The organism is Xenorhabdus sp. SGI240, from assembly GCF_040081915.1.
Lineage (GTDB): Bacteria > Pseudomonadota > Gammaproteobacteria > Enterobacterales > Enterobacteriaceae > Xenorhabdus > Xenorhabdus bakwenae.
Window position 1 is genome coordinate 57,672 of record NZ_JBEBMB010000004.1, and the last position, 104,612, is coordinate 162,283.

Genomic DNA, 104,612 nt, shown 5'->3' on the forward strand with positions numbered 1-104,612 from the left:
TTATTGGTCAGATCATCAAGAGAATTTGCACCTATTATCGCCAGCATCTCTGTTTGCTGTTCAGCAGAAGAACCAATGTGGCGACGAATGAATTCACCTTGATATTCAAGTTGGATTAATGTCTGAGTCATTGATGATAATTTCCTGAAACTCGCTATGCCTTTTATCTTTCAAGTGACAGTTTTGTTGTCTATCACGTGAAGTCGATTGGCTATAAAAAACGACCAAAAAAAGCCCCATTCACAATGTGATATGGGGCGATTCAAAATAATTACTCGTCTTCTTCCAAGAGTGACCGATAACTTTCGGCATCAAGCAAATTAGCGAGTTCACTCTCATCAGCTATTTTAACGCGGAACAGCCAACCTTCGTTATAGGGTTCACTGTTCACCAATTCGGGAGAACTTTCCAGGTCAGGGTTAACCGCGATAATCTTACCGCTGACTGGTGCATAAATATCAGAAGCCGCTTTGACTGACTCTACAACAGCACAATCATCACCACTATTTACCTCTGTGCCTATTTCAGGCAAATCAACAAATACCATATCTCCCAATAACTTCTGGGCATGTTCGGTAATACCTACGGTATATTCACCATTGCCTTCCGAGCGAACCCATTCATGTGATTCAGTATATTTCAATTCTGCTGGTACATGACTCATCGTTGCCTTCTCCTTGTTTTTATCACTCTACAAGTGGTTTTCCCATCCGCACAAAGCCCGGTTTAACAACCTGTACGGGCATTTCACGATTACGGATCTGGACAACCGCCTGTTCACCAATACCTTGCGGTACACGTGCAAGGGCTATACTAAATCCTAAGGTTGGGGAAAATGTTCCACTGGTAATCACGCCAGAACGCATTTCACCGGAATCATCAGTGAAGTTGACAGTTAAGCCACCACGCAATACTCCCTTTTCACGCATGACCAGTCCAACCAACTGATCAGTAACGGTTTCGCGTTGTCTTTCCAATGCTTCACGACCTATGAAGTGGCGGTCTTCCGGTTTCCAGGCAATTGTCCATCCCATGTTGGCGGCCAGAGGTGAAACAGTTTCATCCATTTCTTGACCATAGAGGTTCATGCCCGCTTCAAGACGCAATGTGTCACGCGCCCCTAATCCAGTGGGGTTTACCCCTACTGCCAATAACTGTTGCCAAAAATCTGTCGCTTGTTCTTTAGGCAGTGCAATTTCATAACCGGCTTCACCGGTATAACCCGTCGTTGCAATAAACAGATTTCCAGACTGGACGCCAAAGAAAGGTTTCATACCCGTTACCGCTTGTTTTTGTGCATCACTTAGCAAGGATTGCACTTTGGCTTGCGCGTTTGGTCCCTGGGCTGCAATCAAGGCCAAATCATCACGCACGGTAATTTCAACGTCATATTTCTCAACATGTTGGTAAATCCATGCCAAATCTTTCTCGCGGGTCGCCGAATTCACAACCATACGATAAGCATTATCAGTGAAAAAATAGACAATCAGGTCATCAATGACGCCGCCAGAAGCATTCAACATTGCGGTATATAGTGCCTTGCCCTGCTCGGTGAGTTTGGCAATGTCATTGGCCAGAAGATAACGGAGAAAATCACGACAATCCGGACCGTGTAGATCCACAATGGTCATGTGGGAAACATCGAACATACCGGCATCAGTACGCACTGTATGATGCTCGTCGATTTGTGAACCATAGTGCAGGGGCATCATCCAGCCATGAAAATCTACCATGCGTGCTCCGCATGCCAGATGTTGATCATATAGTGGGGTGTGTTTTGACATTATTTCCCTCTTTACGTTCTTGACATGAAAACATTCGTGACCTGAAAAAACATACGGCGCATTAACCGGCAGGTGTTGGATCATGAAGCAAAGAAGCGGTTAATCACGCAAACGATACCTTGGGATCAGAAGTTATCACTGAAACAGGAAATGAACCATAAAATAAATTAGCTGCATTGCTGTAGCCATCTGAAAAGGCACTTATTGCTATACAGAATTTTTGTCTGATTTATTGCACAAAAATACTCAAAATTTTTATCAAATGGCAAAAAACAATCTTTTTAGATTGAAAAAAGGCTAAAGCGTGAAGTAAAGCAATTCAACACACCTTAGCCTGATATGAGAAAAACTAATTCTAATTCATGGGCTGAATTAGATTTTTTCAACCGAAGCGGTTTGAGCGATCAGCCAATCAGGCAGGTCATTGAGTCCCATTGCATGACGAAGCCATTGCGGCTTCATTCCCGGTAAGTGATCAGCCAATGTTAATCCAATTCCACGCAATAATTTTTTAGCCGGGTTATTGCCATCAAATAGCTGACGAAAACCCTGCATACCTGCAAGCATGACCGCAGCACTGTGTTTACGGCGACGTTCATAACGCCCCAAATAGAGATACTGACCGATGTCTTTGCCTTGCTGGTTTAAGCGGCTCAATTCACCTATCAGTTCTGCCACATCCATCAATCCAAGATTAACGCCCTGACCAGCCAGTGGATGGATAGTGTGTGCCGCATCGCCCAAGAGCGCCAACCGATGAGCGGCAAAATTGCGGGCATAACGCCCCGTCAATGGGATAGTTTGTCGATCACTGATCAGTCTGCATTGACCAAGACGCATATCAAATGTCGCGCTTAATTGCCGATTAAACAGCGCCGATTCCATAAATTTGCGCTGTTGTGCAGATTCAGCCGGTAGTGACCATACAATCGAACATAAGTCAGGCTCGGGCAGTGGCAGGAAAGCCAATATTCCATCACCGTGGAAAACCTGACGAGCAACACCTTCATGAGGCTCCTCAGTCCGAATTGTCGCGACCAATGCATGGTGTTCATAATCCCAGAAAGTCAGTGGAATATCGGCATGTTGACGCAACCAGGAATGGGCACCGTCTGCACCAACGACCAACCGTGAAGTCAGCATGCTTCCATCGGATAACGTGATGAAAGCTTCGTTTTCTCCCCGGGCAACATGCTTAAGAGAGGATGGGGTGAAAATCATCACATCGGGCAGATTTTCCGCACGTTGCCAGAGTGCTTGCCGGATCACACAGTTTTCGACGATATGGCCCAGATGGGTCAGGCCATTTTCCGCCGCATTAAATTGAATACGCCCGAAGCTATCCCGCTCCCAAACTGCCATTCCCTGATAAGGGCTGGCCCGCATTGCAACAATATCTTGCCAGACACCAAGGTGAGTGAGTAATCGTTCACTGGCTGCATTGATGGCCGAAACACGTAACGCATATTCATCATTGACACTAAATGGCGTTGTCGGTGGGTGCTCTTCTACAATCGCAATACGCAAACCACTACCTTGCAAACCACAAGCCAACGCAAGGCCAACCATTCCACCCCCTGCGATCACCACATCAAATGATTGCATTTTTTCTTTCCTCTTAATCTGCCAATGGTGACTGTGCAACCCAACCTAATGTCTGACGGGCAAATAGATCCTGCATCGGGGATAATCTTTCCATTGTCATCAAGCCAAGATTACGTCCCATTTTTAATGGTAAATAGTCATTGGCGAATAATCTGACCAACCCATCCGTAAGTCCAATCGTGGTGTCACGATCGGCCTGACGCTGTTGCTGATACTGTGCCAGTACTTTATAGGAGCCGATATCCTGTCCAGAAGTGGCCGCTACTGAAATGACTTGTGCCAAAGCCATCACATCACGCATTCCCAAGTTAAAACCCTGCCCAGCGATCGGATGCAAGGTTTGGGAAGCATTACCGACCAACGCCAGACGGTGGCTAATTTGCCGGCTGGCGGTCGATAAAGCCAATGGATAACTATGCCGTTGACCGGTTTCCCGCATTTTCCCCAAACGCCAGCCAAATGCTTTTTGCAGCTGTTGGCAGAATTCATGCTGGCTCCAGTTATTGACTTCTGATTGTTGTTCCAGTGGGTGGCACCATACCAGTGAACTACGCCCTTCCGACATCGGTAACAACGCCAATGGCCCATGTTTGGTAAAACGCTCGAATGCCCTTCCTTGAGGATGTTCGGAAGTCAAAACATTGGCAATAATGGCAGTCTGCTCATAAGATCGCTGTTGAAAGGGTATATTACACGCTTGGGCTATCGCAGAATGGCTACCATCCGCAGCGACCAGCAGTTCTCCTGTCAGTTTGTCACCATTATTCAGCGAAACCACGACAGAACTGCCTAAACGTTCTACGGAACTCACTTTAGCCGGGCAGTAAAGTTTAATATTTGAAGATTGTTTTAATAACTCAAAAAGATGAATTCCGGCATCATGCAATTCAATCACATTGCCTAATGCCGGAATGTCATAGTCACTGGCGCAAATATTGACGAAACCGCTATTGCCGCGGTCGCTGACATGAACGTGAGTGATTGGGGTAACACAATGTTGTAATGCAGGCCAAATGCCGATCTGATGCAAGCGCTGACATGTACCATAGGCCAAGGCAATGGACCTTGCATCAAAACCCGGATGTTTTCTGGCAGGTTCTGCTGCTTCAATCAAGGAGACTTGCAATTGCCCCCGACTCAACGAAGCAATAGCCAGAGCCAATGTCGCTCCTGTCATTCCTCCGCCCACAATAATCACGTTCATTATCACTTCCTGATCACGTTAACCTTAACTGTGCTTTGCCTGTACCATCAGCGCTTCTATCTCATCGGGATCTTTCACGACAGACTCAGTCAGGTTTTCATTTCCTGTTTCTGTTATCACAATGTCATCTTCAATACGAATACCGATACCCCGGTATTCCGGCGGGACATCCGCATCGGGTGCAATGTAAAGCCCAGGTTCTACAGTCAGCACCATGCCAGGTTCCAGAATACGATCGCGGTCAACACCGTAATCGCCGACATCATGTACATCCAGCCCCAACCAGTGACTTAAACCATGCATGAAAAATTGACGGTAAGCATTGGTTTCGATCAATTGTTCGACTTCACCATGCATAATTCCCAATTTTACCAACCCTTTCACCATGATGCGTACGACTTGTCCGGTAACTTCACTTATGCTGGTCCCCGGCTTATATAGCTCAAGGGAAAAATTAATAGCTTCCAGCACAATATCGTAGATTTCACGTTGAGGGAGCGTAAACTTGCCATTTACCGGAAATGTCCGCGTAATGTCACCTGCATATCCCTGATATTCACATCCCGCATCGATCAACACCAAATCACCCTCTTTCATACGGCGTTCATTTTCAGTGTAATGCAGGATACAGGCATTATCTCCCGCGCCAACAATGGTGTTATAAGCAGAGTAACGTGCGCCCTGATGGGTAAATTCATGGTGGATTTCAGCTTCAAGCTGATATTCAAACATACCAGGGCGGCAAGCCTGCATCGCCCTGATATGCGCCTGTGCGCTGATTTCCCCGGCTTTGCGCAGGGTTTCTAATTCAGCGTCTGATTTAAACAGACGCATTTCATGCAGCCACGGGCGCCAGTCTGCGATGACCGTTGGCGCTTTGAAGTTACGGCGGCTGTTTTTGCGCAATTTATCTAAAGCACTAAAAAAGAGGTTATCCGCGTATTCAAATTCGCCCTGAGCGTGATAAACCACTTCCAAACCATTCAACAATAAATAGAGTTGTTCATCGAGATCGCCAAATGGCAAGGCACGATCCACCCCCAATTTTTCCAGTGCAGCGTCTTGTCCAAGACGACGACCAAACCAAATTTCCGCCGTCAAATCGCGAACACGATTAAATAACACACTGTGATTGTGGGTTTCATCGCTTTTGATCAGTATCAGAACCGCTTCCGGTTCACTGAAACCGGTCAGATACAGAAAATCACTGTTCTGACGGTAGGGATATTCACTATCTGAATTACGTGTCGCAAGCGGGGCCGAAAAAATGATAGCCGCACTGGCCGGGGCCATTTTTGACAATAATGCCTGACGACGGGATAAATATTCTTGTTTAGTCATACCCTCTCCTGCAATTCCATATTATTAGTTGGTATACCCCTTATCTTCCAAGTCTTGAAATTTATAGGGTGAATACCGCCAATCAGTGCAATGTTGGTTTTTCATTTTTTGCACTGCCTACGGTTTTAGGTGTCGCAAACGCGATATAACAGAGTTGAACCGCAACACGGACATATTCCAGTACTTCTTCAAGGGCTTGAGATAGCTCTTCCTGATCTTCGTTTTCGTCATAGCCCAACATGCCGATGTTACGTAAATCGGTGATAATCTCCTGAATTTCTGGATTTTCTGTCAATTTAGGATTGGCTACGCCCAATCCGAGCAGAAAGTGGTTGACCCATCCCGACAACGCTTCTGCGCATTCAAAAACTCCCGCCTCTTCATCAGGAAGCAACAGATGGAACGAGAAACTACTGTCATCCAGCAATTCAAACGTCGTTTCGTACAATTCCTTCAGCGGCAGAGCCAAAACCTGAGAAAATGCCAGTCCATCATTCGCAAGATCATGCACCAGTGTCTGCCAACTACTCTCGTGATTTCCACTGCATAGTAACCCACTGATTAAGCCATGTATTTCTGCGGCGGTCAGGGCAACGGACTGTTGATGCAAAATTTCATCAAATGATTGATAATTAGGTAATGAGTTTTGTATAGACATGTATATTGATCATCGTTGGCGATATAAGTTCATGCTATGCTACCATCAAGGGGAGTCGCTATACCAGACAGCACACACCGATATATCCCCAATCGATTTCGAGATGCCGCGTTGATAGCAAGGGCACGAATCCCCAAAACATAGATACTTTATATCTATAATTCATTGACTGGGATAAGTGAACATTGCCCAAAAACAGCTGCTTGAAGATGAAGGGAAGAAAAAGGGGCTTTTGGTATTGTACGGTAATGATTGGTGTCGGCCTTGTTTTATACCATAATTTACTTTATACCCAATAGATTTCAGATTACAGCTCTGGCAACAAAGCCGCAATTTGAGAAATAAGGGATATATATCAACATCAAGGTATCGGCACAATAATAAATCAGGAAGGTGTCATGTCTGCACAACCAGTAGATATTCAGATTTTTGGGCGGTCATTACGTGTCAATTGTCCAACAGAGCAGGTTGAAGCGTTGCAAGCTGCTGCTGAGGAACTTGACCAGCGTTTGCATAACCTTAAAGAACGCACCAGAGTCACTAACACTGAGCAACTGGTTTTTATTGTGGCACTGAATGTCTGTCACGAGTTGGCACAGGAGAAGATGAAAACCCGTGATTATGCTTACAATATGGAACAAAAAATAAAAATGCTCCAGCAATCCATTGAAAAGGCACTGTTAGAGCAAGGTAAAGTTACCTGATACTCCAGTCGTCAACTTAATCTTGTTGATAAATCAGGCAGTAGTCACTATAGATTAATATAAGCAGTTGCTTTCTTCGTTTAGTTCCATACAATAGGCTTCATAGCATTGCTTAAAGCCTATTTAGTTGGTTTAAGCAGCAAAAAATTTTCTCTGAGGTGTTCGTGAGCAGGGAAGTCCCCTGAGCCGATATTTCATCTCTATAGAATGTGGTGTTACGTTTCTTGTGAGCATGCTTGGCCAGACCAAGAAGCCTAATAGCAACGACGCTACGTTCACCTTGAACCAAGGGTTCAAGGGTTACCACCTGTAACGGCATCTTGGAGAACCTCTCATTCTTTATCTGTTTTGTATCCTTTTCTGTGTTAATTAACAGGCAGGTATCATGCAATCAGATCCTTCTTTTTCTCTGCGCAATTCCATTAGAAAAAAAATTCGGCAGCTACGGCAAAATCTATCCCCTGAACAACAATCGCAATTTGCTCAACAAGCCGTTAAACAGGCTATAGCGCACCCTAAAATCCAGCAAGCTGATAAAATTGCCCTCTATCTCTCCTTTGATGGAGAATTAGATACGCGTCTGCTAATTCAACAATTTTGGCAGCAAAACAAACAGGTCTATTTGCCAATATTGCATCCTTTCAGCCGCAATCACCTGCTGTTTCTCCGTTATTGCGCCGATATGACTCTTATTCGTAATCGCTTTAATATCGAAGAGCCTCAGTTGGATGTTCGGCAGGTTTTACCCATCGCTGAACTTGATGTCATGTTTATTCCTTTGGTCGCTTTCGATTGTACAGGGCAACGCTTAGGGATGGGGGGAGGATTCTACGATAGGACTCTCGCAAAATGGCAACAACAGAATTTTTATCCGATTGGATTAGCCCACAATTTTCAGTTAGTTGAGAAACTACCCAGTGCGAGTTGGGATATTCCTCTGCCAGAGATCATGACCCCAGAAAAAGTATGGCGATGGATATGAACGACGATTCTACTCAGTGATTAACAGGGGCTATTGTGTCTTCAATAGCCCCTGATTTTCTAATCAATCACGATCCTTGTTAACGAGCAATCATATCTCAGTAAAGCAAGCGAGAACGGATCGTGCCCGGCAAGTCCTTCAGTTTCTGCAAGACCAATTCAGCCTGAGCTGGATTCTCCGTCGTGATATCAATTACTACATAACCAATGCCGCTGTCAGTCCGCAGATATTGAGCATCAATATTGATTTCTTGCTCAGTGAACACTTGGTTAATACTGGTCAAGATACCCGGGCGGTTTTCATGGATATGCAGTAATCGGTTCGTATCCTTGGCATGAACAGGGAGCGAGACTTCGGGAAAATTGACTGCTGATAATGTCGAACCATTATCAGAATATTTGACCAGTTTACCAGAAACTTCATAACCGATATTTTGCTGGGCCTCTTGTGTCGATCCCCCAATATGTGGCGTCAGCAGTACGTTATCAAACTGGCTCAATGGTGAGATAAAGGGATCATTGTTTGTTGCGGGTTCATGAGGAAAAACGTCAATCGCGGCACCAGAAAGATGCCCGATTTCCAACGCATTGCTGAGGGCTTCAATATCAATTACCGTACCCCGTGATGCGTTGATCAGAATTGAACCTGGTTTCATCAATTCCATTTCTGCTGCGCCAATCATATTTTTGGTTGAAGCAGTTTCGGGAACATGCAGGCTCACAACATCACTCATATTCAATAATTCAGACAAATGATGAACTTGCTGTGCATTACCTAATGGCAATTTATTTTCAATATCATAGAAATAGACATTCAGGCCAATATTTTCCGCCAAAATGCCAAGCTGTGTACCAATATGCCCGTAACCGATAATGCCTAATTTTTTTCCGCGCGCTTCGTAGCAACCTTTTGCTTGCTTATCCCATACTCCATTGTGGGCTTTGGCATTCGCCTCAGGAATACGGCGTAACAGCAGCAACAGTTCACCCAATACCATTTCAGCGACCGAACGCGTATTGGAAAAAGGAGCATTAAATACCGGAATACCGCGCTTTGCCGCCGCTTTCAGGTCAACCTGATTAGTGCCAATACAAAAACACCCAACTGCAACCAGTTTTTCCGCTGCGGCGAAAATTTCTTCGGTCAATTGGGTGCGGGAACGAATACCGACAAATCGGGCATCACGGATCGCTTCTTTCAACGCTTCCGGTTCTAATGCCCCTTTGTGATATTCAATATTGCTGTACCCTGCCGCTTTCAGGCTGTCTACTGCGCTTTGGTGAACGCCTTCCAGCAGCAGAAATTTAATTTTGTCCTTTTCTAAAGATACCTTAACCATTTGCCCGCCCTAGTTGTACTTACTTTCATAATGCATATCGACGCCACCAAAATAACAAAAAAAACAGTAACGGCAATACAATCGATTGCTTATATCACAGAATAAGCAACAGTAAATAAGTTGTTATGCAAAGTAAAATAATTCGTTACGGGATAAAGGCAGGGTTTTGCGGCTTTTTTAGACATAAAAGTGATATATATCACTAAATTTTCTGTTTTGAATAAAAATAAAAATATTTTGAGAGCAGATTATTCTGCCCTCAATAAATGCTTATTCAGTGAGCGTCTTAACGCCATCCGCAGTCCCTACCAGTACTACGTTTGCTCCTCGGTTAGCAAAAAGGCCCACTGTCACCACGCCAGCGATCCCATTGATCTTATTTTCTAACGCAATGGGATCAACAATCGAGAGGTTGTGAACATCCAGAATATGATTACCATTGTCAGTGACTATGTTTTCACGATAAACCGGTGTTCCGCCCAATTTCACCAGCTCACGAGCCACATAAGCCCGTGCCATTGGGATGACTTCAACTGGCAAAGGGAATTTGCCTAACACATCGACTTGCTTAGACGAGTCAATAATACAGATAAATTTCTTCGCAACCGCCGCGATGATTTTTTCTCTGGTCAACGCTGCGCCGCCGCCTTTGATCATCTGCATTTGACCATTAATTTCATCAGCACCATCAACGTAAATATCCAAAGCGTCAACCTCATTGCAGTCAAACACAGGAATACCGAGACTTTTCAATTTCTCAGTCGATGCGTCTGAACTTGACACAGTACCTTCAATTTTATCTTTGATAGTGCCTAACGCATCAATAAAATGCGCGGCGGTAGAACCTGTACCCACGCCGACAATTGTACCCGGTTTAACGTATTCCAATGCCGCCCAACCTACTGCTTTTTTCAGTTCGTCCTGAGTCATATTGATCACAGCCTATAATCAGTTACAAGGAAAAATCTGACGGCTAGTATAAACAATATTGGCTCACCTCATGAAAAAATATGGCATAGTGCTGGTTAGGCCACATAATGGTTTTTATTGAGCTGTAACACAAAAAGTGCAAACACGGAGAATCTTATTTTCAATGAAACGTCCTGATTACCGATCATTGCAAGCATTAGACGCAGTGATCAAAGAACGTGGTTTCGAGCGGGCAGCGCAAAAACTTTGTATTACTCAATCAGCGGTATCCCAGAGAATCAAGCAATTAGAAAATATGTTTGGTCAGCCACTATTGGTACGCACTGTTCCTCCCCACCCGACAGAGCAAGGGCAAAAGTTGCTTGCGCTATTACATCAGGTGGAAATGCTGGAAGCACAATGGCTGGGTGATGAAAATAGTAATGAGATCCCGTTATTGCTTTCCCTTGCTGTTAATGCAGACAGCCTGGCAACGTGGCTTTTACCGGCCCTCCATCCGGTTTTGTCTGATCTACCTATTCGGTTAAATATTCAAGTAGAAGATGAAACCCGTACTCAGGAGCGTTTACGGCGTGGTGAAGTCGTCGGTGCAATTAGTATTCAGTCTCAACCTCTGCCAAGCTGCTTAGTTGATAAATTAGGCGCTCTGGATTACCTGTTTGTCGCCTCTCCGGCGTTTGCAGACCGTTTTTTCCCGAATGGCGTCACGCGTTCAGCATTACTGAAAGCACCTGCGGTTGCATTTGACCATTTAGATGATATGCATCAAGCATTTTTACAACAGAATTTCGATTTATCGCCGGGAAGTGTGCCCTGCCATATCGTGAATTCTTCTGAAGCATTCGTTCAACTGGCAAAACAAAGTTCGACTTGTTGCATGATCCCACACTTGCAAATCGACAAAGAGCTAAAAGCCGGTGAGTTAGTCGATCTCACACCAGGGCTGTGCCAACGCCGTATGCTTTATTGGCATCGTTTTGCCCCTGAAAGCGGAACGATGAGAAAAGTCACTGACGCCCTGCTAAAACGAGGACGCCAGATGTTACGTCAGGAAGATGATGCTCATTAACGCTGTAATTCAAAAACGGCATCAACATGATCAGAAAACTCTATGCTCTGTGGTTCGTAAGTTTCGCTGGCAGAGCCAGAAGCGGGCACTGCCAACAAATCATCCTGGTATTTAAGACGACTCATTGGTATAGGCACAGCTTCAGGCGCACGATAATTAATGCTATACACAGGGCCTAACTTACTGTTGAACCCTTTTGCCAATGTCGTTGCCTGTTGAATGGCATTCTCGATGGCTTTTTGTCTGGCTTCATCGCGATAACGTTGCGGATTATTGACACCAAACTGAACCGAGTTAATTTCATTCAGCCCTGCTTTCAGGGCACCATCCAATAAGGCATTCAGTTGCTCTAGCTTGTTAACTTTCACTTCAACTGAACGCGACGCCCGATAACCTGTAATACTCGATTTTCCACTCTTTTGTTCATATTGATATTCTGGCTGGGTGCGCAAATTAGCAGCATCAATATCTTTTTTTTCGATGCCACTGTTTTTCAGAAAATCAAAATATTTCGCCACTCGTTCATCGACTTTTTTCTTTGCTTCTGCCGCACCCTTTTGCGTTTCACTCACATGGATTACCAGGGTAGCCATATCTGGTGCCGCTTTAACTATCGCATTACCAGAAGTGGAAATATGTGGAATAGAGAGTGAGTCAGCAGCGGAAGCTGTCATGCAAGACAGGCTTCCTAAAGCCATCATTGCGGCCAATACCAGTGATCTACGTTTCACAAGACCTCCTAAAGTTACATGAATAAGGCGCTTTCAAAAACATTAGCACATTCTCTAGAGAGAAGTAATCTATAGAGAAATATTGTGATTGATAAAAAATCTATATCCTTGCTGAATTAAGCCCCAGGCGATATACCACATCACACAACCAATGAAAATATTGATGATCCGTTGCGCTCTGGGTTGATTAAGCACAGGCGAAAACCATGCAGACAAGAATGACAAGGCAAAAAACCAACTGATCGACGCCATCACTGCCCCAATGGTAAACCACGACCGAAGTTCGGCTGACAATTGTCCGCCTATACTGCCCAATACGACAAAGGTATCCAAATAAACATGGGGATTCAGCCATGTCACAGCGAATAGCGTGACGATAACTCGCCAACGGCTTTGGATAATTTTTTCAGCACGGGAAAATTCGACTTCTGCCGATAACGCAGTTCGAAAAGCGCCCCAGCCATACCATAGTAAAAATACAGCGCCTCCCCATGTCACCGCTTGCAATAAAAGTATAGATTGCCCCAGCAGGGCACTACCACCAAATATTCCCACCATAATAAGCAGAGCATCACTGGTGGAGCATAATGTTGCACTCATTAAATGGAACTGTTTCCTGCTCCCTTGCTGCATGACAAATACATTTTGGGGTCCAAGCGGAAGGATCATCGCAGCACTAAGAAAAAAGCCCTGAATAAATGTTGAAAACATGCAAAGATTCCTAATAATTATTCAATTAGTTACGATATCAGTGCATATTAAACAAGATAATGCATTAGTAAAAATGAATGATTCTAATACATCATTAGGAAAGGTGATGTGAGAAATTCTCACACCACGATATCTTGATTATTCGTCCGTCTTCTTCTGTAAAACACCATTTTGCTGATGCAGATAAACATCCATTTGCGGGAATGGAATGCCGATATTGTGCCTATCCAAAGCACGCTTAAAGTTTTCCATCAAATCCCAATAGACGTTCCAGGCGTCACCATTGGTGGTCCACACACGCACAATAAAGTTCAATGATGAAGGTGCCATTTCATGCAGGCGAATAGTGACACCTTTTTCATGTTGAATGCGTTTATCTTCCTGAATCACATCACCCAACACTCTTTTCACTTCATCAATATCCGCATCATACGCAACACCTACCATAATTTGGGTACGGCGATCAGGTTCACGGCTGATATTGATAATATTGTCCGCGATAATCTTACCGTTAGGGATCACAATGATACGGCCATCTGCCGTGCGCAATGTTGTCGAGAAAATCTGTACTTGCATGACAGTTCCTTCCACGGCACCAATGCTGACATATTCGCCAGTACGCAGTGGGCGGAAAAGCACCAATAAAACACCGGCAGCAAAATTAGACAGTGAGCCTTGCAATGCCAGACCTACCGCTAAACCTGCGGCACCGATGACTGCAATCACAGAAGCAGTCTGAATACCCAATTTCCCAAGAACAGCAATAATCGTAAACGCGATGATGGCGTAACGAATAATCGCGGCCAGAAAATCAGAAATGGTGGCATCAATGCCACGTAGGGACATAACACGCTTAATGGCTTTATTAACCAACTTGGCAACAAATAAGCCAACGATAAGGATCAAAAAGGCAGATACGATGTTTACCACATACTGAATCAGTAGATCCTGATTGTTGGTAAACCAGTTTGCCGCTTTATCAATCTCATTTGACAGATTGATCTTTTCCATACAAAGCCCACCGTGATTGTTGGAGCCTATTTCCGTTCAATGCCGTTATTCACAACGAACACGACTCGCAGAGATAGGCTCCCGTTCAAAAATAGCTTTTTGTTCAAAAACTTTGCGTTCAAAGAATAGAAAGCCACTATCACAACACAAGAATGTGTGGAATATAAATTATGGCAGAAAGCCTTCATGGCTTGAACACGGCCACTTATGTTTTATTTTTGTGCAAAATAAATTCTCTGTAGTCTCCCAACATCTTGATAAAATCATCTGTCCCACAAAAAGCCAGACTCTCGTTATCGTAGTAACTCATTCCTTCTTCTATAACCTCTGTATCAAATTGAAGTTGATTGGCCCTGATCATGATCTCATCTTCACTCATTAATAGCGTATATTCATGACCCGCCAACTGCCACTGGCGTTCACTCCCTTTAATCTCTTGCAAGGCCACAATGATTTTATCCAATACACACAAATCGCCTTTCACTTCTTCATTCAACCAATGACCAATGGCTTCATGATCCATTGAAAAGGATGTTGTTACTTGGCCGGCAATATCCTGCATAAATTCATATTCCATCACATACCCCCTCACCTACTATTTTTACAGATGCCAAATAATTCCATTTGGATTTTAAACAGTTCTGCCATTTCCACCTCTGAAGCCGCCCACAAACTGAGACAAAAACTACTACGAAATTGTTATAAAACGATAGGCCGAAAAACAAAAAAAGGGGAAGCATTTGCTTCCCCATACATTGCAATATACTTTTTTATACTGCGGTTTGGAAGATCACGTCTTCCGCTTTCTCTGTGTATTGATTCAATTGATCAAAATTGAGGTAGCGATAAGTATCGGCAGCGCTTTCATCGACTTTATCCATGAACTGCAAATACTCTTCCGGCGTTGGCAAGCGCCCCAACAGTGAAGCGACAGCCGCCAACTCCGCCGAAGCAAGGTAAACATTGGCACCGGAACCCAGGCGGTTAGGGAAGTTACGGGTGGAAGTGGATACCACTGTTGCACCATCCGCCACACGTGCCTGATTCCCCATACACAATGAACACCCCGGGATCTCAATGCGTGCTCCGCTCTTGCCGAAAACACTGTAATAACCTTCTTCCGTTAATTGAGCAGCGTCCATCTTAGTCGGAGGAGCAACCCATAAGCGAGTCGGTAACTGGCCTTTATGCTGATCCAGTAATTTACCCGCCGCACGGAAATGACCAATATTCGTCATGCAAGAGCCAATGAAAACTTCGTCAATTTTGCTGTTAGCCACATCAGATAACAGACGTGCATCATCGGGATCATTAGGTGCACATAAAATAGGCTCTTTAATGTCTGCCAGATCGATCTCAATAACGGCTGCGTATTCAGCATCTGCATCCGCTGCCAACAATTGAGGATCATTCAGCCAGTTTTCCATACCGATAATACGGCGTTCCAATGTCCTGCGATCACCGTAACCTTCCGCAATCATCCATTTCAGCAAAACAATGTTCGATTGCAAGTATTCAATGATTGGCTCTTTATCCAGCTTGATGGTACATCCTGCCGCAGAACGTTCGGCAGACGCATCAGCCAACTCGAATGCCTGTTCGACTTTGAGTTCAGGCAAACCTTCAATCTCAAGAATACGACCAGAGAAGATGTTTTTCTTGCCTTTCTTCTCAACGGTCAGCAAACCTTGCTGAATCGCATAATAAGGAATGGCATGAACCAGATCACGCAAAGTGATTCCAGGCTGCATTTTTCCTTTAAAGCGAACCAGTACAGATTCTGGCATATCCAACGGCATGACGCCCGTTGCCGCAGCAAATGCCACCAGACCTGAACCCGCCGGGAAAGAAATACCAATTGGGAAACGGGTATGGGAATCTCCGCCTGTACCCACCGTATCCGGCAATAACATGCGGTTCAACCATGAGTGGATAATGCCATCTCCCGGACGCAACGATACGCCACCACGGTTCATAATGAAATCAGGCAAAGTATGGTGTGTCGTCACATCAACCGGTTTTGGATAGGCAGCCGTATGGCAGAATGATTGCATGACCAGATCCGCAGAGAAGCCCAGACAGGCCAAATCTTTCAATTCATCCCGCGTCATTGGTCCCGTGGTATCCTGGGAACCCACAGAAGTCATCTTAGGCTCACAATATTCCCCCGGACGGATACCACGTTTACCGCAGGCCCGGCCAACCATTTTCTGTGCCAGTGAGAAGCCACGATCGCTTTTCGCAACCGCTTTTGCCTGACGGAATACATCACTGTGTGGTAAACCCAATGATTCACGTGCTTTGCCAGTCAAACCGCGACCGATAATCAATGGAATACGGCCACCGGCACGGACTTCATCGATCAATACATCGGTTTTCAAGGCAAAAGTAGCCAGTAATTCATTGGATTCGTGATGGCGGATTTCACCTTTATAGGGATAGATATCAATCACATCTCCCATATTCAGTTTGGAAACATCCACTTCGATGGGCAACGCACCTGCATCTTCCATGGTGTTGAAGAAAATGGGGGCAATTTTTCCGCCCAAGACCACGCCGGCACCACGTTTATTTGGGACAAACGGAATATCTTCCCCCATAAACCACAATACGGAGTTCGTTGCTGATTTACGGGAAGAGCCTGTACCCACCACATCCCCAACGTAGGCCAATGGATAGCCTTTCTTGCTCAGGGCTTCGATTTGCTTAACCGGGCCTACAACACCGGCTTGATCAGGCTCAATACCTTCACGGGCATTCTTGAGCATTGCCAAAGCATGTAAGGGGATATCAGGGCGTGACCACGCATCAGGAGCAGGAGAAAGATCATCGGTGTTGGTTTCCCCCGTGACCTTAAAGACGGTAACGGTGATTTTTTCCGCTAATTCAGGACGCCCAAGGAACCATTTTGCATCTGCCCACGATTGCATAATCTGTTTGGCATGGACATTACCCGCTTTTACTTTTTCTTCCACATCGTAGAAGCTGTCGAACATCAGCAAAGTATGAGAAAGTGCTTTCGCCGCAATCGGAGCCAACTTTTCATCATCTAGGGCATCAATTAAAGCGTGGATATTATACCCACCCTGCATGGTTCCCAATAATTCAATGGCTTTTTCCTGTGTCACCAAAGGAGAATCAGTTTCTCCCTTAACAACGGCAGCGAGGAAACCTGCTTTAACATAAGCAGCTTCATCTACACCAGGAGGGACACGATGGGTCAGTAAATCTACCAGGAAATCTTCTTCACCTTTAGGTGGGTTCTTCAGTAATTCGACCAGCGCTGCTGCTTGAGCTGCGTCTAACGGCCTAGGGACGATGCCTTGAGCTGCACGCTCGGCTACGTGCTTGCGGTATTCTTCTAGCACGACTTTCTCCTCGCTCTCATTGTCATTTTATATACCCGGCTGTCAGCACCCGCTAACGATCATTGAAAATGATCATCTAAAAACAATCACTAAGGGTGCAAGGTCAGAGGATTTTGCTCGCATAACATCAGAATTATGCCCAGATTCGGGCGTTTAGCATACCAAAATTTGAATAGCATGTTAATTCATTCACATAAAATCAACATTAAACCATAATAAAATTCTGGATAAATGAGTCTGGAGAGAGTATTAAAGTTTTAAATGCTATATGTTGTTATTTTGGCCTGAAAATTCCTTAACTTCTACTGCAACTATCTGTAAATAAAAACGGCTTTCCTGTTTGAAAGCCGTTTAAAATTTCTTTTTAACCTACTGCAAAATCTAAAGAATTATTTCTTTTTCTTTGCCTTAGGATTTGGCAAGTCAGTGATGCTGCCTTCGTAAATTTCCGCAGCCATGCCAATTGATTCGTACAGGGTTGGGTGAGCGTGGATAGTCAGAGCGATATCTTCTGCATCACAACCCATTTCGATAGCCAGACCGATTTCACCCAGCAGTTCACCGCCGTTAGTACCCACAATGGCACCACCGATAATACGGTTACTTTCTTTATCAAAAATCAGTTTAGTCATGCCATCTGAACAGTCAGAGGCAATTGCACGACCGGAGGCTGCCCATGGGAAAGTCGCAGTTTCGTAGCTGATGCCTTTTTCTTTCGCTTCTTTCTCGGTCAGGCCAACCCATGCCACTTCTGGCTCAGTGTAAGCGATGGAGGGAATAACTTTTGGATCGAAGTAATGTTTCTTACCAGAAATAACTTCAGCAGCAACGTGACCTTCGTGAACACCTTTGTGTGCCAGCATTGGCTGACCAACGATATCACCGATAGCAAAGATGTGCGGCACGTTAGTGCGCATTTGTTTATCCACACGGATAAAGCCACGTTCATCAACTTCGACGCCCGCTTTGCCAGCATCAATCAGTTTACCGTTCGGTACACGACCGATAGCAACCAGAACCGCATCATAACGCTGTGGCTCTGCCGGTGCTTTCTTACCTTCCATTGTTACGTAGATGCCATCTTCTTTCGCTTCTACTGCGGTCACTTTCGTTTCCAGCATCAAGTTGAACTTCTTGCTGATGCGTTTAGTGAACACTTTAACAACGTCTTTATCCGCCGCAGGAATAACCTGGTCGAACATTTCTACCACATCGATCTGAGAACCCAGAGCGTGGTAAACAGTCCCCATTTCCAGACCGATAATACCACCGCCCATCACTAACAGGCGTCCTGGAACGGTTTTCAGCTCCAGTGCATCGGTAGAATCCCATACACGAGGATCATTATGTGGAATGAATGGTAGCTGAATTGGGCGTGAACCCGCTGCGATAATGGCATTCTCAAAATTGATCGTTGTTGCGCCGTTCTCGCCTTCTACCACCAGAGTGTTAGCACCGGTGAATTTACCAACACCGTTAACAACGTTAACTTTACGGCCCTTAGCCATGCCGCCCAGACCCCCTGTCAACTGAGAAATAACTTTTTCTTTCCAGAGACGGATCTTATCAATATCAGTTTGCGGTTCACCAAACACGATACCATGCTGTGCCAGTGCTTTTGCTTCTTCAATCACTTTAGCAACATGCAACAGAGCCTTAGATGGAATACAACCCACATTCAGGCAAACACCACCCAAAGTAGCGTAACGTTCAACCAGAACCGTATCCAAACCTAAGTCCGCACAACGGAAAGCAGCAGAATACCCTGCCGGGCCTGCTCCAAGCACCACTACCTGGGCTTTAATTTCAGTACTCATCATGACCTCTTAATTGTTTGTCCGGCGGGTCAGACGAAAAAAAACCATATTCCACCGGGACGTACACACCGCGAGCAGTTTACAGAATTGTAAATAACCTGAAAAGCGCGTTAACGTGACAGAAATCCCAACCTGCCAGATGCAAGACGAAAAACTCTGTCACGATAGTCATTATCAGGCCGGTATATTTACCGGCCTTTGCATTACATCACCAAACGGCGGATATCGCTCATCAATTGATTAATATAAGTGATGAAACGTGCACCATCTGCCCCATCGATCACACGGTGGTCGAAAGACAGAGACATAGGCAGAATCAGGCGCGGAACAAATTCCTTGCCATTCCAGACGGGTTTCATGGAAGAACGAGACAGCCCCATGATGGCCACTTCTGGCGCATTCACAATTGGTGCAAAGCCGGTAGTACCGATACCACCCAGGCTGGAGATAGTGAAGCAACCACCCTGCATGTCGGAAGCAGTCAGCTTACCAGCACGTGCTTTCTTGGAAACTTCAGCCAGTTCTCTGGACAGTTCCATGAGGCCTTTCTTGTTGACATCCTTGAATACAGGAACCACCAAACCGTTAGGTGTATCAACCGCGATACCGATGTTGACATATTTTTTCAGGATCAGCTTCTGGCCATCTTCAGAAATGGAGCTGTTAAAGCGAGGCATTGCTTCCAATGCTTTCGCAGCGGCTTTCATGACAAACACCAGCGGAGTGATTTTCACGCCAAGCTGTTTCTTTTCAGCTTCTTTGTTCTGCTGTTTACGGAACTCTTCAACTTCAGTGATATCCGCTTCATCAAACAGATTAACGTGAGGGATCATGACCCAGTTACGGCTGAGGTTAGCACCAGAAATTTTCTGGATACGGCTCATTTCAACTTCTTCGATTTCACCAAATTTGCTGAAATCAACTTTTGGCCACGGCAGCATGCCTGGCAGACCGCCACCCGCAGCAGCAGGCGCTGCTTCTGCACGTTTGATCGCCTCTTTCACATAAGTCTGAACGTCTTCGCGCAGGATGCGACCCTTACGGCCAGTTCCTTTTACTTTAGCCAGATTTACGCCAAATTCACGCGCCAGACGACGAATGACTGGAGTCGCGTGAACGTAAGCGTCATTTTCGGCAAACTCATTTTTGCCTTCTGCCGGCTTGCTTGCTGCTGGCGCTGGTGCTGCTTTCGCAGGTTCAGCCGCAGGAGCCGGAGCGACTGCTGGCGCTGGCACTGAAGCCGCACCCGCAACCTCGAATACCATGATCAGAGAGCCAGTTTTCACTTTATCGCCAGCCGCGATTTTGATCTCTTTCACCGTACCCGCAAATGGTGCAGGCACTTCCATTGAGGCCTTGTCACCTTCAACTGTGATCAGTGACTGCTCTTCAGCAATGGTATCACCCACTTTTACCATGATTTCGGTCACTTCAACTTCGTCACCACCGATATCGGGTACGTTAACTTCTTTTACCGCAGAAGCCGCAGGCGCTGCTACTGGAGCCGCTGCCTGTGCTACCGCTGGAGCAGCACCTGAACCTGCTACTTCAAAGAGCATGATCAGAGAACCCGTTTTCACTTTATCGCCAGCCGCGATTTTGATCTCTTTCACTGTACCCGCGAATGGAGCAGGCACTTCCATTGAAGCCTTGTCACCTTCAACCGTGATCAGTGACTGCTCTTCAGTCACAGTATCACCCACTTTTACCATGATTTCGGTCACTTCAACTTCGTCACCACCGATATCTGGCACATTCACTTCTTTGCTTTCTACTGCTACCGCTGCTGGAGCTACCGCCGCTTGCGGTGCAGGTGCAGCTTCTGCCGTACCGTTTGCGGATTCAAAAATCATGATCAGCTTGTCGGTTGCAACTTTGTCGCCAACGGCAACTTTGATTTCTTTAACTACACCCGCCTGTGGAGAAGGAACTTCCATAGAAGCTTTGTCACCTTCAACCGTAATCAGTGACTGTTCTGCTTCTACTGTGTCACCTACTTTCACCAAAATCTCGGTAACTTCAACTTCATCTGCACCAATATCAGGCACGTTAATTTCGATAGACATGAATCTTTACCTCTTATGCCAGACGTGGGTTAACTTTTTCTGGGTTGATGTTGTATTTCTTGATAGCTTCTTCAACGGCTTTCACATCAACTTCGCCACGTTTAGCCAGTTCACCCAGAGCCGCAACAACCACATAAGAAGCATCAACTTCAAAGTGATGACGCAGATTTTCACGACTGTCAGAACGACCAAAACCGTCAGTGCCCAATACACGGTAATCGCTTACAGGAACGAAGCTACGGACTTGCTCTGCAAACAGTTTCATGTAGTCAGTAGAAGCAACAGCCGGAGCTTCGTTCATGATCTGAGCAATATAAGGAACACGAGCTTCTTCTGATGGGTGCAGCATGTTCCAACGCTCACAATCCTGACCATCACGAGCCAGTTCGGTGAAGGAAGTCACGCTGTATACATCGGAACCAATGCCGTATTCAGCAGACAGGATCTTCGCGGCTTCACGAACGTGACGCAGGATAGAGCCAGAACCCAGCAACTGCACTTTACCTTTTTCACCTTCCAGGCTTTCCAGCTTGTAGATACCTTTACGGATGCCTTCTTCAGCACCTTCCGGCATGGCTGGCATGTGGTAGTTTTCGTTCAGCGTGGTGATGTAGTAGTAGATATTCTCTTGTTGCTCACCATACATACGCTCCAGACCATCTTGCATGATAACAGCAACTTCATAAGCGAATGCGGGATCATAAGAGATACAGTTAGGAATAGTCAGGGACTGAATATGGCTGTGGCCATCTTCATGCTGCAAACCTTCACCGTTCAGAGTCGTACGACCAGAAGTACCACCAACCAGGAAGCCACGCGCTTGCTGGTCACCCGCTGCCCAGCACAGGTCACCAATACGCTGGAATCCGAACATGGAGTAGTAGATGTAGAACGGGATCATTGGCAGGTTATTGGTGCTGTAAGAAGTTGCAGCAGCCAGCCAAGATGAAGCAGCACCCAGCTCGTTGATACCTTCTTGCAGGATCTGGCCTTTTGCATCTTCTTTATAGTATGCAACTTGCTCACGGTCTTGCGGAGTATATTGCTGACCATTAGGGCTGTAGATACCGATTTGACGGAACAGACCTTCCATACCGAAGGTACGTGCTTCGTCAGCAATAATTGGAACCAGACGATCTTTGATCGACTTGTTCTTCAGCATGACATTCAGTGCACGAACGAAAGCGATAGTGGTAGAAATTTCTTTGGATTGTTCTTCCAGCAGCGAGCTGAATTCTTCCAGCGCTGGGATTTCCAGTTTCTCGTCAAAGTTAACGCGACGGCTTGGTACATAACCACCCAGTGCGTTACGACGCTCATGCAGGTACTTAGATTCTTCAGAATCTTTATCGAAATTGACGTATGGCAAGTTTTCGAGCTGCTCATCAGATACCGGCACATTGAAACGATCACGGAACTGACGAACGCCTTCCATGTTCATTTTCTTAACCTGGTGAGCAATGTTCTTACCTTCAGCGGTATCACCCATACCGTAACCTTTAATGGTCTGAGCCAAGATTACAGTTGGTTTGCCCGTGGTATCCTGTGCTTTTTTCAGTGCAGCGTAAACTTTCTTCGGATCGTGACCGCCACGGTTCAAAGCCCAAATTTCGTCATCAGTCATATCTTTGACTAATGCAGCTGTTTCCGGGTAACGACCGAAGAAGTGTTCACGAACATAAGCACCATCTTTAGACTTGAATGTCTGATAGTCGCCGTCCAGCGTTTCGTTCATCAATTGAACCAGTTTACCACTGGTGTCTTTACGCAGCAGTTCGTCCCAACGCTCACCCCACAGGACTTTCAGTACCTGCCAGCCAGCACCTTCGAAGATCCCTTCCAGTTCGTTAACAATTTTGCCGTTACCGGTTACTGGGCCATCCAGACGCTGCAAGTTACAGTTGATGACGAATACCAGGTTATCCAGTTTTTCACGAGTTGCGATAGTGATCGCACCTTTAGATTCTGGTTCATCCATCTCACCGTCGCCCAGGAAAGCGTAAACGGTTTGTTTAGAAGTATCTTTCAGGCCACGGTTTTCCAGATATTTCAGGAATTTAGCCTGATAAATAGCGGAAATTGGTCCCAGACCCATTGAAACAGTTGGGAACTGCCAGAAGTCAGGCATCAGTTTTGGATGCGGGTAAGAAGACAGGCCATTACCACCGATTTCCTGACGGAAGTTGTTCATCTGCTCTTCTGTCAGACGGCCTTCAAGGAACGCACGTGCGTAAACGCCAGGGGAAATGTGGCCCTGGAAGTATACCAGGTCACCGCCATCATTTTCGTTACGAGCGCGGAAGAAGTGGTTAAAACATACGTCATAAACGGTAGCGGAAGACTGGAATGAAGCCATGTGACCACCCAGCTCCAGATCTTTTTTAGATGCACGCAGAACGGTCATCACCGCATTCCAGCGAATAGCAGAGCGGATGCGGCGCTCTAAATCCAGGTTGCCAGGGTAAGCAGGCTCATTCTCAGCAGGAATAGTGTTGATGTAATCACGGCTTGCAGCACCTGCAGCAACGCTAACACCACCTTTACGAGCTTCATTCAAAACCTGATCAATCAAGAACTGAGCACGCTCAACACCTTCTTCACGGATGACCGATTCGATCGCCTGTAACCAATCGCGAGTTTCGATCGGATCCACGTCATTTTTCAAAATATCTGACATGGTGTATTCCTTATCTGTTATCTATTTTCTAATGGTTATTGGAGCCTATCTTCTGGTCATACCTTTTGACGAAACTGCCTGTTATGACCGGAAGATAGGCCCTGCTGTATATTGCTGCTAAAACTCTTGAAAAGAGTTGACAAACTGTACAAACGCAGCAGTCAAATCTGTACAGTTAAGTTAGAACCCACCCCATTCGGGAATTTGATTTGTCTATGACGTTCCAAGGGACAGGCTCTTATTCCTGATGTTGCTGGAGCCGCCTCAATGAACGCTCACGGCGAGTACGTTCACGAGTCAGATCCAATAAAACTTCTTCAATAAAGGCCAGATGACGATGGGAAGCCTCACGGGCTTTTTCCGGTTCTCTCGCCATAATAGAGCGAAAAATTTCAGCCCTGTGGTTACTAACAGCTGCCAACATTTCTTTACGGGTATAGATAACTTCAAAATTGCGCCTGATATTTTGTTCTAACATTGGGATCATACAGCGCAATAAATGCAGCAATACCACATTATGGGCAGCTTCTGTGACAACAAGTTGGTATTGCAAGACAGCATCAGATTCCGCATTCACATCACCACTTTGTTGTGCTTCTTGAATGGCAAGATGGCTTTGCTCAATGCGTTGGAAATCCTCATCAGTTCCTCTAAGGGCGGCATAATAAGCAGCAATCCCCTCTAACGCATGGCGGGCTTCAAGGAGATCGAACTGGGATTCTTGATTCTCTGCAATAAGTTGGGCAAGTGGGTCGCTGAAACTTTGCCACAGATTGTTCTGCACAAAAGTTCCGCCCCCTTGACGACGGAAAAGAAAGCCTTTGGCTTCCAATTTTTGAATGGCTTCGCGTAATGAAGGACGTGATACTTCAAACTGCTTTGCCAGCTCACGCTCAGGCAGCAGTTTTTCTCCCGGGCGTAGCGAGCCTTCGAGAATGAGCTGTTCAAGACGCTGCTCAATCACATCTGATAACTTTGGTTGGCGAATCTTGCTATAGGCCATATCTGCTGTAAGCCATTCAATAAGTAAATGTTGCTTTGGACTATGCCCTACTCAGCTAAGTCTTACTGACTAAATCTTAGCCATTAAATCCTAGTTAACAGGTCAAAGTCAATTGGTAATACCAATTTAGAATACAGGGTCTTAAAGTAACAAAGTATTCACTAGCTGTCTATAAAGACCTTGGGCTAAATCATAAAAACCTGCAAATTTTAACAAAATATTTTAAATTTTATTAGAAAATTATAACCAGAGAGGATTTTTAGATAGGAGATATCAGGGAGATTTAACGTTTTTTAAACGCATAGATGAGCAAAATGAAACGTTACAGCAAGATAAAAACTCGGAATTATGCAAAAAAACATGAATTAAAATTCAGGCAAAAATCATTACAGACAATTCATAAGTCAATCAAAATAGCCAGACTCAAACAACGGTTCCCGATGCCACTGGTAAGTTCAAGCCGCTATCCCTAAAATTTCCCCAGCAGAAAAATAAAGGGCTTCCTGGCCCTCTATCTCTCTTGTGTGTCAAACTAATGCGCCATAAATCGTCAACAGCGCGACAATAATCACAATAGTAAAGGTCGCTTTTTTCGCTAATGTTACGGCAGCAACAGGTGTTTCTATAGGGTCAAGACGGGGTTCTTTACTTAATGCGAATTGTGCTAATTGACTAACTACCTTGTATTGTGATGACCGAAAATCAGTGAGTGATGCAATCCAGGCGGGTAAGGCTCTCTCTCCATGTCCTAACAAAGCATAGGTAATACCTGCCAACCGTGCAGGAAGCCAATCCAGCCAATGCAGTATCCCGTCAACGCCAGATTGTGCTCTCTGCACTGCCGTTGCGTGCTGGGCCAACCAACGTTGATAAGCTCTCAGGCAACCATACCCCATCAAAACCGCCGGACCGAATTGACCCAAGACAGCCAACCAAAAAATAGGGGCAAGATAATAACGGAAATTTATCCAAATCAATGAATTCTGTATCTCACGCAACCGCTCTTCTTTTGTGGTGTCAGGTAATATTCCCCGAATCATCGTCAGACGAGCAAGATACTTTTTCTGCTGCCCAAAATCATCCTGGCGTACAGCCTGAAGATATCCGCGGTAATCATGCCGCAGCCTGCCTGCACCAATACATAACAGACTGATTATGATACCCAGCACAATCGCGAGCATACCAAAAGCAACAGAGCTAGAAATATCAATAAGCTTCCATGTCAATAAAGCGACCAGAAAGGTCATGCCCAGGCTACCCCATAGTGAATGTGATTTGAGTCTGGCAAAAGCCGGGGCTAGATAGCGTTCCAGTTGCCAGTGATCCCTCATCTTAAAAACACGTTCCCATGCCAGTATTAACAATAGAATAAAGAGAGTCATCCAACTCGCTCCTGCAATAATTGACGGTAATGTTCCCAATAAAAATAAGGTCCAGGATCGGTTTTCCTTCCCGGTGCGATATCGCTGTGTCCTGTAATATTGTCACGAATATCAGGATATTGGCTAATAAGCAGCTCAGTAACTTCCGCTAATTTAGTGTACTGAATTTCAGTAAATTCCTCATAATCTGTGCCTTCCAGTTCAATGCCTATCGAAAAATCATTACATTTCTCACGGTCACAGTAGCAGGAAACACCAGCATGCCAAGCTCTTTTATTGAAAGGAACATATTGTACAACCTCACCATCGCGCCGGATTAAGCAGTGAGCAGAAACACGTAAGTGCTTAATTTCATCAAAAAAAGGATCGGCTTTAGGATCTAATGTTCCCATAAATAATTGATCAATATAAGGGCCACCAAACTTGCCAGGAGGTAAACTGATGTTATGAATAACCAATAATGCGGGTGTTTCTTCTTCTGGGCGCAGATCACAATGCGGGGAAATCACCTTTCTCGCACCATCAATCCACCCTTCATGCAGTTTCATTCTTTTACCTCCCCCTTAATATTTAATATCACCTTGCCAAAATCACCCTTCCAGTATGGCCAATATCAATCAACTTCATTAAGCGTAATGCTATGGCATAAGGTGTAACAAGTTAGCATGTTAGCACCTTCAATCGGCCAATATATCGGATGGTTTCTTATTTACGGGCAGACTCGAAAAATTTGTGCAAAAAAATGTAACATAAAGTTATTTTTTCGAGCCTGCTTCATAATTTTTATTAACCATATTTTATTTTTCTCTTTTTTCTCCATGATTATTGGCACCGATACCCAATAGATTGCAACTTAAAAGATGAAGGGTATACCTGCTATTGAACATGGCAATCAGTCCAGATATGTATACAAGGAGAAAAAATGAAACAACAAGGATTTACCTTAATTGAAGTGATGGTTGTTATGGCTATCGTGTCTATTCTCGGCGCAATTGCCATTCCCAGTTATCAGGGATATATCCAAAAAGCCGCATTAACCGATATGCTACAAGCTATTGTGCCTTATAAATCAGGTGTGGAACTGTGTCGCTTCGAGGCTGCAAATTATAAAAATTGTCACTCTGGTCACCCTTCCATTCCATCAGGCCACAATAGCCGCTATATCAGCACCATCTCAGTAAAAGAGGGGGAGATAACAATAGTGGGCCAGCAAAACCTTAATGGACTCCATGCCACGTTAAAACCTATTCAGGATACGAAGACGGGGTTCACTCAATGGGAAGCGATTTGTGAATCTGAAAATGAATCGTTAAAACTAAAATGTCAGGAAACCTTGAAATTTTAAACAGTTATTTTCATTCCTGACAGGCTTTAAATTAAAGAGAAAACCATTATACCAATCCAACTTCAAGATGCGTGTTATATTTTCCCGCGCAGCGGGGAAATATAAGGCCTCGCGTCGTCTTGCGGATTGCAACTTGAAGTTTATCGAGTATAAGTCACACCAATATTAAAGGAATAAATATAATGATAAATAAGGATCACCTTTTAATGGAAAAAGAAATAAAAGAGCTGTGTCAACGATATCAGGCCATTATTATAAAAAAAGATTTCCATACAATCACAATTGCCTGTAATAAACCACCTAATGAGGATTTCATTGCCGCACTGAGATTTATTTCAGGTTTAATCGTTAATGTAGATATTTGGCCACAAGCAAAAATAGAATCGATGTTGACACAAGAAAATTCATTAATGTCAGCAAAAAATTACTGTTCAGAAAGTGATGAAGAGGAACCGTACCGTATAAATCACCTTGATAGCCACCATACTCATTATCATGATGCAATACAAACCAACAATCTCCATGATGAAGAAATAGACACACCCGTTATTCAATTAATTAATCAGACAATATTAACTTCAATACAAAAAAGAGCTTCAGATATTCATTTTGAACCATCTCAACGTGGTTACCAAATACGTATTCGAGTTGATGGTACATTACATACCATGCAGGCACCTCCTTCTCAAATGAATACGGGTATTCCTGCTCGCTTAAAAATCATGGCAAAACTCAATATCGCTGAAAAACGCCAGCCTCAGGATGGGCAATTTGACTGGAGTGATAACAAAAACAGTTATGCGATTCGTATATCAACACTCCCCACACTACATGGAGAAAAAATAGTCCTGCGTATTTTAAATACCATACATCAACTATCTCTGGAACAGTTAGGGTTGCCTGAACCACAATTACAACTTTTACAACAGAAACTCCATTTACCACAAGGGATGATTTTAGTCACTGGACCGACTGGCAGCGGAAAGACAGTCACATTGTATAGCTGCCTGCAATATTTAAACCAAGCGAAAAAGAATATCTGTAGTGTCGAAGATCCTGTCGAAATTCCTTTAAATGGCATCAACCAAACACCAGTTAATAACAAAATTAGTCTGGATTTCGCCAAAGTTCTCAGGGCATTATTGCGCCAAGATCCCGATATTATTATGGTTGGCGAGATCCGTGACAATGAAACCGCTGAAATATCAATGAAAGCAGCTCAAACAGGCCACTTGGTTTTATCAACCCTGCATACCAATTCCACTATTGATACGTTATCTCGCCTGCATAATCTGGGAATTTCTGGCTATACCACAGCCTCATGTGTGAAACTAATTATTGCTCAGCGACTGGTTCGTAAGCTTTGCCCCCATTGCCGACAACAAGACAATATATCCACAGAGATCCCTAATATTACTGGTTCAGCATCTATAAAAAAATGGAATGCGGTCGGTTGTGATCACTGCTTTTCTGGCTATTACGGCAGAACTGCCATCTATGAATTTCTCGAAATCAAACCTGAACTCCAGCAAGCCCTGTCTGAGTGTTCTAACGCCAGCTTCCCACATCTACTTGCCTCACAACAAGATGCAACGCTTTTTTCCGCAGGGCTGACATTAGCGGAAAAAGGAATCACCACTCTTGAAGAGATTTATCAGATTACAGGCCATGAGACAGTATGAAAATAGAATATATTTACCAATGGCAGGCAATTAACAAGAATGGAAAAGCCATAACAGGGGAGAGTATTGGGCACAATAAAAAAAGTGTATTCCAATACCTCAGCCATCTCGATCTTCAACCCTATACCATTAAATGTAAAAAAATTATTTATTACAGCAAAAAGGAAATTGCCTATCGCCTGCATTTTATTCATCAGTTAAGTTCGTTACTGACTTCAGGCATCCCTTTACTCAAGGGACTGACTATTTTACTGCAAGAGTGTAAATATGCTCTCTGGCGATGTGTATTGATGGATATAATTCAGAAAATTCGTCAGGGAGAGGCATTCTCCACCACACTCGAACACTATCCTAAGCTATTTTCTCCCTTGTTCTGTCAGCTTATCGCAGTAGGAGAACAAACCGGCCAGCTTGAAAACTGCTGCCAGTTAATCATTAATCGGTTGGAACAGCAAAATAGGCTGGGGAAGAAAATTCAAAAGGCTTATCACTATCCCTTGATAGTCGCTTTTGTGAGCTTTTTGGTTATTATTCTGATGTTGATCTTTGTTCTGCCAGAATTCCGGCAAGTCTATTCTTCGCTAAATGCCACCCTGCCCTTGTTAACACAGTGGGTTCTATCAGGATCTGATTTATTGATCCATCATGGCGTATTACTATTGTTAATAATATTTATATTATTAACCAGTTATCTATGGCTACGTCACCGTTTTCCCACTTTTAAAGCAAAAGAAAAAATGCTCTTCCTGAGATTCCCTATTTTTAAGCAACTCACTATTTATCAACAGACTAATCAAATATTTCATATCCTGTTTATGACACAGAAAGCGGGATTAACACTAATTGCGGGGCTTGAATGTGCCCTCAGTGCAACTCAGCATCCTGTTTTTATCGCTGGCGTGAAAAACCTGCACAGGCAAATTCAACAAGGCATACCAATGAGTGACGCATTAAAACAAACAGCATATTTCCCTGCGCTATGCCAACAATTTGTCATGATAGGTGAAGAATCAGGAGAATTAGAATTATTTTTATTCAATCTTGCAGAATGGTATCAAGAAAAATCAATCAACCTTGCTGATAGATTGGTTCAATCATTAGAACCTTTGTTGATGTTAATAATGGCCTTGATTGTCGGTTTATTATTGCTGGCTATGTACCTGCCTATTTTTCAATTAGGTGCAATATTAACTTAACAAGGTAATTACATATTTCGTTATCTTTTCCCAAGACTGCCAAAGCAGGAATTGTATGTGTTTGTTTATAGCCCATCAGCGTCCCTTGAGTTACAATTCGATTATGCTATCAGAGATATTTAAAGGGATAGAATGACTTATATTGTTGCACTTACGGGTGGAATTGGTAGCGGTAAAACGACTATCTCTAATGCATTTTCATCCCTTGGTGTCCCGCTTGTTGATGCAGATATTATCGCCAGAGAAGTTGTCGCTCCTGGCACCCCCGCACTACAAGCAATCACAGCTCACTTTGGGACCAATATATTATCGCCCGATGGTAGCCTTAATCGCGCAATGTTGCGCCAAAAAATTTTCGCTGCCCCAGAAGAGAAACAGTGGCTCAATGCTCTTTTACATCCACTGATCCAAATAGACACACAGCGGCAATTAACCCAGGTGACTGCCCCCTATGTCATCTGGGTTGTTCCTTTGCTCATTGAAAACAATTTAATGCATTTGGCAGATCGTGTTTTAGTTGTTGATGTCCCAGTTGAAGTACAGATTACCCGAACCATGGCTCGTGATGGAGTAAGCCGTGAGCAAGTAGAAAATATTCTGGCTGCACAGGCCAGCCGTCAGGACAGACTGGAAAAGGCAGATGATGTCATCGTTAACCACAGCAGTGAACAGGATATTACCTCTCGTGTGGTCGAGCTACATCAACAGTATTTAAAACAAGCAAAATCAGTCAGACAGGAAAACCGTAATGAGTGATGCACCATCCACTATTATTTTTGAACATCCACTCAATGAAAAAATGCGTTCATGGTTGAGAATTGAGTCTTCACTGCAACAGTTGGAAAAACAACGTCATCTGAATTCTCAGGCGAGTAGCCTTTCGTTTTTCCGTACAATTGCTGAATTAATTGAGATCATGGAACGCGGTGAAGTCCGCTCTGAGCTATTGAAAGAGTTGGATCGCCAGCAAGCGAAATTAAAACAATGGCTCGGCGCTCCGAATGCCGATACGGTGATGATACATAGTTTGACAGAGCAACTTAAAGAACGCAGTACTGCCTTGAACCAAGCCCCACGGCTTAACCAATTTATCAAAGAAGATCGGATTATCAGCATGGTACGCCAACGTCTTAGCATTCCCGGAGGATGTTGTAGCTTTGACCTGCCAACATTGCACCTGTGGCTACATTTACCACAATCTGTAAGGGATAAATCCGTCACAGCCTGGCTGGACAGCCTTAATCCGTTACAACAAGCCTTAGAAAACATTCTGGAACTCATACGCCACTCCGCCGCTTTCACCCCTAAAGTCAGCCATAACGGATTTTATCAGGGGAATGCTGATGAAGCCGATTTGTTGAGATTAAAATTGGACGTGGTGCCAGATACATTGGTTTACCCACAAGTCTCCGGCTACAAAACACGTTTCGCTATCCGTTTTTTACCAATGGATAGTGAACATGGTGTTGTACCTGCCCATTTGTCATTTGAATTGGCCTGCTGTTAACATAGGCCCAATAAATTTCAAGCTGCGATGTGAAAATGGAGGGTATGACCTTCAAATCAAGCGGGAGAAAGTATTATGTCTGAAGTATTGACTGTCGAATGTCCAACGTGTGACAACACAGTAGTATGGGGAGAAATTAGTCCACATCGCCCATTTTGCAGTAAACGTTGCCAATTAATCGACTTGGGTGAATGGGCCAGTGAAGAAAAACGAATAGCAAGCCAAAGTGACAGTTCAGAAAATGATAACTGGAGCGAAGAGCCTTAATATCACGTAACATATGTTATAGCGGTGCCTGTTTTATTTGGCGCCGCTTATATACACGATAAACTTCAAGTTGCAATCCGCAAGACGACGCGAGGCCTTATATTTCCCCGCTGTGCGGGGAAATATAACACGCATCTTGAAGTTGGATTGGTATATTGAATGATTTGACTACCCTAATTTATTAAAAATCCTTTAGCAGGAACTATTTTGGGTTAGAAAGCCTACAATACTACGGTTTGCTGGAGGAAATTCATCAGCAATTAATTCTGATTGTAAAACCCAGCGGGAAGGTTGCCCTTCTTTACCAAACGGCTCGTTTTCCCATTCATCCACCAGGAAAAAATCAAGGGTAATACTTCTATCAGGAAAATCATGTTTGATGGTATCAATTAATTCACAGTGCGTTACTGTGATCCCAACTTCTTCCTTTAATTCTCTGATCAATGCTTGTGCGGATGTTTCTCCCTGTTCGCGTTTTCCTCCGGGAAACTCCCAAAAACCGCCCATATGTGAATCAGCCCTACGCTGAGTGATAAAAATTTCATCATTGCTATTTTTAATAATACCTGCTGCAATATGCAGATGTTTTTTTTCCATAATCGCTTTTCTTACCGTCTATTATTCAACTTAAGTAACTATCCCTTGCAGATTACATTAGAATGAGTTGAAGCTGCAAATCTGTATTTCATGCAATAAAATGTCATCGCGTTTAATTACCAATTACCTCTCTGGAAAAAACAAATCATGTGAAAACAAGCTGTAAACAGTGTCAAAAATTAACTTACAAATAGGTTAAAACGACTATTTTAAGCATTAAGGAAGCATGGTTTATGCTAAATGATGTTCAATCATTGATCGAAGCACGGCAAATCGCCTATCAATTTTCTGGTGAAACAACGTCGCTATTTTCTGGTATCGATATATTTTTAAATGCAGGACAACATGCATTAGTTGGGCGCAATGGTATTGGTAAATCCTGGCTGGCATCAATACTGGCACAGCAGATCCTTCCCACAGACGGTAGTGTAAAACATTTTTGTAGGGTGGGTTATTTGTCACAAGGTTTAACACCTTTTTCCGGTAATGTCGCAGATATGCTGGGGTTAACCAAAATCATGAGCGCCAATGAACGTGTCCTTGCTGGCGTTGGTGATGAAGCAGATTTTGATGCTATGGAAGGAAACTGGGATTGGCAATTTCAAACTGAGTCTTTACTAGCAGAAGGTGAACTCAATCCAGGCGTATTAAATCAACCGGTTAATTCCTTGAGCGGTGGAGAACAAACACGGATCAGGTTGTTGGCGCTGAAACGTCAAAGCGCAGGTTTTATGATTCTGGATGAACCAAACAATCACCTTGACCGACAAGGTCGCCTTTGGCTGGCTCAGTGGTTAAGTGCTTTTGATGGCGGAGTTCTGCTGGTTACCCATGATACCCAACTATTACAGCATGTATCGGTTGTTTACGAACTCAGCGGATTAGGGTTATCCCGCAGTATCGGTGGATGGAAAACCTGGCTGGAAAGTAAAGAACAACTACGGCTGGGCATTCAACGTGAAGTGGATCAAACCCAAAAAAGCCTAAAACAAGCCTTACGTGATAAGCAAAAAGATCATGAAAAGAGTAGCAAAAGGCAAAGTCAGGGGAAGCAACGGCGGAAAAATGCCAATCAGGCTAAAATCCTGCTTGATCACGCATTAGGACGCTCAGAAGCAACACTATCACGGATAGCAAAACAGAATGAAGAGCGATTGCAACACAGCTCTTCATTAGCTACAGAAGCCAGAGCAAAACTCGAAATTATCGATCCGCTGTCAATCGCTGTTGCGACTCCGCAAGCAGCAACTTCTCCGTTACTCTATCTTCAGGATGTCATTCTGCCCTTCGGCTTCGGTACACCCATCAGTTTAACCATCAATAATGGTGATCGCTTGGCTATCACTGGTAAAAATGGTAGCGGAAAATCCACCTTATTAAAGGTAATGACGGGTTCACGGGTTCCGAAACAGGGTATCTGTCGTATCACTCCGTCACACAGTCTGATGGATCAGCATTTTTCGTTCCTTGATAAAAACCAATCTGCACTACATAACTTTCAATTACAGTCACCAGGCTGGACAGAAGATCGTTACCGTACCCGGTTGGCGCAATTGCGTATTCGCGGTGAGGAAGCCTTGAAACCTGTCGGTTATCTCAGTGGAGGAGAACAACTTAAAGTCGCGCTGGCTTGCCTGTTTTGTGGGCCATATGCACCTGCCCTACTGTTATTAGATGAACCAGATAACCATCTGGATATTGAATCACGTGAGCTGCTGCAAAAAGCGCTACATGATTATACTGGAGCGGTAGTACTCATTTCCCACGACGATAAATTCATTGAAAATGTAGGCAATATGCAGGAATTAATATTATGACAAAACCCTCAAATCTATTTCTTAAGCAAGTTCCATTGAAGAATGTTTTTGCAGAATAAGATCTAAGGGTTTTCGATAAATTAACCCGTGCCAGTGGTAACTGAATTCACCACTGGCCGACTTTTTTGCTTATAAACTCACTCTACTTATAAGCGACCGTGGCAATGCTTATATTTTTTGCCAGAACCACATGGGCAAGGATCATTGCGTCCAACTTTACGCTCTCCCGTTGCCATTTGAGCTTCGGCTTTTGACATCAACGCACCCTGTTCAACTTCATGGCTCAAATGTTGTTGTTTTGCCAAACGTTCAGCTTCTTCACGACGCTGCTGTTCAAGCGCCTCAACTTCTTCCGGCATTCTAACCTGGACCTTGCTCAAGGTACTGATCACTTCATATTTCAATGATTCCAGCATATTGGCAAACATGGCAAAAGATTCGCGTTTATACTCCTGTTTTGGATCTTTCTGGGCGTAACCACGCAAGTGAATGCCTTGGCGGAGGTAATCCATCGCCGCCAAATGCTCTTTCCACAAAGTGTCCAGAGTTTGCAACATGATGCCTTTTTCAAAGTTACGCATCATTTCTGCACTGACAATTTCTTCTTTTTGCTTATAAATTTCGATCGTTTTTTCAAGAATACGTTCACGCAATGTTTCTTCGTGCAATTCAGGCTCTTTGTCCAACCACTCTTTGATTGGCAGATTCAAATCGAAATCGTTGATTAAACGTTCTTGCAATCCTTCAATATCCCACATTTCTTCCAGTGATTGCGGTGGAATATGAGCATCAATGGTTACCTTGAAGACATCTTCGCGGATGCTGGTGATGGTTTCGCTGACATCACTCACATCAAGCAAGTCGTTACGTTGAGCATAAATAGCCCGCCGCTGATCGTTCGCAACATCATCATATTCCAGCAACTGTTTACGAATATCAAAGTTACGGCTCTCAACTTTACGTTGAGCATTCGCAATCGCTTTCGTCACCCATGGGTGTTCAATGGCTTCCCCTGGCTGCATACCCAGTTTACGCATCATACCGGTCACACGATCGGAAGCAAAAATGCGCATTAAGGAATCTTCCATTGATAGGTAGAAACGTGAAGAACCCGCATCACCCTGACGGCCCGCACGACCACGTAACTGATTATCTATACGCCGTGATTCATGACGCTCCGTACCAATAATGTGTAGGCCACCCGCAGCCAATACTGCATCATGGCGTTCTTGCCATTCTGCCTTGATTTTCTCGATTTGTGCTTCAGTTGGCTCTTCCAATTTAGCGACTTCCGCCTGCCAACTGCCCCCCAACATGATGTCTGTACCACGTCCTGCCATGTTGGTTGCAATCGTCACTGTACCAGACTGGCCGGCCTGCGCGATGATGTCAGCTTCCAATGCATGAAATTTTGCGTTCAGAACGTTATGTGCAATACCCGCTTGCGTTAATGCGTTAGCCACAAGTTCTGATTTCTCAATCGAGATTGTCCCCACCAAAACAGGCTGACCACTGCTTGTCCGTGCTTTGATGTCTTCAATGATTGCCTCAATTTTTTCCGCTTCTGTCATATAGACCAGATCCGGTAAATCCTGACGGATCATTGGGCGATTGGTTGGAATAACAATGGTATCTAATTTATAAATGGAGCTGAATTCAAAAGCTTCCGTATCCGCTGTTCCTGTCATCCCCGCCAGTTTTTCGTATATACGGAAATAGTTCTGGAATGTGATTGAAGCCAGCGTCTGGTTTTCATTCTGGATCTCGACACCTTCTTTCGCTTCCACAGCTTGGTGCAAGCCATCAGACCAACGACGTCCTTGCATGGTACGCCCGGTATGTTCATCAACGATGATAACTTCACCCTCTTTGACGATATAATCAACATCGCGGGTAAACAGGGCGTGAGCGCGCAGAGCCGCTGTTACATGGTGCATCAGCATAATATTGGTCGGTGAATACAAGGATTCGCCTTCATCCATCAATTTGGCATCCGCCAATAACTCTTCAATCAATACCAGGCCACGCTCTGTCAGGTTGACTTGACGTGTTTTTTCATCAACAGAGAAATGCCCTTCACCCTGGAAGGTTTCTGAATCCTCTTTTTCCTGACGAACCAGTTTCGGGATCAGCTTGTCTACTTTGATATAAAGCTCAGAACTGTCTTCCGCCGGTCCTGAAATAATCAGGGGTGTACGGGCTTCGTCGATCAGAATCGAGTCAACTTCATCCACCAATGCATAGTGCAATTTGCGTTGGACTCGCTCTTCTGGGCTAAATGCCATATTGTCGCGCAAATAGTCAAAGCCAAACTCATTGTTAGTACCGTATGTGATATCCGCAGCATAAGCTTCACGTTTTGCCGGTGATGGCATACCCGGTAAGTTAATACCGACACTTAAGCCAAGGAATTCAAACAGCGGACGGTTATTTTCAGCATCGCGCTGTGCCAGGTAATCGTTCACGGTAACAATGTGAACACCTTTGCCACTTAGGGCATTAAGATAAGCCGGTAATGTTGCGGTCAGTGTTTTACCTTCACCTGTACGCATTTCCGCTATGCAGCGTTCATTCAAGACCATCCCGCCCAATAACTGCGCATCAAAGTGGCGCATACCAAATACACGTTTACTGGCTTCACGCACAGTAGCAAACGCTTCGGGCAGAATTTTATCCAGTGATTCTTTCTCGTTAAAACGGGCACGAAATTGCTCTGTTTTCGCTTTCAACTCTTCATCAGAGAGTTTTTCAAAGTCCGGTTCCATACGGTTGATCTCATCAACCACTTTACGCAAACGGCGCAAGGTACGGTCATTGCGGCTACCAAAAATTTTTGTCAGTAATTTAGTCAGCATAATTAGTACATCTCAGATAGGGCTATTGTTGTAGCCAATCAATCATTTCTTAAAAATTGGCTTATTAAACTTAACGTTAAATAAGCCAGCAGTATTAAAGCAGAAATAGATGATTGGGCGTTGGCCCTGCCCTAATTCCCTGAACTTTTGCGATCCAGAGAGCTGGAGTATGGGTATCAGGAAGCACAGCATCAACCATCGCAACATCTGAGATAATTTCTTCAAATGGCATTGGTGCTTGTGTCAGCATGGCATGCAACGTATCCAGCATAAGTCGTTGCATGGAGGGAGAAGAAATCCGGGTACTTTCTTTTGCGCCTTCGTACTTGATTGGCTCTGCCACCGAAAAAGCAAAAGAAAGTTGACGGATCACATTACGAACGGCATGTTGCTGCCAATAATTTAAATAATTAGTGGGTTGGCGCTGGACACTTTTTAATTGGAGTAAATGTAATTTAAATAAGTGCTCAAAAGAGGAAAATACCGGGTGACGGCTTCCCTGGGCAGAAGAAGTATTTGTATGATGCAGGCTTTCTGCCACGCCAGCGAAAACAGTAGGAACACCAATTCCTGTAGCAACCATGCCCAGTAAAAGGTGAGACCAAAAATAACGCCTACCAAATTGTCGCCAAAGATTTAAAATACTCATTAATCCTTCATTAATAAATACTGGAACTGCCCTATTATGCGAGATAGCCGCCCACAATCACTGGATAAGCTGTTTGAAGACGCGGCAACTGTCGGAAAAAGCCCACTTCAAATGATCCAACAACATGCCATCGCATTACTGAAACTCAACCGTGCCGTTCTCAGTTTGCTTCCTGCACAATTGCACCCGTGGTGCAGGGTCGCTAATTATCGCAAACAAATTCTGGTACTGGAAGCCGGAAATGCCAGCTGGATGACCCGGCTGCGCTATGAAATTCCTGTCTTGCTCTCTACATTGAGAAGCGAAATTCTACCATCTTTATCCTCAATCGACATCAGGATTAACCCATCATTAATGGTTAAGTGTGATAATAATGAACAAAGATTCTCAAAATTATCAACCAAAGCATCCAGTAATGATAATCAGGAATTACCAAAGCGCCAGCTCACTCGTGAAAGCGCAAAAACATTAATGATGTTGGCTGAAAATAGCCCTGAAAAATTGAAAAAGAGGCTAGAGCGGTTGGCTGCGCTGGCCGGAGAGAGTACCAGTACAGCCAAAAAGAAGCGTTAACGCTGAATAAAAAACATCAGAGAAAGAAGCGTGATAGATAACATAACCCATTGGGGCATCATAGGAATGTTCTCAACATTCTTTATCAATACACATGTCAGCCATTATGCCAACACCAGTGATGGTGCGCGGAAAGCCAATGGCATTTCAGCTTCATCTTCAAATGTGACAAATTCCCAGGCGCTTTCCTGTGCTAAAACAGTTTGCAGTAACTTGTTGTTTAGTGCATGGCCTGATTTAAACGCAGTAAAGGCACCAATGATATTATACCCACACATGAATAGATCACCGATGGCGTCCAACATTTTATGGCGGACGAATTCATCTTTAAAACGCAAACCATCTTCATTGAGTACACGGTAGTCATCAACGACAATCGCACAATCAAAGCTGCCACCGAGACACAAGCCTTTAGATTGCAAATACTCAATATCACGCATAAACCCGAACGTACGCGCACGACTAATCTGGCGAACAAATGAATCCGCAGAGAACTCCAGCCCATAGCGCTGGGTACCCGCATCAATCGCCGGATGATTAAAGTCGATGGTAAAATCCAGGCTGAAACCATGATAAGGCGCCAATTCAGCCCATTTATCACCGTCTTCCACACGGACGCTTTCTTTCATTCGCACGAATTTCTTCGCGACATTCAGCTCTTCAATACCCGCATCCAATAACAGGAAAACAAACGGGCTAGCGCTGCCATCCATAATCGGGATCTCTGGTGCATCGACTTCAATAACAATATTATCGATCCCTAAACCTGCCAACGCTGCATTCAAATGTTCAACTGTTGAAATACGCACATTATGCTCATTCACCAGACAAGTACAGAGCATAGTATCACGCACAGATTTGGCATCTGCCGGAAAATCAACCGGAGGATTCAAGTCAGTACGACGATAGATGACCCCGGTATTAGCCGGCGCTGGACGCATTGTCAGCGTGACTTTTTTACCGGTGTGCAAACCGACGCCGGTCGCTTGAACAATACGTTTTAGTGTCCTTTGTTTGATCATCGTTTATATCTCGCAATGTTACTTATCCCGCCAATCACTATAATGTATGACTGGCAGGATAGTTTAACACAAAAAGCGGAGAAGCCAATTTTTTAGCAATTAATCAGCCTGCTTACGCAAAAATGCAGGAATGTCCAGATAATCAGGCTCTTTGCCCGTATGTGCATTTTGGTCATTGACGACTTTTGCTACCGTTTTGTTCTCATCAGACAATGAAGAGATTCCGCCAGATATCTGCTGGTAACGGCGCTCCATCGGATTTGTCTGAGGAGCTTTGTTATTGGTCACCAGGGTGATTTCTGGGCGTTTGTCCATGCCAATGCCTGTTGCCACAACGGTTACACGCAGCTCATCATTCATATCTGGATCCAGTGATGTCCCGATAACCACCGTTGCATTATCAGAAGCAAATGCACGGATTGTGTTACCAACTGTTTCAAACTCATCCAAACGCAGGTCAAAGCCCGCTGTGATGTTAACCAAAACGCCACGGGCACCAGAAAGATCAATATCTTCCAACAATGGGCTGGAGATAGCCATCTCTGCAGCTTCTTCCGCACGATCTTCACCTTGTGCAATACCTGAACCCATCATGGCATAACCCATTTCCGACATCACGGTACGAACGTCAGCGAAGTCAACGTTCATCAGACCTGGGCGGGTGATCAGTTCAGCAATCCCCTGAACCGCGCCTTTCAGAACATCATTGGCTGCACCGAATGCATCCAACAGAGAAATACCTCGTCCCAGGACTTTCAATAATTTGTCATTTGGAATTGTGATCAGTGAGTCCACATGCTTGGACAGTTCAGTGATCCCTTGTTCCGCGAAGGCCATCCGTTTTTTGCCTTCGAAATTAAATGGCTTAGTGACAACAGCAACGGTCAAAATGCCAAGCTCTTTGGCAATTTCGGCTACAACAGGTGCAGCACCCGTTCCCGTGCCACCTCCCATACCAGCGGCAATAAACACCATGTCTGCACCTTCCAGTGCTGTACGCAGTGATTCGCGGTCTTCTTCCGCAGCAGTACGACCAACTTCCGGGTTCGCACCAGCGCCTAATCCTTTTGTAATGCCGTTGCCAATCTGGATAGTCTGACCAACAGCCGTCTTACGCAGTGCCTGAGCGTCCGTGTTAACAGCAAAGAAGTCAACACCTTCAATGCGCTCACGCACCATGTGCTCCACAGCATTACCGCCGCCGCCGCCGACGCCGATGACTTTAATCACCGCGTCGTTGGTTAATTCCAGTGGTTCAAACATAATTTCTCTCCGTTTTGTGCCTTTATAACGAGACCTGCGACTTTGTCATGGTCTCTGTATAAAAAATCAAAATTCTTTTTTCAGCCAGTGGCTGACTTTCTTAAACCAGCCACTCACTGACGTTCTTTTATCGGCATCGGAATCTCCGCCAAGGTGGGATTCTTTGCCATAATGCAGAAGTCCAACCGCTGTTGAGTAGCAAGGCTCCTGCACATAATCTGTCAATCCAGTGATGTTCAGAGGGCGGCCAATGCGAACCTGGGTATGAAATACCCGTTGAGCACATTCGGCCAGACCATCAATTTGGGCTCCTCCCCCGGTCAGGACAATCCCTGCCGCCAGGTGGTGTTTCACTCCCTGCTGCCGCAATTGCTCCTGCAATCGCAATATTTCATCATTAACTAAATTCAGCAGTTCGGTATAACGAGGTTCGATAACTTCAGCCAGTGTTTGACGTTGCAAGCTACGAGGAGGGCGTCCTCCCACACTTGGAACTTCTACACTCTCATCCTTACTTACTATCGAACCCAATGCGCAGCCGTGACGAACCTTGATGGTTTCAGCATCACTTGGAGGAGTACCAAACGCATAAGCGATATCACTGGTCACCACATTGCCTGCATAAGGAATCACCTTGGTATGACGCAATGCACCGCCAGTATATACAGCGATATCCATCGTCCCGCCGCCGATATCAACGACACAGACGCCCAATTCACGTTCATCTTCTGTTAACACAGCATAACTTGCTGCCAATCCTGCAAAAATAAGTTGATCAACTTTCAATCCACAACGTTCAACAGCTTTTACAATGTTTTTCGCCATGTCGTTATGGCAGGTAATCAAGTGGACTTTTGCCTGCATACGCACACCAGAGAGTCCAACCGGATTTTTGATCCCTTCCTGATAGTCAATCGCGTATTCCTGTGGGATCACATGCAAAATACGGTGTTCATCACGAACACGAACTGACTTAGCTGTATGAACAACACTGTCCACATCATCCTGTGTAACTTCTTCTTCTGAAACCGGCACCATACCAATTTCGTTCTGGCAACTAATATGTTTGCCGGAAAGCGCCAGATAGATTGAAGATATCTGGCAATCCGCCATGAGTTCAGCCTGATCAATGGCACGCTGTACGCACTTGACAACCGACTCAAGATCGTTGACACCGCCTTTGTCCATGCCGCGGGATGGGCAACTTCCTACTCCGATAATATTAACCATACCATCGGGCAGAATTTCACCAACCAGGGCAGATACCTTTGCTGTACCGATTTCAAGGCCAACTACTAATTTTCTGTCCGTTGATTTGATCATCGTTATTCTGCCTGTCTCTGTATTATTACCAGTCACTGTTTGTTTTCTTGCCTGCTCATTGAAACCGGCGTATCAGTTAATAAAGGCGCCCAACCTACCGCAGCACCACTGTCATAACGTAGGTCAACATAGGCCACACGTTTTTCAGTGTTTCTCAACAACACAGGATAAAGTTCAACAAAACGTTTCATTCGTTCTATTTTCTCTCGATTTCCTAGCTCTAAACGGATATCGTTATCTAATATCAGTTGCCAGGAATTACGCGCTGTCATGATCACTGCTTTCAGTTTCATCTGGTGTTTTTCAAGAAAAGTCGCCATTGTGTGGTATTCATTCAATGCGTCTTTTTCTTTGCCTTCTGGCCCATACAACATCGGATACTGGTCATTTGCATTGCGCTCTATAGGTAAGCTAAATACCCGGCCTTCGGCATCCAACAGTCGGGTATCATTCCAGCGCGCATAAGGTACGTATTCTACCAGATGTATTTTAAGTTCATCAGGCCATTGTTTGCGAACAGTGACCTGCCGGATCCATGGCAATTGTTCAATCTTTTCCTGAATGACGTTGACATCCTGAGTCATAAATGTCCCGGGAGAACCCAGGGATAAAATAGTCTGTCTTACGTCATCATTCGTGGTGTAATGGCGCTCACCAGTCAGTACCAGCTTTGAGAGTGGTAATCTGCTAGGATCTTTCATCCAGTCCAGTGTCATCCAGCCCCCCCATATGATGGTGCCGACGACCATCAAGAAAAAGATAATCCCTGCCAGGTAGTAACCATTACTAGGACGAAATTTCTGTATTTCACCCTCCCGCTCCCGGCTATTCCGGGCTGCCTGCGACATATTAATCAGCCAACTCCAAAATTCTCACTACGAGTTGAGAAAAACTTAATCCAGCCTGACGCGCAGCAGTTGGCACAAGGCTATGGCTGGTCATGCCAGGGGAAGTATTCGCTTCCAACAGGTAGAAATTACCATTCCCATCGTCCATGATATCGACTCGCCCCCAGCCATGACATCCCAGCGCTTTATACGCCTTTGAGGCGATATCTAATAATTCTTGTTCTTTTTCTGCACTCAAGCCGCTTGGACAAAAATATTGTGTTTGGTTGGAAATATATTTCGCATCGTAATCATAAAATATATTTGGAGCCTGAATACGGATGGAAGGAAGAGCTTCATCTCCTAAAAATCCGACGGTATATTCAGGGCCAAAAAGCCACTTTTCAACCAACACATCAGTATCGTATTTAAATGCCAGCGCCAATGCGCTACGCAATTCGGCATATTCACTCACCTTAGTCATCCCTACGCTGGAGCCTTCCAGATTCGGTTTAATCATTAATGGCAGACCTAATTCTTGAACATACTCTTTGAGTTGAAAATCATTAAGTTGTTCAAATTTTAGAGAATTAATGACGACATAAGGTGCAATAGGCAGTTTTGCGCCCAGCCAGAGTTGTTTTGTGCGCAATTTATCCATTGACAAGGCTGATGCCATCACTCCGCTGCCGGTATAAGAAATTTGCAAAAACTCCAACAAACCTTGCAACGTACCATCTTCACCACCGCGACCATGCAGTGCGATAAAGACTTTATTGAATCCTTCCTCTTTGAGTTTAGTCACATCAAAGTCTTTTGTATCAATTGAATAAGCATTAATGCCTGCTTCCTTCAGCCCTGCCACAACCGCATGTCCTGATTGCAATGAAACTTCGCGTTCAGCGGAAGTTCCGCCCAACAGAACAGCAACTTTATCAGCCATGATGTCCTCCCTCATAAAAAGATGGCTGCAATTTTGTTTCAGCCAAATTGCGCGCTATTTTACCGATATTGCCAGCACCCTGTACCAAAACTAAGTCATTGTTTTCTATCACCTGTGACAGAATGGTTGAAACTTGTTCAGGTTCTGATACAAAAATCGGGTCCAACTTGCCACGACTGCGGATAGTACGGCATAAAGAACGGCTATCCGCGCCTGGGATCGGCGTTTCACCAGCGGCATACACATCCAACATTAATAGAACATCTACCTGACTCAGAACATTGGCAAAATCATCATATAAATCACGCGTTCTGGTATAACGGTGTGGCTGGAATACCATGACAATACGCTTATCCTCCCAACCCGCTCGTGCCGCTTTAATCGTGGCATCAACTTCTGTTGGATGATGGCCGTAATCATCAACCAGCATCACGCTCCCTTCTTTGCCATTGATATGTTTAAGAGGAAAATTCCCCAGAAAATCAAAACGGCGTCCGGTTCCCTGAAACTCAGCCAGTGACGCCAAAATAGCGGTATCATCAATGCCTTCTTCTGTTGCCACGGCAACTGCGGCAGTTGCATTCAGCGCATTGTGACGGCCGGGGGCATTTAAAATCACATGCAAATCCGGCAAGTCAGTTCGGCTGATGGTGAAAAATCCCTGAGCCCCTTTTTGCTCATAATGAGTAATACGAACGTCTGCTTCCTCACTGAAACCGTAGGTCGTGATATAACGCCCAATTCGGGGAACCAGTTCTTTCACGACAGGATCGTCAATACACATAACCGCACGCCCATAAAATGGCAGGTTATGCAGGAAATTAACGAACGTTTGCTTTAGGTTTTCAAAATCCCCCTGGTAGGTATCCATGTGGTCAGCTTCAATATTAGTGACAACCGCCATCATGGGTTGCAAATGCAAGAATGAAGCATCACTTTCATCTGCTTCTGCAATCAGATAGCGGCTGCTACCTAATCGAGCATGTGTACCCGCCGCTTTGACTAACCCACCATTCACAAAGGTAGGATCAAGCCCCGCCTGCGCATAAATGCCAGCAATCATCGCCGTCGTCGTGGTTTTTCCATGCGTTCCCGCAATCGCAATACCGTGGCGATAACGCATAAGCTCTGCCAGCATTTCCGCACGGCGGATCACGGGGATCCTCGCTTCACGCGCCGCCACAATTTCGGGGTTTTCTGCCGAAATGGCCGTGGATGCCACGACGACACTGGCGTCCCGCACATTTTCTGGACGGTGATTAAAATAAATAGTTGCACCCAGTGCGATCAATTGCTGTGTGACAGGATTGGGGGCCAGATCAGAACCACTTATCTGATAACCTTCATTAGCCAACACCTCGGCGATACCACCCATGCCAGCACCGCCAATGCCAACAAAGTGGATATGCCTGACTTTTCTCATTTCAGGCACTGAAGCTCTTAATTTCGCCAACTGTTGTGTATTCACGTTTTACTCTTCACTCGTTATGTTTACATCACCGTTCTACCTGGAACGGCCTGAATGATTCTCTACAGCATCGTTCAACGCTGCTGCTACACGCTCAGTTGCATTAATGATGGCTACTGAGCGTGCTTTTTCTGCCATTTCCAGCAATTGTGGGCGTTGCCACTGAATTAATAAGCCTACGACAGCATCAACCGTAAATTCGGGCTGTTCGAGTATCTTTGCGGCTCCCGCTTTTTCCAGTGGCAAGGCATTCCAATATTGCTGGCGATCTTTATGCTGGAAAGGAACAAAAATCGCCGGTAAGCCTGCGGCGGAAACCTCACTGACCGTGAGTGCACCAGAACGACATACGACAATATCAGCCCACGCATAGGCCTGCGCCATATCATCAATAAATTCAGTCACTTTGAATTCAGATTTAACCGAATTTTCATATTGTTTCTGCGTCTCTTCCCTGGCACCCTTGCCTGCCTGATGCCATAAAGTGATTTTATTGCCCAAGTGAGCAGCGACTTCTGGCATAATTTGGTTCAAGACCCTGGCTCCCTGACTACCGCCAATAACCAGTACCCGAACAGGCCCTTTACGCCCGGCCAAACGCTGTATTGGCTCTGGCAATGCCAATACATCCTCCCTTACAGGATTGCCAACAACCGGCGCATCAGGGAATGCCCCTGGAAATGCCTGTAAAACTGTTTTGGCAATTTTGGCTAACCAGCGATTCGTCAGCCCCGCAATACCATTCTGCTCATGCAGTACAACCGGAATGCCACACAACCAGGCCGCTATACCACCAGGCCCAGAGACATAGCCTCCCATCCCCAGCACAACATCAGGCTGATAACGACGCATAATGGCTTTTGCCTGTCGAATGGCCTTAAAAATTCGCATTGGGGCCGCAAACAACGCTTTGATCCCCTTGCCCCGCAAGCCTGAAATCTGAATAAATTCGATATCAATGCCATGCTTCGGCACTAAATCAGCTTCCATGCGATCCGCAGTTCCCAACCAGCGAATATCCCACCCCTGCTCTTTTAAATGGTGGGCAACGGCCAGCCCGGGGAACACATGGCCGCCCGTACCACCCGCCATCACCATTAAACGCCGGTTATTGCCACTCATTTAGGGCTCCTTACAAACGCCTGTGCTTTTGCCAGACGGACTTCATAATCAATGCGCAACAACAAGACGATGGCCGTTGACATCACGATCAAACTAGAGCCACCGTAACTGACTAAAGGTAATGTTAATCCCTTGGTTGGCAGCATACCTGCCGCCGCACCAACGTTAATGAACGCCTGAAAGCTGAACCATATGCCGATGGCACAAGCCAAAAAGCCAGAAAACCGTTGATTAAGTTGCAATGCCCGACGACCGATCATCATTGCGCGGAAAGCGACGAAGAATACCATTGCCAGCACTAAAACCACACCGAAATAACCCAATTCTTCGGCCAGAATGGAGAAAATAAAGTCAGTGTGGGCTTCCGGCAGGTATTCAAGTTTTTGGACTGAATTTCCCAGCCCTTGCCCAAAAAAGTCGCCACGACCAAATGCCATTAACGATTGGGTTAACTGATAACCACTGCCAAAAGGATCTTCCCACGGATCCAGGAAAGAGGTCACCCTGCGTATACGGTAAGGTTCAGCAACAATCAGTACGCACACGGCAAATATTCCGCAACCAATAATGGCAAGGAACTGCCACAATTTCGCGCCAGCCAGAAATAGCAGTGCCAAAGTTGTCACAAATAACACAACCACGGTCCCTAAATCAGGCTGTGCCAGCAACAATATCGCCAATGCAACCATGACACCCATCGGTTTGAAAAATCCCCAGAAGTTGTTTCTGACTTCCTCAACTTTTCTAACCAAATAGCTGGAGAGATAACAAAAGAGTGATAGTTTCGACAATTCCGCTGGTTGAATACGTAACGGGCCTATCGCTACCCAACGTGACGCCCCATTGACTGAACTTCCCACAAACAGCACCACAACCAGCATCATGATTGTTACTAATAACATGACGTTGCTGTAACGCTGCCAGAAGTCCATCGGAATGCGCAACGTAATCAGGGACAAGAAAAAACACAGTGACAAATAAATGGCATCACGTCGTGCAAAGATAAAAGGATCCTGGGCAAGGCGCTGTCCAACGGGCATTGATGCCGACGTCACCATGACAAAGCCAATCACTGCCAACCCTAATATCATCCAGACCAGGGTACGATCATACATAACGGTATCTGTGGCATCGGCTTCCACATTTCCCGTCAACCAAGTTTTAAATTTACCAAGGCCCGGAATGGTCATCAGCCTAACTCCTCTGCCAAACGGGCAAATTCATGACCACGATGTTCAAAACCATTGAACTGATCGAAGCTCGCACAAGCGGGTGACAGCAGTACCATGTCGCCAGAAACCAGCTTGGGTGCAATTTCTCTTATCGCCTGTTCCATTGTTTCCGTCAGTGTTGCAATTTCCGGGCGCAATTGTGCTAGCTGCCCTCCATCACGACCAAAACAGTAAAGGCGAATATGATCCCCTGATATATAGGGTTTCAGTGGGGTAAAATCTGCCGCTTTTCCATCTCCCCCCAATAAAAGATAGAGTGTCCCTTCCGGCTTCAATCCACTAAGTGCCGCCTGGGTGCTGCCGACGTTGGTCGCTTTAGAATCATTCACCCAACGAACACCCTTTCTCAAGTGAATCACCTGAAAACGGTGTTCCAGCCCGGCACAGGTACGTAAAGCCTGAAGGCTGGCCGCACGAGGAATGCCTACAGCATCTGCCAGTGCTAACGCTGCCAAGCCATTGGTATAGTTATGTAGCCCGGCCAATTGCATTTCACGGGTTGCCAGCACCGGATGTTGATTGACCACCAGTTGTTGCTGTTCACTATCAAGCCGATAATCACCACCAGCCACACCAAAGCTGATACAACGGCTATCTTTGCCTGTTTCTGGTAATGTCAGCGCATCCTGTTCATTGACCACACACGTTTTTGCCTGATTGTAAATGTGCAACTTCGCTGCCCGATACTGTGCCAACCCTTTGGGATAACGAACCATGTGATCTTCGGTTACATTCAGTACCGTCGCTGCCGCAGCTTTCAAGCTATATGTTGTTTCAAGCTGGAAACTGGACAGTTCCAGTACATAGAGCTGACAGGGCTGTTTCAGCAATTCCAGTGCCGGGACACCAATGTTGCCCCCCACACCAACCTGCCACCCCGCAGCTTTCGCCATTTCGCCAACCAGAGTGGTCACGGTGCTTTTACCATTTGAACCTGTAATGGCAACGATCGGCGCAGTCGCTTCGCGGCAAAACAGCTCAATATCGCCGATAATTTCAACACCCGCATCAGCCGCCGCTTGCAATTCAGGCGTTGCCAGGGCAATGCCCGGGCTGGCAACGATTAAATCGGCATCCATCAACCCTTGTTTGTTCAGGCTGCCTGTGTGACATTCGACGCTATCAGGCAGCTTATCGCTGCCCGGTGGCACTATACGGGTATCCATCACACGCGGGATCACGCCACGTGTAATAAAAAAGTCAATGCAGGACAGACCTGTCAGCCCTAACCCAACGATGACGACTTTTTTACCCTTGTATTCTGTCATGATTAACGTACCTTCAGCGTTGCCAGACCAATCAACACTAGCATCAAGGAAATAATCCAAAAGCGCACGATAACGCGTGGCTCCGGCCAACCTTTCAATTCATAGTGATGGTGAATCGGTGCCATACGGAAAATGCGCTGTCCACGCAGTTTGAATGATCCAACCTGCAAAATGACCGACAACGTTTCCACCACAAAAACCCCGCCCATGATGATCAGCAGGAACTCCTGGCGCAGTAATACGGCAATGGTTCCCAGTGCTCCACCCAGAGCCAATGAACCAACATCGCCCATAAACACTTGCGCCGGATAAGTGTTAAACCACAAGAAACCCAGCCCGGCGCCGACAATCGCAGTACAGACAATCACCAGTTCACCTGCATGGCTCAAATAAGGGATATGCAGGTAGTTCGCAAAATTCACGTTACCTGTTGCCCATGCCACCAAAGCAAAACCGGCTGCAACAAGTACTGTTGGCATAATGGCGAGACCATCTAATCCATCCGTCAGGTTCACCGCGTTACTGGTTCCGACAATCACAAAATAAGTCAGCAAAATGTAAAGCAAGCCCAGTTGTGGCATAACCTCTTTGAAGAATGGTACGACTAATTGTGTTGCCGCTGTCTCTTTGCCGATGCTGTACATAGCAAACGCAACACCCAATGCAATAACGGATTGCCAGAAATATTTCCAACGAGCAATTAGTCCCTTGGTATCCTTACGCACCACTTTGCGGTAGTCATCCACAAACCCGACGACGCCATAACCGACTAAAACAAGTAAGACACACCAGACATAAGGATTATCCAGACGAGCCCACAGCAGCACAGAACTCGTGATGGAGAACAAAATCAACAATCCTCCCATTGTCGGTGTCCCACGCTTGCTAAAATGGGATTCAGGGCCGTTGTCGCGTACAACTTGACCTATCTGCAATTTTTGCAGATAAGCGATCAAAGTTGGTCCCATCCATAGCGCGATGAATAATGCAGTAAGCAAGCCGACGATGGCTCTGAACGTCAAATAAGAGAAGACGTTAAAGCCCGTGTGATACTTAACCAAATATTCGGCCAGCCAAACTAACATTGGAAGTTCTCCTTCAGTACGTTCACTACCTCTTCCATCGCGGCACTGCGTGAACCTTTAATTAATAGGGAAATCATTTCTTGTTGTTCCAATAAAGGAAGCAGCGCTGCAACCAATTCAGCCTTGTTCGCAAAATGCTGCCCCCGACCACTCGCGTCACTAATATGGGCACTGAAAGCCCCGACGCTGAGGACCTTATCTATATTTGTGGATGCCACGGCTTCACCCACCTCACGATGGCACTCAATCGCCTGCTCCCCCAACTCGCCCATGTCACCAACAACCATGACCCGATAACCGGACATCTTCGCCAGCACATTCGCCGCCGCAATCATGGAGCCGGGATTCGCATTATAGGTGTCGTCTAATATCACCTTTCCCTCAGTCAGAGAGATAGGAAACAAACGTCCTGCAACCGCTTTCAACCCCGATAATCCGGTACGAATATCATCCAGTGATGCACCAACAGAAATTGCCAGCGCACTGGCTGCCAATGCATTGGCAACATTGTGTTTGCCCGGCAATGGCAATGTCAGTTCAACGCTGCCAATTGGGCTATGGAGACAAAAATGCGTAGACAACGGTTGTTCTAAAATGTCCGTCGCGTAAAAATCCGCTCCCGTCGTTGATGATGCGGAAAAGCGCCATACGGTTTGCTGCTCGCTAATGCTGTGCTGCCAATTTTCCCAATCATGGCTATCCAGATTGATTATGGCGGTTCCGGTCGGAGCAAGGCCGGCAAAGATTTCACCTTTAGCCTTTGCCACCCCCGCTAAAGAGCCAAACCCTGCCAAATGGGCAGAAAAGAGGTTATTGACTAATGCGCTTTCAGGACGCGTCATTTCCGTGGTGTAAGCAATCTCACCAATATGGTTGGCACCCAGTTCAATAACAGCAAACTGATGCGCATCAGTCAGTCTGAACAGGGTCAATGGCACCCCAATGTCATTATTGAAATTGCCTGCGGTATAAAGGGTATTTCCACACTGACGCAAGATTGCCGCTGTCATCTCTTTTACCGACGTTTTCCCCGACGAGCCGGTTAAAGCCACAATTCGCGCTTTACTTTGCTGACGAACCCAGCCCGCGAGTTTTCCCATTGCCAGACGCGTGTCCTTGACCACAACCTGCGGGCAATCAATATCCAGACGACGGCTGACCAATAAAACACCGGCATCCTGCTGTACTACATCAGCGGCGAAATCGTGGGCATCAAATTTTTCCCCTTTTAAGGCAATAAACAAACCGCCATGCACGATGTTACGGCTATCCGTTTCCACAGTATGAATTGGCAAAGTTTCAGCTTGCTGCGCGGTAACGCGATATAACAAACCATCCGTCAACTGTGCCAATTGTTGTAGGGTCAGAGGGATCATGCAATTACCCCCAACAAACGCGCAACAGTCAGGCGATCTGAGTAATCCAGACGACGATTGCCGACCAGTTGGTAATCTTCATGGCCTTTGCCTGCCACCAGAACAACATCTTCTTCGCTTGCCTGCATAATGGCACTGGTGACGGCCTCAACACGCCCATGAATCGCCATCGCCTGCCCCGGATCGATGAACCCTTGCAGGATATCAGCCACAATTGCCCGAGGCTCTTCACTGCGAGGATTATCATCCGTGACAACCACACGATCAGCACCCAGCTCTGCAACGCCGCCCATTAATGGACGTTTACCTTTGTCGCGATCACCCCCACAACCAAATACACACCAGAGTTGCCCCTTACAGTGCAGGCGAGCCGCAGACAATGCTTTTTCCAACGCATCAGGCGTGTGGGCATAATCAACGACAACTGTCGGGCGATCAGCAGCAGAAAAAACTTCCATACGTCCACAAACAGGTTTCAGACAAGAAGCCATCGATAACAATTTATCCAGGGGATAATCCAGAGACAACAAAGTGGCAAGCGCCAGAAGTAAGTTGCTGACATTGAACGCGCCCATCAAAGGGCTATTGAGCGTTCCATTTCCCCAACTGGAAGTAAATGTGATGGATGCACCTTTATCGTGATAATGCACTTCACTGGCTGATAACCAACGCCCCTGCCAATTTTCCGGCAAGTTATTTTCCATTGAGACCGCAACGGCGTCCGGCAGACGGGACAGCCACTTCTGCCCAACCGCATCATCAGCATTGATGATTTTCTGCTTCACATTATGGTGACTAAACAGTCGCCATTTGGCCTCTTCGTAACTTTCCATATCGCCATGATAATCAAGGTGATCACGGCTTAAATTAGTAAAAATAGCAGCCTGAAATGGCAATGCGGCCACGCGTCCCTGAACCAAACCATGTGAAGAGACTTCCATCGCCACAAAAGTGGCATTTTGATGAGCAAGTTGCTGTAAATCAAGCTGAATATCAACCGCAGAACCAGTCGTATTTTCGCTGGGGACTATCATGCCCAACAAACCATTTCCTACTGTTCCCATCACGGCACTGGTTTCGCCAAGCCCCTGGCTCCATTGCGCCAACAGTTGTGTTGTTGTGGTTTTCCCGTTGGTGCCGGTAACGCCAACCAATTTCAGTTTATTGCCGGGATGTTGGTAGAACTCACCCGCCAGTTCGGATAATTTACCATTTAAATCATCCAGATAGATAACAGGCACGCCGTGCATTTTCTGCACTGTGCCGTTATCCGCTGTCCCTTTTGCTTCGGCAATTACCGCCGCGACACCTTGAGCGATGGCTTGAGGAATATATTTCCGACCATCTGTCTGATGCCCCTGAACCGCAACAAACAGATCTCCGGCAGCCGCCTTACGGCTATCCAATGTCATTTCACGCAGCGGAAGCTCCGGTGAATCAACACCCCAAGGAGCCAATAAATCGCGCAAATTACGATCTGCCACTTTTATCCTCTTTATTGTTAATTACAAATTCGTTTTTATCGCCAACAGGCAATGCGTCTGGTTCAACATTCATGGTACGCAGAACCACACTCATGATGGCACCGAAGATAGGCGCTGAAACTGCACCACCATAATATTTGCCTGCCTGTGGATCATTAATGATCACAACCAATGAGAACCGTGGATGACTCGCAGGTGCAACCCCTGCGGTGTAAGAAATATACTTATTGACGTACTTACCATCCGGCCCGACTTTTTTTGCCGTCCCCGTTTTAATCGCAATGCGATAACCTTTTATCGCAGCCCGTACTCCTCCTCCTCCCGGTAATGCCACACTCTCCATCATGTGTACCACTGTCCGCATAACAGATTCAGGGAATACCCGGGCGCCCGGAACGGGTGGATCGACTTTAGTAATTGACAACGGGCGATAAATACCCAAACTGCCTATCGTTGCGTAGACTCGCGCTAACTGTAACGGTGTTACCATTAGCCCGTAGCCGAAAGAAAAGGTGGCCCTGTCAAGATCTGACCACCGTTGTTTATTGGTTGGAAATAAGCCACTACTTTCTCCGACCAACCCCAAATTGGTCGGTTTTCCCATCCCAAAGCGTGAATAAACATCCACCACCTCTGAGGCAGGCATCGCTAACGCCAGCTTGGAAACACCCACGTTACTCGACTTCTGTAAGATCCCGGTGATAGTTAACTCAGGACGGGGCGCAACGTCTTTGATTTCATGCCCCCGCGAACCGTAGGTTAAGCGGTATGGCCGGGTATCTAACACCGTATTTTCTTTGACAATGCCACTATTCAGTGCACTCATCACCACCAGCGGTTTCACCGTGGAGCCAGGCTCAAAAATGTCGGTGATGGCGCGGTTACGCATCGCATCTTTCGGTGTTCCAGCCAAATTATTGGGGTTATAAGACGGGCTGTTTGCCATCGCCAAAACTTCGCCGGTGTTGACATCAACCAGTACCGCTGTACCTGATTCGGCTTTATTCAGTGCAACCGCTTTCGTCAATTCTCGATACACCAACGTCTGAAGACGCTCATCAATACTGAGCGTCAGATCGTGGGCCGCCCTGCTATCGGTAGAGGAGATATCTTCGATGACACGCCCGGTACGATCTTTACGAACGGTTCGACTTCCCGGCATACCTGTCAGCCAGTTATCAAAACTCTTTTCAACGCCCTCAATACCTTTGCCATCAATGTTAGTCACCCCAATAATATGTGCGGTCACTTGCCCTGCCGGATAATAACGCCGGGATTCCTGACGCAAATAAATACCGGGTAGCTTTAATTTCTCGACATAATCGCCGATAGAAGTGTTCACCTGGCGGGCAAGGTAAACAAAACGCCCCTTGGGATATTCGCTAATTTTACTGGTTAACTGTTCAAGAGGGATAGAAAGAGCATCAGCCAAAGCCTGCCAGCGGGTGTCATTTGTGATGCCACCTTTTTCAAACACTTCCTTGGGATCTGCCCAGACCGCATCAACAGGTACACTCACCGCCAGTGGGCGCCCATTGCGATCATTAATCATGCCACGGGCAGTCGGGATAGATTGGATGCGCAGGGAACGCGAATCACCTTCTTTTACCAAACGATCAGGATTGATAATCTGCAAATAGGCAACACGAATCAAAAGCCCGATTAAAGCAACCCCAATGCCTCCACACAGCAAGGCAAAACGCCAGCTTACAAAACTTGCTTTATCTTCTTGCTTTTTCAACTTTAAAGAGCGTGCAGCTTTCATCGCCCACCTTTTGGTTGTCAACTGGACTTATTGAGTAATCACAATATTCTCTTTACTTGGATCAACGTGTTGCATCTGCAATTTTTCAGTTGCGATCCGTTCAACCCGACTGTGATCACCCAATGCGTTCTCTTCAAGGAGCAGGTTACGCCACTCAATATCCCGAACATCAAGCTCGATCACATGAAGCTCTTTTTCCGCAGTCAATAAGCGGGTTTGATGTGCGACCGTCACAACACCGATGGCTGAAACGACAACTGCCACCAGTAAAATCAGTGGAAGTTTGGCATGACGAATTAAATCATTACCCATCACTCCAACTAACCCATGACGTTCAGCAGCCATCATTCACCCGCCTTTTCAGCAAACCGTAAAACCGAGCTTCGCGCTCTTGGGTTTGTGCCGACTTCACCCTCTGAGGGTTTCATTTTGCCAATGGATTTCAGACTTCTTCCCCCCAGCGTTTTTAACTGCGCTTCCGTGAGAGGCAAACCGACTGGAACCTGCGGTCCCTGACTGTGTTGTCGGATAAAGCGTTTCACTATGCGATCTTCCAACGAATGGAAACTGATGACAGATAATCGCCCTTGTGGTGCCAGAATGCGCAGTGCGCCATCCAATGCACGTTCTATCTCTTCCAGTTCACTGTTAATGTAAATCCTGATAGCCTGAAAGCTGCGTGTTGCCGGATGCTTATGCTTTTCTTTAACCGGGCTTGCCTGAGCAATTAACGCTGCCAGCTCGCGGGTACGCGTAAGAGGCTGTTCCTGATTGCGTGCCACAATGGCCTTCGCTATACGCTTGGCAAAACGTTCTTCGCCAAATGTTTTCAGCACCCATGCGATATCCTCTGCTTCAGCCTTCATCAACCACTCTGCGGCAGACTGCCCCCGTGTGGTATCCATGCGCATATCCAACGGCCCGTCACGCATAAATGAAAAACCACGTTCAGGATCATCCAGCTGTGGGGAAGAAACCCCTAAATCCAGTAATACGCCATTAATTTTTCCAACCAGACCCGCGTCTTCTACATACGTTGCCAATTCTGAAAATGGCCCATGAGTAATAGAAAAACGCTTGTCAGTAATGGCCTTTGACGCTTCTATAGCTTGTGGATCACGATCGATCGCCATCAGACGTCCATTAGGACCCAATTTCGACAAAATCAGGCGAGAATGCCCCCCACGTCCAAATGTTCCATCGATATAAATTCCATCTTCTTGAATATTCAATCCATTGACAGCTTCATCCAGCAGTACACTGGTATGTTCAAAATGACTCTTTGCCATGTTTATAGTGATAAATCCTGTAGTCTTGCTGATAGAGGTTCTTGTGTGGATTGTTCAACCGCAATATCATCTTGTACCTGTTGATACCAGACTTGTTCATCCCACAATTCAAATTTATTAAATTGCCCAACCAGCATGACCTCTTTTGTTAGCCCTGCGTGCTGACGCAGTGTGCTGGCTAATAAAAGACGTCCTGCACTGTCCATTTGACATTCACTGGCGTGTCCCAATAACAAACGTTGAACTCGACGTTCGGCTGGATTCATGCTGGATAAGCGAGATAATTTTTTTTCGATGATTTCCCATTCGGGTAATGTATAAAGCAACAAGCACGGCTGATGAAGATCAATAGTACAAACCATTTGGCCTGTTGATACTTCATTCAGCATTTCTCTATATCGGGCTGGTACAGTGAGCCGCCCTTTGCTATCGAGATTAACCAGTGTTGCTCCACGAAACATACTCAGGTTACCCCTTGATGGCCCAAATCGCCACATTATCCCACAAATCACCACAATTAAGAGTTTACGGATGGTATGAAAACCTTGTCAAGCCAGAGCCAGTGCGCTTTAGCTAGATTTACAGAAAGATTCGGAAGAGAAAAAGAAGGATTTTTTAGTTTTGGCTATATTAATAATAGATAACACTATGATAATTTTGAATAATTTAATAAATCTGTAGAGAGCCTTATTCGGGATGGAATTTAGTGTAATTAATTACCACTTAAATTAATTTATGTAACTCATATCTCATTGTTGATTAATTGTTAATCATCATAAACATATTAATAATAACTATATATTTAGGTTACAATAGCATAAAAAATAGTAACATATTGAAATTTTGTATTTATCTAAAAATATAAAATGACTACATATCAATCAAGTAAAAAATAATATCCAAATAACAAATAACACACATAAACAATAATTTTCTGTTACAAAATTATTTATCCTGTGAATTTAAATAACACATTATCGATTTTCGCGGTCATAAAAATCCGTTTAGCAGAATTTTAGTAAGAATAATCTCAAAATTACCTCAACAAGCGTATTTTGATGATTTTAGGCAGGCAAACAGCACCCTCATCTTTAATGAGGGTGCTCAATTAGGCTTTTCGGCTTAACTTGCCGCGACGGCATAGATGACGACGCATTCGGGTTATTCCAGGAGTTGGACGCTGCTTTTCATCCAAACTGGCTAATACCAGTTCAAGGGCACGTTCAGCGACATCACGATGGCGTTGTGCCACCGACAATACCGGACATTCAAGGAAATCAAGCAACTCATGATCACCAAATGTGGCAATAACCAATGGATTTGGTAAACGGCCACTGCGCTTGAGGAGTGTATCCATGACGCCCTGAAGTAATGCAAATGAAGTGGTATACAAGGCCTGAGGAACAGGGTTTGCCTCCAACCATGACGCAAATATTTCAGCCGCAGCTTCACGTTCATAGCTATTGGCATAAAGGTAGTTAACTTCTCGTGGATCATGCTCCCATGCTTCGCGGAAACCTTGCTCACGCAAGAAACTGACCGATAATTCAGGCAATGCCCCCAAATAAAGGACAGATTCAGCCGGGAATTGACGCAACTCCTGTGCCAACATCTTCGCATCTTCGAGATCATCGCCAACCACACTGATAAAGTGTTCACGGTCCAAAGCACGGTCAAGTGCGATGATTGGCAATGTGCGATTTGCCCAACGTTGGTAGAAAGGATGCTCAGGCGGCAAAGCGGTGGAAACAATGATAGCATCGACCTGACGTTGCAAAAGATGTTCAACACAGCGCATTTCATTATCAGGCTGATCTTCAGAACATGCGATCAATAACTGGTAGCCACGCTGCCGTGCCTGGCGTTCAAGATAATTGGCAATACGTGTGTAACTGGTATTTTCCAAGTCGGGTATGACTAAACCAATTGAACGGGTTCGCCCCGCCCGAAGGCCAGCAGCGACAGCATTGGGATGATAATTATGCTCCCTGACCACTGCCATCACTTTTTCTACTGTCTTATCGCTGACCCGATACTGCCTGGCTTTACCATTGATGACATAACTGGCCGTAGTACGTGAAACACCTGCTAAGCGGGCGATCTCATCCAGTTTCACATTAACCCCTCAGTAAGATGATGAAAAAGCCCTACTTTACAGTAGGGCTCAATGAATATCTGTATTTTAACCCGCAGATTACGATTTTTCATCGCATAATTTTATCTCCGCGCGAGACACCAACTATACCCGATCGCGCGACTTCGACAATCTCTGCCACGTCTCTGACGGAATCAAGAAAAGCGTCCAGTTTTTCACTCGTTCCCACTAATTGGACGGTATAGAGTGTTGAAGTCACATCAACGATCTGGCCGCGAAAAATATCTGTGCTGCGCTTAATCTCTTCCCGTCCATATCCACTGGCTTGTAATTTAACCAGCATGATTTCACGCTCAACATGAGGCCCTGCGGTTAATTCGTTGACTCGCAATACATCCACCAACTTATGCAATTGCTTTTCAATTTGCTCCAATACCTTGGCATCACCTTTGGTTTGAATGGTCATGCGTGACAACGTGGGATCTTCAGTAGGAGCAACGGTCAAACTTTCGATGTTATAACCCCGTTGGGAAAACAAGCCAACTACGCGGGATAAGGCTCCCGATTCGTTTTCAAGTAATACAGACAAAATCCAGCGCATGATCAGGTCCTCTCTGTTTTGCTTAACCACATTTCATCCATTGCTCCGCCTCGGATCTGCATGGGATAAACATGTTCTGTCTCATCAACGGTAACATCCACAAAAACCAGACGGTGATTTTCAGTCACTTCATGCAGTGCCCGAGCCAATTTAGCCTCCAACTCATCGTAAGTTTGGATGGAGATACCTATATGCCCATAAGATTCTGCCAATTTGACGAAATCAGGCAGGGATTCCATGTAGGATTGAGAATGACGCCCCGCGTATATCATATCCTGCCATTGTTTCACCATACCCAAGAAACGGTTATTCAGATTCAGTACCAGAACAGGCAGACCATATTGCAGGGCAGTAGATAATTCTTGAATATTCATCTGGATACTGCCATCCCCTGTTACACACACGACCGTGGCTTCCGGTTTTGCCAACTTCACACCAAGCGCCGCCGGCAAACCAAACCCCATCGTTCCTAAACCACCGGAATTGATCCACCGTCTCGGTTTATCAAATGGATAATGCAGAGCAGCAAACATTTGATGCTGACCCACATCTGACGCAATATAGGCTTCCCCTTTGGTTAGACGATAAAGGGTTTCAATAACGGCCTGTGGCTTGATTTTCACTGTCGTGTGATCGTAATCAAGGCACTTGCGGCTGCGCCACTGTTCAATGGCAAGCCACCAATCTTTCAGGGCATCAGGATCTTGGGTATCTTCTATGGAATCCAATAATTCCAGCATCTGACCAAGTACCTGTTTAGCATCGCCAACAATCGGGATATCCGCCGTTACCGTTTTGGAAATCGAGGTGGGATCGATATCAATATGTAATACAGTCGCTTCCGGGCAATATTTTTCCAGGTTATTAGTTGTTCTATCGTCAAAACGTACACCCACGGCAAAAATGACATCCGAGTTGTGCATCGCTTTATTCGCTTCGAAAGTCCCATGCATTCCCAGCATGCCCAGACTTTGGCGATGCGTTGCAGGAAATGCGCCCAATCCCATCAACGAACTGACGACCGGAATGTGCAAATATTCAACCAACTTCAACAGTTCAGTGGTACATGCTGAATTTATGGTTCCCCCCCCGACATAAATCACCGGTTTTTTTGCTGCCACCAGCGTCTTCAATGCACGTTTAATTTGCCCCTTGTGTCCCTGTACCGTCGGGTTATAAGAACGCAGGTTAATTTTTTCAGGATACACATACGGGAATTTCAATGCAGGATTGACGGTATCTTTAGGAAAATCGATAACAACAGGCCCTGGCCGGCCACTTGCGGCCAGGTAAAAAGCTTTTTTAATCGTATCTGGGATATCTTCTGCTTTTTTTATCAGGAAACTATGCTTCACAATGGGGCGGGAAATTCCCACCATGTCGCACTCTTGAAAAGCATCATTACCTATCAGGGAACTAGCAACCTGACCAGATAACACGACCATAGGAATTGAATCCATGTATGCCGTTGCAATGCCCGTAACAGCATTGGTTGCCCCCGGCCCGGAGGTGACTAAAACAACCCCGACTTTTCCCGTACAACGCGCATAGCCATCCGCCATATGAACAGCACCCTGTTCATGACGCACTAAAATGTGTTCGATTCCCCCAATCGTATGCAGGGCATCATAAATATCCAGTACCGCCCCGCCCGGATAACCGAACACGTGTTCAACGCCCTGATCGATTAGCGATCTGACAACCATTTCGGCTCCTGACAACATCTCCATCGAGTTTGCCTCCAGGCTCTGTTTGCAAGTTAATCGTCGTAATTTCATAAGGTAGCGAAAAGTTACCTTATTTATTCCATTTCTTATATATTCTATAACGCTAAGTTAACTAACATAACGTTAGATACAAGTGTTAGCAAACATCAATTTACATCTTGAAAACATTCGTTGAAGAAGAGCCGAACTTTTGCCTATTTTCAATCCAGATACATAGATTCAATTTCGCGCTGATAACGCTCAACAATAACCTTACGGCGCAATTTCAATGTCGGCGTTAATTCTCCTTTTTCCATTGAGAAAGCTTCCGGCAAAAGAATAAATCGTTTGACCTGATGGAATTTAACAATATTTTTTTGCATTTCCTTTAGGCGTCGTTCAAACAACGCGACAACCTGGTGATTGCGCAGCAACTCAAGACGATCACGGTAATGGAGGTTGATAGATTTCGCGTATTCTTCCAGCGCGTCATAACTGGGCACAATCAACGCAGAAACGAATTGGCGGGCATCAGCAATGACGGCAATATGTTCAATAAAACGATCTTGTCCTAACATCCCTTCAATCATTTGCGGCGCAATATATTTGCCTGTTGACGTTTTCATCAGATCTTTCAGGCGCTCGGTAATATACAGATTACCATTAGCGTCCAGTCTTCCGGCATCGCCTGTCCGCAACCAGCCATCCTCCGTAAAGGCATGAACCGTTTCCTCCGGGCGGTTGAAGTAACCTTTCATGACAATAGAGCCACGCACCTGGATCTCCCCTTCCGCACTAATGCGAACATCAATATCAGGTAATGGCGTACCAATTGAACCCAACAGATAATTTTTTTCTTCCCAGCAAGATACCGTGGCACACGTTTCTGTCATGCCGTACCCATATTTGATATCCAGGCCAACGGACAGAAAAAAACGGGTAATGGCATCGTCGAGGCGTGCTCCCGCCACGGGCAAGAAACGTACTCGCCCTCCTAAAAGACCACGGAGCTTATTCAACACCAATTTGTCAGCCAATTGATAACTACAACGCGTGAATGGGCAACCTTTTTTATTCTCCTGCTGACGCATCCAGTGCGCTTCTCCCCGTTTCAAGGCCCAATTAAAAATCATCCTACGCCAAAAAGGCGCACGGGAAACTTTTTCTAAGATCGCGCTATGAACTTTTTCATAAAAACGGGGGACAGAACACATCACTGTCGGATGCACATCAGACATAGCTTCACGCACCAGATTCGTATCTGTTAAATAGACGTTCAGGGCACCCGTGTGCATGACATAATAACTCCACGCCCGCTCAAAAATATGGGACAGCGGCAAAAAGCAGAGCGATACATCCTGGTTGGTCAATGTTAATCTCTGGTCATGCAGATAAAGCTGTGCCGCCATATTCCGATAATCCAGCATCACCCCTTTTGGCTCTCCCGTTGTGCCAGAGGTATACATTAACGTGAAAAGGTCATTCAAATCCTGATCCGCAATACGGCGATTAAGTTCTGCCTGATATTGCGAATAATCATTGTCAATAAAAGCGGATAAATACAATGCCTGCGGGCATCCTTTCAAGTCGACAGATTGATCCATAACAATGAGATGAGCAAGTTGAGGACACAGCTCAACCAGTGATACTGCAATGTCATATTGCTCCTGCCCGCCAACAAATAACACCTGCACACCTGCATCATTAAGAATAAAGGCAGCCTGATCACCCGTATTAGTCGCGTATAATGGCACTGTCACAGCCCGAAGCTGAAGAATGGCTAAGTCAGCCAATGACCATGCCATACCATTCTGGGCAAAAATACCCACTTTCCCCTGCACTTCTATTCCCAATGACAATAATGCGTTTGCCACGGATCTCGTTGTACGTTCAACCTGCCGCCAATTCATTTCCAACTGTTCTGATGGTGACCATTGCCGAAAGGCAATTTTTTCTGGATATTCATTGAATTGTTGCTGCAAGCGATTAACCAAGTGATAGGCGTGCAGAGGATCTGTTATCACAATATATTCCTGTATAAATATTTCATTCAGCGTCTGAGTGTATTCTCTACTTTCAGCTTACAGATGTTAGCTATTTGCGCGCAGTCTACCTATTCCTAGTAAAAGGGGGAAGTCCATTTTTGATAGAGCGCTATCCCTGTATGCAGCTATCTTGTATACAACATAGGGATAGACTCTTATTTCATCTATACCAATCCAACTTCAAGATGCGTGTTATATTTCCCCGTACAGCGGGGAAATATAAGGCCTTGCGTCGTCTGGCGGATTACAACTTGAAGTTTATCGCGTATATTCTGCTTGAGCGTGATCTATTCTTGCTTACCAAGATGACTTAACAATGATTTCATCCACTGATGGCCTTGATCCCGCTCTGTTGCACCATGCCATATCAAATAACAAGGACGAAAAATCGGACCATTAGGCAAAGAGACTGAACAGATATTTAACTGCTCAGAATAGTGCTCAACCATCCATTTGGGCACTATGGCAACTAAATAAGTCTGCGAGACAATATTAAGAACGCTATTTAAATCCGTTCCCTGATAAGAAACAGAACGCAATAACTCATTATTTTCATAGTAAGGCTTACTAAATGAATCTATGTTATCCAACGCAACGATGGCATGTCTTTCTTCCTGCAATTGTTGCTGAGTAATTCGCTCACTAATTCTGGGGTGATGTTTAGAAACAGCCAAAACCAATTCATCATTAAACAGAGAATAATTATGGAAATTAGAACATTCCAATTGATTATAGCTGATAACAAACTCTATTTCCTGATATTTTAATTTTTTCCCAACACCATCATTAATTTGTGTTTTAATGACAACTTCGATATTAGAATCATGTTTTTTTACCTGCCCAACAATTTGAGCAGCTAAACGAATATCAAGAGGACTACAAATAGAGAGATGAAATACTCTCGTACTCTTATTGGGATCAAATCCCACTCCAGGCAGTTCATTATGGACAATTTGCAGTGCCTGTCTGAGTGGCCCAAAAAGCTGTTTTGCTCTCGCCGTTGGCTGAATACCCCGACCATAACGCACAAATAATTCATCACCAAACATGGTTTTCAAACGAGCCACTGCATTACTGACAGCCGGTTGTGACATTCCCAATGCCTGGGCTGCACGTGTAATATTCTGCATTTGCATTACAGTATCAAAAACAGTCAGCAAATTAAGATCCACACTACGCAATTGAATATCGCATGATTCTTTTTTTTCTGTCGTTATTGAGTTGTATTCTGTCATTATTTCACTCCACTAAATTTATAGCAGCGTTCTCATTAAATATGGAAATTAATAAGATCAATTACCCCAATTTATTAAAGAATATATTGAGATTCATTCTTGTACAAAAAAATAAAAAAAACATAACCAATACATTCTTATCTACGTAACCGTAATATTTTTATAGGTATGAATATTAATGTGTTATATATGAATGGTAATAACTCAATTTACATTAATGACTTTTATCAAAAACAATTAGCCAATAATGAAATACCAATCTATCAAAATATAATTTATTAATATTCTGTATGGTTATGACTTCTTAACCTAAAACACGGTGGTTAACATCCATCTATCCTTGTTCCTTATCCATCAGAGCAGGATTTTACTCCATATATAGATATGAAAAATAGATAAAAACATCGCTAAAAATGTAAAAAATAGTCACCAAACTCAACAATTGCTCAATAAAAAACCGAAAATGTGGGCAATCCACGTTAAATTCATACTTATACTGCTTGACATTATTTTTTAGATAACGTATCTATAAAATACATCGACAATTAAAATTAAGTTAACAAATTCACAAAGGTTAGCTCACATGATTCACCCTATTCTTCTACTAAGCCTACTAATTATCGCTTTTAATAATGCGCGTGGTATGTTGGTGGGTGAAAAACAAGGATAAGTTAACCTCCATCAGACACAAAAAACCCGCGCCATGCGCGGGTTTTTTTTACCTGCCGGCGCTCAGAATCAAAAATAAAACCCAGTTACAGAACTAAGTTATCTAATTAAATTAACGAGTTAATCTATTTAACAGGAGTACAACATGAGCCAGCAAGTTATTATTTTCGATACGACGTTACGTGATGGAGAACAGGCGTTACAAGCCAGCCTGAGTGTGAAAGAGAAACTGCAAATCGCTTATGCACTGGAAAGGCTGGGGGTTGATGTCATTGAAGCCGGTTTTCCCGTTTCTTCTCCGGGTGATTTTGAATCAGTCCAAACCATCGCCCGTGAAATCAAAAATAGCCGTATCTGTGCCTTATCCCGCTGTGTTGACAAAGATATCGATGTCGCCGCTGAAGCCCTGAAAGTCGCTGAAGCCTTCCGCCTGCATATGGTACTGGCTACCTCAAATTTGCACGTCGAGCATAAATTAAAAAGAACCTTTGATGATGTTGTGGAAATGGCGGTTCGCTCCATCAGACGAGCGCGCAACTATACCGACGATGTCGAGTTTTCCTGCGAAGATGCAGGCCGTACCGATATCGATAATTTGTGCAAAATTGTCGAGCAGGCCATCAAAGCGGGCGCAACCACCGTCAACATTCCAGACACGGTAGGTTATACCACGCCTTACCAATTTGGCGGTATTATACGCACATTATTTAACCGCGTACCCAATATTGATAAAGCGATTATTTCAGTCCACTGCCACGACGATTTAGGTATGTCCGTCGCTAACTCCATTACCGCCATCCAGGAAGGTGCCCGTCAAATCGAAGGCACGATCAATGGATTAGGAGAACGTGCAGGTAACTGCTCGCTGGAAGAAGTGATTATGACTATCAAAACGCGCCAGCAAATGTTGGGAGTACATACCAATATCAACCATCAAGAAATTTATCGTACCAGTCAGTTAGTTAGCCAAATTAGCAGTACACCGATCCCCGCTCATAAAGCCGTTGTTGGCAGTAATGCGTTTTCCCATTCATCCGGCATTCATCAGGATGGTGTGCTGAAAAATCGTGAAACTTACGAAATCATGACGCCAGAATCTATCGGCTTGAAAGATACCCAGTTGAACCTGACCTCACGTTCTGGACGTGCCGCAGTAAAACATCGTATGACAGAAATGGGCTATCAAGAGAGTGACTACAATTTGGATGTACTGTATCAAGCATTCTTGAAATTGGCAGATAAAAAAGGACAGGTGTTTGATTACGATTTAGAAGCCTTGGTGTTTATCAATCAACAACAGCAAGAACATGAACATTTCCGTCTGGACTATTTCAGTATCCAGTCAGGCTCCAATGTCATACCTACTGCAACCGTTAGTCTGGCCTGTGGAGATGAAATCAAATCTGAAGCCTCAACGGGCAATGGTACTGTTGATGCCATCTATCAGGCCATCAACCGCATGACGGGTTACCCTCTGGAATTAATTTCCTATCAATTATCCGGTAAAGGGCATGGTAAAGATGCGCTCGGTCAAGTTGATATTATCGTGGAATGTTTTGGCCGCCGTTTCCACGGCATGGGCTTGGAAACTGACATTATTGAATCCTCTGCCAAAGCGATGGTCCATGTTCTGAACAATATCTGGCAAGCAGAGCAAGTAGAAAAAGAGAAGCAACGCATCTCCCAAAGCAGTAACCAAGACAGCAATATTCAAAACAATCACCAGAACAACAAAAAGGAAACTGCACAATCATGACCTCAAGCCAATCTATTTCAAATGACGCGACTCAGGGCAAGCAAGAAACCAGGCATTGCCACATTGCTGTTTTGCCGGGTGATGGCATTGGCCCTGAAGTGATGAAGCAAGCCTACAAAGTGTTAGATGCCATCCGTCAACGTTTTAATATCCGTATCACAACCAGCGAATATGATGTGGGGGGGATTGCCATTGATCGTCATGGCACACCTTTGCCTCAAGAAACGATAGCTGGCTGCGAAAAAGCTGACGCGATCCTATTTGGCTCCGTAGGTGGCCCGCAATGGGAACATCTACCGCCCGCCGAACAGCCAGAACGGGGGGCATTATTGCCACTGCGAAAACACTTTAAATTATTCAGCAACTTACGACAGGCGCGCTTATATACAGGCTTAGAATCATTCTGTCCTCTTCGCCATGATATCGCCGCCAAAGGCTTTGATATTTTATGCGTCCGTGAGCTGACAGGCGGAATTTATTTTGGACAACCCAAAGGGCGCGAAGGTGAAGGAAAATATGAGCGTGCTTTTGACACTGAGGTTTATCATCGTTTCGAGATAGAACGGATAGCGCGTATTGCATTTGAATCTGCGCGCAAACGTCGCCATAAGGTGACTTCGATTGATAAAGCGAATGTTTTGCAAAGCTCCGTGTTATGGCGTGAAGCCGTTAGCAAAATTGCCAAAGATTATCCTGACGTTGCAATCGGGCATATGTATATTGATAACGCCACTATGCAGCTTATTAAAGATCCCGCTCAATTTGACGTTCTATTGTGCTCCAATATTTTTGGCGATATTTTATCCGATGAGTGCGCAATGATCACGGGTTCAATGGGCATGTTGCCTTCTGCCAGCCTGAACGAAAAAGGTTTTGGCTTATATGAACCTGCTGGCGGTTCAGCCCCTGATATTGCAGGTAAAAATATCGCCAACCCAATTGCTCAAATATTATCCACAGCACTGTTGCTGCGTTACAGCCTTGGACACCTTGATGCCGCTGATGCTATTGAACGGGCGATCAATCACGCTTTGAAACAAGGTTATCGTACCACTGATCTCGCGGGTAATGACAAAGCGGTCAGCACCAATGCAATGGGCGATATCATTGCACGCTATATCACCGAAGAAGTTTAGAAAAATCTATCCAAAGGGAAATATAAGCATTGAAAAAGGCCAGTAAGATAGCTTACTGGCTGGCAAAAAAGACCATGACTCAACAAATCAGAGGTAAACGCAGCATAAGATGAGTAAAAATGAACACTTTTGGCTGGCTTGATTTTAAATCTGCGTAGATTACGCTTCCAGAAGCGTTAATTCACAGGAAAAGCTAAAGTTATAAACATTTATTGTCTGGCCAGAACCATTTTATTCACTTTTTCTGTGGATATGTATGTGAAAAAGAGCGGGGTAAAACGGGTATACTTTTATTACATATTTTTACACTCTCTATAGCAGAAAATAAATAATCATTATTTTTCATTGCTTTAATGAATTTTACACCCCTTTTAACATTACCTATTACTGATGAAAATTTTTAGCTTTCCTCGCAATGAGCAAATATTAGCCATAGGTGAATTTATCCACAGGATATGCCTTTTAGTTAAACAAAAATCGCCTATTTTTGTAGAAAATATCCTTCATTAGCGCTGTAAATCAAACCAGTGATCTCACTTTTTATCACTTATCCCATAAATCTGTGGATAACATGGTGTAAGATCCTGTTTATTATCACTGTAAATAGGTGAACAATCATAATGAGTCTATTTTTAATGCAGCAAACATCAATGAAAAAATCTTTTATATCATGCTATTATCAAAATGATCATGCTAACGATAAATTAATAATGGTTTTCAAAAATTCATGTGAACATTTTTTAATCAACAAAAAGTATACTCTATAACATGTACTTTACACCGCCAGCACCGCCTGAAAACGAACAACAACTCTTCAATCGTGCCCATTCCCTGGCTGGCTTATCTATGGGTGAACTTGCTGCGTTGGCCAGGCTCTCCATTCCCCCCAATTTAAAACGTGATAAAGGTTGGGTCGGTATGTTGCTTGAATACTATTTAGGCGCAAATGCGGGCAGTAAACCTGAACAAGATTTTGAACATATTGGTGTCGAGTTGAAAACTATCCCTGTGGATAGCAAAGGTTATCCATTAGAAACAACCTTTGTCTGTGTTGCTCCTTTAACAGGTAATAGTGGCATTACCTGGGCAAACTGCCACGTCAGGCGTAAATTATCCCGCGTCCTGTGGATACCGGTTGAGGGGGAAAGAAATATTCCATTATCTGAACGCCGTGTAGGCTCTCCGTTGCTTTGGAGTCCGAATGTGATTGAAGAAGAGTTGCTGCGACGCGATTGGGAAGAACTGATGGATCTTATTGTATTAGGAAAGGTCGAAAGCATTACTGCCCGTCATGGTGAAGTACTGCAATTGCGTCCCAAGGCCGCCAATAGCCGAGCACTGACAGAAGCAATAGGAGAATACGGCCAGCCAATTATGACGTTGCCCAGAGGTTTTTATTTGAAAAAAAACTTTACTGCGCCGTTATTGGCTCGCCATTTCTTCTTGTAACCCTTAATTGGCAGAAACCCTGAATACGCTATTTGTCTTTCAGTTTAAAATCAAACCGTTTCAAATGCCTGAGACAAATCCGTTATCAAATCATCTGCATTTTCAATACCGACAGAAATTCGGATCAATTGTGGGGTAATTCCGGCAGCCAGACGCTTCTCCAACGGAATGGAAGCATGAGTCATGGAAAACGGCTGACCAATCAAGCTCTCCACGCCGCCTAAACTTTCCGCCAATGTAAACAGTTGCAGCGCTTTAATGACGCGACGCGCATAATCTTCATCCCCTTTCAGTACGATGGAGATCATGCCACCAAAACCTCGCATCTGACGTTTTGCCAATTCATGCTGAGGATGAGAAGCAAGACCGGGATAATACACTTTCTCAACTTGTGGCTGCTGTTCAAGCCAATGCGCAATCTTCTCAGCACTGTCAATATGGCGCTCCATACGCAGGGACAATGTCCGGATACCACGCAGGACAAGGAAACTGCTGAACGGATCAAGAATGCCGCCAATGGAATTTTGCAAGAAGGCAACTTGCTCGGCCAACTCTGCATTATTTCCCACCACGGCAAGGCCAGCAACAACATCAGAATGACCATTCAGGTACTTAGTTGCAGAGTGCACAACAATATCAAACCCCAAATCAAGCGGACGCTGAATATAGGGGGAAGCAAAAGTGTTATCTGCCACGCTGATAATATTATGCCACCTGGCAATTTGTGCAATCGCCGCTAAATCAGCCAATTTCAGTAGTGGGTTAGTGGGCGTTTCCACCCAAATCATTTTAGTGTCGGGCTGAATTGCCGCTTCCAGTGCTGTAGTATCCCCTGCCTCAACATAAGTGACTCTCAGACCCGCCGTCCGGCGACGCACTTTTTCCAGCAATCGGTAAGTCCCGCCATAGAGATCATCTACCGCAATGATGTGGCTGTCTTTATCAAGTAACTCCAAAATAGTTGAACTGGCTGCCAGACCAGAGCCGAAAGCATAACCCCGCGTGCCATTTTCCAATTCAGCAATCGTACGTTCTAAGACATCACGCGTTGGATTCCCGCTACGGGAATATTCATATCCCGTATGCTGGCCGGGTGCAGATTGAGCATAAGTCGATGTGGCATAAATTGCGGGCATCACTGCCCCCGTGTGATCAGGTACATAGCCTGCATGAACGCTTTGTGTATCAAATTTAATCCGATTAAATTTAGTCTTATCAAACTTAGCCATTAATTTATTCCTGAAAGAGATCAATTGAGTTGTTGACGCCATGCGTTCAGAACATCGGTACGAGTAACAAGCCCCAGAAAACGATTGTTATCATCAACAATCAGGGCCACATGACCAACATCAAAAGTGGCCATTAACTGCGCCAATGACGCTTTTTTATTGAGCGTATGAACCTGATTGGTCATCGCTTCAGTCACAGACAATGAGAAATGATGTGAATTGGCCTGAATGGTATGCATGAGATCCCACTCATCAATAAGCCCGACAATTTGATCGTTTTCGATCACAGGTAACTGTGAAATATCATACAGACGCATACGGCTATAAGCGATCTGCAAGGTATCCTGCGGAGAAACTGAAACCGTCGCACCATCCTGATAACGATAAGTAATATAATCGCTCAAATTATTTTCTTGTGGTTGTGAACGCAGCCCTTGTTCCAATAACCAGTAATCATTAAACATTTTCGACAGATATTTGTTACCGCTGTCACACGCCAACGTCACCACACGTTTCGCCGTTGTCTGTGCACGGCAATAACGTAGCGCCGCCGCTAACAATGTTCCTGAAGAAGAGCCAGCCAAGATCCCTTCTGTCAATAGTAAATCGCGGGCGCAGGCAAACGCTTCTGCATCAGTAATGCGATAAGCATGGTGAACCTGAGAGAAATCCCCAAGAGGCGGGACAAAATCTTCTCCGATACCTTCCACGAACCAACTTCCCGCTTCGTCATAGTGACCATGCTCAACATAATCGGCAAGAATAGAACCTTTAGGATCTGCGAGGATAAATTCCGTATGAGGGGAAATTTCCTTAAAATACTGGCTCAAGCCACCCAGAGTCCCGCCAGAACCGACACCCACAACCACAGCATCAACATTCTGCTCCATCTGCTGCCAAATCTCCGGCCCCGTGGTAACAAGATGGGCGGCTGAGTTCGCCGGATTATTGAATTGATCAATATAATAAGCTCCACTGATTTCTTTCGACAGGCGCAGAGCATAGTCCTGATAGTATTCTGGGTGCCCTTTTCCAACATCAGAGCGTGTCAAGCGAACATCCGTACCCAGCGCCCGCAGGTGATAAATTTTTTCGCGGCTCATTTTATCAGGTACAACTAAAATCAGTTTATAGCCCTTCATGGCGGCAACCAACGCCAACCCAATCCCCGTATTACCTGCCGTGGCTTCAATGATGGTGCCCCCGGGCTGCAACACCCCCTGTTTTTCCGCCTGCTCAATCATTGAAAGTGCAACACGATCTTTAATCGAACCGCCCGGATTCTGATTCTCTAACTTAATGAATAGCTGGCAAGGGCCTGTATCCAGATGAGTCAATTCCAATAGCGGTGTATTCCCTATAAGTTCAAGAACTGAGCGTGGTGCTGCCATATTTGCCTCTTGATAATCGGTAAAATTTGCAAACAAAACTTTCAGACTGGGAAAGAATAACGCTGTATGGTAATCAATTTGAAAGAACAAATGAAAACTACATATAACAAAAGAGAATTAATTAATTCGATATTGATAAATTAAAACATGTCTATACCCATCCAACTTCAAGATGCGTGTTATATTTCTCCGCGCAGCGGGAAAATATAAGGCCTCGCGTCGTCTTGCGGATTGCAACTTGAAGTTTATCGAGTATACAAATCATTATTTTTTATCATTTAATAATAAATAAATCCTAATAATAGGGCTTGATGAAAATAAGTTCCTCATAACGAAAATCTCATTACAATCTAAACATCATCATTCAACCTGATAAAAAGAGGCACCTATGTATACATACAGAGAAGCCGCCAATTTTGCGGCATTCGTGTTATATGCAGCGAAAATGAATGAACAGTACTACAATAATCCAACCCCCCCAGCCGACCCTCGAATTGAAGAGAATGGATGGAAAGTTATCGCGTATATCTCAGCAGATGACCTGTCTTTCTCCGTAACGCCCAGAAAAGGTGAATTGCCCGAACATGTCTGTTATGGTTATGTGGCAAAAAAAGTGGCAGAAAAAAACCATTCTCCAGAGGAATATATTATTGCTATACGTGGAACCGATCCCACAATTTTGCTGGAAGATGTCCATGATGGGCTGATTGATTTTACCTCACCGTGGACTCGTTTCCCCAAGATAGCAGTCAGCCAGGGTTTTTTTAGTGTCTATGACTCAATGAAGCTGATTCCCATTGAGCCTGAATCTCACCGTGTTTACAGCAATCTTAAATTGGCGGAAGCGATTACCCGGCTTATCGGGGTAAGTGGTCAGTTCACTATAGCTGGTCACAGCCTTGGGGCAGCAATTGCGTCTTACCTTATGTATGAAATAGGCTCGATAGCCCCCAATCATTCAGCCTGTTTATTTGCCTGCCCAAGACCAGGAAACAGAGAATTCGCCAAACTCGTTACCCAAAACTTTAGCAATTTTGCGGTGTTCAACTATATCGATGACGTCATACCTCATCTGCCTCCTAAAATCCTGGGATATGCCTCATTGGACTATATCAACGAGTTTAAACCTCAAACCAATTTAGATATTTCAGATGGGCCGTTATGTAGCCACTATTTAATCAATTATATTGCCAGACTCGATCTGGAGGTGTTCAGAAGAGTCACAAAACAGGGTGATATTGATTCTTGTATTAATTTATAGTTAGGAACTCATCATCAACAAACAGGAGCACAAAGATGAAATGGCGTGGTTACACATACAGTGCAGTATTAATAGCAAGTAGCCTGTTTTCCCCTGCATCATTATGGGCAAAAGGGGAAGCCCACTTGTTATTCCACATGGGGCTGGGAGCCAACGGTACATTCTTTGTAGGCGGCACACTGCAAAATCAAGGCGACCAACCTGTGGCGGGGGGCTATCTGGCTGTTTTACCCCTTAATGCAAAATGTGAGCCAGGTACACTGACCGTGTACCCATTTGAACCATTGGCACCGGGGGAGAAGAAGGAATTTCGCGTCCCAATAAATACCCCGCTAAGCAGTTATCGTTTAATGGGTTTTGGTGCCTATGACGATATGGGCTTTCCTCTTCCCGCCATAGATGAAACCGCAAAAATTATTCAAGAGCGCGAACCCGGTGAGCGCAAAGCTTGTCAGTCAGCCCGAACACCAACCTCTGCCAGTCAACCTGCACCTCAAGGGGGGGCATAAAAAACTATTGTGTAATTCCTCTATTCGATATTGTGTTGAGCCACTTCAGCTACATGGGGATCTTTTTCCAATGTCAACATTATCCCATCATCAGGCAATCCTTTTGCCATATATTGGGCGCTATATCCTCCCAATGTACCAATTTCGAGAATACGTCTTGCGCCACTCATTTGTACCATCATCATCAAAAACTACCCTTGCAGCGCAGAAACATTAATAGCTGGCAATCCTTGAGCGGACATATGTTCAAGTGTTTATTCCAGGTGCGGGGATTGAGGTAACAGGGCTTGTTTAAGATAGTCGTCAACGTCTGTCCACTGTTGCTGGCGTGCTGCTAGCTGTGCATCGGAACTCATGATCATATTCCTTTCATTGTTAAGGTTAAGTATTGCGAGAACATATCATTTAGAAAAAATGATCTCGACGCTCTCTCTTTTGCTTATTCCAGTTGGCTGACACCTTTTGTGGCCTGGCAAAGATAGATATCCGCTTTCAAACCTGTCTCAGCCTCATATTGTTGCTCAATCGCCTTTTCCACATTTTTCACCAAATCAGGGGGAACCAACGCCACCACACAACCGCCAAAACCGCCTCCTGTCATACGGACACCACCATGATCGCCAATCACGTCTTTGACTATTTCCACCAGCACATCTATTTCACGGACAGTAATGTCAAAATCATCACGCATGGAAATATGCGATGCAGCCATAAGCTGACCAAGACGAAACAAATCACCCGCATTCAAAGCATCAGCCGCCAGTTGAGTACGCAAATTTTCCCTGATCACATGGCGAGCCCGTTTGACAAGCAATGTATCGAGCAACGCTTGTTTAGCATTGAACTCCTCAAGCGTGATATCACACAACATATTCACTCCCAACAAATGGGCGGCTTCTTCACATTGCTGCCTGCGCATATTGTATTCGCTATCCACCAACCCCCGTTGTTTATTGGAATTGATGATCATCACAACCACGTTATCAGGCATACGTACAGATTGCGTAGCCAACGTAAAGCAGTCGATCAACAAGGCGTGACTTTCTTCCCCACAAGCAGAAATTAACTGATCCATGATGCCAGAATTACAACCAACAAATTGGTTTTCTGCTCGCTGTCCACTCAACGCAATCATTTTGGGACTAATATCAAGCTGATAAAGCGATTTAATGGCTTGCCCAACCACAACTTCCAACGACGCAGATGAACTCAAACCCGCACCTTGTGGAATATTGCCACTAATAGCAAGATCCATACCGCCAAATGCATAACCGCTTGCCACCAGAGCACTCATCACACCACGGATGTAATTTGCCCACATTTTTTCTGACTGAAAGAGAATTGGCTGGCAAAGATCAAATTCATCACACTGATTATGATAATCAACCGCTATCACCCTGACCCGCATATCCCCACGTTTAGCGGCGGCAACTACCGTCTGGAAATTAATTGCGCAAGGCAAGACAAAACCACCGTTGTAATCCGTATGCTCACCGATAAGATTCACCCGTCCCGGTGCCTGAAAAAAGTGCGTTGGAGAAGAGTTAAAGCATGTATTAAAAGATTCAGTGACGTTTTGGACTAAAGTTTGCATCTCTTTTCCCCCAGAAACGTTTCTTAGCGGAAATCAGCGTACCTTAAAATGAATGTCGCTGACATCCCGTAACCGCTGGGCAGCCTGTTCCGGCGTTAAATCACGTTGGGCTTCCGCCAACATTTCATAACCCACCATAAACTTACGGACGCTGGATGACCGTAATAACGACGGATAAAACAGTGCATGTAATTGCCAGTGATCAATCTTGTGTTTTTGTGATTTAAGATTGGTATCGCATTGATGCTCGAAGAAAGGCGCAAAATGCCAGCCCATTGAATAGGGAAAAGCGCATTGAAACAGGTTATCGTAGCGACTGGTCAATTTTTTAATCGCTACCGCCAAGTCATCACGTTGTGCTTGCGTCAGTTCATTCATGCGACGGATATGACTTTTCGGCAATAGCATAGTTTCAAATGGCCATACCGCCCAATAAGGTACAACTGCAAGCCAATATTCGGTTTCCACGACCGTGCGTATACCGTCTTTGCGTTCAGCCTCAATATAATCCATCAACAAATTAGATCCTTGCTGGTGATAATACTGCCGCAACAATTCATTTTTACGCACCAGCTCATCCGGCAGGAAATCACTGGCCCAAATCTGCCCATGAGGATGAGGTTGAGAGCACCCCATCATTTCGCCTTTATTCTCAAAAACCTGGATCCAAATATAACGCTGGCCCAACTCTTCAATCTGCGCATTCCATGCATCAATGACACGACGGATTTGCTCCAATGGCAGCTCCGGCAATGTCTTGCTGTGATCAGGAGAAAAACAGAGTACCCGACAAACACCACTCACTGGCTCAATTTTAAATAATGGGTTATCGGTAGGATGAATATCAAAGCGTTCCGGTAACAAGGCAGAATAATCATTCTGGAATATATAGACGTCCTGATAATCTGGATTGATATTACCTGGAGCGCGGGTATTGTTCGGGCATAAAAAACAGTGTTCATCGTAATCTAGCAAGGTAACGTGGAGAGGTTTTTCATCGATGCCACTCCACGGTCGTTCTGTTCGGTGTGGTGAAACAATAATCCATTTACCCGTCAAAGGATTGTATCGCCTGTGTGGGCAATCAACAGAATTGAATCGCATCTTTGACATATTGGATACCCCCTTGCTTTCACCACACAAACCTGACAGAAATCCAAACGTTTTTTGTTGTTTCTTACTTCACTTTATAGCCATTGGGATTTTGAGACTGCCAACGCCAGGCATCCGCCGTCATTTCCACGATAGTTCGATTCGCTTTCCAGCCCAGCTCTCGCTCGGCTTTCTCCGGGCTTGACCAACATTCTGCAATATCTCCCGGACGACGTGGACACATTTCATAAGGAACTGGCTTGCCGCAAGCATTACTGAAAGCGTCTACCATTTCCAGTACGCTGGTGCCTTTTCCGGTACCCAAATTGTAGATATGCAATCCCGCTTTCTTACCAACGGCATTGAGGGCCGCGATATGCCCGTCAGCCAAATCCATAACATGGATATAATCGCGAATTCCAGTGCCATCGGCTGTTGGATAATCATTACCATACACAGACAGTTTTTCCCGGCGGCCTACCGCAACCTGGGCAATATAAGGCATCAAATTGTTGGGAATTCCCTGAGGATCTTCCCCCATCGTGCCGGAAGGATGGGCACCAACTGGATTGAAGTAGCGTAATAACACCACAGACCAATCGTTTTCTGCATGATGGAAATCAGACAGGCAGCGTTCAACCATAGACTTACTGGTGCCGTAGGGGTTAGTTGTATTACCTACCGCAGACTGTTCAGTAATAGGCACAACATCCGGATCACCATATACCGTCGCGGATGAGCTAAAGATAATGCTTTTTACCCCCGCTTTACGCATACTACGCACCAGTACCAGCGTTCCATTGACATTATTGTCATAATATTCGATAGGTTTGGCGACGGATTCCCCAACCGCTTTCAAGCCTGCAAAATGAATAACTGACTGGATTTGGTGGCGGGAGAAAATAGCATCAAGGAATGATTCATCTCGAATATCCCCTTCATAAAACAGTGGCTGCACTCCCGTCAATGCCTCAATGCGCGCCAGAACTTCATGATTGGCATTGCACAGGTTATCGATGATGATCGGCGTCATTCCAGCTTCAATCATCTGAACACAAGTATGGCTACCGATATATCCCATCCCTCCGGTTACTAATATTTCCACAACAACCTCTTTTCAAAAATGGTAATAACGAGGAGTATAAAAAGAGTTAGTACGTTAGTGAACTAAAATTAAAATATGGCAAAATCAGACCATAAACATTTTTAATTGATCCCTTATTTAATAATCGCAGCCGATAATAAAAAACCATGATGAAAAAAATGACTTTTACTTCTCTCCTTACCTCTGCTCAAGCTACTGCCATAAATGATCCTTTTTTTACAGACATACAGGCAGGTACGCTGTCAGAACATCCCGATCTTCATGTCATAAAAACTTATTTTGACCCGTCTTGCTATCGGGATGCACTATTTGACGAATGTGGTATTACCTATCCAAGCCAATTACAGAATGCAGTGAATAAACGACGAGCGGAATATCTGGCAGCCCGTTATTGCACTCAACAAGTTTTAAACCGTTTGGGTTACTCTGGCTTTCAGGTAACCAATGCCCAGGATCGCTCCCCAATCTGGCCGGACAATATTTGTGGTTCGATTTCTCATTCAGCCAGCTGTGCTATTGCCTTAGCGGCTTCTTGCAATCAATACCGAATAATAGGCGTAGATATCGAGCAGGAGATTAAGTCAGATACCATCAAAAGTGTTTCACCTAGCATCATCAATGACAATGAAATGAAATTACTGACAGAATGTCCATTACCTTTTGCACAGGCATTCACGCTTGCGTTCTCCATCAAAGAAAGTCTATTTAAGGCACTTTATCCCCACGTAAAACGCTTCTTTGATTTTCATGCGGCTGAAATTACGTCAATTAATTGCAGCGATTACGCCATAAGCATAAAACTACTGCAAACATTATCTAATGAATATCGAGCGGGTTCGCAATTCCACGGAAATTTTGCCTTAATGCCCCAGCAGCAGGTGTTGACGTATATGGTGCAGTGATATGCTTTATTTGAAAAAAAGCGAACCCTAAATTTTTTCAAATATTGCAAATATCGCAAATTGCGATATCATAAGGAAGTGATATGCGAGTTATCACGGCAAAAGTCATCATCGAAGCGATGCAAAAACATGCTCAATGGAAAATGGGGTTAAAGCTCTGGTTGGATGTTTTTGATAAGGTATCTTTACGGTTTGAATCTTATGCTCAAATTCGTGAGCTATGGCTTAAAACATCGACATGGAATGTCGATCGTGTCCCTCACGAATTACTGGGGGCAGGAAGTAAAAAAGGGCCATTAGATATTTATATATTTGATATCCATAAAAATAAATGCCGTATTATCACATGGCTTAATCCCGAATCAGGCACTTTTTACATTAAAGAAGTCTGCACCCATACCGAATATGATAAATGGTGGCGTAAGCAGACTCAATCAAAACGATCAAAAAGGTAAAGCATGAGAAAAACATCACTCGTTACTGATAAAAGGATTGATGGACTCATCGAAATTTTACCCCAAATAATGCAGTCAATATCTGGGCAAATCAGCCCTCTGGCACTTTTGTTCTCCGCGTGTATTGAGCCTGTAGAAAATGATGAAGATCTGAATGCCCGCATGGCACTGATTAATGAGTTATACTCATATGCTGAAAATACCGAACATGCCGCAGCGAAGTTCGCTGATTTTATCACTGACCGTGTCTATGAGTACGAAGCTAAAAATCGCCAAGTCCCCAATGTTACTCCACGTGAAGCATTAAGTTACTTGATGAAAGAAAGAGGCATAAGGCAGCTTGATCTGCGTGACATTGCAAACCAGAGCGTCATATCAGAGATACTGCATGGAAAACGTTCTATGAACATTGGGCAAGTAAAAGGCTTTGCCAAATTCTTTAGCGTTCCTGTCGAAACCTTTATGGGTTCAGACTAATAAAAACTACATTTTTATATACCAATCCAACTTCAATATGCGTGTTATATTTCCCCGCGCAGCAGGGAAATATAAGGCCTCGCGTCGTCTGGCGGATTGCTACTTGAAGTTTATCGAGTCTAGATACACTCAAATTAACTTTAAGAGTCAAGGCTCACCTTGATGAGCCTTTAAAAAGAGCCTACAAGATTAATGCATTAAAAAGCTTTCTTTGATGCCTGCAAATACAGCAACTCCAGCCCAATTGTGGCGGCCGCCAATGCCGTAATTTCAGATTGGTCATAAGCCGGTGCCACTTCCACTACATCCATTCCAACAATATTCAATGGTTGTAAGGCACGCACTATTTTCAATGCGCGATCTGACGTCAATCCACCAATCACCGGCGTTCCTGTACCTGGCGCAAATGCCGGATCAAGACAATCAATATCGAACGTCAGATAAATCGGCAAGTCACCAACCACCGTTTTAATCTGCCCAGCAAGATCATCAACACTGCGATCATTAACCTGACCAGCATCCAGTACAGTAAAACCATTATCCGTATCATGTTCAGTACGAATACCTATTTGTACTGAATGGTGAGGATCTATCAGCCCTTCATTTGGCGCATGGTAAAACATCGTACCATGATCAAATTGACTGCCATTTGGATAAGTATCTGTATGCGCATCAAAATGGATCAGCGCCATTTTGCCAAAGTGTTTTGCATGGGCACGTAACAGTGGCAAAGTGATAAAGTGATCACCACCAAATGACAGCATATGCTTACCCGATGCCAGCACTTTTTCAGCATGTGCCTGCAACTTATCACTCATATCCTGGGCATCACCGAAGCTAAATACCAGATCCCCGCAATCCACCACATTCAGGTGCTTGCGTAAGCTGAAGTTCCACGGCCAACGGCTGCTTTCCCATGCCAGATTAGTCGATACCTGACGGATGGCAGCCGGCCCGTGGCGGCTACCCGCGCGTCCCGATGTTGCCATATCAAAAGGAATCCCGGTAATCACCCATTCCGCATCACTGGAATAGGGTTGAAAGTTCAACGGAAAACGCAGGAAGCCAAAGGCATTTGAAACCAAAGAGTTATCAATTTGGTTTCCTAAGGAGCTAATACTCATGATATATCCTCAAAAGTCCCATACTGGCTTATTACCAATCTCCAATAATTGGCAGTAACAAGTAACACAAGGGCTTATTTACACTATACCCATCCAACTTCAGATGCGTGTTATATTTCCCCGCACAACGGGGAAATATAAGGCCTCGCGGCGTTTTGCGGATGGCAACCTGAAGTTTATCGAGTTATTATACAAAACACATGATCAGGAATGACTATTGATACAGATTAATGGCTAATCAGGATTACTCATCTTCCAAATAGGTGTAGCCATACAGGCCACTTTCAAACTCTTGCAAGAATTGTTCCTGCAAATTGTCATCCAGATCAGTCGATTTCACTTGATCACGGAAACGGGTCAATAATACCTGCGGATCCAGTTTGACATATTGAAGCATATTGGCGACAGAATCACCTTCCTCGCTCTGCTTATAAGTCACTACGCCATTTTCTGCAACATAAACATCAATGGCAGCCGTATCACCAAACAAGTTATGCATGTTACCCAAAATTTCCTGATAAGCTCCAACCATAAAGAAACCAATCAGTGGCGGGTTTTCTGGATCATAAGCTGGCATTGGCATCGTTGTCGCCACACCATCACCATCAACATAGTGATCAATTGTACCGTCAGAATCGCAGGTGATATCCAACAAAACAGCACGACGATCCAGCGGTTTATCCAGACCTTCAATTGGCAAAACAGGGAAAAGTTGATCAATCCCCCACGCATCCGGCATTGACTGGAACAGCGAGAAATTCACGTAGAATTTATCTGCCATGCGTTCCTGTAATTCATCAATAATCGGACGATGGGCACGGTTGCTTGGGTCAAGGTCTTGCTGAATGTGGCGACAGATATTTAAATACAGTTCTTCCGCCCACGCACGTTCTGACAGATCCAACATACCGTGAGCATACTGGGTATGGACATCATGCAGATCAAACTGGCTGTCATGCAGCGATTCACGCAGGGAACGGCGGCTACTGTCAGATTGCATCTCCAGCCAGGTTTCCCACAAACTGGTCAGAGGGCGCGTCGCACCTTCTGCCGGCGGCGTAGTTTGAGTAAATTCATTGTGCTCTACCCCAATAACATTGGAGACCAAAACGGTATGATGGGCGGTCAATGCCCGGCCGGATTCCGTAATCACAGTTGGGTGAGGCAGGCCATGTTCTTCACATGCATCCCCAATGCCCCAAATAACGTTATTCGCATATTCATTCAAACCGTAATTAACCGAGCACTCAGACTGGGAGCGTGTTCCTTCATAATCGACACCTAGACCACCACCAACATCAAAGCACTGGATCTTGACACCCAGTTTAGACAATTCGACATAAAAACGGGCAGATTCACGCACCCCCGTTGCCACATCACGGATATTTGCCAATTGGGAACCCAAGTGGAAATGCAGCAATTGCAAACTATCCAACCGCCCAGCTGAACGCAACCTTTCAACTAATTGCAATACCTGCGCGGCAGCCAATCCAAACTTCGATTTTTCACCGCCACTGGCCTGCCATTTACCAGACCCCTGGGATGCCAAACGGGCCCGAACGCCCAAACGCGGGATCACATTCAGGCGCTTGGCTTCTTCCAGTACCATCTCAATTTCAGACATCTTCTCGATAACCAGATACACCTTGTGTCCCAGTTTTTCACCGATCAATGCCAGACGGACGTATTCGCGATCCTTATAACCATTACAAACAATCACAGTACCTGTCATGCCTGCATGAGCCAACACGGCCATTAATTCCGCTTTGGAGCCTGCCTCCAATCCAATCGGTTCATCAGCATTTGCCAATGTCTCAATGACACGGCGATGTTGATTGACCTTAATTGGATAAACAAGGAAGTAATCTCCTTTATACCCATAAGATTCACGTGCACGTTTAAACGCGGCATTAATCGAACGCAAGCGATGTTGCAAAATCTGGGGAAAACAAAACAATGCCGGCAACCGCAATTGTTCTTTTTCTTCCTGAACTTTCTTCACCAGAGTGACGAGTTCAATTTTAGCTCCCGGTAAGTCAGGGTTTGGGAAAACACTGACATTACCCAGATCATTGACATAGTAATAGCCGCCGCCCCAGTATGCGATGTTATAGGTCTGTCGCATTTTGCGAGCGATATTATCATTCATGGCAGTCTCCTTCATGGAGTCGAGATTTGCCTTCGCCTGTAAGGTCAATAACCCAAGACACTATTTTATAGTGCGTATCTTGCGCATTAAAAAATGTCAGGGAACAGCATGCTCTTAGATTATAGGAACGTTTAGAGAGGACTAAACAATATATTTACTGTGACTCATAATGATACCAACTCAATATTACCTGCTGCTTATATACTGCAAGTAACTATGCTGCGGGTAACATCGAAATGACTGCATATTGAAAAGGAAGGAACAAGATGTGGATACATCAATGGCATAATGTGGCTGTTGGCCGTTAATAATCAACAGATAATGGTTCATAACCCCATTCACCCCCACATGGCTTACCCACCGCAAGCCGTTTCTCAATTGAGAAGCAGGACATGTGTACATTTCCTGCAAGCGCCCGTAACTTCAAGTACAAAAAAATGACTTATGCTACGCGCGCAGTTTATACCTGTAATCCAGCAAAATTGCAAAATGCAATTTACCTAAATAAGGCCGAACATCCCTCATACTTTTTAGATGGTGAAGCAAAAATGTCACACAATGGAAGATAATTAGAATTAAAAAAACTGGTAACCTTAGCAAGAGTGACTTAAAATAGCCGTCTAGACGGTAAAACATCCGCCATTAATCCAAGATTATATTTAAGGTAATAAAATATAATGACTACACATCTTTTTACTTCTGAGTCTGTCTCAGAAGGACATCCAGACAAAATTGCCGATCAGATTTCCGATGCCGTCCTTGATGCAATTTTAAAACAGGATCCTAAAGCTCGCGTGGCCTGCGAAACTTATGTTAAAACAGGCATGGTCATGGTTGGTGGTGAAATCACGACCAGCGCTTGGGTTGATATAGAGGAAATTACTCGCAGTACAGTACGTGAAATCGGCTATACCAGCTCAGATATGGGGTTTGATGCCAACTCATGTGCAGTTATCAGCGCCATTGGTAAACAATCTCCAGATATCAACCAGGGTGTTGACCGTACAGATCCTCTGGAACAAGGTGCAGGAGATCAGGGCTTGATGTTTGGTTATGCGACCAATGAAACTGATGTTCTCATGCCAGCACCTATCACTTATGCACACCGTTTGGTTGAGCGTCAGGCCGAAGTTCGTAAAAACGGCACCCTGCCGTGGTTGCGCCCTGATGCAAAAAGTCAGGTCACTTTCCAGTACGAAAACAACAAGATTGTTGGTATTGATGCTGTTGTCCTTTCAACCCAACACAGCGAAGATATTGCTCAAAAAGCACTGCATGAAGCCGTGATGGATGAGATCATCAAACCGGTATTACCTGCTGAATGGCTTACCCCGATGACCAAATATTTCATCAACCCAACAGGTCGTTTTGTCATCGGAGGGCCAATGGGTGACTGTGGTCTGACTGGCCGTAAGATCATTGTTGATACCTATGGTGGTATGGCTCGTCACGGTGGTGGCGCATTTTCTGGTAAAGATCCCTCCAAAGTTGACCGTTCGGCAGCCTATGCCGCGCGTTACGTTGCCAAAAACATCGTTGCGGCAGGTCTGGCTGATCGCTGTGAAATCCAGGTTTCTTATGCCATCGGTGTTGCAGAGCCAACATCTATCATGGTGGAAACGTTCGGTACGGAGAAAGTCCCAACTTCCACACTGATTCAACTAGTCCGTGAATTTTTTGATCTGCGTCCTTATGGCCTGATCAAGATGCTGAATCTGTTACACCCCATTTATCGCGATACTGCAGCTTACGGTCATTTCGGTCGTGAACAATTCCCGTGGGAAGCAACAGATAAAGCTGAAATTCTGCGCTCTGCGGCAGGATTGAAATAAAGGCTTTGCTAACCTATGAAGCCCGCAAATACTGCGGGTTTTTTTATGATCAAAAGTACGGTATTCAGCCGTAATAAAATCCGTTAGCGTTACCCGTACATTCTGTGTGCAGTAAGGCATTCACTTAATTGTCGTTGTTCTGTTGGAGGCAACTTAATAAGATATATACTCATTTTTTGTGCATGCTGGCCGCTTTAATTTTCTCTGCATCATCAATAACTTGATCGGCTGTTTTCCCATGAAGGGATTGAAAAAATTTCTGTTCCAATTTTTGTATATCTGCATGTTTGATATTTCCATTCTTGTTATCCTTGAACAGATCATCAAAGTCGATATTATTGATCATGACAACATTTAATGAGTCATCAAATTGTAATCTTTTATCTTCTGGTAAAGTATCTCTGATTTTCTCAATGGATGTTTTTACAGCAATGTCATTTGTTCCATCAATTTTGAGTTGATTATCACACCCAGTCAATGCAAATCCTAATAAACAAATCGTTAACAATTTTCTCATGATCAACCCCGCGATTACCGATTAAAGTAATCATAGCAAGAATGTGAACATATAAATCGTTTTAAGAAAAATTTTTATTATCAAATTAGGAATATTTATAACTTTATTATTGATTACTTTATGTAATTAAAAATAATCAATATACATATCGAATTCATTTGCTGAAATATTGAAATATCAATCTGCTATTCCTGATATCACTTCCTATAAAAGGATAAACCATGTTTAATATTCATTACCCATAAAACGTTTTCTGTCCGCGTTATTCCTATTACTCCCCATATATACTCGATAAACTTCAATCTAACGTTATAATAAAACGAGAAGATATAACATACCGTTATTACTCTCAAAAAATATATTCCTCTAGAAAATCACATTCTATGCGGTTTTTATATGTCTCGCATTTAACTATCAAGGTTTATATTTATTGATATAGCTCTTTTATATTTCAGTTCAGCTTTGCTCAAAATTAAGAATTAGTCTGATAATAAGTTGAGAATATATATTCTAACATACCTCAAACCAAAGTACCCGGAGAATATAATGAAAAAACTACATGATATCGAAAAAACATTGTTGCCTTGTACATCTTATAAGATGCTGATTAATGGTGAGTGGCGTGATAGCGTTTCAAAAAATACGATACAAAGCTACAACCCTGCAACCGGTGAATTGTTGACAGAATATGCAGCAGGAAATGCCGAAGATGTTGAACTTGCCGTCAAGGCTGCCCAAAAAGCGCTGCCAGCATGGAGCAAAACATCCGCAACGGAGAGGCAATCTTTATTACTGAAAATTGCCGACTTGCTGGAAGCCGAAGCCGAACGTTTTATTGTCCTTGAAACATTGGATGGGGGTAAAACCCAGGCGCTATGTCGTCATTTCGATATTCCTTTTTCTGTTGATCATTTCCGCTACTTTGCCGGCGTTATCCGTGCTCATTCTGATACAACTGATGTCATCGATAATGACACACTGAGCTTAGTCATCAGAGAACCCATTGGCGTAGTCGGGCAAATTATTCCGTGGAATTTCCCGCTATTAATGGCTGCCTGGAAACTCGCGCCTGCCCTTGCTGCCGGTAATACTATTGTTATCAATCCTGCCAGCCTGACTCCAATCACGCTGCTTGAATTGGGGCGTATCATGAATCAAGTTTTACCAGCGGGTGTTGTCAATATTGTTACAGGGCGTGGCTCAGTGGTAGGCCAGGCAATCCTCGATCATGACGGCATTAACAAAGTCGCCTTTACTGGATCAACAGAAGTCGGTTACAACGTTGCCGCAGCTGCGGCGAAAAGGCTTATTCCGGCCACGCTGGAATTGGGAGGTAAATCGGCTAATATCGTCTTCCCTGATGCCAACATGAAAAAGGCCATCAAATATGCAGCCAATGCAATTTTGCTGAACCAAGGGCAAGCCTGTGAATCCGGTGCCCGTCTGTTCCTGCATAAAGATATTCATGATGAATTCCTCAATTCACTGAAAACAGTGTTTGAATCAATCAAAGTGGGCGACCCGATGCTGGCAGAAACAGAAATGGGCTGCCAGGTCAGTGAAGAACAGATGCACACTATTTTAGGTTACATCGACCTCGCAAAACAGGAAGGTGCAACCGTTTTGACTGGCGGAAAACGCATAACCGGGGCAGGATATGATGATGGCTTCTTTATCCAGCCGACGATCCTGACCAATGTCACCAATAAGATGCGGGTGGCGCAAGAAGAAATTTTCGGGCCTGTACTATGCGTCATTCCGTTCAGTAACGAAGAAAACGTTATCGAAATGGCCAATGATTCCGACTATGGCCTGGCAGGTGCCGTATGGACGCAGGATATTAACCGTGCCCTGCACATCGCCAAAGCAATAAAAACAGGCCGTATGTGGATCAACACCTATCATGAATTGCCCGCTCACACTCCTTTCGGTGGTTATAAGAAATCAGGACTTGGGCGTGAAACCCACAAGATGATGCTGGATGCTTATACAGAAGTGAAAAATATCTATATCAGCACCAAAGAAGAGTAACACAATCGCCACCTGCAAGGGTGGCGATTTTGAGCATGGCTTATTTAAACATTAAGAGTCAGAAGGAATTACAACCAGAAAAACCAGGCAATCGCAGAAATAATGGCAATACATACCAAATTCAGCACTATGCCTACTCTGACCATTTCAACTTGTTTGATATAGCCGGTGCCATAAACAATCGCGTTAGGGGGTGTTGCAACAGGTAGCATAAATGCACAGGATGCCCCGATACCAATTATCATGGTCAAAACCATAATCGGCATTCCCAGCGCTTCTGCAACTGTGGCAAAAATAGGTACAAGTAGCGCGGCGCTTGCAGTATTACTGGTAAATTCTGTCAGGAAGATAATAAACGTAGCAATCGCAATGATGATCACAAACCAAGGGCTGGCACCGAAAGCCTCCGCCATCCCATTTGCCATAACTTCACTGGCACCGGAATTTTTCAAAACGGCACTCAACGTCAGACCACCACCGAACAGCATCAATACGCCCCATTCAGTGTTATTTTGAATCTGCGACCATGTTGATACCCCAGTGATACCAATCAGGATAGCGGCACTCACTGCAATAATCGTATCCAGATCTTTGACACCGCCGAGTGCATCACTAATCAATGAACTGAAAATCCAGCACACTACGGTTAGCAGGAAAATGCCCATGGCAATAACACGCTTACCATTCCATTCCAGGTGCTCCAATTCCAGATCAAATTTGTGGTTCAAATTTGGGCGTAACATGAGGTACATCACCCCAACCATGACTGGCATGAGAACAATGACCATTGGTACGCCGTATTTCATCCATGTAAAGAAATCCATACCTAATTGTGCGGCAGCGATAGCATTGGGTGGGCTACCTACCAATGTCCCCAAGCCACCGATGCTGGCGCTATAGGCAACACCAAGCAGCACAAAAACAAAGGTATTGCGCTCAGTACGTACATCCAGATTCGCCAGAATACCGAGGATCAGTGGTAACATCATGGCAGCAGTTGCCGTGTTGCTTATCCACATAGAAAGCAGGGCAGTAATACCAAATATCAGCAATACCGCCACAGATAAACGCCCACGGGCAATCATCAACAGACGATTAGCGATTAATCTGTCCAAGCCTTGGATATGTAGCGCTGTTGCCAGTGCAAAGCCACCGAAGAACAAAAAGATTATCGGGTTGGCAAAAGATTTCAGTGCATCGCCGGTATTCATCAATCCCATGCCGACCGCCAGAATAGGAATACACAGCGCAGTAATGGTGACATGAATGGCTTCCGTTAACCATAACACGCCAACAAATACCATTAATGCCAAGCCCGTATTTGCTTTTTCCCCATAGGGCAAAAACTTAAGCAATATCACAAGCAAAATGATGTCCAGCGCGAGAATAATTAAGCCTCTTTTATTTGAGGGTGTAGGCCCAATCGCTGGGGTTAAAGATTCAGAAGCGTCCATGAAGACTCCATAAAACAATGAAACATAACTCTGTAATGTAAAAAGAATAATTGATGAATCATTGTCACAAATGTTAAAGAATTACATTACAAATGAAATAATAAGGAGTATTAACAAGGAATAAAATACGAGTTGTATAATTTTGGGATCTGCTACGCGGGATTTGTCTGTCCACTGCATTATTGTTCAAAAAAAGAACTGAATTTCTGTTGTTATATCACACTTTCATCCTGCACTTAAGATAAGTACCGGCATAAAAAATAAAATTTTCTTTCAATAAGAAGGCGAAAGAGACGACTCCCTTCCGCCAAAACATAAATAATTTTTATTTTTTAAAGGAAAAAACCGACAATTATGCCTGGCCTTTCACTTCTTTCAGACCGTTGAAAGGAGCACGATTACCCAGTGCTTCTTCGATACGGATCAACTGGTTGTATTTAGCAACACGGTCAGAACGGCTCATAGAACCCGTTTTGATTTGACCCGCAGCAGTACCCACCGCCAGATCAGCAATAGTTGCATCTTCAGTTTCACCGGAACGATGAGAAATGACCGCCGTGTAACCTGCCTCTTTTGCCATCTTGATGGCAGCCAGAGTTTCAGTCAACGAACCGATCTGGTTAAACTTGATCAGGATGGAGTTTGCAATACCTTTTTCGATACCTTCTTTCAGGATCTTGGTGTTAGTTACGAACAGATCGTCACCAACCAACTGGATTTTGTCACCCAACACTTTAGTCTGGTAAGCAAAACCTTCCCAATCAGATTCGTTCAGGCCATCTTCGATGGAAACAATTGGGTACTCTTTGGTCAATCCTTCCAGATAATGGGTGAATTCCTGAGAGGTAAAAGTCTTGCCTTCGCCTTTCAGTTCATAGTTACCCGTTTCTTCGTTATAGAATTCAGAAGCTGCACAGTCCATCGCCAGCGTAATATCTTTACCCAGTACGTAACCCGCTTTCTCAATCGCTTCTTTGATTGCCGCCAGCGCTGCGGCGTTAGATTCCAGGTTTGGCGCATAGCCACCTTCATCACCCACCGCAGTGTTCATGCCTTTAGCTTTCAGCACTTTTGCCAGATTGTGGAATACTTCGGAACCCATACGTACAGCTTCTTTCAGTGTGCTTGCGCCAATCGGCTGGATCATGAATTCTTGAATATCGACGTTATTATCTGCGTGCTCACCACCGTTGATGATATTCATCATTGGCAGAGGCATGGAGAATTTCCCCGGAGTGCCGTTCAACTCAGCGATGTGCTCATAGAGAGGCATACCTTTCGCTGCGGCTGCGGCTTTGGAGTTCGCAAGAGAAACAGCCAAAATCGCGTTAGCACCGAAGTTAGATTTGTTTTCAGTACCATCCAGCTCGATCATGATCTTGTCGATGTTAACCTGATCTTTCGCATCCTGACCAACCAGAGCCTGTGCAATTGGGCCGTTAACCGCAGAAACGGCTTTTAGTACACCTTTCCCCATGAAACGAGATTTATCGCCATCACGCAGCTCCAGCGCTTCGCGGGAACCGGTTGATGCACCTGATGGCGCAGCAGCCAGACCAACAAAGCCCCCTTCCAGGTGTACTTCTGCTTCTACCGTTGGGTTACCACGGGAGTCGATGATTTCACGGCCAAGCACTTTAACGATTTTGGACATTAGGTTTTCCTCAGTACAAGTTAAATTACGGGCAACGGATTAAAAATAAAACTATTTCCTTAAATAGTGATGCCCTTAAAAGCAAATTAGCTTAATTTCAATCCATTGCCCCATATCTTATTTCAACTGGCCTTTCTGATATTTGCCGGCAGCTTCGACAAAGCCGGCAAATAGCGGATGACCATCGCGGGGCGTTGAAGTGAATTCCGGATGGAACTGACACGCCACGAACCACGGATGCGCTGGGTTCTCGATGATTTCCACCAGTTTGTTGTCGATTGAATGGCCAGCAATGCGCAAACCTGCATCTTCAATGCGTTTCAACAGCAAATTATTCACTTCATAACGATGGCGATGACGTTCAACAATGTCATTCTGACCATAAAGTTTATGTACCAGACTGTTTTCAGTCAGACGGCACAATTGGCCACCAACGCGCATCGTCCCGCCGAGATCGCTCTCTTCGCTACGTACTTCTACGTTGCCGTTCTCATCACGCCATTCGGTGATCAGAGCAACAACCGGTAACTTACATTCAGGATCGAATTCAGTAGAGTTAGCCCCTGCCATTCCCGCAACATTGCGAGCGAATTCAATCAGAGCCACTTGCATACCCAAACAAATGCCCAGATAGGGGATTTTGTTTTCACGGGCATAACGTGCGGTCATGATCTTACCTTCGATACCACGGCCACCAAAGCCACCGGGAACCAAAATCGCATCCAGACCTTTCAATACGCCAACACCGCGCGTTTCAACATCCTGTGAATCGATCAGCTTGATGTTGACTGTCAGGCGATTTTTCAGTCCGCCATGTTTCAGCGCTTCAATCACTGATTTATACGCATCTGGCAGTTCAACGTATTTGCCCACCATCCCAATGGTCACTTCACCCGATGGGTTGGCTTCTTCATAAATGACCTGTTCCCATTCGGACAGATCCGCTTCCTGGCATTCGAGGCTGAATCGTTTACAAATATAATCATCTAAGCCCTGAGATTTCAAGAGGGCTGGAATTTTATAAATGGAATCAACATCTTTTAAAGAGATAACCGCTTTCTCTGGAACGTTACAGAACAGCGCAATTTTTGCACGCTCATTGGCCGGAATAACGCGGTCTGAACGGCAGATTAATACGTCCGGTTGGATACCAATCGACAGTAATTCTTTCACGGAATGCTGGGTCGGCTTCGTTTTCACCTCGCCCGCTGCGGCCATATAAGGCACCAGCGTCAGGTGCATGAACAGCGTGTTTTCACGACCGACTTCCACCGCCATCTGACGAATAGCTTCAAGGAATGGCAAGGATTCGATATCACCGACAGTACCACCGATTTCCACCAACACAACATCATGGCCTTCTGCGCCACGGATGATACGGTCTTTGATTTCATTGGTGATGTGAGGAATAACCTGAATGGTTGCCCCCAAATAATCGCCACGGCGTTCTTTGCGCAGCACTTCAGAATAGACACGGCCTGTTGTGAAGTTATTGCGGCGTGTCATTTTGGTTCGGATGAAACGTTCGTAATGACCTAAATCAAGATCAGTTTCAGCGCCGTCTTCGGTAACGAAAACTTCCCCGTGTTGGGTTGGACTCATTGTGCCTGGATCGACGTTGATATACGGGTCCAGTTTCATAATGGTGACATTGAGTCCACGGGCTTCGAGTATAGCCGCCAAAGAGGCTGCGGCAATGCCTTTACCCAGAGAGGATACGACCCCGCCGGTCACAAAAATATAATTAGTTTTCATGCTGAACCTGAAAGTTTAGGTTTAAAAGGATGATGAATATAACAGGACGGGAAAGCAGTATACCCTAACCTTAATTTCGCTACAAACCATCTAAACGGGGTAAGGTGCCACATAAACAGTAGCACGGCGAAAAAAACACCCTTTTTTCTCTTTAAATTCATTAAGTTATTGGTGTAAAATTTTTTCATCCGACTCAGGTTATTCAGTTGTTTAAGCGACATCCTTTTCGCTATTTCCACCTTTTTTGTGATTGCTATATCTTCTGACTTTTCACTCGCTGCCACATCGCTTCCATTTCATCTAATGTAGCCGTTTCCAGTGACAATCCTTTGTCGAGGATCAATTTTTCGACATGACGGAAACGGTTTTCGAATTTCCGGCAGGCTTTTTGTAGTGCAATCTCCGGCTTATGCCCCAAATGACGGGATAAATTAACCACCGAAAACAGTAAATCTCCCAACTCTTCTTCCAATCGCTCTTTATCAACCACCGCCTGCTTCGCTTCGTCCATGACTTCATCAATTTCTTCATAAACTTTGTCCAGCACGGGACCAAGAGTATCCCAATCAAACCCGACCGAAGCGCAACGTTTCTGGATCTTATAAGCCTTCATCAAGGCCGGCAGACTGGCGGGAATATCATCCAGCACCGAATGCTGATCTTTTTCAGCCCGTTCTGCGGCTTTGCGTTGTTCCCAACTGCCTATCGCCTCTTCGCCGCTGATACCTGCTTGTTGATTGAAGATATGGGGATGGCGGCGCTCCAGTTTGTCACACACCGCCTCACAGATATCGTCAAACTCGAACTGTTGCTGTTCCTGCGCCATCTGGGCATAAAATACGATATGAAACAGCAGATCCCCCAGCTCTTCTTTTAGGGCGCTGACATCATTGCGCTCAATCGCATCAAGCACTTCATAGGTTTCTTCCAGAGTATAAGGGGCAATCGTGGCAGAGGTTTGTACTTTGTCCCAAGGACAGCCATCCTGAGGATGGCGCAACTGCGCCATTATTCCCTTCAGTCGTTCAATAGCGTTCGGTTTCATCTTAATCCATGTCTTAATCAATGACCGTGCAAGCGTCTGGCTTCAATCACATCAGACAACTGATTGAGCTTCGCCAATACCCGCCCAAGCACTTGCAAGTTATAAATTTCAATGTTCATATCAATGGTGGCAAGCTGTTGCTTAACATCACTACGGCTGCTGACGCCCAACACATTGATTTTCTCATTGGCGAGGATGGTCGTGATGTCACGCAATAATCCACTGCGGTCATTGGCAACAACGCGTACCACCAGTGAATAGCCGCTGGAATAACTCTCCCCCCACACGGCATCGACTATCCTTTCCGGTGAACTGGCTTCGAGTTCCGCCAACTGATCACAATCAGCACGGTGGATGGAGATCCCTCGCCCGCGTGTAATAAATCCAATAATTTCATCACCGGGGATAGGCTGGCAACAACGGGCAATGTGATGCATTAAGTTGCCTACCCCTTCCACGACAATACGGCCATTATTTTTGCTGGTATTACGGGGCGTATAGGTTTTGTTCTCCAGATTGCGAAGCGCTTCGCGATCTTCTTCTTCCGCCGTAATTTTATTGAATTTGCTTTGCAGGAAATTCACTAACTGGTGAATGCGGATATCACCAACGCCAATGCCCGCCAACACTTCTTCCAACGTGTGGACATTATAACGGGCAATCAGCTCTTTCTCTGCTTCCTTGACCGTGATCCCCAGATGGGCCAGTTCATTGTCCAGCATCTGGCGGCCGGCAATGATGTTTTTGTCACGATCTTGCTTACGGAACCAATTGTGGATTTTGGCGCGTCCACGGCTGGTCGTCACATAGCCAAGGTTAGGGTTTAACCAGTCACGGCTTGGATTTGGTTGTTTCTGGGTAATGATTTCAATCTGATCGCCCATCTGAAGCTGATAGCTGAATGGTACGATACGTCCACCAATTTTTGCCCCAATGCAGCGATGGCCGACATCACTGTGAATGTGATAAGCAAAATCCAACGGCGTGGAGCCGATTGGCAAATCAATCACATCTCCTTTTGGCGTAAAGACATAAACGCGATCGTCAAACACCTGACTGCGCACTTCATCCAGCATTTCGCCGCTATCCGCCATCTCTTCCTGCCATGCGATCAGTTTCCGCAGCCAGGCAATACGGCTTTCATAACTATCGGATTTACCACCAATCGCAGTGCCTTCTTTGTATTTCCAATGCGCCGCGACGCCAAGCTCTGCATCATCATGCATCTGACGAGTACGGATCTGGATCTCAAGCGTTTTGCCATTCGGTCCCAAGACGACGGTATGAATCGATTGATAACCATTCGGTTTCGGGTTGGCAACGTAATCGTCGAATTCATCCGGCAAGTGACGATAGTGAGTGTGCACTATTCCCAGCGCTCCGTAGCAATCCTGCAAACGCTCGACAACAATCCGCACAGCGCGCACGTCAAATAGTTCATCAAAGGCGAGGGATTTTTTCTGCATTTTGCGCCAAATGCTGTAAATGTGCTTCGGACGCCCGTATATTTCAGCCCGGACGCCCTCTTTCAGCATATATTTACGCAAAGTCGTTACAAATTTCTCGATATACTGTTCACGATCAATTCGGCGCTCATGCAGTAACTTAGCAATTTTCTTATATTCATCGGGATGCAAGTAGCGGAAACAGAAATCTTCCAGCTCCCATTTGAGCTGCCCAATTCCCAGCCGGTTGGCAAGCGGAGCATAGATATTGGAACACTCTTTGGCAGCCAGCACCCGCTCATCTTCACTGGCCTCTTTCACTTCCCGCAAATGGGCAATGCGTTCCGCCAGCTTGATAATCACACAACGAAAATCTTCCACCATCGCCAGCAGCATCCGGCGAACATTATCGACCTGTACCGAGCAAGTCGCATCGGTATGAGTGGCTTTCAGTTGGCGAATGGCATCCATGTCCAATACACCATGCACCAGATTCGTGATGGCCTTGCCAAATGTTTCTGTCACGGTTTCGCTATCGAGTAGTCCGGCATTAAGGATGGGAAAAAGCAGCGCAGCACGCATACTGTCATTATCCATGCTCAATGTGGACAGGATCTCCACCATTTCCACACCGCGCCATAGCAACAGCTCCGCATTAGGGTGACCCTGGACTTTTTCGTGACAATATCGCCAGGTTTCAACCAACTTTTCACTGGATTGTGGGTTAGTAATGTTTAAACTCGCGATCCACTTATTGACCGCAAATTCACCTGCCGGTGTGAGATGCGCACTTCTTACCGCAACCATAATTTCTCCCTACTCGATATCCATTGGCTCACTGCTGAACAGCGCCATAGACTCTAGATGGCCGGTGTGTGGAAACATATCCAGCATCCGCACACTGACAAGATGATAACCCGCCTCCAACAAGACCTTGCTATCCCGCGCGAGTGTTGTGGGGTTACAGGAAACGTAAACCACTTTTTCAGGGACCAATTTTACAATATGTGCCATAACACCCGCCGCACCAGCGCGGGCGGGGTCCAACAGCACTTTATTGAACCCTTGTGCGGCCCAGGGCTGTTGGTGAATATCCGATTCCAGATTTTCATGAAAAAAATCGACGTTATTAAGTTTATTGAGCCGGGCGTTATATTGCCCGCTCACCACCAGTTCAGCAACCCCTTCCACACCCACGGTTGCCTGTACTTTCGTGGCGATCGGCAGGGTAAAATTTCCCATGCCACAAAACAGATCCAATACCCTGTCTGTTGATTGTAAATCCAGCCACGCCAACGCCTGTGCAACCATTTGTTGGTTAACGGCATCATTCACCTGAATAAAATCTTGCGGGCTGAACACCAATTTCAATCCATTCACCTGATACCACGGTGCGGTTTGCCCTTCCATCAAGGGTTCAAGGGATTTTTCATCACCAAGCAGATAAATAGCGACATTGTACTGCACCGAAAAAATGCGCAGTGTTTCCTGATCTTCCTGCTTAAGTGGATCAAGATGGCGCAACACGACGAGTGGCCCACTCTCAGCCAGAACCAATTCCACATGCCCTAAGCGTTTTACTGCATACAGGCTATTCAGGCACTGGTACAGCGGCTGCAATAATTGTTCTAATTCAGGACGCATAACAGGACAGCGTTTAATATTCACCAAATCGTTGGTCTGACGCTGGCGAAATCCCATCAACAATGTCTGTTGTTTGGCGTGATATTGCAGGCCGAGCCTGGCCCTGCGCCGGTAGCCATATTCCGGGCTGCGAATGATGGGTTCGGCACTGATGCTAATTCCGGTTTCCCGTTGGATCAGGTGTTCCAGTACACTGGCTTTAGTTTTAACTTGCAGCTCAGTGGCAACGTGCTGTTGTTGGCACCCGCCGCACACTTTAAAATGTGGGCAGTGAGGTGCTACGCGCTGTGGGCTATCTGAGAGCCTTTTCACGACCTTAGCTTTAGCAAATTGCCGTTTTTCTTCTGTCAGTTGGATTTGTGCCTGCTCACCCGGCAATAATCCTGCAATAAAAATAGTTTTTCCCTGATGACGAGCAATGCCTTGCCCTTGTGCATCAAGGTTATCTGCGGTAACGGAAATAATGCCCCGGTTTACGGAACGACGATTTGGGGAGTAAAATTGCACCATGATTCTGACTGACGTTGAAAAATTGAGTTCTGATTTTCCCACAATGGACGCTTATGACCAAATATAGCCTACGCACCCGTATGATGAGCCTGATATTGGTTCCTGTTTTACTGGTCGGAACGCTTGTGAGTATATCATTTATCTCATACCGCTATTACGAGTTAAAGAGCCTGATAGTCCGCAGTGGGATCAGCATTATTGAACCCTTATCCATCGCCAGCGAGGTTGGCATTAATCTGGACAATTGCCAGCAAGTTGACGCACTGATAAACAGCCTGCACCGCCGAAACTCTGAAATTGTCAGGGCAATTGCGATCTTTGATAAGCATAACAAGTTATTCGATATTTCGAATGACAAGTATGATGTCAATCGCTTGAGGCTAACTGCCAACGAAGCCATGCCCACAACCTTGTCCAAAACGGAATACGGCAACAGTATCATCCTGAAGATGCCAATTATCTCAGAAACCGCTTCCCCTAACCCCTGGAACACTTCCACCAGCGATGCGCTGCCGGTTGGCTATATCGCGATTGATTTAGACTTACGCGCCGCCCAGCTCCAGCAATACAAGGAGATTGCCACCTCCATCGTTCTGCTGATTTTGTGCCTTGGAGGAACAGCACTGTTTGCCCATGTGCTGGTGCGCAAAGTCACCCAGCCCCTGAACTGCATGGTTGAAGCCGTTGATCGTATCCGGCAGGGACAACTGAACAGCCGCGTGACAGGCGCCATGCCCGGGGAGTTATCCGCACTCCAGAATGGTATCAACACCGTGGCAGAATCGCTCTCGAAATACAAAGATGAGATGCAGCTTCATATCGATCAAGCCACTTCCGACCTGCAAATTACGATGGAACAGTTAGAAATTCAGAATGTTGAACTGACTATCGCTAAAAAACGCGCCCAAGAGGCGGTCAGGATCAAAACGGAATTTCTGGCCAATATGTCCCACGAATTACGCACGCCGCTTAATGGCGTCATTGGCTTTACCCGCCAGATGTTAAAAACTCCCATTACACCACAGCAGATGGAGTATCTGTATGTCATTGACAGATCAGCCAATAACCTACTGAAAATCATCAATGATATTCTGGATTTCTCACGTCTGGAATCCAATAAGCTGGTATTGGATCAAGTCCCTTTTCTGCTAAGGGATACCGTCAATGAAGTTATCGAACTGCTAACACCGGCTGCCAACGCGAAAAATCTTCCCCTGCATCACCATATTGATGAGAAGTTACCCAATTTGATGATTGGCGATCCTATTCGCTTACAGCAAATACTGACTAACCTGATTGGTAATGCCATTAAATTCACGGATAAAGGCTCTGTCACGCTGGATATCAAATTACGCCAGCACCACCACCATCTTGTCCAGATCGATTTTACCGTGACTGATACAGGTATCGGTATCAAACCCGAATACCGTCCGATTCTGTTCCAGGCCTTCAATCAAGCAGATGCCAGCATTACCCGCCATTATGGGGGAACCGGACTGGGATTAAGCATCACTAAGCGACTGGTCAGTGAAATGAAAGGAGACATTGACTTTACCAGTGAAGTCGCTAAAGGAACGGTATTTTACTTTGATATCTGGCTGGAAAAAGAGGCGTATTCATTCGGGTCATTGCCAGAACATCGGCCAATCTGTTCTGCATCATCGCGTTTACCCATGACCGTTATGGCAGTAGACGATAATTCCGCTAACCTGAAATTGATCGGTACACTGCTGCATGAACTGGTTGAAAATACTTTTCTGTGCAGTAATGGCATGGAGGCGCTGGAAATAGCGAAACAGCATTCGCTGGATCTGATTTTGATGGATATTCAGATGGCAGATATGGATGGTATCCAAACCTCTGAGCAGATCCGACAATTGCCCCCGCATAAAGAGACGCCGATTGTGGCGGTTACAGCCTTTGCCTGCCACGAGGCGAAGAATGCACCGTTTATTGACTGTCTTTCCAAGCCCTTGGATGAAAACTGCCTGAAAGCATTGCTGAATCAATATTGCCCCCGGAAAAAACCACACGCTATTGACTGGGAGATGGCATTAAAGCAAACCGCTGGCAAAGAATCATTGGCGCGGGAGATGCTGGAAATGCTGGTAAAATCATTGCCCGACATGAAGGGAATGATTAAACAGGCTTTAACCACCGATGGTGAAGCAATCCGCAAACACTTTCTGCATCATGTCCACCAACTGCACGGCAGTTGTTGCTATAACGGTGTTCCTAAACTGAAAGCCATTTGCGAATTGGTTGAAAAACAACTGCAACAAGGGGTTGCCCTAACTGATCTGGAGCCAGAATTGCTGGAGTTTATGGATGAGATCAATCACGTCATAGCAGCCACTCCTGATGTACTTGAGGCGACAGTCCTGAAAGTGCCTTGTACCGTTGCTCTTGTACATGATGATTTAAACGCGATGGGGTAATGTGAAGAGTTTCAGCCGTTGGTTAACCAAGTTAAAGCATGACGGACTCATCACCACCTGTTTTTTTCAGCTCTCCATGTTATCGGCTAATGTATTAGCCCGATAACATGGAGAAGACAAGCGCAACGCGTCAGTATGGTTTTATTAAGCGAGAAACTCTTTTTGGCTGGCGATCAGTTTGGCACCACAAACGGTTTGCATTCCCTCTACGGCGATCGCTTTTCCATGACTCTTTAAATTTTCACTGCCTTCAACAATGGGAAACACACCCTCACATTTAGGGCATTCAACTAAATCCGTTTCTCCAGCAACAGGAATACCTTTATAAGTATAGCCACCCACAGCAGTAATGACTTTTCCACCGTGATCGGTAGTGTCATTTAATAAAATAACGGCTTTGTTTGCCATATTGAACCTCATGTATGAAAAATTTGGTTATTAATGATTGATATCAACCACAACATCAGAAACTATAAATAAATCATGGAATGTTCTGATGTTGAGGGGGTTTTAATAGATACTTATAACTATTCCCATTGGGATGTATTATTTATTTTCCAATAATCAATGGAGTCTCTGTTTAAATCTATTTTTCCATCTGGGTATTCAACTCTTGCATTTCCTCGAGGATATATTCCCGGAGGGTTTTCTGAAACAATTATTTTGGGCATTTTAGTTTCATCCAAAGTGGGCATGTAGGTAATTTTCCATTCACTTCCAGGAATCAAACTTAACCCGAACGAAGTTGTTCCACCTGATTCTCCATATAATCCTATTTGATTGGGCGTATCATAATCCTTTCGGAGAAAAGGATAAATAATTGGATTATAATTAATATAATTTGTGAATTTTTTCATCTCCTTAGGTTTTTTTGATTCATTGATATAAATCGTTATACCTGTTCCAGTGTAGGGCACAGCATCTTTTATTAAATGATTAACGTCAGTATACATAATAATGAATACAATAGTATTGATGTGCCATTGACACCAGCCACCCCCTTGAAGAGGTATTTTTTCCTTAAAATAACCAGTTGTGGGGTTTACTGAAATATTAACATCATCCCCTTGATGCCTAGGGGTATGATAAATAGCTCCTCCAGCAGTATTGTGAGTAGATAAACATTTATTTGAAATATATCTTCTCTTCAAAATAGGAGTAGTATTCGGAGGAATAACACCTTCAACTGTGATCCACTGATTGTTTTCAGGAGGTGAAAATGGTTCAGAATTATCTTTATAAGTTTGCCAAGTGTCCGAAATGGCATTAGATAAAAAATCACACCCTGTTAGGCACAAAGTGAGTGGTAATAATATAAATGGCATCAACTTTATCATACTCTCTACGATTCCTATCTTTATTTAGAATAACGTTGTAAGGCAATAAAGCCTCTTTCATCTTTTCGGGTTACTTCCAACGTAGTGGCCAATTGATTATCTATTTCTCTTAAGAAATAATATTCTCTGATTTTTTTTCTTTGAAATATTGCACGAATCGAATGCGGTTCACTTTCAAGAAATGATAAATCTTCCTGCTTACTTTGCAATTTTTTATCCGGTGAAAGAGTGCACAGCTCTCGTAATCTCTTATCAATATATTCAGCATATAAGGCGCTACTATGGTCAAGAAGACCTGTCCCTCGCTTACCTGTAGGATTTTCGTCACCCTCAAAAAATGAACGTATCTCTTGCTCTCTGTATTTATCTACTTTGGTCTGTTGTTCAATAAATTCTTTAGTCTCTTTTCGGTCATGCTCCCAATGATGAGATAATATGATAAACTCCCCACTTTTTGTTATGGATGAGATATGGCTAAAGTTGATGTGGTTTGTCGGTACTGTCACAAAACTGAAGAGGTTAAAGGGCATGGAAAAGGGCGCACTGGGCATCCGCGTTATCACTGTTATGCTTGCCGTAAAACCTTTCAACTGACTTATACTTATCAAGCCTGTCAGCCCGGCATGAAAGACCAGATTATTGATATGGCCATGAATAACGCCGGTGTCAGGGATACCGCTCGCGTCCTGAAGGTCGGCATTAACACGGTCATTCGCACACTAAAAAACTCACTCCCAGAAACATAACTACGCTGCCGCTTGCAGGGGGTGATATTCAGATTATCTGTAAAATAGACGAACAGTGGTCATTTGTCGATAACAAGCGAAATCAGCGTTGGCTCTGGTATGCCTGGGAACCCAACCTGAATCGGGTAGTGGCACATGTTTTTGGTGATCGTAGCCGGAACACGCTGAAAAAACTGCTGGCACTCCTGTCTCCTTTTAACATTCAGTTCTACTGTACGGATGATTATGCGGTTTACGATTGCCTACCTGAGGAAAAACACCTCACGGGAAAGAAATTTACCCAACGTATAGAAAGAACCAATCTCACCCTGCGTATTCGTATAAAAAGGCTGAATCGAAAAACGATAGGCGATTCCAAATCCGAAGAAATGCACGATAAAGTGATAGGAACGTTTATTGAGCGTGAATACTACTTTCTCTAAGCAATCTAACCATTGGAAGCATGACCGTTTTTTTCAGCTCTCCATGTTATCGGCTAATGCATTAGCCCGATAACATGGAGAAGACAAGCGCAGCGCGTCAGTATGGTTTTATTAAGCGAGAAACTCTTTTTGGCTGGCGATCAGTTTGGCACCACAAGCGGTTTGCATCCCCTCTACGGCGATCGCTTTTCCATGACTCTTTAAATGTTCACTGCCTTCAACAATGGGAAACACACCCTCACATTTGGGGCATTCAACTAAATCCGTTTCTCCAGCAACAGGAATACCTTTATAAGTATAGCCACCCACAGCAGTAATGACTTTTCCACCGTGATCGGTGGTATCGTTTAATAAAATAACGGCTTTAGTCGGTTTACTTTTGTTCATGTTTAATTTCTCCATTCGGATATTCAATCCATTTATTTTCTTTATCTTCGAATGATTTTCTAATTTTAGAGCTATCCAGTTTTGGGTTGTAATTAACATATCCATCATTACCTGCGTGCAACCATAGACGATATTTTGAATATTTTGCAGGGGATAAAAATGCAATTTCAGAATATTCACCTATATACTCTTCATATTCTGTATAAAAGTCAGGCGCATAGTCTATTTTATTTTCGATATCTTTTTCACTCGAGTAGCGTGATTTATTCATATCGTTTATATATACTGACAAAATTCCACTTACAAGAAATTTTGTTTGTTTGTTTGCAAGTGGATGCTGGGTGTAAACAAGCCCGATAGACATATTAGTCAGTTTCCAATCACACCACCCTCCTCCATTAAGCGGTATTCTGGTTTCAAATTTATTGTTATCTTTATATTGGATATCCCATTCTTCATTGGTATGCCATGGATCTCGCCCTGTGGGTATAAAGTCAGAATTTAAATGTAATGCAGTACATTTTTCGGAGGTATATCTGGCTCTAATTTTCGGTTCAGTATTGATAGGGAAAGCACCAGATACAATAACTGCCTGACCATCATTTTTTTGATTAAGCGGGAAGTATTCATCAAGTTTTTTGTTTAAACTTTCATTACACCCAGTCAAGAGTGGAATTAATGTAGAAACGAGAATAGTTTTTATTGTATTCATGTTAGATTAATCCTTACTATATATAATATAATAATTTATAGCACGCTTTCCTTCCTCACTTTTTTTACTGACTAATAAGGTAGATTCTAGCTGTTGTTCCAAACGTAAAAAGTATTGATGCATTGAGTAATCATCGTTATTTTCAAATCTATTTACTTTTAGCCCACTAAATTTCTGCTTATATTCATTGTCAAATTTTATTGTATTCTCAAATTTCTGTTTATCTTCTTTATAAAGAGCATTATGTTCAGGGATACATAGTTCAAAGAGTCTTTTTTTTATGAATTCCATATAGCTACCACTAAGATGATCCAAACCATAAATCAGGTCAAGACGTGACTGAATCGTCTTGGCTTTTTTAGGTTGTTTATTAAGAGGGAAATAATTATCTTCTGATGCTTTTTCTGGTAATAAAGCGGGAACTAAATAAAAATCAGCCTCAGCATATTTTTCACCCAACATAAAAACATTCTCTTCTATAGCACGACCTTTATAGAAATGAACTGTTTTTCCTTGATGTAAGAATACTTCTTTTGATTTCATATTGTTAATGACTTTTTGTATTTTCTCAGGAAATATTTTTCCCATTGGAAGTAACATTGCTTCTAAATAATACCCATGGAAATCCAAGCCATTTTGAAATAAAGAGTTATCCATGTCTCTTTCAAAAGGTACAGTTGGAACAGGGTCATTTTGATTAATGTGACGATAATGAATAATATTGTTTATTTCCATCACCGCGCTATAGGTAAATACCCTTGGCATTCCGTAAGTATATAAACAAGGATTGTATGCCCTAAGTTGAGCACTGTTGAGTAAAGCTAATGCCCCCCCTAAACTGTGGCCACAGATAAAAAGATCCTTGCCTTTTGCTAATTTTTTTATATCGTCAAATATATTTCTGCGAGTTATTTTATCTCCACTCTTAATTTCAATAACATTATTATTTACTGTCATAAAAGCCTGCCAGAATCCCTGGTGAGCTTTCCCTTTATTGAGATATTCTTCGGTTAAGGGGATTGGTTTAAATTCTAAATCAGTCAGAACATCCTGCCCTTGGGCTGTTCCCCGCCAACTGACAATTAATTCTTTATTATTCGCTACGTAAAATAACTGTGTATTTAAATTCTCAACTGTATCTATAAATTCAATACGGGTATAACGTTCACGGAAAGGTGCATCATACACTATCGGTTGGAACTTTTTTTGTTCAATTTGGTTAGGTAAACGAGATAAATCGAGGAGCTGTTCTTTAAAGAAATGAAAAACAGAACCACTGTATTCTTTAGTTTCGTCATCACCATTATCTGTAGCATTGGCATAAACCAACACGGACATTAAACCCTGATTATAGGCATTCACCAGTGAATACTCTTTTTGATGGTGCAATAACATCACCCAAGCCCGGAAAGGACAGACTTCCAATACCCAGCGTTCATCCATAAATACGGCACGAAATCCCTGAAATTTGTTATCAGAGAAGTGATATTTAGGGAGTTCATTTTCCTCCCAATTTTTAATTATTGGAGCCTGATCACAAAGATCGCCAATTTTAACATAGTGATAAGAATGCCCTTGCGCTTTAGCATTATGTCGAACCTTAGAACCCAGCGGTTCACGAACAGTTCTTAATTGTCTGAATTCCATCTCATCAGTGAGTTTCTGTGCATCAACCCAAAGTCTTACAGGCATGGGCGGTAAATTTTCTTCCCGCAAGAGTCCCTCCCCATCGGTAACACCTGTGCGGATATCTTTTTTATTTCCCTGACTTATCAGTTTATAAGGCATCCCCACCAATGCCTTACCCTGTTCATCCACAAGCTGAAATTCAATCCAGTGTTTCAGTATATCTTGGCAGTTAATGCAATCCGACTGTTCTAACTGACTCATTTTTTCTTCCTTAATGATAGATAATAGCGGGCGAGCCTTAAATTTCTTTTTTAAGCACAACCTGTTGGTTATTGGTAATAAAGCGCTCAACAGTCAGTTTATTCAGGTTCTGTTTTTCATCTCTTGCCTGTTTCAGCCACGCTACAAGGCTGTGCTGTAATTGCCCTTCCGGTTCATCCAGTTTCAGCGCCAATTCGGGAGTTTCTTCCCAAAGCTGGCAACTTAAGGCGTAAGCCAGATTCTTGAGGGCTGTATCGGTTGAGTAACGGGCTTCAATCAGGTGATCACCCAACACAAATAAATTCGTGTTCAGTTCCTGAGGACAATTTTCTGGTCGGTAATAGCAAATCGGGTTAGGCGTATCGATCATCAGTTCATTAACCGGTGTTAACAGTTCACGCCAGTCCCCCGATTTCAGGGCGGGCAACAATGGTGTGAAAATCCGGTTATCCATCAACCGCAACACCACCACCTGA

The 104,612-nt window shown here is 44.6% G+C and carries 88 protein-coding genes, 1 other RNA gene and 1 pseudogene (1 of these 90 only partly in view); 24 read left to right on the top strand and 66 right to left on the bottom strand.

The window, feature by feature from the left end:
- The 7 genes from gcvP to ABLA76_RS01500 form a co-directional block, all read right to left on the bottom strand.
- Positions 1 to 131, bottom strand: partial view of an aminomethyl-transferring glycine dehydrogenase gene (gene gcvP / locus ABLA76_RS01470; RefSeq protein WP_348986594.1) — the 5' portion only. The gene continues 2,746 nt to the left of window position 1, outside the view; the window shows 131 of its 2,877 coding nt (coding positions 1-131); its start codon is at positions 129 to 131; its stop codon lies off the left edge, out of view.
- 140 nt (positions 132 to 271) lie between these two features.
- Positions 272 to 664 (bottom strand): glycine cleavage system protein GcvH, encoded by a 393-nt coding sequence (gene gcvH / locus ABLA76_RS01475; protein ID WP_047767737.1) that lies wholly within the window; start codon positions 662 to 664, stop codon positions 272 to 274.
- Between the two features lie 22 nt (positions 665 to 686).
- A complete protein-coding gene (gene gcvT, locus ABLA76_RS01480) occupies positions 687 to 1,784 on the bottom strand; it encodes a glycine cleavage system aminomethyltransferase GcvT (RefSeq protein ID WP_348986595.1) in 1,098 nt (365 codons plus the stop codon).
- Between the two features lie 372 nt (positions 1,785 to 2,156).
- On the bottom strand, positions 2,157 to 3,389 hold the full coding sequence (gene ubiI, locus ABLA76_RS01485; protein WP_348986596.1) for an FAD-dependent 2-octaprenylphenol hydroxylase: 1,233 nt from the start codon (positions 3,387 to 3,389) through the stop codon (positions 2,157 to 2,159).
- Positions 3,390 to 3,402: 13 nt separating this feature from the next.
- On the bottom strand, positions 3,403 to 4,593 hold the full coding sequence (gene ubiH / locus ABLA76_RS01490) for a 2-octaprenyl-6-methoxyphenyl hydroxylase (RefSeq protein ID WP_348986597.1): 1,191 nt from the start codon (positions 4,591 to 4,593) through the stop codon (positions 3,403 to 3,405).
- Positions 4,594 to 4,617: 24 nt separating this feature from the next.
- Positions 4,618 to 5,934 carry a Xaa-Pro aminopeptidase gene (gene pepP, locus ABLA76_RS01495; protein ID WP_348986598.1) on the bottom strand — a complete coding sequence of 439 codons (1,317 nt, stop codon included), beginning with the start codon at positions 5,932 to 5,934 and terminating at the stop codon, positions 4,618 to 4,620.
- An 82-nt stretch (positions 5,935 to 6,016) separates the two neighbouring features.
- Positions 6,017 to 6,592 carry a YecA family protein gene (locus tag ABLA76_RS01500; RefSeq protein ID WP_047767731.1) on the bottom strand — a complete coding sequence of 192 codons (576 nt, stop codon included), beginning with the start codon at positions 6,590 to 6,592 and terminating at the stop codon, positions 6,017 to 6,019.
- Between the two features lie 398 nt (positions 6,593 to 6,990).
- Between ABLA76_RS01500 and zapA the strand changes: the two genes are divergently transcribed.
- From zapA to ABLA76_RS01515, 3 genes are all read left to right on the top strand, one after another.
- Positions 6,991 to 7,296 carry a cell division protein ZapA gene (gene zapA, locus ABLA76_RS01505; protein ID WP_047767729.1) on the top strand — a complete coding sequence of 102 codons (306 nt, stop codon included), beginning with the start codon at positions 6,991 to 6,993 and terminating at the stop codon, positions 7,294 to 7,296.
- A 147-nt stretch (positions 7,297 to 7,443) separates the two neighbouring features.
- A non-coding RNA gene (gene ssrS / locus ABLA76_RS01510) (6S RNA) lies at positions 7,444 to 7,627 on the top strand.
- Between the two features lie 54 nt (positions 7,628 to 7,681).
- Positions 7,682 to 8,278: a 5-formyltetrahydrofolate cyclo-ligase gene (locus ABLA76_RS01515; protein ID WP_348986599.1), complete on the top strand. Its 597-nt coding sequence runs from the start codon at positions 7,682 to 7,684 to the stop codon at positions 8,276 to 8,278.
- Between the two features lie 97 nt (positions 8,279 to 8,375).
- Here ABLA76_RS01515 and serA read toward each other — a convergent pair whose 3' ends face one another.
- Both serA and rpiA read right to left on the bottom strand, forming a co-directional pair.
- Positions 8,376 to 9,617 (bottom strand): phosphoglycerate dehydrogenase, encoded by a 1,242-nt coding sequence (gene serA, locus ABLA76_RS01520; protein WP_348986600.1) that lies wholly within the window; start codon positions 9,615 to 9,617, stop codon positions 8,376 to 8,378.
- Between the two features lie 270 nt (positions 9,618 to 9,887).
- Positions 9,888 to 10,547 (bottom strand): ribose-5-phosphate isomerase RpiA, encoded by a 660-nt coding sequence (rpiA, locus tag ABLA76_RS01525; protein WP_348986601.1) that lies wholly within the window; start codon positions 10,545 to 10,547, stop codon positions 9,888 to 9,890.
- Positions 10,548 to 10,710: 163 nt separating this feature from the next.
- Between rpiA and ABLA76_RS01530 the strand changes: the two genes are divergently transcribed.
- Positions 10,711 to 11,616, top strand: coding sequence for a LysR family transcriptional regulator ArgP (locus tag ABLA76_RS01530; RefSeq protein WP_047767721.1), 906 nt, complete (start codon positions 10,711 to 10,713; stop codon positions 11,614 to 11,616).
- Here the strand turns inward: ABLA76_RS01530 and ABLA76_RS01535 are convergent.
- The 11 genes from ABLA76_RS01535 to ampD form a co-directional block, all read right to left on the bottom strand.
- Positions 11,613 to 12,347, bottom strand: a complete 735-nt coding sequence (locus ABLA76_RS01535; protein WP_348986602.1) for an oxidative stress defense protein — start codon at positions 12,345 to 12,347, stop codon at positions 11,613 to 11,615. The two genes, ABLA76_RS01530 and ABLA76_RS01535, sit on opposite strands and share 4 nt — an antisense overlap.
- Before the next feature lie 69 nt (positions 12,348 to 12,416).
- Entirely contained in the window at positions 12,417 to 13,058 is a 642-nt protein-coding gene (argO, locus tag ABLA76_RS01540; protein ID WP_348986603.1) for an arginine exporter ArgO, read from the bottom strand.
- Between the two features lie 138 nt (positions 13,059 to 13,196).
- Positions 13,197 to 14,069: a small-conductance mechanosensitive channel MscS gene (mscS, locus tag ABLA76_RS01545; protein WP_348986604.1), complete on the bottom strand. Its 873-nt coding sequence runs from the start codon at positions 14,067 to 14,069 to the stop codon at positions 13,197 to 13,199.
- A 205-nt stretch (positions 14,070 to 14,274) separates the two neighbouring features.
- Entirely contained in the window at positions 14,275 to 14,646 is a 372-nt protein-coding gene (locus ABLA76_RS01550; RefSeq protein WP_348986605.1) for a YacL family protein, read from the bottom strand.
- 193 nt (positions 14,647 to 14,839) lie between these two features.
- Complete coding sequence (acnB, locus tag ABLA76_RS01555) at positions 14,840 to 17,437, bottom strand: bifunctional aconitate hydratase 2/2-methylisocitrate dehydratase (RefSeq protein ID WP_348986606.1); 2,598 nt, start codon at positions 17,435 to 17,437, stop codon at positions 14,840 to 14,842.
- A 389-nt stretch (positions 17,438 to 17,826) separates the two neighbouring features.
- Positions 17,827 to 19,254, bottom strand: a complete 1,428-nt coding sequence (lpdA, locus tag ABLA76_RS01560; protein ID WP_285808343.1) for a dihydrolipoyl dehydrogenase — start codon at positions 19,252 to 19,254, stop codon at positions 17,827 to 17,829.
- A 203-nt stretch (positions 19,255 to 19,457) separates the two neighbouring features.
- Positions 19,458 to 21,320, bottom strand: a complete 1,863-nt coding sequence (aceF, locus tag ABLA76_RS01565) for a pyruvate dehydrogenase complex dihydrolipoyllysine-residue acetyltransferase (protein WP_348986607.1) — start codon at positions 21,318 to 21,320, stop codon at positions 19,458 to 19,460.
- Positions 21,321 to 21,333: 13 nt separating this feature from the next.
- Entirely contained in the window at positions 21,334 to 23,997 is a 2,664-nt protein-coding gene (gene aceE, locus ABLA76_RS01570; protein WP_348986608.1) for a pyruvate dehydrogenase (acetyl-transferring), homodimeric type, read from the bottom strand.
- A gap of 238 nt (positions 23,998 to 24,235) precedes the next feature.
- Complete coding sequence (gene pdhR, locus ABLA76_RS01575) at positions 24,236 to 25,000, bottom strand: pyruvate dehydrogenase complex transcriptional repressor PdhR (protein ID WP_348986609.1); 765 nt, start codon at positions 24,998 to 25,000, stop codon at positions 24,236 to 24,238.
- A 527-nt stretch (positions 25,001 to 25,527) separates the two neighbouring features.
- Positions 25,528 to 26,382 carry a beta-lactamase regulator AmpE gene (gene ampE, locus ABLA76_RS01580; protein WP_047767704.1) on the bottom strand — a complete coding sequence of 285 codons (855 nt, stop codon included), beginning with the start codon at positions 26,380 to 26,382 and terminating at the stop codon, positions 25,528 to 25,530.
- Positions 26,379 to 26,930 (bottom strand): 1,6-anhydro-N-acetylmuramyl-L-alanine amidase AmpD, encoded by a 552-nt coding sequence (gene ampD, locus ABLA76_RS01585; protein ID WP_047767702.1) that lies wholly within the window; start codon positions 26,928 to 26,930, stop codon positions 26,379 to 26,381. Before ampD ends, ampE begins: the two co-directional genes overlap by 4 nt.
- Positions 26,931 to 27,304: 374 nt before the next feature.
- Here ampD and ppdD point away from each other — a divergent pair, with 374 nt between their 5' ends.
- From ppdD to yacG, 6 genes are all read left to right on the top strand, one after another.
- The gene (ppdD, locus tag ABLA76_RS01590) at positions 27,305 to 27,727 is read left to right on the top strand and encodes a prepilin peptidase-dependent pilin (RefSeq protein ID WP_047767701.1); all 423 of its coding nucleotides are present in this window, start codon (positions 27,305 to 27,307) and stop codon (positions 27,725 to 27,727) included.
- A 182-nt stretch (positions 27,728 to 27,909) separates the two neighbouring features.
- On the top strand, positions 27,910 to 29,409 hold the full coding sequence (gspE, locus tag ABLA76_RS01595) for a type II secretion system protein GspE (RefSeq protein WP_348986610.1): 1,500 nt from the start codon (positions 27,910 to 27,912) through the stop codon (positions 29,407 to 29,409).
- Positions 29,406 to 30,605, top strand: a complete 1,200-nt coding sequence (hofC, locus tag ABLA76_RS01600; protein WP_348986611.1) for a protein transport protein HofC — start codon at positions 29,406 to 29,408, stop codon at positions 30,603 to 30,605. Before gspE ends, hofC begins: the two co-directional genes overlap by 4 nt.
- Positions 30,606 to 30,737: 132 nt before the next feature.
- On the top strand, positions 30,738 to 31,361 hold the full coding sequence (coaE, locus tag ABLA76_RS01605) for a dephospho-CoA kinase (RefSeq protein ID WP_348986612.1): 624 nt from the start codon (positions 30,738 to 30,740) through the stop codon (positions 31,359 to 31,361).
- On the top strand, positions 31,354 to 32,112 hold the full coding sequence (gene zapD, locus ABLA76_RS01610; protein ID WP_348986613.1) for a cell division protein ZapD: 759 nt from the start codon (positions 31,354 to 31,356) through the stop codon (positions 32,110 to 32,112). Before coaE ends, zapD begins: the two co-directional genes overlap by 8 nt.
- A gap of 75 nt (positions 32,113 to 32,187) precedes the next feature.
- Positions 32,188 to 32,379: a DNA gyrase inhibitor YacG gene (yacG, locus tag ABLA76_RS01615; protein WP_348986614.1), complete on the top strand. Its 192-nt coding sequence runs from the start codon at positions 32,188 to 32,190 to the stop codon at positions 32,377 to 32,379.
- A 192-nt stretch (positions 32,380 to 32,571) separates the two neighbouring features.
- Here the strand turns inward: yacG and mutT are convergent, their stop codons facing one another.
- Complete coding sequence (gene mutT / locus ABLA76_RS01620) at positions 32,572 to 32,976, bottom strand: 8-oxo-dGTP diphosphatase MutT (protein ID WP_348986615.1); 405 nt, start codon at positions 32,974 to 32,976, stop codon at positions 32,572 to 32,574.
- A 233-nt stretch (positions 32,977 to 33,209) separates the two neighbouring features.
- On the opposite strand from mutT, the gene ABLA76_RS01625 reads away from it, so the two are divergent.
- Positions 33,210 to 34,793 (top strand): ATP-binding cassette domain-containing protein, encoded by a 1,584-nt coding sequence (locus tag ABLA76_RS01625; protein WP_348986616.1) that lies wholly within the window; start codon positions 33,210 to 33,212, stop codon positions 34,791 to 34,793.
- A gap of 146 nt (positions 34,794 to 34,939) precedes the next feature.
- Here the strand turns inward: ABLA76_RS01625 and secA are convergent, their stop codons facing one another.
- Positions 34,940 to 37,648, bottom strand: coding sequence for a preprotein translocase subunit SecA (secA, locus tag ABLA76_RS01630; protein ID WP_348986617.1), 2,709 nt, complete (start codon positions 37,646 to 37,648; stop codon positions 34,940 to 34,942).
- Positions 37,649 to 37,742: 94 nt separating this feature from the next.
- Positions 37,743 to 38,297 (bottom strand): secA translation cis-regulator SecM, encoded by a 555-nt coding sequence (gene secM / locus ABLA76_RS01635; RefSeq protein ID WP_348986618.1) that lies wholly within the window; start codon positions 38,295 to 38,297, stop codon positions 37,743 to 37,745.
- A 36-nt stretch (positions 38,298 to 38,333) separates the two neighbouring features.
- Here secM and ABLA76_RS01640 point away from each other — a divergent pair, with 36 nt between their 5' ends.
- On the top strand, positions 38,334 to 38,870 hold the full coding sequence (locus ABLA76_RS01640) for a DciA family protein (RefSeq protein ID WP_285808353.1): 537 nt from the start codon (positions 38,334 to 38,336) through the stop codon (positions 38,868 to 38,870).
- Between the two features lie 104 nt (positions 38,871 to 38,974).
- Here the strand turns inward: ABLA76_RS01640 and lpxC are convergent, their stop codons facing one another.
- The 21 genes from lpxC to leuO all read right to left on the bottom strand — a co-directional run bounded on the left by lpxC (position 38,975) and on the right by leuO (position 64,019).
- Positions 38,975 to 39,892, bottom strand: a complete 918-nt coding sequence (lpxC, locus tag ABLA76_RS01645) for a UDP-3-O-acyl-N-acetylglucosamine deacetylase (protein WP_047767679.1) — start codon at positions 39,890 to 39,892, stop codon at positions 38,975 to 38,977.
- Between the two features lie 99 nt (positions 39,893 to 39,991).
- Positions 39,992 to 41,155, bottom strand: coding sequence for a cell division protein FtsZ (gene ftsZ / locus ABLA76_RS01650; protein WP_047767678.1), 1,164 nt, complete (start codon positions 41,153 to 41,155; stop codon positions 39,992 to 39,994).
- Positions 41,156 to 41,221: 66 nt separating this feature from the next.
- On the bottom strand, positions 41,222 to 42,478 hold the full coding sequence (ftsA, locus tag ABLA76_RS01655; protein WP_047767675.1) for a cell division protein FtsA: 1,257 nt from the start codon (positions 42,476 to 42,478) through the stop codon (positions 41,222 to 41,224).
- Positions 42,479 to 42,510: 32 nt separating this feature from the next.
- On the bottom strand, positions 42,511 to 43,326 hold the full coding sequence (gene ftsQ / locus ABLA76_RS01660; protein ID WP_348986619.1) for a cell division protein FtsQ: 816 nt from the start codon (positions 43,324 to 43,326) through the stop codon (positions 42,511 to 42,513).
- Position 43,327: 1 nt separating this feature from the next.
- Positions 43,328 to 44,248 carry a D-alanine--D-alanine ligase gene (locus ABLA76_RS01665; protein WP_348986620.1) on the bottom strand — a complete coding sequence of 307 codons (921 nt, stop codon included), beginning with the start codon at positions 44,246 to 44,248 and terminating at the stop codon, positions 43,328 to 43,330.
- Positions 44,241 to 45,716 (bottom strand): UDP-N-acetylmuramate--L-alanine ligase, encoded by a 1,476-nt coding sequence (murC, locus tag ABLA76_RS01670; RefSeq protein ID WP_348986621.1) that lies wholly within the window; start codon positions 45,714 to 45,716, stop codon positions 44,241 to 44,243. Before murC ends, ABLA76_RS01665 begins: the two co-directional genes overlap by 8 nt.
- Positions 45,717 to 45,752: 36 nt before the next feature.
- Positions 45,753 to 46,838, bottom strand: coding sequence for an undecaprenyldiphospho-muramoylpentapeptide beta-N-acetylglucosaminyltransferase (gene murG / locus ABLA76_RS01675; protein WP_348986622.1), 1,086 nt, complete (start codon positions 46,836 to 46,838; stop codon positions 45,753 to 45,755).
- Positions 46,835 to 48,028: a cell division protein FtsW gene (gene ftsW, locus ABLA76_RS01680; protein WP_047767669.1), complete on the bottom strand. Its 1,194-nt coding sequence runs from the start codon at positions 48,026 to 48,028 to the stop codon at positions 46,835 to 46,837. Before ftsW ends, murG begins: the two co-directional genes overlap by 4 nt.
- Positions 48,028 to 49,338 (bottom strand): UDP-N-acetylmuramoyl-L-alanine--D-glutamate ligase, encoded by a 1,311-nt coding sequence (murD, locus tag ABLA76_RS01685; RefSeq protein ID WP_348986623.1) that lies wholly within the window; start codon positions 49,336 to 49,338, stop codon positions 48,028 to 48,030. The genes ftsW and murD overlap by 1 nt, the downstream gene beginning before the upstream one ends.
- Before the next feature lie 2 nt (positions 49,339 to 49,340).
- Positions 49,341 to 50,423, bottom strand: coding sequence for a phospho-N-acetylmuramoyl-pentapeptide-transferase (mraY, locus tag ABLA76_RS01690; RefSeq protein ID WP_047767666.1), 1,083 nt, complete (start codon positions 50,421 to 50,423; stop codon positions 49,341 to 49,343).
- Positions 50,417 to 51,799, bottom strand: a complete 1,383-nt coding sequence (gene murF, locus ABLA76_RS01695) for a UDP-N-acetylmuramoyl-tripeptide--D-alanyl-D-alanine ligase (protein ID WP_348986624.1) — start codon at positions 51,797 to 51,799, stop codon at positions 50,417 to 50,419. Before murF ends, mraY begins: the two co-directional genes overlap by 7 nt.
- Complete coding sequence (gene murE, locus ABLA76_RS01700) at positions 51,796 to 53,283, bottom strand: UDP-N-acetylmuramoyl-L-alanyl-D-glutamate--2,6-diaminopimelate ligase (protein ID WP_348986625.1); 1,488 nt, start codon at positions 53,281 to 53,283, stop codon at positions 51,796 to 51,798. The genes murF and murE overlap by 4 nt, the downstream gene beginning before the upstream one ends.
- On the bottom strand, positions 53,270 to 55,048 hold the full coding sequence (locus ABLA76_RS01705) for a peptidoglycan glycosyltransferase FtsI (RefSeq protein WP_348986626.1): 1,779 nt from the start codon (positions 55,046 to 55,048) through the stop codon (positions 53,270 to 53,272). Before ABLA76_RS01705 ends, murE begins: the two co-directional genes overlap by 14 nt.
- 27 nt (positions 55,049 to 55,075) lie before the next feature.
- Positions 55,076 to 55,396, bottom strand: coding sequence for a cell division protein FtsL (gene ftsL / locus ABLA76_RS01710; protein ID WP_047767659.1), 321 nt, complete (start codon positions 55,394 to 55,396; stop codon positions 55,076 to 55,078).
- The gene (gene rsmH / locus ABLA76_RS01715) at positions 55,393 to 56,337 is read right to left on the bottom strand and encodes a 16S rRNA (cytosine(1402)-N(4))-methyltransferase RsmH (RefSeq protein WP_047767657.1); all 945 of its coding nucleotides are present in this window, start codon (positions 56,335 to 56,337) and stop codon (positions 55,393 to 55,395) included. Before rsmH ends, ftsL begins: the two co-directional genes overlap by 4 nt.
- Before the next feature lie 2 nt (positions 56,338 to 56,339).
- A complete protein-coding gene (gene mraZ / locus ABLA76_RS01720) occupies positions 56,340 to 56,798 on the bottom strand; it encodes a division/cell wall cluster transcriptional repressor MraZ (protein WP_047767655.1) in 459 nt (152 codons plus the stop codon).
- Between the two features lie 647 nt (positions 56,799 to 57,445).
- Positions 57,446 to 58,453, bottom strand: a complete 1,008-nt coding sequence (cra, locus tag ABLA76_RS01725) for a catabolite repressor/activator (RefSeq protein WP_348986627.1) — start codon at positions 58,451 to 58,453, stop codon at positions 57,446 to 57,448.
- Between the two features lie 88 nt (positions 58,454 to 58,541).
- A complete protein-coding gene (gene ilvN, locus ABLA76_RS01730; protein WP_348986628.1) occupies positions 58,542 to 59,033 on the bottom strand; it encodes an acetolactate synthase small subunit in 492 nt (163 codons plus the stop codon).
- 2 nt (positions 59,034 to 59,035) lie between these two features.
- Positions 59,036 to 60,763 (bottom strand): acetolactate synthase 3 large subunit, encoded by a 1,728-nt coding sequence (ilvI, locus tag ABLA76_RS01735; RefSeq protein ID WP_348986629.1) that lies wholly within the window; start codon positions 60,761 to 60,763, stop codon positions 59,036 to 59,038.
- 197 nt (positions 60,764 to 60,960) lie between these two features.
- Positions 60,961 to 62,763, bottom strand: a complete 1,803-nt coding sequence (locus ABLA76_RS01740) for a long-chain fatty acid--CoA ligase (protein WP_348986630.1) — start codon at positions 62,761 to 62,763, stop codon at positions 60,961 to 60,963.
- A gap of 308 nt (positions 62,764 to 63,071) precedes the next feature.
- Positions 63,072 to 64,019 (bottom strand): transcriptional regulator LeuO, encoded by a 948-nt coding sequence (gene leuO, locus ABLA76_RS01745; protein ID WP_348986631.1) that lies wholly within the window; start codon positions 64,017 to 64,019, stop codon positions 63,072 to 63,074.
- An 814-nt stretch (positions 64,020 to 64,833) separates the two neighbouring features.
- Between leuO and leuA the strand changes: the two genes are divergently transcribed.
- From leuA to mutH, 3 genes are all read left to right on the top strand, one after another.
- A complete protein-coding gene (gene leuA, locus ABLA76_RS01750) occupies positions 64,834 to 66,444 on the top strand; it encodes a 2-isopropylmalate synthase (protein WP_348986632.1) in 1,611 nt (536 codons plus the stop codon).
- On the top strand, positions 66,441 to 67,580 hold the full coding sequence (leuB, locus tag ABLA76_RS01755) for a 3-isopropylmalate dehydrogenase (protein ID WP_348986633.1): 1,140 nt from the start codon (positions 66,441 to 66,443) through the stop codon (positions 67,578 to 67,580). The genes leuA and leuB overlap by 4 nt, the downstream gene beginning before the upstream one ends.
- A gap of 768 nt (positions 67,581 to 68,348) precedes the next feature.
- A complete protein-coding gene (gene mutH / locus ABLA76_RS01760) occupies positions 68,349 to 69,029 on the top strand; it encodes a DNA mismatch repair endonuclease MutH (RefSeq protein WP_285808366.1) in 681 nt (226 codons plus the stop codon).
- A 50-nt stretch (positions 69,030 to 69,079) separates the two neighbouring features.
- Here mutH and ABLA76_RS01765 read toward each other — a convergent pair whose 3' ends face one another.
- The gene (locus ABLA76_RS01765) at positions 69,080 to 70,258 is read right to left on the bottom strand and encodes a PLP-dependent aspartate aminotransferase family protein (RefSeq protein WP_348986634.1); all 1,179 of its coding nucleotides are present in this window, start codon (positions 70,256 to 70,258) and stop codon (positions 69,080 to 69,082) included.
- Positions 70,259 to 70,278: 20 nt separating this feature from the next.
- The gene (locus tag ABLA76_RS01770; RefSeq protein ID WP_348986635.1) at positions 70,279 to 71,649 is read right to left on the bottom strand and encodes a cystathionine beta-synthase; all 1,371 of its coding nucleotides are present in this window, start codon (positions 71,647 to 71,649) and stop codon (positions 70,279 to 70,281) included.
- A gap of 388 nt (positions 71,650 to 72,037) precedes the next feature.
- Here ABLA76_RS01770 and ABLA76_RS01775 point away from each other — a divergent pair, with 388 nt between their 5' ends.
- On the top strand, positions 72,038 to 72,910 hold the full coding sequence (locus tag ABLA76_RS01775) for a lipase family protein (protein ID WP_348986636.1): 873 nt from the start codon (positions 72,038 to 72,040) through the stop codon (positions 72,908 to 72,910).
- A gap of 35 nt (positions 72,911 to 72,945) precedes the next feature.
- The gene (locus tag ABLA76_RS01780) at positions 72,946 to 73,419 is read left to right on the top strand and encodes a membrane-associated Zn-dependent protease 1 (RefSeq protein WP_348986637.1); all 474 of its coding nucleotides are present in this window, start codon (positions 72,946 to 72,948) and stop codon (positions 73,417 to 73,419) included.
- A gap of 20 nt (positions 73,420 to 73,439) precedes the next feature.
- On the opposite strand, the gene ABLA76_RS01785 is transcribed toward ABLA76_RS01780, so the two are convergent.
- The 4 genes from ABLA76_RS01785 to galE all read right to left on the bottom strand — a co-directional run bounded on the left by ABLA76_RS01785 (position 73,440) and on the right by galE (position 77,210).
- On the bottom strand, positions 73,440 to 73,604 hold the full coding sequence (locus ABLA76_RS01785; protein ID WP_285808373.1) for a hypothetical protein: 165 nt from the start codon (positions 73,602 to 73,604) through the stop codon (positions 73,440 to 73,442).
- Between the two features lie 254 nt (positions 73,605 to 73,858).
- Positions 73,859 to 75,013: a galactokinase gene (gene galK / locus ABLA76_RS01790; RefSeq protein WP_348986638.1), complete on the bottom strand. Its 1,155-nt coding sequence runs from the start codon at positions 75,011 to 75,013 to the stop codon at positions 73,859 to 73,861.
- 33 nt (positions 75,014 to 75,046) lie between these two features.
- Positions 75,047 to 76,126 carry a UDP-glucose--hexose-1-phosphate uridylyltransferase gene (locus tag ABLA76_RS01795; RefSeq protein ID WP_348986639.1) on the bottom strand — a complete coding sequence of 360 codons (1,080 nt, stop codon included), beginning with the start codon at positions 76,124 to 76,126 and terminating at the stop codon, positions 75,047 to 75,049.
- 64 nt (positions 76,127 to 76,190) lie between these two features.
- Complete coding sequence (gene galE / locus ABLA76_RS01800) at positions 76,191 to 77,210, bottom strand: UDP-glucose 4-epimerase GalE (protein WP_348986640.1); 1,020 nt, start codon at positions 77,208 to 77,210, stop codon at positions 76,191 to 76,193.
- 158 nt (positions 77,211 to 77,368) lie between these two features.
- Between galE and ABLA76_RS01805 the strand changes: the two genes are divergently transcribed.
- The 3 genes from ABLA76_RS01805 to ABLA76_RS01815 all read left to right on the top strand — a co-directional run bounded on the left by ABLA76_RS01805 (position 77,369) and on the right by ABLA76_RS01815 (position 79,044).
- Positions 77,369 to 78,112 carry a 4'-phosphopantetheinyl transferase superfamily protein gene (locus ABLA76_RS01805; RefSeq protein ID WP_348986641.1) on the top strand — a complete coding sequence of 248 codons (744 nt, stop codon included), beginning with the start codon at positions 77,369 to 77,371 and terminating at the stop codon, positions 78,110 to 78,112.
- A gap of 83 nt (positions 78,113 to 78,195) precedes the next feature.
- Positions 78,196 to 78,567, top strand: a complete 372-nt coding sequence (locus ABLA76_RS01810) for a type II toxin-antitoxin system HigB family toxin (RefSeq protein WP_348986642.1) — start codon at positions 78,196 to 78,198, stop codon at positions 78,565 to 78,567.
- 3 nt (positions 78,568 to 78,570) lie between these two features.
- Positions 78,571 to 79,044, top strand: coding sequence for a hypothetical protein (locus tag ABLA76_RS01815; protein WP_348986643.1), 474 nt, complete (start codon positions 78,571 to 78,573; stop codon positions 79,042 to 79,044).
- 197 nt (positions 79,045 to 79,241) lie between these two features.
- On the opposite strand, the gene speB is transcribed toward ABLA76_RS01815, so the two are convergent.
- The gene (gene speB, locus ABLA76_RS01820; RefSeq protein ID WP_348986644.1) at positions 79,242 to 80,168 is read right to left on the bottom strand and encodes an agmatinase; all 927 of its coding nucleotides are present in this window, start codon (positions 80,166 to 80,168) and stop codon (positions 79,242 to 79,244) included.
- Between the two features lie 244 nt (positions 80,169 to 80,412).
- Positions 80,413 to 82,317 (bottom strand): biosynthetic arginine decarboxylase, encoded by a 1,905-nt coding sequence (speA, locus tag ABLA76_RS01825; protein WP_285808381.1) that lies wholly within the window; start codon positions 82,315 to 82,317, stop codon positions 80,413 to 80,415.
- A 677-nt stretch (positions 82,318 to 82,994) separates the two neighbouring features.
- On the opposite strand from speA, the gene metK reads away from it, so the two are divergent.
- Complete coding sequence (gene metK, locus ABLA76_RS01830; protein ID WP_047767623.1) at positions 82,995 to 84,149, top strand: methionine adenosyltransferase; 1,155 nt, start codon at positions 82,995 to 82,997, stop codon at positions 84,147 to 84,149.
- 169 nt (positions 84,150 to 84,318) lie between these two features.
- On the opposite strand, the gene ABLA76_RS01835 is transcribed toward metK, so the two are convergent.
- Complete coding sequence (locus tag ABLA76_RS01835) at positions 84,319 to 84,666, bottom strand: DUF6694 family lipoprotein (protein ID WP_348986645.1); 348 nt, start codon at positions 84,664 to 84,666, stop codon at positions 84,319 to 84,321.
- A 546-nt stretch (positions 84,667 to 85,212) separates the two neighbouring features.
- On the opposite strand from ABLA76_RS01835, the gene ABLA76_RS01840 reads away from it, so the two are divergent.
- Complete coding sequence (locus ABLA76_RS01840; protein WP_348986646.1) at positions 85,213 to 86,697, top strand: aldehyde dehydrogenase family protein; 1,485 nt, start codon at positions 85,213 to 85,215, stop codon at positions 86,695 to 86,697.
- Between the two features lie 68 nt (positions 86,698 to 86,765).
- Here ABLA76_RS01840 and ABLA76_RS01845 read toward each other — a convergent pair whose 3' ends face one another.
- From ABLA76_RS01845 to rlmD, 6 genes are all read right to left on the bottom strand, one after another.
- On the bottom strand, positions 86,766 to 88,151 hold the full coding sequence (locus ABLA76_RS01845; protein ID WP_348986647.1) for a DASS family sodium-coupled anion symporter: 1,386 nt from the start codon (positions 88,149 to 88,151) through the stop codon (positions 86,766 to 86,768).
- 352 nt (positions 88,152 to 88,503) lie between these two features.
- Positions 88,504 to 89,805 (bottom strand): phosphopyruvate hydratase, encoded by a 1,302-nt coding sequence (gene eno, locus ABLA76_RS01850; RefSeq protein ID WP_047767615.1) that lies wholly within the window; start codon positions 89,803 to 89,805, stop codon positions 88,504 to 88,506.
- A gap of 117 nt (positions 89,806 to 89,922) precedes the next feature.
- A complete protein-coding gene (gene pyrG / locus ABLA76_RS01855; RefSeq protein WP_047767613.1) occupies positions 89,923 to 91,560 on the bottom strand; it encodes a glutamine hydrolyzing CTP synthase in 1,638 nt (545 codons plus the stop codon).
- Between the two features lie 253 nt (positions 91,561 to 91,813).
- Positions 91,814 to 92,605: a nucleoside triphosphate pyrophosphohydrolase gene (gene mazG / locus ABLA76_RS01860; protein WP_348986648.1), complete on the bottom strand. Its 792-nt coding sequence runs from the start codon at positions 92,603 to 92,605 to the stop codon at positions 91,814 to 91,816.
- 17 nt (positions 92,606 to 92,622) lie between these two features.
- Positions 92,623 to 94,857, bottom strand: coding sequence for a GTP diphosphokinase (gene relA / locus ABLA76_RS01865; RefSeq protein ID WP_348986649.1), 2,235 nt, complete (start codon positions 94,855 to 94,857; stop codon positions 92,623 to 92,625).
- A gap of 9 nt (positions 94,858 to 94,866) precedes the next feature.
- Positions 94,867 to 96,204, bottom strand: a complete 1,338-nt coding sequence (gene rlmD / locus ABLA76_RS01870) for a 23S rRNA (uracil(1939)-C(5))-methyltransferase RlmD (RefSeq protein WP_348986662.1) — start codon at positions 96,202 to 96,204, stop codon at positions 94,867 to 94,869.
- A gap of 53 nt (positions 96,205 to 96,257) precedes the next feature.
- Here rlmD and ABLA76_RS01875 point away from each other — a divergent pair, with 53 nt between their 5' ends.
- Positions 96,258 to 98,642 carry an ATP-binding protein gene (locus ABLA76_RS01875; RefSeq protein WP_348986650.1) on the top strand — a complete coding sequence of 795 codons (2,385 nt, stop codon included), beginning with the start codon at positions 96,258 to 96,260 and terminating at the stop codon, positions 98,640 to 98,642.
- 144 nt (positions 98,643 to 98,786) lie between these two features.
- Here the strand turns inward: ABLA76_RS01875 and ABLA76_RS01880 are convergent, their stop codons facing one another.
- From ABLA76_RS01880 to ABLA76_RS01890, 3 genes are all read right to left on the bottom strand, one after another.
- A complete protein-coding gene (locus tag ABLA76_RS01880) occupies positions 98,787 to 99,050 on the bottom strand; it encodes a PAAR domain-containing protein (protein ID WP_348986651.1) in 264 nt (87 codons plus the stop codon).
- A 119-nt stretch (positions 99,051 to 99,169) separates the two neighbouring features.
- Positions 99,170 to 99,979, bottom strand: coding sequence for a hypothetical protein (locus ABLA76_RS01885; RefSeq protein ID WP_348986652.1), 810 nt, complete (start codon positions 99,977 to 99,979; stop codon positions 99,170 to 99,172).
- Between the two features lie 20 nt (positions 99,980 to 99,999).
- Positions 100,000 to 100,485: a hypothetical protein gene (locus tag ABLA76_RS01890; protein WP_348986653.1), complete on the bottom strand. Its 486-nt coding sequence runs from the start codon at positions 100,483 to 100,485 to the stop codon at positions 100,000 to 100,002.
- Between ABLA76_RS01890 and ABLA76_RS01895 the strand changes: the two genes are divergently transcribed.
- Positions 100,450 to 101,147 (top strand): IS1 family transposase gene (locus ABLA76_RS01895; protein ID WP_348986654.1). Its coding sequence is split into 2 segments (ribosomal slippage): positions 100,450 to 100,699 and positions 100,699 to 101,147, totalling 699 coding nucleotides; the frame shifts between segments, so codons are not numbered across the junction. The two genes, ABLA76_RS01890 and ABLA76_RS01895, sit on opposite strands and share 36 nt — an antisense overlap.
- Positions 101,148 to 101,258: 111 nt before the next feature.
- Here the strand turns inward: ABLA76_RS01895 and ABLA76_RS01900 are convergent.
- The 4 genes and pseudogenes from ABLA76_RS01900 to ABLA76_RS01915 form a co-directional block, all read right to left on the bottom strand.
- Complete coding sequence (locus tag ABLA76_RS01900; protein WP_348986655.1) at positions 101,259 to 101,534, bottom strand: PAAR domain-containing protein; 276 nt, start codon at positions 101,532 to 101,534, stop codon at positions 101,259 to 101,261.
- A complete protein-coding gene (locus ABLA76_RS01905; protein WP_348986656.1) occupies positions 101,521 to 102,246 on the bottom strand; it encodes a hypothetical protein in 726 nt (241 codons plus the stop codon). Before ABLA76_RS01905 ends, ABLA76_RS01900 begins: the two co-directional genes overlap by 14 nt.
- 6 nt (positions 102,247 to 102,252) lie before the next feature.
- A complete protein-coding gene (locus ABLA76_RS01910; protein ID WP_348986657.1) occupies positions 102,253 to 104,136 on the bottom strand; it encodes a lipase family protein in 1,884 nt (627 codons plus the stop codon).
- Between the two features lie 37 nt (positions 104,137 to 104,173).
- Positions 104,174 to 104,612 (bottom strand): annotated as a pseudogene (locus tag ABLA76_RS01915) (DUF4123 domain-containing protein); the annotation flags it as partial.

Excerpts from the sequence above, each read along its gene's own strand:
- ftsW (WP_047767669.1), bottom strand. The coding sequence starts at position 48,028 with ATGACCATTCCGGGCCTTGGTAAATTTAAAACTTGGTTGACGGGAAAT.
- mraZ (WP_047767655.1), bottom strand. The coding sequence starts at position 56,798 with ATGTTTCGTGGAGCAACACTGGTTAATCTCGATAGCAAAGGGCGGCTC.
- ABLA76_RS01885 (WP_348986652.1), bottom strand. The coding sequence starts at position 99,979 with ATGATAAAGTTGATGCCATTTATATTATTACCACTCACTTTGTGCCTA.
- ABLA76_RS01840 (WP_348986646.1), top strand. The coding sequence starts at position 85,213 with ATGAAAAAACTACATGATATCGAAAAAACATTGTTGCCTTGTACATCT.
- murF (WP_348986624.1), bottom strand. The coding sequence starts at position 51,799 with ATGATCCCTCTGACCCTACAACAATTGGCACAGTTGACGGATGGTTTG.
- mutH (WP_285808366.1), top strand. The coding sequence starts at position 68,349 with ATGTACTTTACACCGCCAGCACCGCCTGAAAACGAACAACAACTCTTC.
- ubiH (WP_348986597.1), bottom strand. The coding sequence starts at position 4,593 with ATGAACGTGATTATTGTGGGCGGAGGAATGACAGGAGCGACATTGGCT.
- ABLA76_RS01665 (WP_348986620.1), bottom strand. The coding sequence starts at position 44,248 with ATGGCTGATAAAGTTGCTGTTCTGTTGGGCGGAACTTCCGCTGAACGC.
- galK (WP_348986638.1), bottom strand. The coding sequence starts at position 75,013 with ATGCAAACTTTAGTCCAAAACGTCACTGAATCTTTTAATACATGCTTT.
- ABLA76_RS01785 (WP_285808373.1), bottom strand. The coding sequence starts at position 73,604 with ATGATGATGGTACAAATGAGTGGCGCAAGACGTATTCTCGAAATTGGT.
- ABLA76_RS01640 (WP_285808353.1), top strand. The coding sequence starts at position 38,334 with ATGCGAGATAGCCGCCCACAATCACTGGATAAGCTGTTTGAAGACGCG.
- mazG (WP_348986648.1), bottom strand. The coding sequence starts at position 92,605 with ATGAAACCGAACGCTATTGAACGACTGAAGGGAATAATGGCGCAGTTG.
- ABLA76_RS01770 (WP_348986635.1), bottom strand. The coding sequence starts at position 71,649 with ATGGCAGCACCACGCTCAGTTCTTGAACTTATAGGGAATACACCGCTA.
- ABLA76_RS01835 (WP_348986645.1), bottom strand. The coding sequence starts at position 84,666 with ATGAGAAAATTGTTAACGATTTGTTTATTAGGATTTGCATTGACTGGG.
- mscS (WP_348986604.1), bottom strand. The coding sequence starts at position 14,069 with ATGGAAAAGATCAATCTGTCAAATGAGATTGATAAAGCGGCAAACTGG.
- leuB (WP_348986633.1), top strand. The coding sequence starts at position 66,441 with ATGACCTCAAGCCAATCTATTTCAAATGACGCGACTCAGGGCAAGCAA.
- ABLA76_RS01500 (WP_047767731.1), bottom strand. The coding sequence starts at position 6,592 with ATGTCTATACAAAACTCATTACCTAATTATCAATCATTTGATGAAATT.
- yacG (WP_348986614.1), top strand. The coding sequence starts at position 32,188 with ATGTCTGAAGTATTGACTGTCGAATGTCCAACGTGTGACAACACAGTA.
- relA (WP_348986649.1), bottom strand. The coding sequence starts at position 94,857 with ATGGTTGCGGTAAGAAGTGCGCATCTCACACCGGCAGGTGAATTTGCG.
- ABLA76_RS01815 (WP_348986643.1), top strand. The coding sequence starts at position 78,571 with ATGAGAAAAACATCACTCGTTACTGATAAAAGGATTGATGGACTCATC.
- serA (WP_348986600.1), bottom strand. The coding sequence starts at position 9,617 with ATGGTTAAGGTATCTTTAGAAAAGGACAAAATTAAATTTCTGCTGCTG.
- murG (WP_348986622.1), bottom strand. The coding sequence starts at position 46,838 with ATGAGTGGCAATAACCGGCGTTTAATGGTGATGGCGGGTGGTACGGGC.
- ftsQ (WP_348986619.1), bottom strand. The coding sequence starts at position 43,326 with ATGTCGCAGGCAGCCCGGAATAGCCGGGAGCGGGAGGGTGAAATACAG.
- ABLA76_RS01780 (WP_348986637.1), top strand. The coding sequence starts at position 72,946 with ATGAAATGGCGTGGTTACACATACAGTGCAGTATTAATAGCAAGTAGC.
- pepP (WP_348986598.1), bottom strand. The coding sequence starts at position 5,934 with ATGACTAAACAAGAATATTTATCCCGTCGTCAGGCATTATTGTCAAAA.
- lpdA (WP_285808343.1), bottom strand. The coding sequence starts at position 19,254 with ATGAGTACTGAAATTAAAGCCCAGGTAGTGGTGCTTGGAGCAGGCCCG.
- coaE (WP_348986612.1), top strand. The coding sequence starts at position 30,738 with ATGACTTATATTGTTGCACTTACGGGTGGAATTGGTAGCGGTAAAACG.
- ampE (WP_047767704.1), bottom strand. The coding sequence starts at position 26,382 with ATGACTCTCTTTATTCTATTGTTAATACTGGCATGGGAACGTGTTTTT.
- rsmH (WP_047767657.1), bottom strand. The coding sequence starts at position 56,337 with ATGGCAAAGAGTCATTTTGAACATACCAGTGTACTGCTGGATGAAGCT.
- ABLA76_RS01795 (WP_348986639.1), bottom strand. The coding sequence starts at position 76,126 with ATGTCAAAGATGCGATTCAATTCTGTTGATTGCCCACACAGGCGATAC.
- rpiA (WP_348986601.1), bottom strand. The coding sequence starts at position 10,547 with ATGACTCAGGACGAACTGAAAAAAGCAGTAGGTTGGGCGGCATTGGAA.
- ppdD (WP_047767701.1), top strand. The coding sequence starts at position 27,305 with ATGAAACAACAAGGATTTACCTTAATTGAAGTGATGGTTGTTATGGCT.
- eno (WP_047767615.1), bottom strand. The coding sequence starts at position 89,805 with ATGTCCAAAATCGTTAAAGTGCTTGGCCGTGAAATCATCGACTCCCGT.
- zapA (WP_047767729.1), top strand. The coding sequence starts at position 6,991 with ATGTCTGCACAACCAGTAGATATTCAGATTTTTGGGCGGTCATTACGT.
- ABLA76_RS01765 (WP_348986634.1), bottom strand. The coding sequence starts at position 70,258 with ATGGCTAAGTTTGATAAGACTAAATTTAATCGGATTAAATTTGATACA.
- ABLA76_RS01900 (WP_348986655.1), bottom strand. The coding sequence starts at position 101,534 with ATGAACAAAAGTAAACCGACTAAAGCCGTTATTTTATTAAACGATACC.
- secA (WP_348986617.1), bottom strand. The coding sequence starts at position 37,648 with ATGCTGACTAAATTACTGACAAAAATTTTTGGTAGCCGCAATGACCGT.
- leuA (WP_348986632.1), top strand. The coding sequence starts at position 64,834 with ATGAGCCAGCAAGTTATTATTTTCGATACGACGTTACGTGATGGAGAA.
- ABLA76_RS01845 (WP_348986647.1), bottom strand. The coding sequence starts at position 88,151 with ATGGACGCTTCTGAATCTTTAACCCCAGCGATTGGGCCTACACCCTCA.
- ABLA76_RS01515 (WP_348986599.1), top strand. The coding sequence starts at position 7,682 with ATGCAATCAGATCCTTCTTTTTCTCTGCGCAATTCCATTAGAAAAAAA.
- gspE (WP_348986610.1), top strand. The coding sequence starts at position 27,910 with ATGATAAATAAGGATCACCTTTTAATGGAAAAAGAAATAAAAGAGCTG.
- ABLA76_RS01910 (WP_348986657.1), bottom strand. The coding sequence starts at position 104,136 with ATGAGTCAGTTAGAACAGTCGGATTGCATTAACTGCCAAGATATACTG.
- aceF (WP_348986607.1), bottom strand. The coding sequence starts at position 21,320 with ATGTCTATCGAAATTAACGTGCCTGATATTGGTGCAGATGAAGTTGAA.
- ABLA76_RS01705 (WP_348986626.1), bottom strand. The coding sequence starts at position 55,048 with ATGAAAGCTGCACGCTCTTTAAAGTTGAAAAAGCAAGAAGATAAAGCA.
- leuO (WP_348986631.1), bottom strand. The coding sequence starts at position 64,019 with ATGACAGAATACAACTCAATAACGACAGAAAAAAAAGAATCATGCGAT.
- ftsZ (WP_047767678.1), bottom strand. The coding sequence starts at position 41,155 with ATGTTTGAACCACTGGAATTAACCAACGACGCGGTGATTAAAGTCATC.
- mutT (WP_348986615.1), bottom strand. The coding sequence starts at position 32,976 with ATGGAAAAAAAACATCTGCATATTGCAGCAGGTATTATTAAAAATAGC.
- lpxC (WP_047767679.1), bottom strand. The coding sequence starts at position 39,892 with ATGATCAAACAAAGGACACTAAAACGTATTGTTCAAGCGACCGGCGTC.
- secM (WP_348986618.1), bottom strand. The coding sequence starts at position 38,297 with ATGAGTATTTTAAATCTTTGGCGACAATTTGGTAGGCGTTATTTTTGG.
- metK (WP_047767623.1), top strand. The coding sequence starts at position 82,995 with ATGACTACACATCTTTTTACTTCTGAGTCTGTCTCAGAAGGACATCCA.
- speB (WP_348986644.1), bottom strand. The coding sequence starts at position 80,168 with ATGAGTATTAGCTCCTTAGGAAACCAAATTGATAACTCTTTGGTTTCA.
- ABLA76_RS01550 (WP_348986605.1), bottom strand. The coding sequence starts at position 14,646 with ATGGAATATGAATTTATGCAGGATATTGCCGGCCAAGTAACAACATCC.
- argO (WP_348986603.1), bottom strand. The coding sequence starts at position 13,058 with ATGTTTTCAACATTTATTCAGGGCTTTTTTCTTAGTGCTGCGATGATC.
- mraY (WP_047767666.1), bottom strand. The coding sequence starts at position 50,423 with ATGTTAGTTTGGCTGGCCGAATATTTGGTTAAGTATCACACGGGCTTT.
- ABLA76_RS01905 (WP_348986656.1), bottom strand. The coding sequence starts at position 102,246 with ATGAATACAATAAAAACTATTCTCGTTTCTACATTAATTCCACTCTTG.
- ABLA76_RS01530 (WP_047767721.1), top strand. The coding sequence starts at position 10,711 with ATGAAACGTCCTGATTACCGATCATTGCAAGCATTAGACGCAGTGATC.
- ABLA76_RS01875 (WP_348986650.1), top strand. The coding sequence starts at position 96,258 with ATGACCAAATATAGCCTACGCACCCGTATGATGAGCCTGATATTGGTT.
- pdhR (WP_348986609.1), bottom strand. The coding sequence starts at position 25,000 with ATGGCCTATAGCAAGATTCGCCAACCAAAGTTATCAGATGTGATTGAG.
- murD (WP_348986623.1), bottom strand. The coding sequence starts at position 49,338 with ATGACAGAATACAAGGGTAAAAAAGTCGTCATCGTTGGGTTAGGGCTG.
- ABLA76_RS01775 (WP_348986636.1), top strand. The coding sequence starts at position 72,038 with ATGTATACATACAGAGAAGCCGCCAATTTTGCGGCATTCGTGTTATAT.
- ilvN (WP_348986628.1), bottom strand. The coding sequence starts at position 59,033 with ATGCGCTGGATTTTGTCTGTATTACTTGAAAACGAATCGGGAGCCTTA.
- ubiI (WP_348986596.1), bottom strand. The coding sequence starts at position 3,389 with ATGCAATCATTTGATGTGGTGATCGCAGGGGGTGGAATGGTTGGCCTT.
- ABLA76_RS01625 (WP_348986616.1), top strand. The coding sequence starts at position 33,210 with ATGCTAAATGATGTTCAATCATTGATCGAAGCACGGCAAATCGCCTAT.
- pyrG (WP_047767613.1), bottom strand. The coding sequence starts at position 91,560 with ATGAAAACTAATTATATTTTTGTGACCGGCGGGGTCGTATCCTCTCTG.
- hofC (WP_348986611.1), top strand. The coding sequence starts at position 29,406 with ATGAAAATAGAATATATTTACCAATGGCAGGCAATTAACAAGAATGGA.
- ftsA (WP_047767675.1), bottom strand. The coding sequence starts at position 42,478 with ATGATCAAATCAACGGACAGAAAATTAGTAGTTGGCCTTGAAATCGGT.
- ABLA76_RS01880 (WP_348986651.1), bottom strand. The coding sequence starts at position 99,050 with ATGGCAAACAAAGCCGTTATTTTATTAAATGACACTACCGATCACGGT.
- aceE (WP_348986608.1), bottom strand. The coding sequence starts at position 23,997 with ATGTCAGATATTTTGAAAAATGACGTGGATCCGATCGAAACTCGCGAT.
- ftsL (WP_047767659.1), bottom strand. The coding sequence starts at position 55,396 with ATGATGGCTGCTGAACGTCATGGGTTAGTTGGAGTGATGGGTAATGAT.
- gcvH (WP_047767737.1), bottom strand. The coding sequence starts at position 664 with ATGAGTCATGTACCAGCAGAATTGAAATATACTGAATCACATGAATGG.
- zapD (WP_348986613.1), top strand. The coding sequence starts at position 31,354 with ATGAGTGATGCACCATCCACTATTATTTTTGAACATCCACTCAATGAA.
- rlmD (WP_348986662.1), bottom strand. The coding sequence starts at position 96,204 with ATGGTGCAATTTTACTCCCCAAATCGTCGTTCCGTAAACCGGGGCATT.
- ABLA76_RS01810 (WP_348986642.1), top strand. The coding sequence starts at position 78,196 with ATGCGAGTTATCACGGCAAAAGTCATCATCGAAGCGATGCAAAAACAT.
- ABLA76_RS01805 (WP_348986641.1), top strand. The coding sequence starts at position 77,369 with ATGACTTTTACTTCTCTCCTTACCTCTGCTCAAGCTACTGCCATAAAT.
- ampD (WP_047767702.1), bottom strand. The coding sequence starts at position 26,930 with ATGAAACTGCATGAAGGGTGGATTGATGGTGCGAGAAAGGTGATTTCC.
- speA (WP_285808381.1), bottom strand. The coding sequence starts at position 82,317 with ATGAATGATAATATCGCTCGCAAAATGCGACAGACCTATAACATCGCA.
- ilvI (WP_348986629.1), bottom strand. The coding sequence starts at position 60,763 with ATGGAGATGTTGTCAGGAGCCGAAATGGTTGTCAGATCGCTAATCGAT.
- gcvT (WP_348986595.1), bottom strand. The coding sequence starts at position 1,784 with ATGTCAAAACACACCCCACTATATGATCAACATCTGGCATGCGGAGCA.